Origin of the sequence: Gillisia lutea (assembly GCF_021568705.1) — a bacterium.
GTDB classification, from domain to species: Bacteria; Bacteroidota; Bacteroidia; order Flavobacteriales; family Flavobacteriaceae; genus Gillisia; species Gillisia lutea.
Genome location: NZ_JAKGTH010000008.1, coordinates 115,343 through 230,685, shown reverse-complemented (window position 1 = coordinate 230,685; position 115,343 = coordinate 115,343). Strand labels below are relative to the sequence as shown.

The following is a 115,343-nucleotide window of genomic DNA, read 5'->3' as shown; positions in this document are numbered from 1 at the left end:
ATAATTTAATTAGAAGTCATGCTTCTGGGATGGGGAAGCCAATGGAACCTCTTTATGTTAAATCCCTTATGCTCGCCCGATTGAATACTTTGGCATTAGGAAAATCGGGTGTAAATACAACTGTTATAACTACCATGCAGGAGCTTATTAACAAGGATATCACGCCCTTAATTTATGAACATGGTGGGGTGGGAGCTTCTGGGGATTTGGTTCAACTTGCACATTTAGCGCTAATATTAATTGGGGAGGGAGAGGTTTTTTATAAAGGTGAGCGTCGTAACACATCAGAAATATTTAAATTGGAGACTATCCAGCCAATAAAGATGGAGCTAAGGGAAGGGTTGGCTTTAATTAATGGCACTTCGGCCATGACGGGTATTGGGGTGGTTAATATTTTTTATGCCGAACGTTTGCTGAATTGGTCCATTTTCTGTTCATCGGTCATCAATGAGATCGTACAGGCTTACGACGACCATTTATCGGAAGAATTAAATTCGGCCAAACTGCACCCGGGGCAGCAGGAGATCGCAAAAAAAATGCGCGAACATTTAAAGGATAGTCAGCTTACCCGAGACCGCAATGAACATTTATACAGTGAGCAACACCCGGAAAATGAATATTTCAAAGAAAAAGTACAGGAATATTATAGTTTGCGTTGTGTACCTCAAATTCTGGGTCCTGTACTAGATACTTTGCAGCATGCAAAGAATATATTGATAGAAGAGGTGAATTCAGCCAATGATAATCCTATAATTGATGCTGTAGGTAAGCAGGTATATCATGGTGGAAACTTCCATGGAGATTATATTTCATTAGAAATGGATAAAGTGAAATTGGTTGTTACAAAGCTCAGTATGCTTGCAGAAAGGCAGTTAAACTATCTATTAAATAACAAACTCAACGATATTTTGCCACCTTTTGTTAATATGGGGAAATTGGGGCTCAATTTCGGGATGCAGGGAGCGCAGTTTAGTGCAGTTTCCACTACTGCTGAAAATCAGATGCTCTCTAATTCTATGTATATACACAGTATCCCCAACAATAATGATAACCAGGATATTGTAAGTATGGGAACAAATGCTGCCAATACTACTAAAACCGTGATAGATAACGCATTTGAGGTTGTATCGGTAGAATTAATGACCATTGTTCAGGCTCTTTATCATTTAAATTTTGATCAAAAATTATCCAGTATTAGCAAAGCTAAAATTGGTGAAATAAAGAAATTTATTCCCGCTATAAAAGAAGATGTACCTCTATACCCAAAATTGAGTGAGCTTAAGGAGTATATTTTAAAAAATGAGGTCTATTAAATTATGAAATTAAAGTACGCTCTAATTACAGGTGCCTCAAGAGGAATAGGAAAAGCCATTGCTGTTAAATTGGCTAAAGAATTAAAATATAACATTCTACTTAATTATAACAGTAACGATGCAGCAGCAGAGGAAACAAAATCCCAAATAGAGGCTGAAGGGGTGGCTTGTAACATTATAAAATGTGATGTATCGAATTCCGAGAAAACACAGATAGTTTTAAAGGAATGGGAAGAGAATAACCCTGAAGCTGTTGTGGAAGTTCTTGTAAATAATGCCGGAATAACCAAAGATGGCTTGTTTGTCTTTATGAAACAACAGGACTGGACACAAGTACTTAATACTTCCCTAAGTGGGTTTTATAATTTCACTCAGCCTGTGCTTAAAAAAATGCTCCTCCAGCGCTATGGGAGAGTAATTAATATTGTGTCGTTATCCGGTCTTAAAGGTAATGCGGGGCAAGTTAATTACTCGGCAGCAAAAGGAGGGATAATAGCTGCTACCAAAGCACTGGCACAAGAAGTAGGAAAACGAAATGTAACCGTAAACGCGGTGGCTCCAGGATATATAAAATCAGACATGACCGCAAATTTTGATGAGAAGGAACTAAAAAAACATGTTCCTCTCAACAGGTTTGGGGAGGCAGAAGAGGTTGCCGAGTTGGTATGCTTTTTAGCATCTAAAAAAGCTTCCTATATCACGGGAGAGGTTATTAATATTAATGGGGGGCTGTATTCGTAATTTATGACCAAATGGAAAGGACAATCCAGAGGAACCGTTCTAGGCTTTAGGCTTTATGTTTTTATCATAAAGACCTTGGGCCTTTATACGGCCTACTTTGTATTGTTATTTGTAGCTCTCTATTTTATAATCTTTTCTTTTACCTCTACCCGAAGCACCTATTATCTCTTCAGAAGACGCTTAAAGTATGCTCCCTTGAATGCAGCTTTTCAAGTATACCGAAGTTATTTTACCTTCGGAAGAATTCAACTGGATAGGGTTGCCATTAGTGCTGGATTAAAAGATCGATTCAGTTTTGAATTTGATGGGATCCACCACATCAAAGAATTGCTAGAGCAAAAGAAGGGAGGGATATTACTCACAGCTCATATTGGGAATTTCAATTTAGCCAAACACTTTTTTGAAGATAAACATAATACAACAGCGATAAATTTAGTAATGACCGATATGGAACATGAGCAAATAAAAGCCTATCTCGAATCGGTTACGGGGAAGTCCAAAATTAAGACCATTGTGCTTCAAGACGATCTTTCTCATGTTTTTAAGATGAATGAAGCCTTGAAGAATAATGAATTGTTAGTATTCGCTGCCGATCGATATATGGGGAACAATAAAACCTACAAGCACAATTTCTTGGGCAAACCTGCCGAATTTCCACAAGGACCGTTTAAATTAGCTGTTCGCAATGAGATCCCGGTGCTTTTTGTTCATATTATGAGAGAACGCTATTTTCATTATCATTTTTATGCAAGACCTTATAAAAAAGAGTTAGGCAGCCCAAAAGAACTTTTAAAAGCATATCTTGAAAATCTGGAAGAAATGGTAAAAAAGTATCCCCATCAGTGGTATAATTATTACGATTTTTGGAACGATTTCAGCTAAAGTTATACAACATGGAAGAAAATTTACTTAAAGAACCAATTCTCGATCCCGAAAAGATACTCATGCTTATCCCTCAAAAGGCTCCTTTTGTAATGGTAGATAGTTTATATGCCTATACTAATCTAACAGGTATAACAGGATTTACTATTCCAAAAGATAACATTCTTGTGGAAGACAAGCTTTTTTCCGAAGCCGGTTTAATTGAACATATGGCGCAAAGTATGTCTTTACATCGGGGATATCAGGGGCATTTGGCGGGCTTAAAAAAGGCAAGAACAGGTTTCATTGGGGCAATTAAATCTATAGAAATCATGAAGTTGCCTATGGCAGGTGAAAAACTCACTACGTATGTAGAGATACTTCATGAGGTAATGGGTGTGACACTGGTAGTAGCTGAAACTAAAAATGAAAAGGATGAAGTAATTGCTACATCTGAGATGAAAACAGTGACAGTAGATTGATGGTAGCTCAACTAACTTCCAGTACTAAGCTAAAAGTACGTTTCAATGAATGTGACCCTTTGAACATTGTATGGCATGGGAATTATCTCAAGTATTTTGAAGATGCTCGAGAAGACTTTTGCCTTCAGCATAATATTTCCTATCTGCATGTGAAAGCTCATGGAATTTCTACCCCCATTGTTAAATCTAGTTGTGAGCATAAATTGCCCTTAAAATATGGAGATCACTTTATAGTAGAGACCACATTTATACCTTCAGTAGCAGCAAAGATGATTTTTCGTTACAAAATTGTTATGGCAAATCAAACTATTGCTACTGGTGAAACCGTTCAGGTATTTCTGGATACTAATGGTAATTTGCAGTTAAATAATCCCTCGTTTTTCTTAGATTGGAAAAAGAAAATGAGCTTGATATAAATGAAGAAGACTTACCTGCTTGAAGATGCCATTATTTCTCCTTTAGGATTTACTACAGAAGAGAATATAGAAGCTATAATACAACTACGTTCCGCTTTAAGATTCCATGAGAATAAAAGGTTTCCTTCACAAGGATATTATGCTGGAATAATTGATGCCGACCACTTGAACTCAGTATTTTCTGAAATGGCATCTCCTAATAATTTTACGAAACTGGAGCAAATGATGTTGCTTGCTGTGAAGCAGGTGCTCGATAAAAATCTGCAGCTAGATCTATCAAAAACAGCATTAATTATTTCCACCACTAAAGGAAATATAAATCTTTTAAATGAGGCTTCCAATTTTCCAAAGGAAAGAGTGCTTTTGCACCATTTAGCAAATATTATTAAAGATTTTTTTGGTTTTGGAATGAAACCAATGGTAATTTCTAATGCTTGTATTTCCGGCGGACTGGCAGTGGCAGTGGCTAAACGCTTTATAGGTTTAGGTAATTTTGAACATGCCATAGTAGTAGCGGGCGATCTAGTCTCAGAATTTGTGGTTTCAGGGTTTCAGTCTTTTCAAGCCATTAGTAATGCGCCTTGTAAACCTTTTTCTATGAACAGAAAAGGGATAAGTTTAGGCGAAGCAGCAGGAGCTGTACTGGTCAGTTCAAAAAGTGATAAAGATCCGGGAAATATTCAAATTTTATCGGAGGCTTCAGCCAACGATGCCAATCATATTTCAGGGCCTTCACGAACAGGAGAAGGATTATTTTTAAGTATTCAGCAGGCATTGAAAGAAGCAAATGTCCATGCAGGCCAGATAGATTACCTTTCGGCCCATGGCACAGCCACCTCATTTAACGACGAAATGGAAGCAATTGCCTTTGGTAGAGCCAATTTATTAGATAGTCCGGTTAACAGTTTTAAAGGATATTACGGGCATACATTGGGAGCTTCCGCCTTAATTGAAACAATACTTACCAAGCATAGCTTACTAAATAATGAATTATATATGTCTCTTAATTTTGATGAATTAGGGGTTTCTCAGAAAATTAATATTATTAAGCAATTTGAAAAAAGACCGTTAAACCTGGCATTAAAAACCGCTTCAGGTTTCGGGGGATGTAATTTAGCCATGCTGCTTAAAAAGGAGGATCATGAGTAGGGAGAGTGTTTATATCACAGATTTTGTAAGTCTTAAAAATAATCAAATTAAGCATCAGCAAAAACTCCTATATAAAGCTGATTCCTTTTTAGAATTGAAAAGCTTCTTAAAGGAAAGCTACAAAGTTATCGGTCTAAATTACCCTAAGTTCCATAAAATGGACGATTTATGTAAGCTGGGTTTATTAGCTTCAGAAGTAATTTTGAAGGAAAAGGAGTTAAAAACTGATACTGCTATTGTACTCTCTAATGCATCCTCCAGCTTACAAACAGATTATAAACATCAAAATTCTTTGCAACAGCATGTGTCCCCGGCAGTATTTGTGTATACCCTGCCAAATATCATTTTGGGGGAAATTAGCATAAAGTATAGCTTAAAGAGTGAAAATGTTTTTTTTATTGAAGAAACTTTTAATGCAAAACTGCTAAATGATTACGCCCAGGTTTTATTACAGTCAGGCAAAGCCTCGAGCGTGGTTTGTGGCTGGATTAACTTGATAAATGATGAATATGATGTATTTTTGTGCCTTATTTCCAGGAAAGGGGAAATCCCTCTTTCTGTAGAAAATTTAGAGCAGTTATACCTTTTTGAAAATGAATGATTTACATACAGAATTGAAGTTAAGCATTATTGAACAATTGAATCTTGAAGAATTTTCGGTTGAAGATATAGATAATAATGATCCTCTATTTGGAGATGGGCTTGGTCTTGATTCTATTGATGCCTTAGAACTAATTGTACTACTTGAAAAGGATTACGGTATAAAGTTAACCGATCCTGATCAAGGAAAAGAAATATTTTCCTCCATTAATCAAATGGCCAGCTTTATTGAAGCTCATCGTACTAAATAATATATGGAGAAAGGAATTGCTATTACGGGAATGGGAATTATTTCGGCCCTGGGGGAAGGGGTAGAAACAAATTTGCAAGCCCTGTTATCTGGTAATACCGGACTTTCCTTTCCAGAGATATTAAATACCCGGCATAAGCATTTACCTGTTGGTGAGATAAAGCTTACTAACCCTGCCCTGGCAGCACAATTGGCTTTACCTGAATTACATAATTTTACCAGAGCAGCACTTTTAGGCGCAGTTGCCGTGAGAGAGGCTTTAAAAATGGCCGGATTGCAGGAAAATGATCTTCAACATACGGGATTCATTTCAGGTACCAGTGTTGGTGGGATCGATTTCACCGAAAGATATTATAAAGAATTTCAGCAAAAACCTGAATATAGAAAATTTATTCAGGCGCAGCATCCAGGATTTACGAGTACTCAAATAGCCGATCATTTTAGGTTGGGGGGATATAGAACTACTATTAGCACAGCATGTTCTTCATCAGCCAACGCTATTATGCTGGGGGCAAAACTTATTAAGCATGGAAAGTTAAAGCGGGTTGTAGTTGGGGGAACAGATTGTTTGTCTAAATTCACTCTTAACGGCTTTAATTCATTAATGATCTTATCTTCTGATTTTTGCAAACCTTTTGATGAAGACAGAAATGGGCTTAATTTGGGAGAAGGTGCAGGGTACCTGGTTTTAGAGGCTGATGATGTTTTAGATGGAAAACCAGTTTTAGCCAGAATCTCCGGGTATGCAAATGCAAATGATGCTTTTCATCAAACCGCTTCTTCAGAAAATGGAGAAGGTGCATTTCTTGCCATGAAAAATGCCATGATTTCTGCTAAATTAAACGCTTCGGAAATCAGTGCAGTTCATGCCCACGGTACTGCTACCAAGAATAATGATTTATCGGAAAGTACAGCATTAAACCGAGTTTTTGGAGATTCAGTCCCAGATTTTAGATCTACCAAAGCTTTTACCGGTCATACGCTGGCAGCGGCAGGAGGTTTGGAAGCAGTTTTTAGTATTTTATCTCTTCAAAATAATTTGACCTTTCCTAATTTAATCTTTGTTACGCCCATAAAGGAAACAGGATTAATACCTGTTGTTCATTTAAAGGAAAAAGTACTTACTCACGTGCTTTCCAATTCCTTTGGGTTTGGAGGGAATTGCAGCTCATTAATATTCAGCAAAAATGAGTAATAAGATCTATATAAATGGAATTTCAAGTATTTCAGCACAACCTCAGGAAGTATTCCTTGGTGTTGATCCCGTGGAATACTCAACTAATATTATTCCGGCTATTTCACCCGATTATAAAGCCTTTATTCCTGCTAGGTCCTTAAGAAGGATGTCTAAGGTAGTTAAAATGGGCATTAGTGCGGCAAGAACGGCCCTGTTAGATGCCAGTGTACCAATGCCAAATGCTATTATAACCGGCACAGGTGAAGGATGTAAACAGGATACAGAACTTTTTTTGGAGGCTTTATTAAGACAAGAAGAGGCACTTTTATCTCCTACGGCTTTTATTCAATCTACTCATAATACTGTGGGCGGACAAATTGCCTTATATTTGAAATGTACAGGCTATAATAGCACATATTCTCAGGTATCGGCATCAGTGGAAGCTGCACTTATAGACGGAATGATGCAGTTTTTGGAGCATCCGGAATATAAATCGGTTTTAGTAGGGGGAGTTGATGAAGTTTCTAAAACTATAAGTTCATTTCTTTATTTAGATAAACAATTAAAGCAGGAAGAGGTTTCTAACTTACAGCTTTTTAAAGAACATTCAGAAGGAAGCATTACTTCTGAAGGGGCTCACTTCTTTAGCCTTTCTTCAGAAAGATCGTCAAGCACGTATGCAACGCTGCAAGCTGTAACGGTGTTCCAAGCTAGTAACGCTGAAGCTGTGGAAGCTGAAATGATTCAATTTTTAGTTGATAACGAGATGCCCGTAGCCAAATTAGATCTCGTAATTTTGGGAAATAATGGTGATTCAAGATTCGATTATTTCTATGCACATCTTCAGGAAGAAGTTTTAAATGAAACTGCTCAAATTGCGTATAAACATTTGGTGGGCGACTACAATACTGTTTCAGGATATGCCCTTTGGCTGGCATGCTCCATTTTCAGAATGGGCAAAACATCCTCCATTTTCAAATTGAATAAGAAGGAGGTACAATCTCCAAAATCCATCTTAATTTACAATCAGTATCTTGGTAGAGATCATTCTTTTATATTATTAAAATCCATTTGAAAATTCGCTTTCTTCATATAATAATGCTGGCTATCTTAATATTAGGAGGTATTGGTGCATATTTCTATTTTATTTTATTTTGGCTGATTTTAGGTGTGGCCGTAGGATATACCACTTTTTTACTTTTGGTTTCCTCTAATATTCAGTTCAATTTTTTTGTGAACGCATATCATAATAATCCCGAAGTTTCGCAAAGACAGGTTGCTATAACATTTGATGATGGTCCTGTAGAAAACACCTTGAAGATTCTTGAGGTATTAAAAAAATATGATGTAAAAGCTTCTTTCTTTTGCATAGGAAAGAATATTGAAGCGAATCCCCATATTTTTAATAAAATACTCGAAGAAGGCCATTTTATTGGAAATCATACCTTTTCTCACACTAAGAAAATGGGATTTCTATCAAGAAATAAAATTATTCAGGAAATCCAGGAATGTGATAAGACAGCATTTAATGTGGGTGGGATTAAGCCAAATACATTTAGGCCTCCCTTCGGAATTATTAATCCGAAGATTAAAGCCGCTTTAGAGGTAACTGGTCATAAAGTTATAGGATGGAATCTTAGATCTTATGATACCATCGTGCGTTCTGAAAAATTAATTTTAAATAGAATCACATCTCGCATAAAGCCTGGAGATGTTGTTTTATTACACGACAGGAAAGAGCACACCGTGGTTATATTGGAACAGTTGTTGATATTCTTGCAAACCAACGATTTTACAGCTTGTAGAGTCGATAATCTATTTAAAATCGATGCGTATACTTAAGGTTTTATTACTGTTTATTTCCATAACAGGTTTCGCTCAGGAAGCTCATCTTCCTGAAGTTGAAATTACCGAATTCAAAGAAAAGGTTGCTCATAGAGCAGAGAATTTAGAAACTTTGTCGAGTGACTTTGTACAAACAAAGTATATGGAACTTATGGAAGAGGCTGTAAGCAGTAGTGGAAAATTATATTATAAATCGCCTAATATTTTGAAATGGGAATATGCAACGCCTTACAGTTTTAAATTGCTTTTCAAGGAGGGTAAACTCTACATCAATGATGATGGGGATAAGAGCGTTACCAATTTAAACTCTAATAAATTATTCGAAAAACTGATCACTTTAATCTCTGGTAGCATTAACGGAAAACTGTTAGAAGATAAACAGAATTTTGAAATTACCTATTCCAAAATTGGTAACCTGGTAACTGCGCGTATAGTTCCCAAAGACGAAAATTTAAGGCAGATGTTCAATCAGATCATTTTAGTGTTTAATCAGGAATATCTAGTGAACTCGGTTAAATTGATGGAAGAATCTGGAGATTATACCAAGATCGTGTTTAAAAATTCGAGGTTAAATTTAAAGTTGGTAGATTCATTATTTGAAAATTAGGCCTTTTTCAGGCTGATGTAACATCAAAACGAATATTCTCCCTATTTTAGTGGCAGATAAATTCAACCTATGCTTTTAAAAGATTTTTATACCGTTAAAAATTCTATCCAACAAGATGGAGAATATATCACTCAACTTCAAATTAATAAAGAGCACAAATTGTATAAAGGTCATTTTCCGGAAAGACCTGTAACTGCCGGAGTCATTCTTATGCAGCTTTTTAAAGAAGAGGCCGAACGCATCACGGGACACCAGCTTCAGTTATCCAAAGCCAATAACATTAAATTCATGGTTGTTGTAGATCCAGATGTAAGTGAAGATTTTGTTTTACATTCTACTATTGAAATAGATGGCGATAGGGTTAAGTTAAAAGGTTTTGCCAAGCATAATGAGGCTGTAGCCATAAAAATCAATACTTTATACAAAATTACCTCTTAAAGAAATACCGGGCTTCTTTAGATTGTGTTGGTCCGGATATAAGTAATACTTTTGCAGCAAAAGTTAAAGTTATCTTGAACAGTTCTCCAATATACCAGTCTAGGTTCGATGCTTTAAAGTGTTGTATCATTATTCCTACCTACAATAATGAACAAAGCTTAGGGACGGTAATAGAAAATCTATTGGCGTATTCGCATAATCTTATTATTATAAATGATGGTTCTACCGATGGCACTAAGGAAATTCTTACTCTTTTCTCACAAGCTCATATAATTCATTTATCAGAAAATAGGGGGAAAGGTACAGCTTTGAAAACCGGATTTGAAGCTGCAGAGAAATTAGGTTTTGAATATGCTATAAGTATAGATTCTGATGGGCAGCATTACCCGGATGACCTTGATGTTTTTTTAACTCATTTAGAGAGAAAAGCGCCATCACATCCAGAAATACTACTTGTGGGAGATAGAAATATGGGAGGAGATGGTATTCCGGGGAAGAGTACTAAAGGCAACAGGTTTTCTAATTTTTGGTACCTAGTAGTTACCGGATCTCAATTGCATGATACCCAAAGTGGATACAGGCTTTATCCAATTAAAGTAGTTAACCAGATAAAGCTATATACCCGTAAATTCGAACTCGAAATAGAGGTTATTGTAAAGGCTTCCTGGAGAAATGTAGAAGTTAAGAATGTTCCTATAAAAGTACTATATCCTGAAAACCGAGTAACGCATTTTAGGCCATTCATGGATATAACACGAATCGTTCTCCTTTATATGTGGTTTGTCTTGGTAAGCTTCTTTTACATTCATCCAAGAAATAAATATCAGGATTTTAAAGAAAAAGGGTTTAAACGATTTTGGAATGAAGATATTCTAAGAAGTCAAGAACCCCCACATAAAAAAGCTGCCGCTATTGCATTAGGCATCTTTGTTGGAATCTCACCCTTATGGGGACTTCACACTATGATGGTATTTTTACTTGCCGCTGTTTTTAAAGTGAATAAAGTAATTGCTTTCTTGTTTAGTAACATTAGCATTCCGCCATTTATTCCCTTTATTATATATGGTAGTTACCAGATGGGTTCGGTTATATTGGGTAAAGGCGTTTCATGGAGTATGCGTTTAGCCGATTTTAATTCTACCGAGAAAATTGTAGAAGGCTTAGGACAGTATATTATTGGAAGTATTTCATTGGCAATTGTTGTTTCACTTAGCGTTTGGATCATCTTTTATTTTTTATTTTCGATGTCTGAACAGAAACAAATGGTTAAACCATAAATGCAAAAACTTCATCACTTTATTAAGCAATATAGAATTCTGTCTATAATTATTGGACTTATCTTCTTAACCGGAGTTAGCATTTTAGCTTCACGAATCTCCCTGGAAGAAGATGTAACTGGATTAATTCCTTCAGGAGAAAAACAAAATACTCTAAAGAAGGTACTGGCTCAAACGCAGTTTAGCGATAAAATTATTTTTACGGTTTCTTCCACGTCAGCAAAGAATAATCCTGAAGCGCTTACGGCTTATGCTACCCGTTTAATAGACTCAATCCATCGCCAACTTCCTAATTATATAAAAGATATCCAGGGCAAAGTGCCTGAGGAAAGCATTTTAGAAGTATATGATTTTGTGTACAATAATCTTCCTTTATTTTTAAATGAAAATGATTATAAGCTCATTGAAGACAGGTTACAACAGGATAGTATACAGGATCGGTTAGAAACCGGTTATAAAAGTTTGATCTCTCCAACAGGCTTTGTAACTAAAAGATATGTTTTTAAAGATCCACTTTCTTTAACAGCCTTAGGACTGAACAAGTTGGAAGAATTAAGTGTGGGTGACGATTTTCAGCTTTATAATAATTATCTGCTTACCAAAGACAAGCAACATTTACTATTATTTCTATCGCCTAAATATTCTGCTTCTGAAACAGAGGAGAATGGAGTGCTTGTACAGGAGCTTCGAAGAATTAAACAGGAACTCAATGAAAATATACCGGGAGTAAAGGGGGAGTTTTTTGGTGGTTTGCTATATGCAGTGGCAAATGCCAATCAAATAAAAAAAGATATTCGTTTGACGTTGGGAATTGCCAGTAGTATTTTATTACTGCTTCTCATCTTTTATTATAAAAGGGTTTATGTGCCTTTATTGCTATTTATACCCAGTATTATTGGTGGGGTGACTGCAATAGCTTTTTTATTCTTATTCAAAGGAACAATTTCAGCAATTTCTATTGGGATCGGTGCTATTTTGCTGGGAATTAGCATAGATTATGCTTTACACATCTTAACCCATTACAGGAATAATAACAATATTACCACTTTGTATAAGGATGTTACCGGTCCTGTACTTATGAGCAGTACTACAACTGCAATCGCTTTTTTATGCCTTTTATTTGTGAAAAGTGATGCGTTAAATGATCTGGGAATATTTGCTGCGCTAAGTGTATTGGTTGCCTCGGGTTTGGCTCTTATCTTAATTCCTCAGCTATATAAAGTACCTAAGGTTAATCTTCAACAAGGTTCCAATTTTATCGACCGGTTAGCAGCTGTTCAATTTCATAAGAACAAGTACCTGGTAGGTGCAATATTTGTTATTTTTCTAATATGTTTTTTCTTTTTCACTAAGGTCAAATTCAATAACGATCTTTCAGCCATTAATTACCAACCCGAAGAGATACTTAAAATTGAAAATGATGTACTTAAAATAGCGGGGAAAGCCGGGAAATCGGTGTATTTGGTTAGTTATGGTACTACTGTTGACGAGGCTTTAGAGCATAATAATAAGCTCTATCATAGACTGAATACTTTAGAGAAATTGGGGGGGATAGATAACTTTAGCAGTATTGGAGGGGTTGTGCTTTCAACAAAATCACAGCTAGAGAAAATTGAACGTTGGGAGGAATTCTGGAATCCGGAAAGAGTTAAAAAACTTGAAAATGATCTTATAGAGAAATCTAAAGAGTACAGGTTTAAATCAACGAGTTTTAATGCCTTTTATACATTGCTGCACACTAATTTTGAACCAATAGCGCTTTTGGATTATAAGAATACCAGTACGCTGTATTTAGATGATTTTATTTCTTCAAGTAAAAATTTTGCCACTGTTACTACCTCTGTGGAAATAGAAGAGACCATGCTGGACAATTTTATAGCACAATTCCCAAAAGAATCCAATCTAGTAGTGGTTGACAGGAAACAGATAAACCAGAATTTCCTGGGGAATTTGAAGAATGATTTTAACAATTTGGTAGCTTATTCTATCATTGCGGTATTCCTGGTGCTGATGCTTTTTTACAGGTCTTTAGAAGTAAGTTTGCTAACCCTGTTACCTATTGCTATAACCTGGGTGATCGCATTGGGAATTATGGCCATGTTGGGAATTGAATTCAACATTTTGAATATAATTATTTCAACGTTCATTTTTGGATTGGGGCTGGATTACAGCATTTTTATTACCAATGCTTTTTTAAAGGAATACGAATTAGGAGAAAAGGTATTAGGAATTTATAGAACATCCATATTGCTTTCTGTTTGTACTACCTTGTTGGGTATTGGAGCGTTGTTTTTTGCCAAACACCCCGCTTTACGATCTATTTCGGTAATTTCAATTATAGGAGTATTATCTGCGTTATTAGTGGCTTTTGTTATACAGGGTTATATATTTGATCGTTTATTTATAATAAGAATGAAATCAGGGAAATCAGCCTTTAACTTTATGTCGGTTCTTACCAAAGCAACTAAGAAAGATCGGCTGTATTTTAAAAGAGCCATCTATGATAATTACAGGTATAAAAAGGTATATCCTGTTATAAAAAAGGAAATGGAACTTCAAAAAGAGCGATACCTGAAGATATCGGAGCATATTGAAGAAACCGACCAAATACTCCATTTTTATTCAGGTTTTGGAGTATTGCCTATTTATTTGAGTTATAAAAAACCTAAGGCAAAAATACATGGAATTGAACCCGAGTTGTCTAAACTTAAAATAGCCGAAAATTGTTTTGCCAGTAGATTGCATAGTCTAACATATTCTGAAGAAATTCCTATGCATCCTACAAATTATAATATTTTCATTATCTCACAAATCCCTTTATTCAACTTAGAGAATGAGATGAATGAGCTAATTGCAAAACAGGCAAAGACGGTTATTATTTTAGATAGTAATTATGCTTACCGATGGATTCTCGACCTAAATTACGAGATTAGTTATAGGCAAAATGAAGTTGTAATACTTACTAAAATGGATTGAAGTACTTATGAGAAAGATCTATTTTAAATTTATAGTCGTTTTTTTGATTAGCCTTACAATTTTAGCTTGTGGTGGTAGTAAATCTGTTGGAGAACTTCCTGATATAAGCGATATCTCGAAAATAGATACTCTTCGAATCAAGCATAACGATTCCTCCTATAGTATTGGAAAAAACACGCTAAACAAAAATAAATACGGGATTTGGGAACTTTATGTGGAAGGAGATGCTTTAGAACGAGGCATGGTAAACGGGAGTCTCACCAGAGAACTTATGGATAAGCAGGAAGTGGCCTTCATGAATAAACTTGAATCTATGGTTCCTTCAAAAACTTATCAAAAATTTCTGAGTAAACTGATTGCATACTTCAACAGGAAAATCGATTCTCATATTACAACCGAATACAAACAGGAAATTTTCGGTATTTCAAGATTCACTCTTAGAAAGTATGATACTTTTGCCCCGGCTTACAAAAGAGCACTTTATTTACACGGTGCTCACGATATTGGCCACGCTTTACAGGATTTAATGCTCGTGGGTTGTACATCTTTCGCTGCATGGGATAATAAAACTGCGAATGGGCAACTTCTTGTTGGTAGAAATTTTGATTTTTATGCGGGGGACGAGTTTTCTAAAGAAAAAATCGTTGCTTTTTTTAACCCCAGCAAAGGACATAAATTCATGATCTATACCTGGGGAGGATTTGTAGGGGCTGTAAGTGGTATGAACGAATTCGGACTTACAGTTACTTTAAATGCCGGGAAATCTAAGATTCCTTTAGTAGCCAAAACACCAATATCTTTAGTTGCAAGAGAAATATTACAATATGCCACTACTACACAACAGGCTATTGAAATTGCTGCTAAGCGAGAGGTCTTTGTTTCTGAATCTATTATGGTGGGAAGTGCCAAGGAAAATAAAGCTATTTTAATAGAGGTTTCCCCTTCGAATTTTGGAGTTTTCGAAGTTGAAAACTCTAATCAATTGATATGCAGTAATCAATTTCAAAGTGAAGAATATACTTTCGATAAAAGAAATTTAGAAACCATCACCCAAAGTCATACTGCTTATAGATTCAAGAAGATGCAGGAATTGGTTTCTCAGACTAATAAACTAACCCCTGAAAAAGCTGTGGATATTTTAAGAAATAGACAAGGGCTTGATGGGATCAAACTAGGTATGGGAAATGAAAAAGCTATTAATCAGCTGTTAGCCCATCATGGAATTGTTTTCCAGCCTCAAGAGCGAAAAGTGTGGATTTCTGCTAACCCATATCAATTAGGGGCTTTTATAGCTTACGATCTGGATGAAGTTTTTGAAAGATTTGAAAAGGATAATGTTAGAGGTTCGGTAGCAAATTTTGAAGAGGTTATTGGAGAAGATCCTTTTATGCGTACGGAACAGTTTCACAATTATGAGGAATATCGGAAACTGAAACTCAAGGTAGTCGAAGGGCTTAAAAAGGGAACAAATTTATCAGAGCAGGAAATTCTAAGGTTAAGTCACTTAAACCCTAATTATTGGGAGGCATATTCGCTTGCAGGATTATATTATTTTCAGAAAAAGGAATATAAAAAGGCGATTATTAATTTTAAGCAGGCCAAAAGGAGGGAAGTTACTACCTTACCCGATGTTAAGTATTTAGATAAAATGACAGCCAAAGCCTATAGAAAATTATAACATTTCATGACTCCATTATATACCGAATCCCTTTCCAAGATTAAGCAAAAACAATGGCTAGAAGTACAAAAACAACTTTTGTACCTTCAGAAAAAATCAGCTTTTTATCAAGGGCTTTTTAAGGAAGGGTCTATTGACGTAAGTAAAATTACTTCTCTGCAGGAATTCAGAAACATTCCGCTAACTACGAAAGAGGATTTGCAAGAAAGGAATAGCGACTTTATTTGTGTGCCAAATAGAGATATTATAGATTATGTGACCACTTCAGGCACCTTGGGTAGTCCGGTGAGTTTTGCTTTAAATGAAGCCGATTTACAGCGGTTGGCCAGCAATGAGATGCAATCTTTTGAAATGGTTGGGCTAACAAAAGAGGATATTGTGCAAATCACTACAACATTGGATAGACGTTTTATGGCGGGTATGGCCTATTTTCTTGGCTTGCGAAAGCTTGGCGCAGGGATTGTGCGCACTGGAAGCGGACTACCACAAATGCAATGGGATTCTATTCAAAGATTTAAGCCAAGTTACCTGGTAGCTGTTCCTTCATTTTTACTGAAGCTGACAGACTACGCACTTGCAAATAATATCGATTTTAGAAATTCTTCAGTAAAAGCTGCAGTTTGTATAGGTGAACCAGTTCGCACAGCAGACCATAAGCTTAATGCTTTGGGGCAAAAAATAAACGATGTCTGGGGAATTGAATTATTCTCAACCTACGCTTCTACAGAAATGGCAACAGCCTTTACAGAATGTAAAGGCCATAAAGGGAATCATATTCAAACAGATCTTATTTATACCGAAGTTTTAAAGGATGATGGTATACCTGTTAAAGAAGGTGAAATAGGGGAATTGGTAATTACGAATTTGCAAGTTGAAACTATGCCGTTACTAAGATTTGCCACGGGGGATATGGTTAGCTATACCGAGGAAATTTGTCAATGCGGAAGAAACACGCCTCGTTTAAGTGCGGTTATAGGTAGAAAGAAACAAATGATAAAATATAAAGGGACAAGCCTTTATCCGCAGCATATTATAGAAACATTAAATGCCTTTAATGAAATTTCAAACTTTGTAATTGAAGCGCATACCAATAGTTTGAACACTGATATACTTGTTGTAAAAGTCCCTGCGAATTTGAGTGATAACCAAATTACTGAGTTAAAACATCATTTTAAATCCCAACTTCGGGTAATTCCTGAAATAATTGTTGTTCCTGAAGATGAACTTTTAAAACTGAAATTCCCTACGGAAGCTCGTAAACCTCAAATTTTTATAGATTATCGTTAATCTTCTTAGGCCTTTGTGCCTAAAATCACGATCTTTTGATCGTTTAAATTAGTGGTGAAAAATAGATAATCACTCCCACCATCATTTATTTTCAGCTCCTTTCTTAGCTCGGCTACAGATCGAGGAAAGTTTCTAGTAGTAATATTTGCTTTTTTAAACTTAAAGCGTTTCTTCAAAATTTTCTTATTGTAATTCAGAATATCTGTAATTACAAAGGCTCTCCCCGGAAATGCTTTTATTTCTTCTGAGGTGTATAGATGAGAATTGGGATGTAGTTTAAAGGTACCGGTTTTAATGGCTAATTCTCTAAACATTCCGCTTTTCATGATAGCCGGATTTGGCTCATATAGATATTTTTGAGGTGCACTAAGAGGAAGATCACTTTGATGCTGACTATAATATGTTTCAAACACCTGTGTTTCCTTCTTTTGAAAATCGATCGTTTTGATTTTTATCTTTGAAGACGCTTTTTTATTCAGTAGCCATACTAACTCCTTAACATCTTGATTAACTGCAACAATATGAATTTCATTTACATACTTTAGCTCGTTGATACCCGATTTGATATCCAATAATGGAGAGGTTTTTACCATTATATTAGTAGCTTTCCTAAAAAAAAGAAAGAGAAGTTCAGGAACATTCGGCGTGCATTGCTCAAGTAGAAACACCTTCCCGCCATAATCATCCCGCCTTGAAGGATCTATATATATCCAATCAAAAGGAGGTTCTATTTCTTTTAAAATTTCAATACTATCCCCGGTTTTACAGGTGATATTTGTGGCACCTAATTCTTCAAAGTTGTATGCTGCAATTGCCGAAAGTTCAGGGTTCATTTCACAATGAATGACTTCTTTCACCTGTTTAGAAAAAAAATAAGAATCTATACCAAAGCCACCTGTCAGGTCTATTAGCTTATCTCCTTCGACTAAGGAAGCTTTATAGTTTGCAGTGATCTCGGAGGAAGTTTGCTCTAAATTCAAATTTGGAGGATAGAGAATATTTACATTCTTAAACCAGGTGGGGAGTTTCGATTTCGCTCTTTTTAATCCTGAAATTTGAGTAGCGAGCTCTTGAATACTTACTTCAGGAAATGGACTCCCTTTCAAAATTAATGCTGAAAGATCTACATTTAAATTCTCTGAAATGAATTTTTGAACCTGTTTATTTAAAAGGGCTTTATTCAAGCTAGTAGTATTTTAAAGATCTCGGGTAAGCCTTTTTACGATCTTATATTCACTTAAAGATTCTTTCGCAATAACCTTTAGGGCTGTATAAAATGGAATAGCTACCACCATACCCAATACGCCAAAAATAAGACCGGCAATAAGAATGATCAGGAAAATTTCCAATGGGTGGGAGCGGACGCTGGCACCAAATATTAGGGGCTGACTTATAAAATTGTCTATTAATTGAGAAATTCCATAACCTAACATTACAAAAAGCAATTTAGGCACAATAATATCCTGAAAATCGGCTCCTAAATTACTGGAGATTACAAAAAGAGCCATTAAAGCTCCTGCGAAAATAGGTCCTAAATAAGGAACCAAATTTAAAAATGCACAAATAAAGGCTATTGCCACCGGGTTGTTTACTTCAAAGATGCTCAGTAATAATACATATAGAATAAACAACACGGTTACCTGCATAGTAAGCCCTACAAAATATCTTGACAGCAATATTTTAATCTTATTGAACACCCTCTGAAACTTATCTTCTTCTCCTTTATTGGCAAAAACCAGAATACTATTTAGCATTAACTTACTATCCTTAAGAAGGAAGAATGAAATGAATATAATGGAAAAAACGGCAATTAATGTAGCCCCAAGAATACCGAAAACACTGTTCAAAAATTTAGGAACGAGGTTGATATCAAAACTTTGAACGAACTCACTTTGCTTCAGGCTTTCCATTATGTTGATATCTTTAACTCCCAGATAATCATTTATTTGAGAGTTCATTTCGTTGATATCACTTTTGAAAGCTTCAATATCTATTTGGCCAAGATGATGACTTTGCTCAATAACGATGGGTACAAAAACCAGTATAATCCCTATAAACACACATAGCACTAAAAGAAGTACCATTACTACTGCAATTTGATTGGGAATATGAAAGCGGGATCTTAAAAATATAACCACGGGCCTCCCAATAAGCGAGATCACCCCTGCCACAGCGATATATACCAATACCGATTGTATTTGATATAAAAAGAAGAGTAGGAGGATAATTGCCACTATTATTCCAATAGCTCGTAAAATTCCGTAAGAAAATGTCTTTGCGTTCACGTGGTAAAGATATTATTTCTCTTCAAAGGAAGGTAAAGTTTTTGTGATTTCATAAAGTGCGATTCCCGCTGCCTGTGAAACGTTCATGCTGCTGTTCTTTCCAAACATAGGAATATGGATTTGGGTATCGGTTAAGTTTAAAACGTCCTCGCTTATTCCAAATTTTTCATTTCCAAGAATTAAAACGATCTTATCTTCATTCTGAAAGGCTGCATCACCTAGCGGAATGCTATGGGAAGTGATCTCTAATCCATATATCTTATACTCCTTTTGCTTTAGCTGAAGTATGATCTCTGAAGCTTCTTCATGATGTTCAAAATTTACAACTTGATAAGTACCGCGAGCAGTTCTTTTTAATCGATTACTCTGTATGTTTATTGGGGTCCCCGTGAAAATTATCTTTTCTATATTAAAGGCATCGGCTAGACGGAACAAACTTCCAATATTGGCATCGCCCATTAAATTATCGGTCAGGATAATTAATGGGAATTTCTTTGAGGTCAGGGTATGTTCTTCGTGAGTTAGTTGTTTGCTCAATGTTCAAATGCGTATTTAATTATGTTCGCTCCCATTTGTAATGCTTTTGTGCGAACTTCTGGTATATCATTATGCACAGCAGGGTCTTCCCAACCATCGCCCAGATCACTTTCAAAAGTAAAAATAAGGATGAGTCTATCTTTATCAAATATTCCAAAAGCCTGTGGGGCTAAACCGTCGTGTTCATGTATTTTTGGCAAACCATTTGGAAAGGCAAAAGCAGCACTAAAAATGGGATGGGAAGCCGGAATTTCTTCTAATTCCTTATAGGGAAAGATTTTTTTAATTTCCTTTCGTATATAATTATTCATCCCGTAGTTATCATCTATATGGAGAAAACCACCACTTAACAAATACTTCCTTAGGTTCTCTGCTTCCAAATCGCTTAAAAAAACATTTCCATGCCCCGTCATATGTATAAATGGATATTGAAAAAGATCTTCGTTATCAGGAGTTACGGTTACAGGTTGCTCTTTTATGTTAGTATGAATATTCTGGTTGCAATATTTAATTAAATTAGGCAGTGAAGTTGGATTCGAATACCAATCGCCACCTCCCTGATACTTCAGAAGTGCAATTTCCTGGGCATGTATAGCACTAAAACTAAACAGGAAACAGAGAAAAACTGTAAATCGAAGTGTCATAATTCAATTTTTTAATTAATCTTCATTCATAATGGCCGCAGTGTGGCAAGCAACAATTGCTGCAGTTTCTGTACGCAACCTGCTTTCTCCCAAACTAACAGGTTTCCAGTTATTTTTAAGAGCAAGTTTAATTTCTTCTAAAGAGAAATCTCCTTCGGGTCCAATAAGAATGGTTGTTTTATTGCCGGGTTTAAGGAGGCTTTTTAAGGATTTCTTCTCTTTTCCTTCCTCACAATGGGCAATAAATTTATCTCCGTCAATTTCAGTAGTTAAAAAATCTTCAGCCTTAATGGGTTCATTCAATTTTGGCAGACTTAAATGAAGCGATTGTTTCATGGCGCTTTGTAGAACGCGTTCGAACCTATTGGTTTTTACAATTTTGCGCTCGCTATGGTCACAAATAATGGGGGTAATTTCCTGAACTCCTATTTCTGTAGCTTTTTCTAAGAACCATTCATACCTGTCGTTCATCTTTGTAGGGGCCACAACCATGTGCAAATAATAGCTTTTAGTTTGCTCTTTTTGAACTTCAAGTACTTTTGCAACACATTGTTTTGCTCCAATTAAAATAAGTTCTGTTCTAAAAAGCAATCCTTTTCCATTAGTTACGTTAAGCAGATCCCCCTCTTTTTTACGAAGTACTTTTACAATATGTTTGCTTTCTTCTGAAGGAAAAACAATTTGATTATCGGCTTCATCGATGTTTGGGTGGAAAAATAATTGCATAATTATAGAGAATAACGTGCTTGTGCGGTTACTGAAAAATCTGAAAAATCTTTGTTCAAGTATTTATAATACCCAACAATTCCTATCATCGCTGCATTATCGGTAGTATACTCAAATTTGGGAACATAGGTTTTCCAGCCAAATTTATTCTCACCTGCTTTAAGGGCTTCTCGAATACCACTATTAGCCGAGACACCTCCGCCTATTGCTATTTGAGTAATTCCGGTTTGAGCTACAGCCTTTTTTAACTTATCTATTAAAATTCCTACAATGGTATACTGAATGGAAGCACAGATATCTTCCAGGTTTTCCTTTATAAACTCCGGATTTTCTTTTACTTCCTTTTGAATGAAATAAAGAACTGCAGTTTTCAATCCGCTGAAGCTGAAATCTAATCCGCCAACTTTAGGCTTGGTGAATTTAAAGGCTTTGGAATTTCCTAGCTTGGCATACTTGTCGATTAAAGGGCCGCCCGGATACGGTAATCCTAATATTTTTGCACTTTTATCAAAAGCTTCACCTACAGCATCATCAATGGTTTGACCTATAACTTCCATTTCAAAATGCCCCGTAACCTTTACAATTTGTGTATGTCCACCACTAATGGTTAATGCAAGAAAAGGAAATTCCGGTTTATCGAAATTCTCTTCATCTATAAAATGCGCTAATATATGAGCCTGCATGTGATTAACCTCAATTAAAGGGATGTCTAATCCCATTGCTAATGACTTTGCAAAAGAGGTTCCTACAAGTAAAGACCCCATTAATCCGGGTCCTTTGGTAAATGCAATTGCAGATAAGTCTTTTTTGTCGATATTTGCTTCAGCTATAGCCTGGTGAATAACCGGAACTATATTTTGCTGATGGGCTCGGGAAGCAAGCTCGGGAACCACGCCTCCATATTTTTTATGGACCTCTTGTGTTGCTACAATATTGGATAATAATGTATCGTTTTGTAATACGGCTGCTGCTGTATCATCACAGGAAGATTCAATTGCTAAAATGTATATATTTTGGGAAGCCATTAAGAAAAGTGGGGCATATAAATTGTTAATATTGTTTACAAAGTTAAAACATAAAAGCATATCAAAAAATTCTGGAAAATACTAATTAGAACAGTTGTTGCACTGCTTTTGTTTTTTGTGTTTTTATTGATTTTATTTTCCATCCCTGCCGTACAGACTTCGGTGGCAAAAAGATTAACAAATTCCATTCAAATGAATTCAGATGTAAACGTATCTGTAGGGAGAGTGAGTCTTTCATATTTCGGAAAAGTAAAACTGAACGAAGTCTATGTAGAAGATCATCATCAGGACACTTTATTGAATATTGAGGAATTAAGGACCTCCATACTTGGAATAAGCAATCTGGTTGCTGGAAATCCCAGAATAGGAAATACTACGGCCAAAGGTTTCACACTTAAAATGAGACGCTACAAAGGTGAAGATTCTGATAATTTGAGCGTATTGCTTGAAAAGCTGAAAACAGAACCTACAGGAGAGACAAAACCTTTTGAACTTGTGGTATCGGATATCTTAATCCAGGATGGGTATTATAGCTTTATTGATGAAAACAATACCTACCCTGAAATTGTTATTCTTGATAATCTAACACTGAAAGCCGAGCAATTAAAGGTTGTCGACGATAGGTTTACGGTAAATATAAATACCTTACAAGCCAATGAAGGGAGAGGTTTAACAATAGATAATTTAAGTACAGATTTTTCTTATTCTCCATCGCAAATGTTATTGAAGGAATTTGCGCTTAAAACTTCCAATTCTACCTTAAATGGAGATATAAGCTTTAACTACGAGTTAGAAGATTTTTCCGATTTTTTAAATAAAGTTAAGGTGGAAGCTCAATTCAACGAGTCCAGTATTTCCAGTAACGATCTAAAGTGTTTTTACCAGCCCTTCGGGAGAAATCAAAAAATCAACATAGCAACCCATTTTAAAGGGACCTTAAATAATTTTTACCTGGAAAATCTTCGGCTTGATGGAATGGATAGAAGTAGTGTATATGGAAAAGTGAACATTGTGAATGCATTCTCTAATGAGGCGAATAGCTTTAAGCTTTCTGGAGATTTTGATAATTTAACCACAAATTATTACGACCTTATAAATTTACTTCCAACCGATCTTAAAGAGATCCTACCCATAACGCTTCAAGAATTTGGAAGTCTTAAACTTCAAGGAACCACAGTTGTTACAAGAAATACTTTAGATGCCAATGTGTTTATTAACACTCAATTGGGTAGTGCGAAGGCAGATGTGATAATGGGAGATTTGGGAGATAAACTCTCCACTACCTATAAAGGGAATTTAGTTTTCGATAATTTTAACATAGGCAAATTGTTGGATAATAAAGACTTGGGGAAAACAAGCTTAAACCTTAATATAGACGGGAAAGGCTTCACTCCTGAAAGTCTTGATACCAAAGTAAGAGGTAGGATTTCCCGACTAAATTTTAATAAATACACCTATTCTGATATCAGAATTCTCGGGACTTTAAAGAATTCTATTTACAACGGGAACTTTATCTCTAACGATCCTAATTTTAAATTAGAATTTAACGGGCTGGTAGACTTGTCTCAAAAAGTAGATCTCTACGATTTTGAAGCATCTGTTACCTACGCCGATCTTCATAAACTTAATTTTATTACCCGGGATACCATCTCCGTTTTTAAGGGAGATATTATCATGAATATGCAAGGGAATAACATAGATAATGTATATGGAAATATTCTGTTAATGAACACTTCCTACCAAAATCAAAATGATCTTTATTATTTTGATGATCTTAATGTTACCTCCAGTTTTGATACAGAAGGAATAAGAACCATTGCGGTAACTTCTCCCGATGTTATAAATGGGAAGGTTTCAGGAACTTTTAAAGTATCAGAAGTTGGCTCTTTAATAGAAAATTCTATAGGAAGTATTTATACTAACTACCGCCCAAATACCATTACAAATAATCAGTACATGGAATTTGATTTCGACATCTATAATAAGATTGTTGAAGTTTTTTACCCTGAAATTACCCTTGCACCAAATACTTTCATTCGCGGGCGGGTAGAATCGGATGAATCTGAATTTAGATTAACCTTCAAATCTCCTAAAATTGAAGCTTTTGGGAATATGATGAAGGATATCAATATACAGGTTGATAATACAAACCCTATTTATAACACTTTCGTGGAAGCCGATAGTGTGGCTACTAAGTATTTTAACTTTTCCGAATTTAGCCTTATTAATGTAACCTTGCGCGATACGTTATTTATACGCTCTGAATTTCAGGGAGGTAAGAATAATTCAGATGTTTTCAACCTTAACTTATATCATACCATCAACGCTCAAAATAAATCGGTTGTTGGTATTCAGCGTTCTGATGTAAAGTTTAAGGATAATCTCTGGTTTTTAAATGAAGAAGGAAATAAGAACAACCGGGTTATCTTCAGCAATAATTTTAGTGAGATTGATGTAGATTCTTTGGTGCTGAGTCATGAAAACGAAATGATACGTTTAAGCGGGAAATTGAAAGATACTACCTATAAAAATTTCAGGGTTGAATTTGAAAATGTAGATATTGGAAAGATCACCCCCGAAATTGATAGTTTGGATCTTGCCGGGACTCTAAATGGAAAACTTCATTTATTACAAGAGAAAGGTACTTATTATCCCAATACGGGACTTACAATAGATGGGCTTACCATTAACGATAATATCTTAGGTAAACTGGATATTAAGGTAGACGGAAATGGAGATCTTACGTACTATAATATTGATGCTACCCTTAGAAATGACGGCTTCGAATCTTTAAATGCAAAAGGAGGGATCAATACCGATGGGGAAAATCCTACTATCGATATGTACGTAGCACTCCGGCAGTTTAATATGGCGGCCTTTAGCCCTTTAGGCGGGGAAGCAATAGACAACATTCGAGGGTTCGCATCGGGGGACGCAAAAGTTACAGGCAGCTATAAAAATCCTGATATCGCAGGGAAACTAGAATTAGAAAAGGCAGGTCTAAGGATTCCATATCTCAATATAGATTTTGATTTTAAAGATAATGCTGAAGTTGATCTTACCGAGCAGAAATTCAACTTCAAAGATATCGATATTGTAGACACCAAGTATAAAACCACTGGGGTGTTAGATGGTACTATTTCTCATAAGAATTTTAAAGAATGGTTTTTAGATCTGGATGTTTCAAGTGATAGATTAGTGGTTTTGGATACCGAAGCTGAAGTGGACGCCTTGTACTACGGGACTGCTTTTATAGACGGATTTGCAAGCATTAAGGGACCTACAGATGAATTGGTGATCGATGTGAATGCTAGTACCGAAAAAGGAACCATCTTTAAAATTCCTTTAAGTGATACCGAATCTATTGGAGATAATTCCTATATCCACTTTCTAAGTCCTGAGGAGAAAGCAGCGCGTCTCGCTGGGGAAGCCATCGTATTGCCTGAAATTAAAGGTTTAGAGCTCAATTTCGACCTCGATATCACGAACGATGCAGAAGTGGAAGTGGTAGTAGATCAAACCAGCGGAAGTACTTTGAGAGGGAAAGGAGCAGGTAACCTGCTTATTGAAATTAATACGAAGGGTAAATTCAATATGTGGGGAGATTTTGTGGTTTACCAAGGGGTTTACAACTTCAAATATGCCGGATTGGTTCAAAAAGTATTTCAGGTGCGCTCTGGAAGCAGTATTAACTGGGATGGAAATCCAACTCAGGCCGAACTGGATGTAAGTGCGATATACGAGGTAGATGCCAATCCCGCGGTTCTGCTGGAAAACCCATCGGTGAACCGTAAGATCCCGGTAGAAGTGGTTATCTTATTACAAGGTCAAATTGCTCAACCAGACATTACTTTTAATGTTGAATTTCCAAATGTGAGTTCCAGTGTGCGATCAGAGCTTGAATATAGAATGAATGATAGGGCCAGTAGAGAACTTCAGGCCTTATTCCTTGTAACTCAAGGTTCCTTTTATAGCGAATTTGCTATTGGGCAGAATGCTATTACCGGAAATCTTGTGGAAAGAGCTTCCAGCTTGGTAAATGATATATTTTCGGGTGACGATCAAAAATTCCAGGTGGGAGTGAACTATGTGCAGGGAGACAGAACACCCGATCAGCAAACTGTAGATAGATTTGGTTTAACCTTATCAACACAAATCAGTAATCGCGTATTAATTAATGGACAGGTAGGGATTCCCGTTGGAGGTGTTACCGAATCGGTTGTAGTGGGAGATGTAGAAATTGAATTCCTGTTAAATGAAGATGGATCATTACGTGCAAAGGTATTTAATAGAGAAAATAATATACAGTTTATAGGGGAGGAGATAGGTTTCACTCAGGGGGTTGGACTTTCTTACTCTGTAGATTTTGATACTTTCAAAGAGCTTATTAGAAAAATATTGAATAAAGAAGTTGTAAAATCTGAAGCTGAAAAAGAGGAAGAGGAATCGGCTAAATCTTTAGCTCCTGAATACATTGTATTTCCTGAGCAATAATGTACCGGGGTTTAATTAAAATTAGTTTGAGAAACTAAGACTCATTTTATATTTAAATGTAACTTCTTACATTTATCTTTCAAAGAAAAAAATATGGCAAAAAATATACGTAGAATAGGAGTTATGACATCAGGGGGAGATTCTCCAGGAATGAATGCTGCTATTAGGGCAGTTGCACGATCTTGTGCGTATTATAACATTGAGTGTATTGGTTTCTATAGAGGCTATCAAGGGATGATAGAAGGAGATTATGAGGAATTAAATGCCAGAAGTGTACGTAATATCATTACTCGCGGTGGAACTATTTTAAAATCTGCCCGTTCAAAAGAATTTATGACGAAGGAAGGGAGGCAGAAAGCAGCCGATGTTCTAAAAGAGGCTCAGGTGGATGCCATGGTACTTATTGGAGGGGATGGAACTTTTAGAGGAGGTAAAGCATTGAGTGCAGAGCATAATATCCCTATTATTGGAGTGCCGGGAACTATAGATAATGATATTTCAGGTACCAATTATACAATTGGATATGATACTGCCTTAAACACTGTGGTAGATGCAATAGATAAGATTCGTGATACGGCCAGTTCTCATAACCGATTATTCTTTGTGGAAGTAATGGGGCGAGATGCAGGTTTTATAGCGTTAAATAGTGGAATAGGAGCAGGAGCAGAAGAAATCCTGATCCCAGAGGAAGATCTGGGGTTGGAACGTTTATTAGATTCATTAGAACGCAGTAGACGATCGGGTAAAACATCCAGTATTGTTGTGGTTTCTGAAGGAGATAAAATTGGGAAGAACGTATTTGAGCTTGCAGAATACGTTAAAAAGAATTTACCCGATTATGATGCAAAAGTTACCGTATTAGGTCATATTCAGCGGGGGGGAAGTCCTTCCTGTTTTGATAGAGTGTTGGCAAGTAGGCTTTGTGTGAGAGCGGTAGAGTTGCTTCTTGATGGTAAGCAGGATCTTATGGTAGGATTTGTGAATAACAAAGTAGAAACCTGCACTTTGGATGAAGCACTACAATCCAAACACGAGATCAACAAAGATCTTTTAAGAATTTCTGATATTTTATCTACTTAATTATGAATATAGCAATAATAGCACACAACGGAAAAAAAGCCGAGATGGTACAATTCTTAAATGCCAATCAGGAAGCTTTACATGCCAAGGAGATCAATTTAGTGGCGACGGGAACAACTGGTTCTAAAGCCGAAGCAGCCGGGTTTGAGGTTAAAAAATTACTTTCGGGTCCTTTAGGAGGAGATGCGCAAATAGCCTCCCGGGTAGCCGAAGGACTGATAGATATGGTTATTTTTTTTAGAGATCCTTTAGATAAGCATCCGCACGAACCTGATATTTTTATGCTAATGCGTTTATGTGATGTGCACAATGTACCTATGGCTACCAATCCTGCTACTGCCGAGTTGCTTATAAAGGCTATTTAATTGCGATAGCACTTATCTCTACATTTACGTATTTCGGTAAGTTAGCTACTTCTACAGTTTCTCTTGCCGGTGCAGTTTCAGAATCAAAATACTGAGCGTACACTTCATTTATTTGAGCAAAATTTTCCATATCGCTAATAAAGATAGACGTCTTCACAACATTTTCAAAAGTCAGCTTAGCTTCTTCTAAGATGGCTTTCAAATTTTCCATTACCAATTCAGTTTCTTCCTTTATAGAGCCTTTCAGTAATTCTCCAGTTTTAGGGTCTAACGGAATTTGCCCGGAAATATATAAAGTGTTTCCTGCTAATATTGCTTGATTATATGGACCAATTGGCGCAGGAGCGTTTCGTGTATGGATGATTTTTTTCATAATTTATAGTTTTAAGGCGTATTAAAATATTGATTAATTATTTTAAATCATGGTCATTTTATAACCTTCTGTCCGGTTCCTTTCTTTTGTCGTATTTAATATCACTTAATACAGAAGATTTAATTCCAATAAAGAAATTCCAAGAGCTTCTGTCACTAAATGGTATCCAGTTAAAGCTCATTCTCCAGCTATCCAAATCACGTTGAAACCTTAACTGAGTATAAGTGAAACCTTGCTTTTTCAAATCAAATCCTGAGGATGCTCCTACGATCCATTTTGGAGAGAGTTCGACATCTCCTGAAAACATGATAGAATGAGAGGAAATTTCATTTTGTCTGGCAGAGTTATTATACGTCATAGTATAAGCTACTCTTACATCCCAAGGAATACTGTAGTTGTACCACTCATTATCTTTCTTTTCATCTTTATTTTTCTCGAAAGCATCTTCATCTTCGTATAAACTACCATCCAAATTAGGAGCTTTTCCAAAGAGATCATCAGGCCTACCTCCATTTCTAAAGGTTTCGTCATCCATCTTATCTTTATCTTCCTCGTCGCCACCTTTTTCAAAATCTTTATTGGAAAAGGAATATCCAAAACTAACATTCGCGGCAGTAAACCTGAACAGGCTTCCTCCATTGTTAATGTTTAGTTTATTAATCTTTTGATTGTTATTGTCTAGGGCATAGATATCCAGATTAGCAGAAAGATTGACATCTAATTTATTTTGAATTACAGGAACACTACCGCGCAAGGAAATTGGAGATAATCTAAAATCTCCCTCCTTAGCTGCTAAATTATAAGCAGTACTCATACTGAAGTTATTAAGAAGCGTAATTTTTTTAGGTTCTACCGCAGTACTATCCCTATCTCTTACTTTTGCTTCTAAGGTATTACTGATGGATAATCCAAGCGAACTAGAGAATAGTCTCCCCGGTGCGCCGAAGAGCGATCCTTGAAAACGGGTGTAATCTACTATGCGATTTAAGCTTGGGTCCAGATCATTCACGACTTCATATTGATCATAATACTGATCGAAAGCAGGGTTGTAGCTATAACTTATAGATGGACGCATAACATGGCGAATAGCTTGTATTTTCTTGTCTTTTCCAAAATTTACCATTCCATAAACCGTGGTTCCTAAACTTGCATTGAAATTATAGGTTCTATATGAATCAAAACCTTTAATGGTATCTACGACTTCTTTTTTGGTAATAGGATCATATGATCTGTCGAATGTTTTAAATACCCAATTTTCTTGATAGTTGGCACTGGTACTTGCACTTAGGTATTTAAAGATCTTAAAATTAGTAGATAAAGGAATGGTATGTTGAGCACCAAAGTTAGCATCTCTAAACATTTGAGAAGTAAAAAATAATGAATCGGTAGTATTTATCCTGTTCTCTCCTCTAAAATTGTATTGTAAATTGATGTTCTCAATCAATCCTTTTTTAGCTCCCAATTTAGGTGCTAATGGATAAATCCTTCCAATACTTGCCTGTACCGTTGGTAAGGTCATATTAATTTGCTGGGTTCGAGTATTTTGGGAATGGGTAGCAGCAATACTTAAATTTACTTGCGGATCGCCTTGAAATGTCTTTGAATAAGAAACAGAAGAACTCAACGTATTGTTCAGGAAGTTTGCCGAATTAGTTTGGTTGATAGATTCCTGATAATAATTACTACTACCTAAGTTAACAGAGGCTGAAAACCGAGAGCTTGGGTTGGCTTTTCCATCTTGAGAATGTGACCATCTAAGGTTGTAAACCGACCGTTTAGAGAAATCGGGAAAACCGGGCTCACTATCAAATAAGTTCTCGTAGCGAAAACTTAAGTTTCCTCTAAATTTATACCGCACGGCATAGCTGGATTCCAGTCTAAGTCCGTAGCTACCATTGGTATAATAATCACCTAAGGCTAACAAATCAACATAATCACTTATGGCAAAATAATATCCCCCGTTTTGCAGAAAGTACCCCCGAGCATTAGTTTGCCCAAATGACGGAATTATGAATCCAGATGTTTGCTCGTCGGTTAGCGGGAAATATCCGAAAGGCAAACCTAAGGGAGTAGGGACATCTGCGATGTACATATTCACCAAACCGGTAACGATCTTTTTATTAGGAACGAATTTTATTCTTCTGGCATAGAAAAAATAATCGGGATCCAATTCATTTTCAGAAGTTGTAAAACGCACATTCTTCATGAAATACACCGAATCATTTTCTCTTTTTGTTACCTCTCCTCGAACCTTGAATGCACCTTGTTCAGTTCGTGAATTATATACCAAAGCTTTTTTAGTGTCAAAATTAAAGCGAATAGAATCTGGTCTCACGGTATTTTCGGCTTGGGTAAAAATAGGTTTCTGAGAATAGGCTCCTGTGGAATCGGGTATTCCGTAGGCATAAATTTCATTTTTCTCGTTGTCCATTACAATAAGTCCGGCGGTAATTACCATATCCTCATAGGTAACCTGAGCCTGATCGTAGAGATACATCCGGTTTTCCTTACGGCTTAGGCGCATGTAATCTTCCGCTTCATAAGTTACCACATCGCTTAAAAGAGATGATTTGGTTTTCAAAGTATCGGTCTTTATGGTGTCTTGAACTACGAGTCTGTTAGCAGGAGTTAGGGAATCGGCAACATTGGACACAATACTGTCCTTTTCAGCTTCAATGTTTACCTCGCCTTGGGGTTTTCTTTCCTGAGCCATTGCAATTGTTGATGCCAAAAGCATAAAAACTATCGAAAAAAGAATGTGATGTGAGTTTGTCCGCAATGCTATAAGTGCTATTTTTGTCAAGAATGGCTTGCTTTTTGAATGGTCAAAATTACATATATTTTTTTAGCTTCCTTTTGGGAAAATGAAAAAATAAGTCATTAAAATAATAGCCCTTAATTTATCGTTAATATATTTATGAGAACGAATTTACCTAAACTTTTAGTATTACTCGCAGTAACATTGGTTTTAACCTCTTCCAGTCCTGCAAAATATGATCCAATTAAATCGCAATTCGTAGTGGTTTTAGATGCGGGTCATGGTGGCAAAGACCCTGGAAATAGGGGAGGTGGATTCGAGGAAAAAGATATTGCTCTTAATATTATATTGAAAGTGGGGAAAGAACTTCAAAAAAACCCCAATATAAAGGTAATATATACCCGAAGTACCGATGTGTTTATTCCTTTAGACAAGAGGGCGCAAATTGCAAATGATGCGAAGGCAGATCTTTTTGTGTCAGTTCATTGTAATGCCCATAATTCTCAAGCTTATGGTACCGAAACTTTTGTATTGGGGCTGCATAGAAATCAAGCTAACTTTGAAGTTGCCAAACGTGAAAATTCTGTAATTTTCTTAGAAGAGGACTATCATGTTACTTATGACGGTTTTGATCCAAATTCTCCAGAATCGTATATTGGGATGACTATTATGCAGGAGGAATACTTAGATCAAAGTATCCTGCTGGCCGATTTTGTTCAGAAGAAATTTACGAGAGAATTAAAACGAAATGACAGAGGTGTGAAACAAGCCGGGTTTTTAGTATTAAGACAAACCTATATGCCAAGTGTTTTAATAGAAACCGGTTTTCTTACCAATACCAGTGAAGGAGCCTTTTTAAATAGCAATAGCGGACAAGAGAAGATGGCCGATGCTATTTATAGTGCAATCAACGATTATAGTCATAGCATCAATTTAGCTGTTCTTGAGAATTTGGAAAAGAACTCTTCTCCAAAGATCGCTACTCAAACTGTGTTAGACGATAATTTTGAAGATATCACCTTTAAAGTGCAATTAGCCGCCAGCTCAAGAAAATTAGAGCCAAGATCTTCTAATTTTAAAGGGCTTACTCCTGTGTTCAGGGAACAGGAAGGTAAATTGTATAAATATTACTTCGGGGCAACTACCAGTTATTCGCAAATAAATCAACTACATAGCGAAGCTAAATCTAAAGGATACAAGAGTAGTTATGTGGTAGCCTTTAAGGGAGGCGAAAAGATTACAGTTAATGAGGCGTTAAAATCACAGGGTAAATAGGGGTACTTTCCTATATTTATTTCTAAATTTGTACGTACTATTAAAAATAAGAACTTTTGAAATATACTAGAGAGGTTAAGACTGGCATACTAGCAATTATTGCAATTGCAATTTTAATTTTCGGATACAGTTTTCTTAAAGGCAAAAACCTCTTAGATTCAAGTAGAAACTTCCACGCTATTTATGCTGACGTTGAAGGGCTTTCACCTTCATCGGCAGTCACTATTAACGGTTTAAAGGTCGGGCAAATTACTTCTATAGATTTTCTGGATAAAACAGGACTTCTATTAGTAACCTTTACCGTAGACAGCGATTTTCAATTTTCAAAGAATAGTTTAGCTCAAATCTATGGAGGTGGGTTAATTGGAGGAAAATCGCTCGCTATTGTACCAGATTATGAGAATAAACTAATGGCGAAATCTGGTGATACGCTACCAAGTGATATTGAAGAAGGTATCATGGAGCTGGTAAATGAGCGTTTAACACCACTGCAAGTAAAAGTAGAACGCGTAATAGTAAGTGCAGATTCTTTACTTACTTCTTTCAATCAGGTGTTAAACCCTGAAACAAGGAATAATCTACAAAGTACTTTTAATGATCTAGCCGAAACGGTACGTTCGTTTAAAGGAACCGCCAATTCTTTAAATAACATTGTTGAAGGGAATTCAGCCAAATTGGATAGAACTTTTACTAACTTAGATGAGATGTCGGGGAATTTTAATAAATTTTCAGACACGCTGGCGCAGGTTGATCTAAGTGGAATGAGTAGAGATCTTGAAAAGATTATTGCTGATTTTGAGCAGGTGTCTAATAATTTATCCAGTGGGAAAGGAACCGCAGGGAAATTATTGACAGATGATAAGGTTTATGATAATTTAGATCGTGCTACCAAGCAAATGGAGCAACTGCTACAAGATATTAAATTGAATCCTAAAAGATATGTACACTTCTCTGTATTTGGAAAATCACCGGGTTCGTATCAACCGCCTAAGGATTCTCTAAAATAAATTACATATGCAACTTATTGCTCAAATTGCTTTTTTGATCGTCCTTGTGGCGGGAATAGCTTTTTTTACAAGAAACATACGCCGAGTTATTCGTAATATTAAACTTGGTAAAAAGATAGATCGTACCGATAATCCCGGAGAACGTTTTGCTAAAATGGCAAGAATTGCTTTAGGACAGTCTAAAATGGTAAAAAAGCCACTGGCAGGAGCCTTACATATCATTGTATATGTAGGTTTTATCATTATTAATATTGAAGTTTTAGAGATTATCATCGATGGTATTTTTGGAACACATAGAATTCTTTCATTTTTAGGTGGAGGTTATAATTTTTTAATTGGCGCTTTTGAAATACTGGCTTTTCTGGTTTTACTTGGGGTAATTATTTTTTGGTTCCGAAGAAATGTTACCAATATTTATAGATTTTTAGGGAACGAACTTAAAGGATGGCCTAAAAACGACGCCAATTATATTTTGTATTTTGAAATGGTATTGATGATTTTGTTCTTGGTAATGAACGGAGCCGATTATCAATTACAATTAAATGGTGCAGAACATTATAGCCATGCCGGAGGAATTATTGGTTCTTTTCCAATAAGTCAGTTTCTTTCTCCTTGGTTCGAGAATTTTAGCGATTCCAGTCTTATTATGGTAGAAAGAGCCGCCTGGTGGTTGCACATTGTTGGAATACTCTTTTTCCTTAACTACTTATATTATTCAAAACATCTACATATTATGTTGGCGTTTCCGAATGTTTATTTTTCAAAACTTACTCCAATGGGGCAATTTGATAATTTACAATCGGTGACCGATGAAGTGATGTTGATGATGGATCCTGATGCCGATCCATACGCGGTCCCTGCAGAAGATGCTACAGTGGAAGAACCTGCGAAGTTTGGAGCTTCGGATGTAATGGATCTAAATCAGGTTCAGTTATTAAATTCATATACCTGTACCGAATGTGGTAGATGTACTGCAGAATGTCCTGCAAATCAAACCGGAAAAAAACTTTCACCCCGTAAGATCATGATGGATACCAGAGATCGTTTGGAAGAAGTTGGAGAAATTATCAATAAGAAAGGAAAGTTTGAAGATGATGGGAAGCAGCTATTGGATGATTATATTTTAAGAGAAGAACTATGGGCATGTACAAGTTGTAATGCTTGCGTAGAAGCTTGCCCGGTAGGTATCGATCCATTATCTATTATCTTAGACATGAGACGATATTTGGTAATGGAACAGAGTGCTGCTCCTAATGAACTTAGTATTGCTATGACTAACATTGAGAATAATGGTGCTCCCTGGCCATATAATCAGATGGATAGATTAAATTGGGCTGAAGAAAAATAGTATTAAAGTAATAGTTTAATAAGTCTTAATTAAGTTGTTTAAAACCAAAAGATAAGACTTGTTTAAATTTTTAAAACATATAAAATGGCAGAAGCGATTAAAGTTCCCACAATGGCTGAATATATGGCTGAAGGAAAAAGACCCGAAGTGTTGTTTTGGGTTGGATGTGCCGGAAGTTTTGATGATAGAGCTAAAAGAATTACCAAAGCATTTGTAAAATTATTACATTCAGCAAAGGTGGATTTTGCCGTTCTGGGTACCGAAGAAAGCTGCACAGGAGATCCAGCTAAACGTGCCGGAAATGAGTTTTTGTTTCAAATGCAAGCCGTGACAAATATTGAAGTTTTGAATGGCTATGAGATAAAAAAGGTGGTTACTGCCTGTCCTCATTGTTTCAATACTTTAAAAAATGAATATCCTGCGCTTGGCGGGAATTATGAGGTTATGCATCATACTACTTTTTTAAAGTCTCTTTTGGAAGAAGGAAGGCTGAAAGTAGAAGGAGGTAAATTTAAGGGGAAGCGCATTACTTTTCATGACCCTTGTTACTTGGGAAGAGCAAATAATGTTTATGAAGCTCCAAGAGATCTATTAAGAAAATTGGAAGTCGAGCTTGTTGAAATGCGTAAATGCAAGAAGAACGGATTGTGTTGTGGAGCTGGAGGCGGACAAATGTTTAAGGAGCCTGAGCCGGGTAATAAAGACGTAAATGTTGAACGTACCGAGCAGGCCATGGAAGTGAAACCGGAAATTATAGCTGCGGGATGTCCCTTTTGTAATACCATGATGACAGACGGGGTTAAAATCAAGAATCAGGAAGATAAAATAGAGGTGATGGATGTTGCGGAAATGATTGCAAATGCTCACGATCTTTAAGAAATTTCAATTTGTAAGTTTAACGTTTTTATAAGCGTTAAACTTGCGAATTAACTAGCACTATATTTGAAGCTACGCCTAATATGAAGTAGCTTTGTGAAAACATAATATAATTAGAAATGCTAGTAGCTTTTGATATCTTGCCTGAGACTTCCCGTGTATGGATTTACCAGGCCAATAGATCTTTTTCAGATCAAGAACTTCAGGAAATAAAATCCAAAACAGAAGAATTCCTTACCCAATGGACAGCCCATGGTGCTAATTTACAGGCATCATTCGAAATTAGATATAATCGTTTCATAATTATTGCTTTAGATCAGGAATTGAATGCAGCAACCGGGTGTTCTATAGATGCTTCCGTACGATTCATCCAGCAGTTAGAAAAAGATTATAATGTTGATCTACTAGATAAAATGAATGTAAGCTATAAGCAGGGAGAATTTGTTGCTTATAAGGCGCTTACAGATTTTAGAAAAATGGCTAAAGATAAGGCTGTTTCTCCAAAGACAATCGTTTTCAATAACTTGGTAACCAATAAAGCGCAATATCTTTCCGATTGGGAAGTACCGGCCTCAGAGAGCTGGCACAGTCGCTTTTTAAAATAGGTTTAAATGAAATCTACCCGATTTTATTTTATTATAATATTCACTCTCTTTATAACTTTCCATACTTCCGTTTTTGCTCAGCGAGATCCCTTAATTACCAGGGATGCAAAGCAACAACGGGTATGGGTGGATAGTATCTATAATGCTATGAGCTTGGAAGAAAAGGTTGGCCAATTGTTTATGGTAGACATCTTTTCTAATAAACCAGGAGCAGAAACCGATAAGGTGCGAAATCTTATTAAAGATTACCATATTGGAGGAGTTATTTTTTCCAAAGGTGGTCCGCAGCAGCAAGCTAAACTTAATAATGAATTTCAGGAGCTGGCAAAAACTCCATTATTGATAGGAATGGATGCTGAATGGGGATTGGCCATGCGTTTAGATTCTACCTTTTCTATTCCATGGAATATGACCCTGGGCGCAGTTCAAAGCCCTGAACTTGTAGAACAGGCCGGCGCAGCTATATCTCGAAACTCTAAACGCTTAGGTGTACATATTAATTTTGCTCCTGTTGTTGATATCAATACCAACCCAAATAATCCAATTATTGGGAATAGATCTTTTGGGGAAGATAAATTTAATGTTTCTCAAAAAGCGCTTGCGTTTATGAAAGGCATGCATAGTGAGGGAATTCTTTCCAGCGCAAAGCATTTTCCCGGACATGGCGATACAAAATCTGATTCCCATAAAAAGCTACCCATTATTTCATTTTCTGCAAAACGATTGGATAGCATTGAATTCTACCCCTTTAAGGAACTGATTAAAAATGGGGTTTCCAGTGTTATGGTAGCTCATTTAAATGTTCCTGGACTAGAGGATAAAGATGATCTTCCTTCTTCACTTTCTAAGACCATAGTCACTGATATTCTTCAAGATAGACTTAAATTTAGAGGATTGATCTTTACTGATGCTTTAAATATGAAAGGAGCCTCTAATTATAAAAATCCGGGAGAGATAGATCTGGCTGCTTTTCTGGCTGGTAATGATGTTTTATTGATTTCAGAAGATGTTCCAAAAGCTTCAGAAAAGATAATCGAGGCTTATAAAAAAAATATAATTACAGAAGAACGATTGGCGCATTCTGTAAGAAAGATACTTTTTGCCAAATACAAAGCGGGTTTAGAAAACTTTAAACCGGTTGATACCACAAATTTGATCCAGGATTTAAACACGTTGAGAGATAAGGTCTTGTATGACGACCTTGTAGAAAATGCCATAACGCTTATTAAGAACAATCAGGGAGAATTGCCGATAAAGGATCTTGCTTCCAATGTGGCTTATATTAATTTTGGAGATGATGATGGAGCTCCCTTTTACCATCAGTTATCTAAATATACTCATGTAGACTGGGTAAAAGCAAATACCTTAGAGGACCTTCTTGTAAAGTTAAAGGCCTACGATAAGGTAATTATAGGGTATCACAAATCAAATAATTCCCCCTGGTCTTCATATAAATTCAGCAATAATGAGATAAATTGGATCTACGAAATAGCAAAGAACAATCACACTATTTTAGATATATTCACCCGACCTTATGCCTTGTTGGAGCTTAATTCTACCAGTAATTTTGAAAGTATAATTATAAGTTATCAAAATAGTGTATCAGCCCAAGAGAAGTCGGCGCAATTAATATTTGGAGCTGTAGGTGCAAAAGGGAAATTGCCAGTTAGCTTGGGTTCAGAATTCCCTGTAGGAACCGGTTATTACACAAGCACTTTAAACAGATTGTCTTATGGAATCCCGGAATCTGTAGGAATGAATTCTTATAAGCTTCAAAAGATAGATTCCCTGATCGATTTGGCTATAAATGATAAAATGACCCCCGGATTGCAGGTTGTAATAGCAAGAAAAGGCAAGGTGATCTTTCAGCGAAATGCCGGCTATCAAACCTATGAAAAATTAAGACCTGTAACCGATACCACCTTGTATGACCTAGCTTCTCTTACCAAGATCACTGCAACTCTGCCTCTTATTATGGAGTTGGAGGAAAAGGGTGTTATAAATTTTGATACGAAACTAGGTGAGTTGATACCTTTCTTTAAAGGGTCTAATAAAGCGAATATACGTTTACAGGATATGTTACTACATTATGCCCGTTTAAAGCCATGGCTTCCATTTTATGTACCTACCATAGATAAAAAAACAAAATTACCTTCGCAATTATATTACAGAGATATTCCTAGCCCGGGATTTACAAGCCTAGTAGCTAATAATATGTATATTAGAAATGATATCAACGATTCTATCATGAATATTATAAAGCAAAGTCCTCTGGAAAGAAAGCTTAGCTACAAGTACTCCGACCTACCTTTTTATATTATGAAGTACTATTTAGAATCTTATTATAAATCTTCTCTGGCAACTATTACTCAGGAGCATTTTTATGAATCTTTAGGGGCAAATTACACAACCTATCTTCCTCGGGAGAAATTCGACATATTTCAAATAGCTCCTACAGAAGAAGATAAGTTATGGCGAAAACAGCAGGTACATGGCTTTGTGCATGATCAGGGCGCGGCTATGCAAGGTGGAATTGGAGGGCATGCCGGATTGTTTAGTAATGCTAACGATGTTACTAAAATAATGCAACTCTATTTAAATGGTGGTACTTATGGAGGGAAGCGTTATCTTGAAGAAAAAACACTGGACAAGTTCAACACCTGTTATTATTGTGAAGACAATGTAAGGAGAGGGGTAGGTTTCGACAAACCTCAATTGGGTGAGCTTGGGCCAACCTGTGGATGTGTGTCCTTATCTAGTTTTGGTCATACCGGTTTTACAGGAACGTTCGCTTGGGCCGACCCGGAAAGGGAAATTGTTTATGTATTCTTGGCAAATAGAACTTATCCTGATGTAAATAACAGGAAGCTTATTAGAGAAGATATTCGTTCAGAGATACAGAGCATCATTTACGAATCTATAGATTTTTAAAATATGAAAATAGGAGTGGTGTGCTATCCTACTTTTGGTGGTAGTGGAGTAGTTGCAACCGAATTAGGAATGGCCTTATCTAAAAGAGGTCATGAAATTCATTTTATTACCTATAAACAACCGGTTAGGCTTGAGCAATTAACCGGAAATATTCGATTTCATGAGGTTAATGTTCCCGAATATCCACTGTTTCATTTTCAGCCATACGAGCTGGCTCTAAGCAGTAAGCTCGTAAATATGGTTAAACTACATAAAATAGAGCTTTTACATGTTCATTATGCCATACCTCACGCTTATGCGGCCTATATGGCGAAGAAAATGTTAGAAGAAGAAGGTATACATATTCCAATTGTAACCACTTTACATGGTACAGACATTACCCTTGTGGGAAATCATCCTTTTTACAAGCCGGCTGTAACTTTTAGTATTAATAATAGTGATGTGGTAACTTCAGTTTCCCAAAGTTTAAAGGAGGATACTTTGCGCTTTTTTAAAATTACTAAAGAAATTGATGTCGTTCCAAATTTTATTGACGTTTCAAAATATCAAAAATTCCATACCGACTGTGAACGTTCTCTAATGGCTGATGATGATGAACGAATAATTACACATATCAGTAATTTTAGGCCTGTAAAGCGAATTGATGATGTTATTAAAATATTTCACGTTATTCAAAAGAAGATAAAGGCGAAGCTGATGATGGTGGGAGAAGGTCCCGAGAAAGAAAAGGCCGAGGAGCTGGTGATAGAATTAGGTATAGAAGATAAGGTTATTTTTTTGGGACAAAGTAATGAAATTGATAAGATTCTTTGTTTTTCAGATCTCTTTTTATTGCCTTCAGAAAAGGAAAGCTTTGGTTTAGCGGCTTTAGAAGCAATGGTAAATGCAGTCCCTGTTATAGCTACAAATAGCGGTGGTATTCCTGAAGTTATTGAACATGGTGTTTCCGGGTATTTAAGCGATATAGGAAATGTGGAAGAAATGGGTAATTATGGAATTTCTATTTTAGAAGATGAAGTAAATCTTATTAAGTTTAAAGTGAATGCTAAAGATAGGGCTAAGAAATTTGATATTGAAAAGATCGTACCTCAATATGAAGCTTTGTATGAGCGTGCACTTTCAACAATAAAAAAAGAGGCTTTATAGCTAAAGCCTCTTTTTTTATAATTAATTTCTAATGATTAGAACCTATATCTAATTCCTAAAGCGATATCAGGAGTAATATCATCAACCACATCGTAATCATTAAATCCTGCTTCTGGTCTTAAGTCTAAAGATAATTGTAAAGGAATATCAAAATTATATTCAATACCTATATCTCCCGCAACAAGTAAATAAGTTCCATCATTACCTCTAAACCCATCTCTTCTGTTATCTTCTACGCTAGCTACACCCGCTCCGGCACCTACATACCAGTTAAAACCACCATCAATATTCCATACCCATTGGTATAATCCTACAAGTTTAATAGCATCATAATTGTTATTATCATTTCTCCAACCCAGATCAAATTCCAATCTGTTGTTATTTGTACCTACGGCTCTCTGGTAAGAAACCTCGGCTCCGGTTGCGTTACTTCCACCTAACCTTAACCCTATTGCATTTTCTGAAATAGTTTGAGCGTTCACCGCTACGGTGGTTCCAAGAGCAAAAATCGCTAATAAGAATATTTTTTTCATTCTAATATCATTTATAGTTATTGTTAAAGCAAATTTAAATGTTAAAATCAAATACAGAACGGCATTCAAGCCAATGTATTGTTAATAATCATTAAAAAATCTGTTAAGGATATTTTGAATAAAATTGTATTTTGGTCTGCTTATGGAGGAAAAATTATTACAACTCGGTCAAGCACTTTCTGGTGAACTCTTACTGGATAATTTACATAAAAGTATTTATGCAACTGATGCTTCGGTATATAGAGAAATACCAATGGCAGTTTGCTATCCTAAGGATGAAGCAGATTTAAAACTATTAATAAATTTCGCACAGGAAAATACTGTTGGTCTAATTCCAAGGACAGCGGGAACCTCTTTAGCGGGGCAATGTGTTGGGAGCGGTATAGTAGTAGATGTTTCCAGATATTTTTCCAAAATAATCAGGATAGATCCTGAAAAGCGTATCGCTATTGTACAACCGGGAATTATACGTGATGACTTAAATAGAGAGTTGTTACAATTCGGACTTTTCTTTGGCCCCAATACCTCCACTTCTAATAGATGCATGATAGGTGGGATGGTTGGAAACAATTCTAGCGGCTCAACTTCCATTAAATATGGAACCACTCGTGATAAAGTTTTAGGTTTGAAAACCTTATTGAGTGATGGGAGTGAAGCTGAATTTTCTAGTATTTCTAAAACTGGATTCCAAGATAAATTGCTAAAAACAACCTTAGAAGGGAAAATATATAATAAGCTTCATAATTTACTTTCTCCAAAAGAGGTGCAGCAGGAAATAGAAAGTAATTTTCCTATAGCCTCCATTCATAGAAGAAATACGGGTTATGCTGTAGATTCTTTGATCTCTACAGAAGTATTTACCAACACCGAAAAACCATTTAATCTATGTGAGCTATTAGCGGGAAGTGAAGGAACATTAGCTTTTACTACCGAGATCACTCTGCAATTAGATAAATTACCTCCCAAATATACCGCCATGGTTGCGGCTCATTTCACCTCTATAGAAAATTGTATGCTTGCCGTTGTTCCTTCCATGGAAAGTGATCTTTATACCTGTGAGATGATGGATAAAATCATCTTGGATTGTACAAAACAGAGTTTGAAATATATTGAGAATCGCTTTTTTATTGAAGATGATCCTGCGGCGATCCTAATGTTAGAACTGCGTTCTGAAACAAAAGAAAACCTTATACAGCAAGTAGAAAAGCTATTAGAGAGATTAAAAAACACCAATTTAACCTATGCCTTACCGGTTTTATGGGATGAGCAAATCGATCAGGCTTTAGAACTACGCAAAGCTGGTTTAGGTTTACTGGGAAATATTGTTGGAGATAAAAAGGCTGTGGCGTGTATTGAAGATACTGCTGTAGCAATACCCGATCTTGCCGATTATATTTCTGAATTTTCACAGATCATGAAGAATTATGGGCAAGATGCTGTGTATTATGCACATGCAGGTGCTGGTGAACTTCACTTACGCCCGATTTTAAATTTAAAAAAGGAAGCCGATGTCAAGTTATTCAGACAAATAACTACTGATGTCGCAGAACTGGTTAAGAAATACCGTGGTTCTATGAGCGGAGAACACGGGGACGGCCGCCTTAGAGCCGAATTTATTGAATACATGATAGGTTCAAAAAATTATGAACTGCTAAAGGAGGTAAAATATATTTTTGATCCTAATAATATCTTTAATCCGGGTAAAATTGTAGATGCGCCAGCTATGGATACTTCACTACGATATGTTCCGGAACGAGAAGAACCCCAACCGGAAACCCTAATGGATTTCTCCGATTCTCAAGGAATACTTCGTTTAGCCGAAAAATGTAACGGAAGTGGGGATTGTAGAAAATCGGTAGAATCTGGAGGAACGATGTGCCCAAGTTATCGCGCTACCAAACATGAGAAGGATACCACCAGGGCGAGAGCTAATGCGTTACGGGAATTTCTTACAAATTCTGATAAACCCAATAAGTTCGATCATGATGAATTAAAAGAGGTATTCGACTTATGTATAAGCTGTAAAGGCTGTAAAAGTGAATGTCCTTCTAATGTAGATGTCGCGGCTCTTAAAGCTGAATTTCTTTATCAGAATCAAAAAGCGAATGGTAAATCTTTGCGTAGTTCGGCGTTTGCTAACAACGGCAAGATGAATAAAATAGCTTCCAATATTCCCGGAATTGCGAATTTCATGTTTACGAATTCTTTTACTTCAGCAATAGCCAAAAAGATCATGGGCGTAGCACCCGAACGAAGCTTGCCAAAACTTTCTAAAGTTTCATTGAAATCTTATTATCAGAAGAATAAGTTGCATTTACAGGTGGAAAATCCCATTAAAAAAGTGTTCTTTTTTAATGATGAATTCACCAATTTTCTGGATGCACAAATTGGGATTGATGCATTGGAGTTATTGAGTAAGCTAAACTATCAGGTAGAAATAATAGATCATCCCGAAAGTGGAAGAAGTCATATTTCTAAAGGTTTTCTGGAAGAAGCAAAGGTTCTGGCTGACAAGAACATTGAATTATTTAAAGATATCGTTTCGGAAGAGAGTCCGTTACTGGGAGTAGAACCCTCAGCTATTTTAAGTTTTAGAGATGAATATTTGCGTTTGGCCAATAATGCTTCGGAAGCGAAACAACTGGCAAAGAACTGCTTGATAATTGAAGAATTCTTGAAAAAGGAAATAGCATTGGGAAACATCAAGCCAGAATCCTTTACTTCCGAAGAAAGAACTGTAAAGATTCATGCGCATTGCCACCAAAAGGCTTTGTCAAATTCTGCTACAACCTTCGATGTTCTCAATTTACCAGAGAATTATAAAGTAACAATTATCAGTTCCGGTTGCTGTGGAATGGCTGGTTCTTTTGGTTACGAGAAAGAGCATTATGAAATTAGCATGAATATAGGAGAACAAAGTTTGTTTCCAGCCGTTAGAAAAAGTTCTTTAAATACCATAATCGCGGCCAATGGAACTAGTTGCAGACATCAAATTCATGATGGCACAAAAAGGGAAGCCAAACATCCTGTTTCTATTTTGCTCGAGGCTCTCATTTAAAGAAAACAGCTAATAAAGCTTTTAAATTATCAAAAAAGTCTAAATCATATTAAATAGGTTTAGATTTTTAAATATGTAGTTAAAAAATTACATTTGTTCAAAATCGAATTTATGGCTGGAAACACCTTCGGAACAGTATTTAAACTTACCACTTTTGGGGAATCTCATGGAGTTGCCATTGGAGGTGTAATAGACGGGTGTCCAGCTGGAATTTCACTTGATCTTGATAAAATTCAAGAAGAACTTGATAAGCGAAGACCTGGTCAATCGGCTATAGTTACTCAAAGAAAAGAACCCGATACAGTAGAGTTCCTTTCCGGAATTTTTGAAGGGAAAACTACGGGTACTCCTATAGGTTTTACCATTAAGAATGCCAATCAAAAATCTAAGGATTATTCACATATAAAAGATTCTTACAGGCCTTCTCATGCCGATTATACATATGATGAAAAGTATGGAGTTCGCGACTATCGAGGTGGCGGTCGCTCTTCAGCCAGAGAAACCGCATGTAGGGTAGTGGGGGGAGCAATAGCTAAACAGCTGCTACCACAAATATCAATAACCGCCTATACTGCATCGGTGGGGCATATAAAATTAGATAAGGAATACAAGGATATCGATTTCAGTTTAATTGAATCGAACCCGGTACGTTGTCCTGATACTGCTTCCGCAGATAAAATGGAAGCTTACATACGAGAAATTAGAGCTCAGGGGGATACCGTAGGTGGTACTGTGCAATGTGTGATCAAAAATGTGCCTAAAGGTCTGGGAGAACCAGTGTTCGACCGTTTACATGCGCAACTCGGGAAAGCGATGCTTTCTATAAATGCTGTAAAAGGATTTGAATATGGTAGTGGTTTTGAAGGAACTGCTATGAAAGGAAGTGACCACAACGATCTTTTCAACACCGATGGCTCTACAAGAACCAATCTGAGTGGAGGTATTCAAGGGGGCATTTCAAACGGAATGGATATTTACTTTAACGTTGCTTTTAAACCAGTAGCCACTATAATGCAAAAGCAGCAAACAATTAATTCTAAAGGAGAAGAAGTGGAGATGGTTGGAAAAGGGAGACATGATCCTTGTGTAGTTCCAAGAGCTGTACCCATAGTAGAAGCAATGGCTGCTTTAGTATTAGCCGATTTCTGGCTATTAAACAAACTTTCTAGAATATAACAAAAAAATACTTGATATAGAGATATGAAAAAATTAGCGCTGCACTGGCAGATTTTATTGGGAATGTTAACTGGGGTTCTTTTTGCACTTATCCTAACCAATTTTAGTTGGGGAGCCGATTTTGTAAGTGACTGGATAAAACCATTTGGAAACATCTTCATTAATGCCCTAAAACTAATTGCAGTTCCGCTGATTTTAGCATCACTTATAAAAGGGATTTCCGATCTAAAGGATATTTCGAAGTTATCCCAGATGGGTACCCGAACTATTCTTACCTATATTATTACTACCGTTATTGCTGTTTCCATTGGTCTAGGTATGGTAAATCTCATTAAACCTGGGAGTGCCATTAGTGAAGAAACCAGAAATGATCTTATTACCAGTTATGAAGGTGATGCTTCTGTTAGAATCGCCGATGCACAAAGGCAGAAGGACGCAGGTCCACTTCAGGCTTTAGAAGATATCGTGCCGAGTAATATCTTTGATGCGGCCAGTGATAATGGCAATATGTTGCAGGTAATTTTCTTTGCTATATTCTTTGGAATAGGACTTATACTTATTCCTGAAAAAACTTCAAAACCGGTAAAAGACTTTTTTGATGGCTTTAATGAAGTTATTCTGAAAATGATAGATATTATTATGCTGGCAGCGCCATATGGGGTGTTTGCATTATTAGCAGCTTTGGTGGTGGAGTCTCCCAGCACCGATCTCTTTGCTGCTCTTGCTATGTATGCCTTAACCGTTATTGTTGGATTGGCCCTTATGATGGGCTTCTATATTTTAATTGTATGGATTTTCACAAAAAACAAACCAGGATTCTTTCTTAATGGTATTTCTCCAGCACAGTTATTGGCATTTTCAACCAGTTCGAGTGCAGCAACCTTACCTGTTACCATGGAACGCGTGGAAGAACATTTAGGGGTTCACAAAGAAGTTGCCAGTTTTGTGCTGCCAATTGGTGCAACCATTAATATGGACGGAACAAGTTTATATCAGGCTGTAGCGGCTGTTTTTATTGCACAGGCCTTTGGTATAGATTTGAGTATTGGGGCGCAATTAGGAATTATTGTAACTGCAACTTTAGCCTCCATTGGTTCCGCTGCAGTTCCTGGAGCCGGAATGGTGATGTTGGTAATTGTATTGGCGCAGGCCGGAATTCCTGAAGCAGGATTGGCCTTAATATTTGCTGTAGACAGACCATTAGATATGTGTAGAACAACAGTAAATGTTACCGGAGATGCTGCAGTGTCAATGTTAGTTGCAAAATCTGTAGATAAATTAGGACCTCCTAACGTAAAGGACTGGGATGATAACTATCCAGCAGAAAAAACACAAGTTGTTAATCAAGAAATTTAGACTTTAATTCGGGAGAAGGAATCATGCAAGATTCCTTTTTTCCGAACCATTTATAGCGATTCTTAGCTATAACATCATAAACCCCGTCTCTTAGAACCTCGGGAAGGAATAAGAAATGTTTTAACCAGGAATATCCACCTGTTAGATCTTTTGCTATTTCTAAAGCCGCTGTAGATTTTTGATAATACGCAACTCCTGGGTCTATCATAACAATAGAATCAATACTTGTGGGATCTATATGCCGTTCCTGCATAAGGTGCTTTCCAATTTCACTTTGTAAAGAGGCAAAAACGAAAGTGTCTCCCTTATCATGTTCAATAACATAATTAACAGCATTATTGCAAAGATTGCACACTCCGTCAAAAAGAATGATCTTCTTATCTTTTGGAATAGTATGTATCATTTCAAGAGAAGTTGTCTCCATAATTCTATTTCTTTTTAACTGCTTGTACCAGTTCTAATTGATCTAATGAAACATTAGTGGTAAACATACCGTAATTTACAATAGCTTTTCCCTTTTCAATAGCATCTATAGAGCCTACTGCTTTTCCATCTTCCAGTCGAACTCTATCTCCAATTTTTAAATTAGCTTTTGGTTTATTTTCTTCAATTTTCTTTTTGATTTCTTCTTTCTTCTTTTCCTCTTTTTTGCGTTGCCTAATGACTTCTACAGTTTTTTCCGCTTCCGCAAGCACTTTTTTCTCCTTCAGTTTTTTGATCTTGATTTGTTTGGCTGACTCTTTCTTTCGTTTTGAATTTTCAATTTCTACGATCTTTAAGAATTCGCCAATCAGTTCTTTCTTCTGTTTATTAACAAAATATTTTTCGCTAATATCATTGATCTTCTGACCTAAATAAATAAGCCGCTGATTGCTATCAAATAATTCCTGATAGCTCTCCAGTTTTTGCTGAACTTTGGTATTTACTTCTTCAAGTTTCTCTTTTTGCTGAGCCGTTTTTAACTCTTTATTTTTTAAAGCGTCGGTTGTCTTTTGAAGTTTACTACGCTCTTTTTGCAAATCGGCAATACTTTTATCAAAGCGAATCTTTCCTCGCTCCACTTTTTTCTTGGAACGATTGATAAGGCTATATGGGATACCATTTTTTTGTGCTACTTCAAATGTAAAGGAACTTCCGGCTTCTCCTAGATTTAATTTGAACAATGGTTCTAAGGTTCTCGAATCGAACATCATATTTGCATTGGTCATATTAGGAAGTTCATTCGCTAGCATTTTCAGGTTAGTATAATGCGTAGTTAGAATTCCAAAGGCCTCTCGCTCATAGAATACTTCCAAAAATGTTTCTGCCAATGCTCCCCCAAGTTCAGGGTCACTTCCGGTTCCAAATTCATCTATTAAGAATAAAGTCTTATCGTCGCATTTCTTCAAGAAATAATTCATGTTCTTAAGGCGATAGCTATAAGTACTTAAATGATTTTCAATGGATTGATTGTCACCAATATCGGTAAGTATCTTGTTGAAAAGGCACATTCGGCTGTATTCATGCACCGGAATGAGAATTCCACTTTGCAGCATGATTTGTAAAAGTCCGACGGTTTTAAGCGTAATACTTTTACCCCCGGCATTTGGACCGCTAATTACAATAATTCGATTATCCGTGGCTAATTTTATACTTTGTGGATAGGTTTTATCTCCTGTTTTCTTATTGTTCCTGTATAATAAGGGATGGTAGGCATTTATTAAGTGTAACTCCCTTTCTTTCGTTATTTTGGGTAGAATCCCATTGATCTCTCTGGCATATTTAGCTTTTGCGGCTATTACATCAATATCACTTAACAGTTGTTGATATTTCTCTAAAAGCTCTCGATAAGGCCTTAAAAAATCGCTTAATTCTTTTAATATGCGGTTAACTTCCTCTTTTTCTTCATACTCTAACCCATTGAGTTCTCTGGTATGAGTTTGAGTAGCCTCCGGTTGAATATAGACGATACTTCCGGTTTTAGAGCTCCCGAGAATACCACCTTTCACTTTTTTGCGATACATGGCCTTTACTGCAAGTACCCTAATGTTCTCTACAACGCTTTCCCTAATTTCATCTAGATACCCGTATTCGTTGTATCTTGACAACGCAGTGGTAAAACTGGAATTGATCTTTCCTTTTACAGCATTCATTGAACGCCTGATATTTAACAAAAGGGGAGAGGCTTCATCTTTTACTTCTCCAAACCTATCAATTATTTGATCGATCCTTTCATTAATGATTTTGGTGTATTCTACTTCTTCAGTAGTTTCAAATAGGGAAGGATAAAGTTCTTTGAATTTATAGAAAAATCGAATTTGAGTATTAGCCGTTTCAGCGAGGCTGGTAATCTTTCTAAAACCACCCAGTTCTAATATGGCATTCTCGATGCCGAGCATCTTTATCTCTTTGTGGATACTGTCAAATCCATGATTTGGAATTCTGCTTTCCTGTTGATAGGAGCTTAGATATTCCTGGGTTTGATGCAATCCGAAGAGTGCTTCTGAAGGTTTGGTATATGGTACAATTTCCAGTGCTTTTTCAATTCCCATTGTGGTAATGCACAATTCACTAATTTGTTTACAAACACTTGGAAATTCTAGATCTAACAGGCTTTTTGCGGCAATTTTTATCATACTAATTTTTCCCTACTTTTGGGTGGTACAAATTTACAGAAATTATAATGAAGGTCAATATCCATCCCTCTTGGAAAAAAGAATTAACCGATGAATTAAATAAGACTTATTTTAATGATCTGAACGATTTTGTGACTTCAGAATACCAAGATACAAGTTGTTATCCTCCCGAAAACTTGATTTTTGAAGCTTTTAACAGAACAAATTTCGATGATGTTAAAGTGGTTATAATTGGACAAGACCCTTATCATGGTCCTAATCAGGCTCATGGCTTGTGTTTTTCGGTTAATGAGGAAGTAACTATTCCACCTTCACTAATAAATATTTATAAAGAGTTACATAACGATCTAGGTATAGAAATTCCTTCAACAGGGAATTTGCATTCGTGGGCAGATCAAGGTGTATTGCTTTTAAACGCGGTACTTTCGGTTAGGGCCGGACAGGCAGGGTCTCATAAAAAAAAGGGTTGGGAAAAGTTTACCGATAAGGTTATAGAGCTTATTTCAAAAGAAAAAGAGCATGTGGTTTTTTTACTGTGGGGTGGTTATGCGAAAAAGAAAGGAGCCAAAATTGACTCCTCTAAACATCTTATTCTAACCACTGGACATCCTTCTCCTTTAAGTGCTAACAGGGGTTTATGGTTTGGAAATAAACATTTCAGTAAGACCAATGCTTATCTTGAGGCACATGGAAAAGAACCTATTAACTGGCAGTTAGAATCTGTATCCTAAGTTTGCGCTAAATTGCCCAACTATGGTTGGAGAATCAGAGTTGAAAAGGTTTCGTCCAATTCCTGTGCTAAGATCAAAGACAAAACCTTGCTTAGAAACGAACTTTCCTCCTAAACCAAAACCTAAAGCAAAATCGGTATATTTTTTATCGGAATCTATTTCGGTGTAATAACCTCCTCCATTACCATCATCTACGTATATATAATCATCGTTATCATATTCACCGCTGGATAACATTCCTAAGCCATTTACATAGAATCCCCAGGCGCTTCTGTCGCTAAAGAAATATTTAAATTTTCCGGTTAAGGAGAAATCTCTGGAATAAGCTTCAGCTACATCTTCATTTTCACGATTAAGAGCTTTTACAAAACCTTCAATAGCCCAGCTACTATTAGGGTTTATAATTCTTTCATAAGTAATATCCAGTGCTCCAAACGCAACCAAGTTGAGCGCTCCAATACTCAATTCGTTCTTGGTGATATCTCGTTTATAAATGGTTTTGGTCTCTGAGGTAGTTTCTTGGGAAAAGCAGGCAATAGAACTGGTTAATAGGACTGCAAGAAGTAGTTTTTTCATCAAATGGATTTAAATTTAGAATCTACAAATTATAAATTAATTTTGAAGTGTCTACAGTACGCGGAATTAATTTTAGATCGAATAAAGTTTTTTGAACCGTTTCTAAGTCCTCTTTCGAAATTTGATTCTGGCTCCATGATGTAAGCTCCAGCCATTTATTAATATCTTCAGGTCTCTGTTCATAACGTGTCGCAAGAACTTCTTGTATATTCGGAATCTCTTTAAAACTGGCACTTTTAGCATTTACAACCCCTAACATTTTTCTGATCTCATGCGAATGATCATGTAAGATTTCTTCACGTGCCGCTACTACAAAACAAGGCCAGGGGGTTGGGCAATCTGCCACTCTTCTAAAAACACCTTTATCTACCAATGGTTTGGTTGTAAAATGTTCCCACATGAAATATTGAGCTTTATCCAAACTCAAAGCATTTACCGCAGAATTAATGTCTCCTACAATTTCAAATTGAAGTTTTGAAACATCCCATCCTTGATTTTGAGCATTTACATACGCCATCAAATGAGATCCTGATCCCATCCGACTGATAGCAGCTTTGGTTGTTTCCAGGTTTTCTAAAGATTTATATTTTGAGTCCTGAGCAACATGAATTCCCCATATTAAAGGAGATTCAATATAGGTTTGAATAATTGATGAAGGATTACCGGCTATAATATCCTTAACAATGCCTTCAGTAAGAATAATGGCAACATCTATTTCGTTATTTCTAAGAGCAGCATTCATGGCCCCGGTACCTCCTGGAAAATCTATCCATTCAATATTAAGATGTTCATATTCAAAATCTCCTTCTTCTATACATAAATGCCAGGGAAGATTAAAATGTTCCGGAACTCCGCCTACTCTTATTGTTTTCATACCGTGTGTTTTTATTTTAAATATTCATAGATCTCATATTGAGAACGAATCTTTTTTTCTCCGGCTTTCTGCTTAACGTAATAATTATTTTCTTCGCTATCCTGTATTCTCGCTTTTACATTATCACTCAGCTGAATATGTAAAATATCCTTGAATTCCTGAGCGATATCTTCATCCAGAATAGGGGAGATCACTTCAATTCTTCGATCTAAATTACGCGTCATCCAGTCGGCGCTTCCAAAATATATCTTTTCATCTCCACCATTCTCAAATAAATAGATCCTTCCATGCTCCAGAAACCTATCTACGATACTGGTAATGTAAATGTTTTCACTAAGCCCTTCAATTCCCGGTACTAAGCAGGTAAATCCGCGAATTAATAAATGGATCTTAACTCCCGCATTGCTGGCTTTGTATAGCCATTCAATGATTTCGGGATCTTCCAAACTGTTCATTTTAGCTGTAATCTTAGCTTCTTTACCATCCATCGCGTTGCTAATTTCGTTCATAATTAGCTTAGTGAAATTGATGCGAGTGGAGAAAGGTGAAATGAATAAATGCTTTTCTCGAGGAATAATAAGCTTACCTTCTAAGACATTAAAAATTCGGGAAAGTTCTTTTGTAATATGTTTATTGGCAGTAAAGATGGCATGATCTCCGTAAATCTTGGAAGTTTTACTATTAAAATTCCCGGTACCTATATAAGCATAATTAATCATTTCATCTCCCTCTCTACGTTCAATCATCATTATTTTGGAATGAACTTTAATCTTCGGATAGCTGTAGATTACGGTGGCGCCTTTTTCCTGAAATTTTCTTCCCCAAATTATATTATTCTCTTCATCAAAGCGGGCTTTGGCTTCTACAAAAACGGTGAGATTCTTACCATTGTCTAATGCCTTTAATAGGCTTGAGGTTAGCTTAGATTCATCTGCAACCCTATAAAGTGAGATCTTTATTGTTTCCACCTGTGGATCATTCGCCGCTTGATCTAAAAAAGTCTCTACATATGAAAAGGACATGTATGGAAAATGAACAGACTGATCTTTTTTTGCGATTACCTTAAAGTAGTCAGGTGCACCGTCTAACTCTTTATGTTTTATAGGAAGTAAAGGTTTATAATGAAGATCCTTGTTATTCGTAGGATCAGGAAAAGAAAAGAAATCACTGAAATTATGATATTTCCCTCCGGGCATCATATCGATCTTGCCCAAATTTAGAAGGTGGCGTAATCTTTTCTGAGTGTCTTTGGGCATTGCTGCATCATAAAGCAGGCGGGTGGGTTGTCCATCAGTTCGTTGTGCCAAAGATTCATAAATCTTTTCTGCTAATACCCCGTTAAATTCATCTTCAATATATAACTCGGCGTCTCTGGATAATTTAATCTCATAGATTCCTGAAATTTCCTCTTTTGGAAATAATACAGAAAGTTGATTTCGTATGATGTCATCCAAATATGTGATCACGTTATTATTGAAAGAAACGAACCTGCCGCAGATATCACTTGGGATATTTACAATTCCTAAATGATCAGAATTAGTGAATTGAATGGCAAAGTATAGGGTGTTGTTTTCAAGGAATAATTCCGAATCTATTGAAAGGTCGATTACCTGAGGTTTGATGTGCGCCTTTATTTCATTTACAAAAACATCATTAACATAGTTCTGTTGTGCCGCATTATAATGATCGGAATCTATTAAATGGATTCCATTCTTTGCGAGTTCAGGAACTATTTGGCTATTATATATCTCACCAAATTTTTGTTGTTGTTCTTTTATTTCTGATAAGATCTCTTTGGTGATCTTGTTAGGGCGGAGTGCAAGTTTTTTACGAATGCTTTTCTCCACCCGTTTCATTTGTCTCAATTGAGATACCCGTACGCGAAAATATTCATCTAAATTAGAAGAGAAGATCGCTAAAAACTTTATGCGTTCATATAGCGGGTTTATGGGATCTTCTGCTTCTTGCAAAACTCGTTCATTGAAACTCAACCAATTTAAATCGCGATGTTTCAAACGAATTTCCGTAGGTAATAACATATATTTAATATTTCCTCAAAAATACAAAGATGAGTGAGGCCTTAAATTTAATATTCTGTTAAATAAGATAGATTTTATGAGCTTATAATTCTTTCTAATGTGGTTTGAATTAATCTATCTACGGTCTCTTTTGGATTGTTACTGAAATCTCCTGTGGCTCGATTAGCAATAATGGCATTAGCAGAGAGCGCGCGGTGTCCTAATAATTTGGAGAGGCCATATATACCGGCCGTTTCCATTTCTAAATTTGTTATTTTTTTACCCTTGTATTCAAAACTGGCAAGTTTATCATTCAAGCCCGGAATTCCCACAGGTAATCTTAAAATTCTACCTTGTGGACCGTAGAATCCGCAATTGGTAAGAGTAATACCTTTATGAAAGCCGTCTTTAAACTTAGAAGCAAGATCAGTATCACCTTGCACAAAATAAGGAAGTCCGTTTTGGGAAGGCCAATTAAGATGTGAAACTAGCGCTTTTGAGAAATCCTTGTCCTGAATTGGGGCACTGTCATAAAAATGCAATAAAGAGTCAAACCCAATTGCAGCTTCTGAGATAAGAAAGGCATCTACAGGAATATCGGCATGAATAGACCCTGAAGTACCAATTCTAATAATATCTAAAGAAGTAAGGTCCTTTTTTACGGTTCTGGTAGTGAAATCGATATTTACCAAGGCATCCAATTCATTAAATACGATATCGATATTATCGGTCCCTATGCCGGTAGAAATAACACTTATACGTTTTCCTTTATAGTAACCTGTTTGCGTATGAAATTCTCTTTTGTGAATTGAAAACTCGACTTTTTCGAAATATTTGGTAACGTTTTGTACCCTATCTGGATCACCAACCGTAATAACCGTGGGAGCTAAATGCTCGGGTAGTAAATTTAAGTGATATACGCTACCATCTTTATTTTGAATAAATTCTGATGCCTTTAAACTCATGTTATAATTTTAAAATGTTGTGTGATTGGGAGTCGTATAGAAAATCGTACATTTTAACACCTCCCAAATAATCGTCATTTTTTAATTGACGATAGAAATTTTTTGTTCCTTCTATAGCTTGAACGCCTTCCGCACTAAGTACGATTTTGTTGTCTTCAAACTTATAAAAAGCTTCCAGTTTATGAAGTAAACGCTCGATTTGTCTATGACCGTATCCAAAATAACCCTGATACTCCATAGCGTATCCCATTAATTGGTTGATGCTGGTTATAGAGTTTTTCTGAATAAGATTTAAAACATTCTTTTCCAATGCATTTAAACCAGTTCGGGAATTGGGAAAGCGTTCAATATGAGCACGAATACAACTGGAGAGATATTCAAAATTGGTGTTTCTCTTAATGAGCCCTTTTAATTTCTGAGGATTATCTTCGTTATATAGTTGCCAGATTAAATTGGCCGTTTCAAGATCTTCCTGATCTAGAAGAATTCGATTATCGTAATGGTTCTTTAGATCTTTATCTGATAATTTTGAAAGAGGATTGAATTCTTTTTCACCTTTCAGTTTTCTGCTACAAACAAGATAGAAGGGAACCTTCACCTTATTTTCCATTAAATGGCTAATAGCTGCGAGCATATTGATATGAGAAAATAAATCGAATTCAAACCAAAGTATAACTTCCGTGTAATCAGTTAGTGCTGTGAGTCTGTTAAGTTCACTTAAGAATTGCTTTTTGTATTGAGTGGGAGAGATGGAATAGAATTCATTAAGAAAATTGGTTCTCAGCTTAATAAATTCAGGAGTTCCCAATAAATAAGAAGTAGGACCCTCACATAACATTTCTTTCCAGGTTATAATCTCTCCGCCAAGATTAAAATCTAAAATACTCTGGGTGAAAACATCACCATTGGTAATATGCAGTTTTTTTGACATAAAGAGAGATTAAGCATCCTATTCAAATGTACCTTTTAACCACCTACGCGTTTTACCTTGTAGCCATCCTCTTTTAAAAACTGCATCACTTTTTCCCGGACATCTCCCTGGATAATAATTTCGCCATTTTTAACAGATCCTCCAACACCACATTTCTTTTTCAGTTGCTTACCAAGGATATTTAGATCTTCATCTTTTCCTTCAAAACCTTTTATCACGGTAACGATCTTGCCTCCGCGACCTTTATTGCTGAAATGTGCCTCTAATCTTTGTTGATTTGGAGGTGGAGTTTGTTCCTCAGATTCCTGATTATATTCTCCACCGTCAAAATCATCGTCGGTGGAGAATACAAAGCCGCCAAGATCTTCCAATCCTAACTTTTTCTTGGCCATAATCTATTTTTTTATCAATCCTATTTCTACAAGACGCTGATGTAAGAAATCACCAGCAGTAATATCTTCGTACTGTTTAGGATTTTCTTCTGTAATACACTGTTCTAAACTATTAAGAGGCATATCGCTTCTTGGGTGCATAAAGAAAGGGATAGAATATCTTGGTTTTCCCCATTGATCGCGTGGCGGATTAATAACTCTATGTATAGTAGATCTAAGCTTATTGTTGGTATGACGTTCCAGCATATCTCCCACATTTATCACAAGCTCATCCTCCTCAGGAATAGCATCAATCCACTCACCATCTTTACGCAATACCTGTAAACCACCTGTAGAAGCACCCATTAATAAGGTTATCAGGTTAATATCTCCATGTGCTCCTGCTCTTACAGCACCTTTAGGTTCTTCAGTAATAGGAGGATAGTGAATAGGTCTTAAAATACTGTTTCCATTGCTAGCCCAGTGATCGAAATAAAATTCATCTAATCCAATGTATAAAGCTAAGGCACGCAAAACATAAATCCCAGTTTTCTCAAGCATGCGATAGGCTTCCATTCCCGTGTGGTTGAAATCTTTCAATTCTTCCACCTGTACATTTGGTGGATATTCGTCCTTTAAATTTGCATCTGCCGACGGTTCTTGTCCAAAATGCCAAAACTCCTTTAAATCTCCTTCTTTCTTTCCTTTTGCGTGTTCTTTTCCAAAAGAAATATAACCTCTTTGGCCTCCAAGACCTTCAATTTCATATTTGCTTTTAGTTTCTAATGGAAGCTCAAAAAAGGATTTCACCTCTTTATATAAATCATCTACAAGATCATCGCTTAAAAAATGATTTTTCAGCGAAACAAATCCAATTTCTTCGTAGGCTTTACCAATCTCATCAACAAATTTCTGCTTGCGTTTAGGGTCATCAGAAAGAAAATCAGCTAAATCTACACTAGGTATATTATTCATTGCCATTTTACGGTGTGTTTATCTTAGTTAACATACAAAGTTAAATAAAAATTATGGAGTTTATATTTTTCTTTGCCGATATACGGATAGTATTAAATTTAATTACATTTGGTTATCAATTCTTACTTTTTATGAAATCATCGGTAACAAGTTTTTCCAACATAAATTACAATAAATCAGGTCTTTCAAATGAGAGGTTATTGCAGCTTTATAGAGCTATGCTAAAACCAAGATTAATCGAAGAAAAGATGCTGATTTTATTGCGACAGGGGAAAATTTCCAAATGGTTTAGCGGTATTGGGCAGGAAGCTATTTCTATAGGTGTGATTGAAGCACTTAAAAAGGAAGAGTATATATTACCTATGCATAGAAATTTAGGAGTTTTTACCTCCCGTGAAATTCCTTTATTCAGGTTATTTTCCCAATGGCAGGGAAAAGCAAATGGGTTTACAAAAGGAAGAGATCGAAGCTTTCATTTTGGTACCCAGGAATACAATATAATAGGAATGATTTCTCATTTAGGTCCACAATTGGGGGTGGCCAACGGAATTGCCTTAGCCCACAAACTTAGAAAAGAGCCCATGCTTTCTGCAGTCTTTACGGGAGAAGGTGGAACCAGTGAAGGGGATTTTCATGAGGCATTGAATATTGCTGCGGTATGGGATCTGCCGGTGCTTTTTTGCATAGAAAATAATGGCTACGGACTTTCAACGCCAACCAGTGAGCAATATAGGTGTAAGGATTTGGTGAGCAAAGGAATAGGGTATGGAATGGATGCACATCAAATTGATGGCAATAATATATTAGAGGTATTTACTAAAATCTCTGAAATAGCCGAAAGTGTAAGACAAAACCCAAGACCTGTTCTTTTAGAATTTATAACCTTTAGAATGCGTGGTCATGAGGAAGCTAGTGGAACAAAATATGTTCCTCAAGAGCTAATGGATGAATGGGCGCTTAAGGACCCTATTTCCAATTACAGGTCTTTTTTATTTGATGAAAATATACTCTCTGAAGAAGTGGATAGGGAATATCACACTACAATTAAAGCTGAAATTGATAAAAATTTAAGGTTGGCATTTGAAGAAGATAGTATAACACCTGATGAAAGAAAAGAATTAAATGATGTTTACTCAGAGCATGACTATCAGCATTTTGAAGAAAAAGAAAATGTGGAAAATATCCGGTTTATTGATGCAATAGCACACTCTCTTAGACAATCCTTTCATAAGCATGAAAATTTAGTTATGATGGGGCAGGATATTGCAGAATATGGCGGAGCCTTTAAAATATCAGAGGGTTTTTTAGAAGAGTTTGGTAAGGAGAGAATCAGGAATACTCCAATTTGTGAATCGGGAATTGTGGGCGTAGCCATGGGACTTTCTATTAATAAGATGAAAGCAATTGTAGAAATGCAATTTGCCGATTTTGTGAGCTCAGGCTTTAATCCTATAGTAAATTATCTGGCGAAGGTTAATTACAGGTGGAATCAACCTGCAGATGTTGTAGTTAGAATGCCTTGTGGAGCCGGAGTGGGAGCCGGACCATTTCATAGTCAGACTAATGAAGCATGGTTCACGAAAACACCGGGTCTAAAAGTTGTTTATCCTGCTTTTCCCAGAGATGCTAAGGGACTTCTAAACTCGGCGATAAATGATCCAAATCCAGTATTATTTTTTGAACATAAAGCACTGTACAGGAGTATACGGCAAGATGTTCCTACTAATTATTATACCATTCCCTTTGGAGAAGCAGCATTACTGAAAGAAGGTAACCAGTTAAGTATTATAACCTATGGAGCTTCTGTACATTGGGCATTAGAAGCTTTAGTGGACTTCCCTGAAATTAATGCCGATGTGTTAGATTTAAGAACCCTCCAACCTCTGGATAAAGAGGGAATATTAAGAAGTGTGAAAAAGACAGGTCGTGCACTAATTATTACTGAAGACTCTTTATTTGGAAGCATAGCTTCAGATATCTCTGCCATGATAGCTGAAACCTGTTTTGAATTTCTCGATGCTCCAGTTATGAGATTGGGAAGTATGGAAACACCTATCCCATTTGCAGCTAGTCTTGAAAATCAGTACTTGCCAAAAAATCGTATTAAGGAAAAATTAGAAGCATTACTATCATATTAGCATAACATTGGCAGTAAGAGTGATAGTTTAAGAGTTCTTAACAATGTCTTTGTTAAATAATTAATAATCTTTTGTTGGAAGTTGAAACCTAGAGTAATTTAGTTTCAACTAATCAATTAAACTATTATTATGATACGACTAATCGTTATTTTTCTAATCATTGCTTTAGTAGCTGCTGTCTTCGGATTTGGTGGCATAGCGGAAGGTTCTGCAGACATAGCCAAAATCATTTTTTACATCTTTATCGTTTTACTTGTAATTTCGTTGATAAGCAGAATATTTAGAAGATAATTGACCTTTTAAATCCAGTTCATTTCAGTAGTTGAAAGTGAATTGGATTTTTTTTACTCACCCTAATTTATAAACTATGAAGAAGATTTTATTTATACTTAGTGCCGCATTATTAATAGTTTCATGCGGACCAAGTAAAGTTGCTACAGAGGCACGTAAAACATTTAAAGGAGACTGGTCTCTTAATAGTGTTACCTATCCCCAAAGTACTGGAACATTTAATGTAACATTATTTAATGATGCATCTGCAGATTGCTTTAAAGGAAGTAATTGGAGTTTTGTTTCAAATAATAATACTGGGTTTTACACCGTTCAAGGGGCAAACTGTAGTGCCGGGAAGCGTAATTTCGTATGGTCTATAGACGAAGAAAATACACCGGTAGGTACTTTCGATTTCTTATTGAAACCTACAGATGAGAAACATAAATCTACAACTGGAAATCAAGGTTTTAGAATAAATCTTGTTTCCCTTACCGAAACAACCATGATATGGGAACAAACCGTAACGCTAGAAGGTAAACCTTTTGTGATACGCATGAACTTTACTAAACTTTAAAATAGAATATTATGAAATTGAGAAATATTAAAACAAATAAGTTTATTGCTCTTGCTTTTGCAGCAACACTCCTTTTCGGATGTGAAGCAACAAGAAATGCAAATAACAAACAAAAAGGTGCTGTGATTGGTGCCGGTAGTGGAGCAGTAATTGGTGGTATTATTGGTAATAACGTAGGTGATGGTAATTCAGCGCTAGGAGCAATTATTGGAGGTGTAGTAGGTGGAGCAGCCGGGGGCTACATTGGTAATAGAATGGATAAACAGGCGCAGAGAATTGAACAAGAAATACCAGGAGCAGAAGTAGAGCGTGTTGGTGAAGGTATAAACGTAACATTTGATGAAAGCAGTGGGGTCTATTTTGATACTGAAAAGTATAATATTAATGCAAAGTCTCAAGAGACTCTTAATAAACTTGCCGATATCTTTAAGGAATATCCAAACACAGATATTTTAGTTGAAGGACATACAGATGATACAGGTAGTGATTCCTACAATTTAACTTTGTCTAAAAACCGTGCGCAGGCCGTAACTAATTATATGGTAAGTCAAGGTATAGTGAAAGGTAGATTTGATACCAAATGGTATGGAGAAACCCAACCTAAGTATGACAATACTACTCCTGATGGAAGAGCGAAAAACAGAAGAGTAGAACTTGCAATTGTAGCCAATGAAAAACTAAAAGAAGAAGCTAAACAGGCAACACAACAAGAATAATAATTATATAAATATAGATGTTAAATCCCGAGAATTTCTCGGGATTTTTTTGTTTTTAAGTATCTTCAAGATGTGAAAAACGGAAAGGTTGTAATTATAGGGGGAGGTCTTGCCGGATTAACGGCAGCCATTCATTTAGTTAGTTCGGGAATTCAAGTTACTCTTATAGAAAAAGAAAGTTTCCCTCATCATAAAGTATGTGGCGAGTATTTATCTAGAGAATGTCTCCCATATCTACAACGGCTGGGAATAGATGTACTATCCTTACAACCATCTCTATTAAATAAATTTTCATTTAGCACTGCCTCGGGCAGAACGATAAATTCATCTTTAGAGTTGAGAGGACTCGGGATTAGCCGATATAATTTAGATTATTACTTATTTAAAAAAGCAAAAGATTTAGGCGTAATTATCCTACAAGATACTGCCATCGATATTCAATTTATGGGTTCCGGATTTAAGGTTAAAACTCACCAGGAGTATAATTTTGAAGCCGATTTTGTTCTGGGGGCATTCGGTAAGCGTTCTAATATAGATAAAAATTTAAACCGCGACTTTATTACTAATAAATCAGGATGGCTGGCGATTAAATCTCATTACGTACATGATGACTTTCCAGATGATACGGTAGCATTACATAACTTTAAGGGTGGTTATTGCGGAATTTCTAAAACCGAGACAGAGGCAATCAATGTATGTTATTTAGCAACCTATAAGAGTTTTAAAGAATTTAAGAATCCTTCAAAATATAAGGAAGAAGTTCTATGTGAAAATCCGCATCTCCGATCTTTTTTTAATTCGGCAACCAGCTTATTTGACAAAGAACTGAGTATTGCGCAGATATCTTTCACTAAAAAATCTTTAATTTATGATCATATACTTATGTTAGGTGATGCTTCAGGTTTAATACATCCATTATGTGGAAATGGAATGGCAATGGCCATACATAGCGCTAAGATAGCTTCTGAAAGTATTTTATACTTTTATACTTCAGCAAAGTCAAAAAGAGAAGATGTGGAAAAGAGTTATAGAGAACAATGGCTGAATGAATTTAGCTCAAGGCTTAGAACGGGAAGAGTACTACAAAAAATATTTTTGAATCCCGGAATGGCTGAAGTTTCTCAAAGTTTCATAAAGGCATTTCCGGGCCTGCTTCCAAAAATTATTAATAAAACTCACGGGAGTCCAATTTTATGATAAATATAGACACTTTAAAAAGAACTCAGGAAACAGAGATCATGGACGACTTTGATCTGCAGGGAGCGGAGTTAGAAAAAACCTTGTCCGATCTGGATACAATAAATAAATGGTTAGGTGGAAATGCTATTACTTTAAATGGAATAAAACATATTCTTAAAGAATTTCCTCAAAACGAGGAGATAAAGGTTGTTGATGTGGGTTGTGGTAACGGCGCAATTCTCAGAGAGATAGCAGTATGGGCTCGTAAATCGGATATCAGTATAAAGTTAGTGGGGATTGATGCAAATACCCATGCTATACAAATTGCGAAGAGATTGTCGGCCTCATACCCGGGGATTGGTTTTTATACGCTTAATATCTTTAGTGAGGAGTTTCAGCAAATGGAATTCGATATTGTGTTATGCACTTTAACCCTCCATCATTTCAAGGAATCAGAAATTATTAGCCTCCTTCAAAATTTTCATAACCAATCTAAGTTGGGAATAGTTATAAACGATTTGCACCGAAGCAGATTAGCCTATGTTTTATTTCAGGCTTTTTGTAAAGTTTTCATAAATAATGAAATAGCTAGAAAAGATGGTTTAATTTCAATTTTAAGAGGTTTTAAAAAATATGACTTACAGCAATTATCTAGCTCTCTTACTAATGCCACTCACCATATCTCTTGGAAATGGGCATTTAGGTATCAGTGGGTTATATTAAAACAACATACATTATGAGCGTAAAAATTGTTCAAGTTGAGAAACAACTGCCAATATATTCCAGAGAGACTAAGGAAATATTACCATTTGTAGAAAATTGGCTGGGAGATAAGGAAGAACGATTTAAGCGTAAAATAACGAAGATATTTGAGGGGGCGGGAGTAGATAGACGCTATTCTATTATGGCTCCGGAAGAGGTTTTTACGGCTACCTCGTTTGAAGATAAGAACAATATCTATATACGAGAAGTCAAAAAATTAGGTACCACAGTCTTAAAGACTGCGTTAGTCGCTTCTAAATGGGAACCCAATTCTTTAGATTATTTAATTACGGTTAGCTGCACCGGAATTATGATTCCGTCTTTAGATGCCTACCTAATTAATGATCTGAACTTAGATAAACATATTACAAGGTTGCCGGTAACAGAAATGGGGTGTGCAGCAGGAATTTCAGGAATGATTTATGCCTATAATTTTTTAAAAGCCAATCCCGGGAAAAGAGCTGCGGTGGTAGCAGTTGAAAGTCCAACAGCCACTTTTCAGCTTGATGATTTTAGTATGGCAAATATGGTTAGCGCCGCAATATTTGGTGATGGAGCTGCTTGTGTCTTACTTTCTTCAGAAGAAAATGCAGATGGCCCTGAGATTATAGGAGAAGAAATGTATCATTTTTACAATGCAACCCATTTAATGGGCTTCGATCTTACTAATAATGGATTGCAAATGATCTTAGATGAGACAGTTCCCGAGACGATTGCAAATCACTTTCCGGCTATAATCCATCCTTTCCTTGAAAAAAATAATAGCTCCATTGAAAAAGTGGACCACCTTATCTTTCATCCGGGTGGAAAGAAAATTGTGCAAACGGTGTCTGATCTTTTTGGTATCTTAGGAAAGAATATTGACGATACCCGGGAGGTTTTGCGTTTATATGGTAATATGAGCAGTGTAACTGTCTTATATGTTTTAGAACGCTTTCTTAATAAAGACATTAACAGAGGACAGCAAGGTTTGATGCTCAGCTTTGGTCCCGGATTTTCGGCGCAAAGAATTTTAATACAATGGTAGAAGAATTTAAAGATCTAAATTATTGGGCGGTTATTTTAGGCGGGAGTAGCGGACTAGGTTTGGCATCAGCAAAAAAGCTGGCAAAACACGGTATGAATATTATAATTATTCACCGAGACAGGCGTTCGGAAATTCCAGAAATAGAGGAAGCTTTTGAAGAGATTAGGTTATGCGGAGTGAAATTAGAAAGTTTCAATGTTGATGCTATTCAAAAAGATAAACGGTCTAGCCTAATCCAACAAATTAGTGAGATTTTAGGAGAAGAAGGTAAGGTTAGAACATTGGTACACAGTATTGCCAAAGGCAATTTAAAACCTATGACCGGGGAGGGACCCATATTAGAGAATATTGATTTTCAACTCACGCTTGATGCTATGGCCATTAGTTTGTACGATTGGACACAAGGTTTGTTTCAGGCAGGTTTATTTGCTAAAGACGCCAGAATTATATCTTTTACTAGTGAAGGAAACAAAAAAGCCTGGGCAAACTATGCAGCGGTATCTGCCGCAAAAGTGGCTTTGGAGGCCATTACCAGAAGCATGGCTTTAGAGCTTGCTCCACATGGTATTAGAGCGAATTGTATTCAGGCAGGAGTTACTGTAACCAGATCTTTTCAAATGATACCAGATAATGAAACTTTGAGAATGCATGCTCTTAAACACAACCCATTTAAAAGACTTACAGTTCCTAATGATGTAGCTAATGTGGTCTACCTGCTCAGTAAAGACGAGGCATGCTGGATTACGGGATCGATCATCCCGGTAAATGGGGGCGAACATTTAAAATAATTTTTGTGAATTTTCAAGAAATACTTTCCAGGCTTCCTTATTCTGAACCTTTTTTATTTGTAGATTCTATTGAGTATCTGGATGAAAATTCGGTAATAGGACACTATTGTTTTCCCGAAAAAGCTTACTATTATAAAGGTCATTTTAAAAATAAACCGATTACTCCCGGAGTGCTATTAACCGAATGCATGGCACAAATTGGTGTGGTTTGTCTAGGAATAAATTTATTGGGAATAAAAAACGATGAGACTCCAGCAATAGCAATGACTAGTACCGAAATAGATTTTTTCTTAGCGGTACAGCCCGGAGAAACTGTTAAAGTAGTTTCACACAAATTATATTTTAGATTCAACAAGTTGAAATGCAAAGTGGAAATGTATAATAGGGACGAGAATTTAATCGCGAGAGGAAACATCTCCGGTATGCTGAAAGATAATTAATGAAGAGGAGGGTAGTAGTAACAGGACTGGGAGTTGTAGCACCTAATGCTATAGGTGTTACCAATTTTGAAACTGCACTTAGAGGGATGAAGAGTGGTATCACATTTCATCAGGAACTGGCCGATTTGAAATTTTGCTGTCAGCTTGGTGGAAAGCCTGATATTTCTGATGAAATCCTGAATCAATATTTTACTCCATTACAACTTCGCGGCTTAAATTCTAGTGGTATCATCTACGGAGTTATTGCTGGAACCGATGCCTGGAAAGATGCTGGTTTAACAATTTCGGAAGATAAGAGACCAGATTGGGATTCAGGAATTATTTTCGGTACCGGAATTTTGGGAGTTGATAAATTCAGAGAAGCCATTCATTTGATAGATGCTGGAAATACCCGTAGATTAGGAAGTACAAGTGTACTACAAACCATGGCAAGTGGTATAAGTGCGTACCTGGGAGGAATATTAGGTTGCGGAAATCAAGTAACTACAAATTCTTCAGCATGTACCACAGGTACGGAAGCGGTTTTAATGGGCTATGACCGCATTAAAGCAGGGAATGCTAAAAGAATGCTAGTAGGTAGCTGCGGTGATCATGGTCCCTATGTTTGGGGTGGTTTTGATGCGATGCGCATTTTACCTAGTAATTACAATAACCAACCGCAACAGGCATCCCGGCCTATGAGCGAAAGTGCTGTAGGATTTGTTCCCGGCAGTGGGGCTGGAGCCTTGATATTAGAAGATCTCGAATCTGCACAGGAGAGAGATGCCTATATTTACGGTGAAATTTTAGGAGGCGAAATTAATAGCGGGGGCCAGAGAAATGGAGGAAGTATGACCGCCGCTAATAGTGAGGCAGTGCAACGCTGCATTAATAGGGCTCTTATAAATTCAAATATTTCTTCCAAAGACGTCGATCTTATTAATGGTCATCTAACTGCAACCAGTAGAGATGCTATGGAAGTCGAAAATTGGACACGGGCTTTAAATAGAAGTAATGAAGAATTTCCATATATTAATTCGTTAAAGGGAATGACCGGTCATTGTTTAAGCGCCTCCGGGAGTATTGAATGTGTGGCAAGTGTCTTACAACTTGATAAAGGTTTTATTTTCGGGAATTTAAATACAGGAGATATTCATCCAGAGATTTCAAAATTAATTAATACCGAAAAGATTCCTAAATCTACTTTAAATAAAGAATTAAACATTCTGGCCAAGGCAAGTTTCGGTTTTGGGGATGTTAATGCAGTTGTACTATTTAAAAAATTTGTGAACTAATCTTTAGAAGCTTCAAATAAAATGGAAACGAAAATGACCGATAAAGAAATTCTTCAAAAATTAAAAAAAATAGTTACTCCGTATGTTCAAAATGAAGAAGGCTTAAATGATTTTGATGAGACTACTGATTTTTTAAATGATCTTAAAATTAATTCTGCCAACCTGGTAGATGTAATCTTAGATGTTGAAGATGAATATAAAATTGAAATAGATAACGATTCTATGAATGGGATGCTTACAGCCGGAGATGCCAGAAAAATCATTCAACGTAAACTGAGAAATGAGTGATTGGTAATGATATTATAGATCTGGAAGTAGCCGCTTCACAGCATACTTGGAAGCGTAAAGGTTTTTTAGATAAACTGTATACCCCCCAAGAGCAAGAAATTATATTAAAAAGTGATAGCCCCGCGCTATTCGTATGGGCGTTATGGGCTATGAAAGAAGCTAGTTATAAAGCGCACCAAAGAAAATTTAATTTACCTAGAAGGTTTAATCCTAAAGATTACTGTAGTAAATTGGATGATATCAGGGATAATTATATCCTTGGAACTGTTAATATTGGAGAATGCCTATATTACACCGAAGTTCATAGAAGTATTTATAAACTGCACTGTATTGCTTCCCAAGAAAGATCAATTAATATTGTTGAATATCACACGTCATCAATAGATAGTATTAAATCACATCTTATCACAAAGATTTCAGAAGAACAAAATATTAAACCGGAACTACTAAATATTCAGAAAAACGAAAATTTTATTCCCTATGCCTCCCATAATGGAAAGCCTGTTTGCAGCAAATTTTCCATCTCACATCACGGAAAATATTCCGCATATATTCTGGCGTTAACAAACTGCTAAAAGCCAGTTAAACAATATTAAATAGGCTTGTAAAAAATCCTCCCGGTTGTAAATTGAAGTATAATTAAAAACTATAACCATATGAAGACAGTAGATAAAATGGAAGTGTTACATAGCCAGTCAGCTGAGTACATTTTACAGGGTGAAACAGGGAAATTTCTCAAGCTTATTCCGGACACATTTATAATTAAGGGTGCTGAAAATAATGGCGAATTTAATCAGGGTTATGCCATAAGACATATTAATAGAAAGGATATTTTATTGATTGATGTAGTAGAAGAAGCTACTAAAGAAGCTGTAAAAACATTAGTAAAAGATGGCTACAGTATTAAAGGAATTTTGCTATCCAATTCTTCTATAGCCAAGAATGCATATGCCGATTTAAAAACACTATCTGAAGATGCCGGTGGGGCATGCATATATGCACATCCAAGAAATTCGATTAGAGACGATTATAAAACTAAGGACATTACATTAAGGAATGAGGTGTTCAAGAACTTTGGTCTAACTATTTACGATCTTCCCGGGAATGGGGGAGGCTCTGTACTTATCCATTCAGATATTAATGATGGAATGTTATTCACCGGTGAGGATGCACATGGAACCAGCTATGATATGGAAGAAAATACTTTTAACAGGCCGGTTATGAATAGTAAAAATGATGATTTTGGTCTTTCTCAAAGTTGGGGGGCGTTTGATAAAGAGTTTACATATTTATTCCCGTTAAAAGGGAAGCCCGGATTTAATTTAGAAGAAGGAGATCAAACCGATATTCTAAATAGTTTAAGCAGGGCTTAATAAATAATTACAGCTAAAGGACTATTCCTGAACTATATTCGCATCATTCCCAATTTAAATTGATTTTTCAAAGTTTAAGATCATAATAAATTCAGTTTGATGAATTGATTATAGTTTTCGAATAGTCCTTTCTATATAGATTAATTTCTAATTGTTTCGAGCTTCTTCCTCCTTTTGTTCTTCTTCTTTTTGATCTATAGCATCGTTCACATTCTTTTCTTTCAAAATAGGATGGCTTTTCACGCCTATTCCAACAATTAAAATGATACTGGCTATTGTTCCATATAACATGGTTACAATGGCTATAAAACCACCGCCTAAAATAGAGGCTAGTCCTAAAGTGACATAATAAATGATTACAAACCATGAATTAGGAACTTCATCACTTTCAGTAATGGGTAGATTCATCATTAAAAAAGTAATAATAGCAGCAATAATAAGTATAGTGTCTGCCTTTGCCATAGTAAGCACATTTTTATAGTGTGCGGTGGTAAGACTGGACTTAGAAGATCGGCTCAAACTAAAAACGGTAAGCATTAACGCTAAAATTGTGGTAGCTCCCAAAATTACAGTGTTACATAGCATGTTTATACCTGAGAGGGAAGAAGAAAGTAATTCTTTAGCCTTGTAACCAGATAGCTCTCCCAAGATAAATGCTCCTGTACCCATTACAATAGTAGATACAATTCCTCCAACAAGTGCACGCTTTATTACAATATTCATTTAAATAGTTTATTGGTTAGGTTTAATTAGTTTGAAAGTAATACGAAATTTAAAAATATAGTTTTCTCGAATAGCACAGATATAAGGTATTGTTAAAGCTACCGGTTACCTCAGTTTAAATTTTTAATTTAAAGAATAAAATTTAAGTAAAATGTCTAAGTTAAATGTCACCCAAAAATTAATTAAAGAGCACCTTCTTTCCGGAGAAATGATTCCCGGAAAGGAAATAGGTATAAAAATAGATCAGGCACTATTACAGGATGCCACTGGAACTTTGGTTCAATTAGAACTGGAGGCGATGGGACTTAAAAAAGCAAAGACCGAAGTAGCGGTACAATATGTAGATCATAATTTACTTCAAACCGATTTCAAGAATGCCGATGATCACTTATTCCTACTTTCTGCTGCTCAAAAATTTGGAATTTGGTATAGTAGGCCGGGAAATGGAGTAAGTCACCCGGTTCATATGGAACGATTTGGAAAACCCGGAAAAACACTTGTGGGATCTGATAGCCATAGTTGTGCAGCCGGATCTTTAGGTATGTTAGCTATTGGAACTGGAGGTTTGGATGTAGCTGCTGCCATAGCCGGTCAACCTTATTTTGTGAAAATGCCAAGTATTATGGGGGTAAAACTTACCGGTAATTTACCAGATTGGGTTAGTGCAAAAGATGTTATCTTGGAAATGCTAAGAAGGTATGATGTTAAAGGAGGAGTAGGGAAGGTTATAGAATATTACGGAGATGGCCTGAAACACCTGAGTGCTATGGATAGGCATGTAATTGCAAATATGGGTGCAGAACTTGGCGCCACAACCACTGTCTTTCCTAGTGACAACGAGACGAAGCGTTTTTTAAAATCTCAGGAAAGAGAACAAGACTGGATAGAACTTATGGCCGATGAAGGTTGTACTTATGATTTTAATGATGAAATTATACTGGATGATCTCGTGCCCTTAATTGCTCTGCCAACTAGTCCCGGGAATGTGGTACAGGTAAGTGAAGTAGCAGGAAAACCAATAAATCAGGTTGTTATTGGGTCTTCTGCAAATCCGGGATTGAGAGATTTTTGGATGGCGGGAGCAATAGTAAAAGATAAGAGTATAAATAGTGATGTCTCTTTTGATGTGAATCCTACTTCCCGCCAAATAATACAGAATATGATTGATAACCGTGCATTTGCCAATTTGATCAAGGCTGGAGCCAGGTTCCATCAATCTGGTTGTATGGGGTGTATTGGAATGGGGCAGGCCCCGGCCTCCAATACCATCAGTTTAAGAACAATGCCGCGTAATTTCCCAAGCAGGTCTGGTACTGAGGATGATATGGTACATTTATGCAGTCCTGAAACCGCTGCCGCTTCAGCTTTAACCGGCAAAATTACCGATCCCAGGGATTTGGAAAAATTATATGGGATGAGCTATCCACAGTATGAGAGTCCTGAGGTAGAGATTATAAATATGGAAATGCTGGTTACACCACCGGAAGATGGATCTGATATTGAATTGAAAAAAGGTCCGAATATAAAAAGTTTACCGCATATAGACCCTTTATCTGATAGCTATACTGTTCCTGTACTATTAAAAATGGGTGACAACATCTCTACCGATGAGATTCTGAAAGCAGGAGCAGAGGTCTTACCATTTAGAAGTAATTTACCCGAGATAAGCAGGTACTCGTTCACAGTGATTGACGATACTTTTTATGACCGGGCAATGCTGGCAAAGCAGGATAAGGGAGGACACATTGTAGTAGCAAAAGAAAATTATGCTCAAGGATCTAGCCGAGAGCATGCTGCCCTTGCCCCTAAATATTTGGGTCAGGTAGCGGTAATTGCACAAAGCTATGCTAGAATTGCATGGCAAAATCTGGTTAATTTTGGGATACTACCTTTAGAATTTATGGATATTTCCGATTATGATAAAATTGAACAGGGAGATATGGTTAGTTTTAATAACCTAAGGGGGGACGTTCAAGCTAGAAAAAACATAGTGGTGAAAGTTCAGAAACCAGATGGTTCGGTTTTGGAATTTGAAACTGTTCATACCCTAAGTGATAGACAGATAGAAATTTTATTAAAAGGGGGTATTATTAATGAGTTTAAGGCACGTCTTATTAACTAAATAATTAGTTAAAGAAGGAGAGGAGGTGACTCTTATAATTCTCATGTATTTATAAAATGAGAAATCCGCAGTAGATAAATTCTACTGCGGATTTCTTTATAGTTCCCTGTGAAGATTCTAGTGTGTATTCATCTGGGCTTTGCGTTTTTCCAACTGTCGTTCTAAGTCTCTAACTGTTTCGGCAACTGCAGCTTCAAAAGAATCTTCATTAGATTCAGCATACAATTGAGGTCCCGGAGCACTAAGTTTAATATTACAAATAAATCCTTTGGGCTCTTGTCCGTCCTGTTTTTTAAAAAATACTTCGGCACGAATTACCCAATCGTATTTTTTAGAAAGTTTATTTAATTTTTCGTCTGTTAATTCTTCTAAACGCTCACTTTTAGCAAGTTGAACAAATTGAAATATTGATTCCATATTATTGTGTTTTATTTTATAGCAATAAACCTAAAATCCAAATTCTACCAAAACACATTAGGCCTTTGTTAGGGAAGATTTAAGAAAGAATTTGGTACGAGAGTTATTTGCTATAAGGGTTATTGAATTTTTTAGTTATACTGAAATTTCATTTATAATATTATTGGTGGTTTGTAAGTAAACCTGAGTTATTTTGGGTTGCTTAAGCTTTATTTCCATTCGAAGTTCTTCCATGGTATTTTCGGCTTCGAGCAGTTCCAGGCTATTTTCAAGATCAATCTCAATAACCAGTAAGATACTATCCGGACCAAAATGCATGGTATGGGGTAGACCCCAATCTTTTACCTTAGTGTTTCCAGCAAGGATTTTTTCTACTGAGACTATGACCTCCGGATTGGCACTTTCTCCTAATAAAAGGCCTTTACTTTCTCTGGCAAGAAAGGTGGCTACGCTTAAAAGAAGTATTCCAATAAATATAGAAGCCGCTCCATCAAGGTACGGATTATTTAGCTGTTGCGAAAGAAAAACCCCTAATAGTGCAATGCTTAAACCAATTACCGCAGCGGCATCTTCTATAATGACAGCAAAGGTTGCAGCATCTTTACTACGAACAATATTAGTGATTATATTTCCAGAACTGGCTCGTGATTTATTGAAGGCTTTTAGGGCTAAATACAAAGCGGTTCCTTCAAAAACTAAAGCTGCAATAAGAACAATGTAATTCCATGTAGGATCGGCAATTACATGAGGATCCTGTATGGCATGAATACCCTCATACAAAGCAAAGCCACCCCCAAGGGCAAAAATTAAGATGCTAACAACAAAACTCCAAAAATAAACTTCTTTCCCATATCCAAAGGGGTGCAATTCATCAGGTTCTTGTTGAGATTGTTTAATGCCAAAGAGTAATAGAAATCCGTTTCCGGTATCGACTAAAGAGTGAATTCCCTCAGCTAGCATTGCTGAGCTACCTGTAAAAAAAGAAGCAACAAATTTTCCTATTGCTATTAAAAGGTTTGCGCCAATTGCGCTATAGATTGCGATTTTTGATCCGCCGGCCATATTTAAATAGTTTTTTTGAAAATTACGATTTTTATTAGAAGAGGGAATAACTTTAATAATTATTTAGTTTTTATAATTAAGAGCGGAAGATCGAATTATTAAAAGGCAACTGAAATAAATGTAAATAAGGTGCAGAGGAGTTTCTTAAATATTCTATTTTACATAATATAAATTATAGTACAAATATAATATATGGGTAAAACGGCGAATAGCTGTAACTGCTAAATTATAATGTTTATACGGCTAATTTAAAATTACGAATGTCTTATATCCTACGAACATTAAAATTGAGAGTGAAGTCATTAAAATTGTGAAAAAATCTATGAAAAAATAATGATAATCATATCTTTAAATGAATTTAAAGATCATCATCAATTTCAAAACTAATTGCTTTCGCATATTCTGATAAATCAATAGCCGCGACTGTACCAATACTTTGTTGTAAATATCTAGTTAATTGTAAAAAAAAAGTAACTAACGAATTATTCCTCTTACTAAATTCAATGTCATTCACTTTTCTTTCAGTATAAAACTTAAAAAATAATTCATTATGTTCTTTAAAAGATAATTTCACACCTCTGTCAATTTTAAATATGTTGTCATCCTTTTGATAATCTACATAAAAGCTCTTATTCTTTACTGCACAGCCAATATCAATTGATTTTAATCCTTTTAAACTTTTAAGATGTTTTTCAATTGTGACATCTTTAATTTTTGTTTCTATAGTTAATATACCTCCAAGTATTTTGGTTAAAGCTCTCGGATCCTTTGATTCTCCTCTATCAATTATTTCGGTGGATGTTCTAAATAATTTTCTAACACTCTCAATTTTGTCTCCTGCATATATGATATTTTCTTTATCCAGATCTGGTTTAACTTCAAAAATAGCGTACACCCCTTCTGCTGGTATATAAAAAATACCATTTTGTTTAAATACAAAAGGTGTATATGTTTGATCATAAATCACCAAATCAATTTGATGGCTTAATTGTCCTTTGGAATCAATTACAATTGCCTTATCAACGCAATATCTATCTGGCAGATAGGTTCTCAACCATTCAATCCAAGTATTTTCAAGAGAATCCCCTTTAGAACCTGGATGCTCTATAAACGTCCTATTAGTGTTTAATTGAGCCTCCATTTGAGTCTGTAAGCCTCCAAATAACTTTCTTAAATTTATTTTATTACTCATAGTGCTTCAATCTTTTATCAACCAATATGTAAAAATCTTTGCTAAATAATATCTCTGAGATTCCTGCTATCATGAGCAAAGGAGTGTTTACATTAATTTTTTTATCCGTAGCGATATCTTTCATTGCTTTTAAATCAGTAGTGCTTGGACTTGTAGGACCATCGGGATGAGAATGCCACTCTCCGATATATTGAATCTTACCTGCAGTTTTTTTATGTAATTCCTTCAATCTATCATTCAAGTTACCGGGTTCCCTTATGAACTTTGTTCTGCCGTTACGATATTCATCGGGAATTAAAATATCTGTTATTATGAAACCTGTTTCATTTTTAAAACCAATAAATACTCCTCCAAACTCCTTTGGATAATGTAATCTTGTAATTTCTTCTATTTGATTAAGAACAGTTTTAGACACTAATATTGAACTACTAAAATCCCTGCAATAAAAATTTTCAAAATTTTCAATTTTTATTTTGAAATTATCTTCAAATCTAGGTTCTATTATTAAAGTTTTGTTCTTCTCCCCTTTATTAAAATTGTCATTAATGATTTTAAGTCCTGTATTCAGCAAGGCATTTATATCTACGTAGTTTGCCTCGAAAGTTGGATAACCACATCCAGTACCTTCGATGAAGGTTGCCTCATCATTTCCAATGAAGTCATATATGATTTTAGATTGTCGGGTTAAGTATTTTCCACTTATTGAAGTGAATGCTTTAGCTTTATTATTAATTCCAAAACTGAATACATCTCCTGTGAAGTCTATCTTATCTAAAATATAGGTTACTTCAGGATCAGTTGAACAGTCAAAAATTATATCTACATTCTTGTTAAAAATTTCCTTAACCTCCGTCAAGTTGAAATGATTCAATTTTAAACTTATTGAAGCTAAATTAATAAATGGAGATATTGACTTAAGTCTTCTTTCTAATCTTTCCGCTTTTGGAAAAATCAAATCATCTAAAGTGAAATTAGCTCTGCATAAATTTCCACCACGTATTGAATCAAAATCTTCAAGAACAATGCTTCTTGCTCCTCCTCTAACTAGCATTTCAGCCAAAGAGCTGCCCAATGCTCCACAACCTATTATTAAAATATGAGAATCAGTTATTTTTTCGTTAAGTTTTCCTCTGCCAAAAAATCTAGAATAATCTATATTTTCTGTACTACCCCAACGGATTTTATCCGTTTTTAAAAATGTTTCGAAGCCTTTATTATTAGATTTTCTTTCACTTTTTGGAATTTTCAGATGACCAATTGGTTTTTCTATTTTTTCTATTCTTATTAAATCCCAATGTTCCTCATAATCATCATGAGTTGGAATTTTATAACCAATCAAAATGAATAACGAAGAATTTTCAATAAAAAATGAATCCCCAAACTTGCCTTTTAAACCATGATACAAGTATTCCTGAAATTCATTTGAAAAAAAATCTTTGAATTCATCCCAAGTCTCTAGAGCTCTTCTACCTATGCTATCTTTTTTGATGGGTTCTTCTTCAATGAAATAATACAAACCTTTTTTACAGGTTTTACTTTTTAATTCTTCAATAAAAGTTTTAGACCAATTATCTTCGATACCAGAATCGAACCCTAACCTGAAAAGTTTTTTAACTGGAAATTTCTTCTTTCCATATTCTTCAGATGAGAAGATGGAATAATCAAAAATTCCAAATTTGTTTTTTTTAAAATTGCTATTAGTATTTGTGAAATAAAGTTTATCCAATCTACCTATTTCAGTATCAGGAATTATGTATGTATAGTCATCATCCTCCTTATCAAAAATAAAATAATCTCTAATCCATTGTTTTAGACAATTTAGTTCATAGAGAAGCTTGTGATCAAAGTTATCGTCTTTATCTGGGTGAAAACAAACAGAACCATCGGGGTTAATATGATTTAATCCTATATAAGCATCATTCCTAAAAATTATTGAAATGTTATCAGCGTTAGGATGCGTCAGCGGATAAGTTGAGGGAATTTTAATGTCATATGAAGTCCTTGTATTTAAATAATCTACTTCAATTTTACCTGAAAAATAGTTACCATTTCTTTTAATTTCTTCTACGATCGTTACATCTTTATCCCTATCGATTAGGTCATTTATTTTGGTTATTGTGATTTGATCCTGCTTATCCAAATTTACTAGTGCTTAATACTGATGCAGATGAAGCTTTTGAGTTTGCATTTTCCTCATCATCATTATCGTGTTTATCATTTATCGGAAAGTAATTTTTAATTTTATCTGAATCCTCGTCAATTTCTTTGATAGTTTTTTTCATATCTCTTTTTGTATCAGATTTAGCAGTATCACTCATGGAATCGGACACAATATTGTGCGAGTTGGCCGGATCAACTAAATCATTTTGAGTTATATTATCAATTATATGGTTCATCACCATCTTCACCTTTTCCCATAAATCAGACGGGATATCCTCAGTCTTATCAAAGGCTTCTTTAGTATATAGTTCCATCATGAATGACTTAATCAGTTTTCCTCCATTCTGAATTTTTCTTTCAGTTTTCCATACTTTAAGTAGCTTCGCTATTTTTCTTTCGTGAGTCCTATCAGCTCCTCCTAGAAGTTCCAGGTGTTTCTTAATGTTTGTTTTAATCCTGGTTTTATTAATATCTTCTTCCTTTTTAGACCTATTCGAGGGATTTATATATAAGCTCAAATCGTTATTGTTTGAATAACTATCGTTATCAGGCCTTTCACGACCAGGAACTACATCCATATCGAATATTTCTCCGTCAATTTCAAACTCTAAACCGATTGAGACTTTTTGCTTTCTAACCTTATCCTTAGTTATATCATCATCCGTTTCAGTATATTCATTTTTTAAGTATTTATATACCTCTTCAAACATTTCTTTAAGACTGCTAAATCCTTTATCACTATCAGAAACTTTCTTTTTAAAAGGAATACAGCAATCGATATCGAATTTAGTATTTATAGCAGTCTTTTTTGCATAGGATCCTGAATCAATAGCATTTGAAGCTTTAAAATCAGAAAACTTATCATTTAAAGCATTTTTCACCTTATTCTTTTTTGCAATAAACTTGCTCAAAAGTTTAACTTTATTAATATCGTGTGTATCAAGAACCTTATTAAGATGTTCGTTTTTATCTATAGCCATATTATTTATAATTTTATTATATTTTCAATAATCCCTTGGATTCTAAAATTCTCATTAAGAATTATTGGTTGGTGTATTTTATTACTTGATTTTGGTTTTAAAATAACCATTCCATTACTTTTATTATACTCTTTAACAGTAGCTTCATCATCAATTAAAGCCAATATTCTATCTCCATTTTCTGCATTTTGCTGCTGCCTTACCAATAATAAATCTCCATTTTCAATTCCAGCTTCATCCATTGAATCTCCTTCTGCTCGTAATAAGAAATATTTATATCCATTTTTTATCATTTCTATAGAAATGGAGACTTCTGCTTCAATATTTTCATCTGCAAAAATTGGCATCCCACAAGCTACACTTCCTAATAAAGGAATTTTTACAGTTTGTGCTCTCGAGCCAAAATCTTCAGGTATTTCAAAGTCAACTATTTGATAACTCCCGTCATTTTTTTTTCTTAAGATTTTCTTTTCTTCAAGGTTTTTTAATAAAATTGCTGATGAACGAGGTGATTTATAATCCAATCCTGTCATTAGTTCTCGAACACTTGGTATTCTTCCTTGATTAACAAGAAAATTTCTAATAATCTTTATTGCTTTTAGCTCTTTATCAGATAAATCATAAAACATACGCTAATATACACTTTGCATACATCATGATTATAATTGTAATGCTTTAGTTATAAACTAGTTATTAACATTACACGAAATCGTAATGGTATTTACTTTAGGAGTATATTGTTCTTTGTAGATTCCCGTAACGTAGGGAAAAGAAAATTTTATTTTTATAATCCCATACCACACACATTTCCACTTCGCTCCTATCGTCGCTTCGGGAAAAGAGTATTCCATTATGTTTTGAGAGAACATTAGAGAAGAAAAAAAATCTAGGTAAGTACTTCGCTTTTACAAAAGCAAAGTTACATAACGCTTAACATTATAGTACAAATGTGATTTCTTAAGAAATAGGTGTTATGTATAAATGTCGATTTTACTTAAACTATTAAAAACTCCATCGCAACCTCACAAATAAACTGTTGCCTAAAGTATTGTAATCTTCAAATTCAAAAAAGGATTGTCCAGTAAAATTGAGTTCCCAATTTGTAGCTATAGAATAATCTAGACTTGACATAACAATAACAGATTGATTTGTTGGTGAATAAATTGTACTCAAAGTTCCTCTAAAAATGGGTGTGAATTCTTTGGCTAATTGTAGAAATCCTGAATATTTATAAGGCATTAAATTCTTGGCACTTAAATTAGTGTACAACAAATTGCCTATGCTGCCAGACAAAGCATTTGCACTGCTATTATATAGAACTGAACCATTTATATACAATCCTTTTTTAAAGCCATAATCAATAGAAACAGAAGTACTCAATACATTTTCTGAGTTAAAATAGGTCTCATAAGGAACAAAATAGGAAACTTCGCCTTTAAAACCAGCATTCTTTAAATTTCCTGCCCAACCTGCTCCAATTACCCAATCTTTTTGATATACACCTGTAATTAACTGAATATCATATTCCCATTTGTTAAACTTATACATGGCCGCTACAATATGATCATCCTTACTTCTACCCTTTTTTGCTGTAACTTCAATCTTACTGAAATCTCCTAAATAATATTGTACTCTTATGGCATCACTTCCCGGGCGCTCTTCGTAATCGAAATCTAAAAAGTTATAGGTATTGAAGATATCATTTGGATTCCATACTAAATTCATTCCCCAGTTAACACGTTGTCTCCCTAAAGTGATATCCCAGTTACCTTTAATATAATTCACCAAAGCTCTATCAATAGTGGTATTAAATAGAACATCATTGTTGTCAATAATATTCCAAGAAAGATCTGTAATCCCATTATCATTAGAAATCATTTCAGAAAAACCAAGTATATTTTTCACATTATCACCGTAAAACAATCGGTTTCTAAGCTCCAACCTCAGGGTGATTTCTTCCGAAGGAATAAATTTAAAATTCAATCTGTTATGTAATGTGGTTGTCCATTGCAACTGTTCTAACTTGTCAACAAAACTAAATTCATGTAAGTTTTTAATATAACCAGACAGGAATAGCTTTTCCTCCTTTTCTTGAGCATTTATAAAGGAAAAAAAGAATAGTAACAGGTATGTTGAAAACAACCTTTTCATCTGGTTTATGAAGGTATTTGTTGCACGTCGGACGCTACTTTACCGTCTACTAAGGTGATGACCCGTCGTGCTTTTTTAATTACGCGCTGATCGTGTGTTGAAAATAAAAAAGTAATCTTTTCCTCTTTATTCAATTTAGCCATGATATCAAGTAAATTAGCCGCTGATTTGGAGTCTAAATTAGCGGTAGGTTCATCGGCTAATATTATTTTAGGTTTTGAAGCTAGTGCCCTGGCAACTGCTACACGTTGTTGTTGTCCACCCGAAAGTTCACCTGGCTTACTATTTATTTTATCTTCAAGTCCAACTTCTTCCAACAAGGTTAAGACACGTTTTTCTCGTTCAGCTTTGGGCATATGTTGCAACTGCAATACAAAACCCACATTCTCTTTTGCGGTAAGTACAGGAATCAAATTAAATGACTGAAATACAAATCCAATATTGTGTAATCTGAAATCTATTAATTTGTTTTCTGAGAGTTCTGTGATTTCAACACCATCTATAATTACGCTTCCTGCTGTGGGTTCATCTAAGCCACCCATCATATTCAACAAAGTAGATTTCCCTGAACCAGAAGGTCCAACTAATGCTACAAATTCTCCTTCTTCTATGTGGACGTGCACATTTTGAACCGCATGAACAGGAACCGTTTTTGGGTTGAAGGTTTTACTAACATTATGAGCGTCGATAATCGTTTGTGCCATAACCTTAAATTTTACGTATTGCTTCTGATGGATTTAATTGCAGCGCTTTATAAGCGGGATAAATAGCCGATAATATGCCTGTTATTATACACATGCCTACAATAATTACATATTTATCATGATCTAAAGCAGGATAGATCATAGAGCTGAATCCGTATGATGCTAAACCTTCAGAAAACATAGATAAATTAATTCCGGTTCTCCCTAATATTGTTACCGTCAACCAGCCTGTTAACAAGCCAATTGGAGTGCCAATTAGTGTTATATAGAACGTCTCTAGCATAATCATAATAAATATTTTACGCTTGTTTAATCCAATAGCCATGAGCATTCCGAGTTCTCTAATCCGTTCTAATACAGACATTAACATGGTATTGATTATGCCAAAAGTTAATGCCAATAAAATGATACCGCTAATGATATAGGTGTATAGATTAAAAGATTCTATAATCATTTCCAGTTCAGGAGACAACTCTTTCCAATCTTCAATTTTTCCGTTAGGCACTACTCCAACACTGAAGTTTTTAATAGTATCTAGCTCCTTTTCATCTTTTACCAAGATGGCTATTTCATTGCTTTCTGATGGTTTAAGTTCTAATAGTTCCTGTAGGTGTTTTTGTTGCACATATACATTTACTTCATCTAACGAAATGTTTTTAGATCTGTAAATTCCCCCAATTCTAAAGGCTGCTGAAATAATTTCAGATTTGGTATTTGTAAAGGTCAATACCACCTTACTTTTCAGTTTTACTTTAAGTTTTTTAGCTAGTTTTTCGCCAATTAGCATTTCATTTTCTTTTCCTGAATCAAAATAAGCACCTTGGCTTACATACTCATTCAATCTAATTTGAGTGACTTCTGACGAAGGATTGATGCCGTAAATTTTCACACCGCTTGCTGTTGTTGGTGAAGTGATCATTCCCGGGGAAATAACTCGAGAACTTACCGAAGCAATACGATTATCAGCTTGAAATTGCTTCATTTTTTCATCCGTATTGGTAATGGTGTATTTAGAATCGTTTTCTTCTTTAAAAGTTGGATGATGAATTTGAATGTGAGATAATTGTATGTAAACCGATTCATCTATATTGTTCTTATACATACCCCACGAAAATGACAAAATGAAAATTCCTGCCCACACCCCAATAATAATAGAGCTTATTACTACTAAGCTTCGGGCTTTATTTCGCCATATATTTCGCCAAGCAATTTGAAACAACATAACTAACTATTTATGGCTTCAACAGGTTTTAACTTCATCACCTTATACCCTGGGTAAAAGGCTAGTAGGATAGATAATATTAAAACGATTAAAGTTTGAACAATAAAAATTTTCTCATGACTAGATAAGTATATAATAGATTCTATACCGTAATCTTCATAAACTTGTTTTAAGTCTCCCGTTAAATGAATAGGATGTATGGTGAACCATTTTATAAATAGTATACCAGCAATAACCCCAGTAAAACAACCAATTAAGGAAATCATAATAGATTCTAATAACAGCACTAAAGCCAGTAATCGCTTCTTCATTCCTATGGCAATCAAAATGCCTAATTCGTGTTTACGTTCAAAAACCATCATCAACAACGTGCCAAATAATCCGAAGGAAATTATAAAATAAAGCACGCCAATAATGATATAATGTCCTGTGCTATCGGCTTCTATAAATTGATCCATTTCCGGCATCATTTCTTTCCAACTCATCACTTCATATTTATCAGCATCGATAGATTTTAGCAAAGTATGTTTTAGATCTTCTAAATTACTAGCTTTATCCAGCATTACCGAAACCGATGTTAACCTATTTTCGGCTCCGTGCATGGCTTGTGATTGTTGAAGGGGCATATACACAACATTGTTATTCAACTCAATTGCTCCCAGTTTTACCAGTCCTTTTACTCTGAACTTTGCAGCAGCACTACTTGCATGATATCCTTGGCCTAACAACACCAAAGTATCATTTACTTTTAGCTTTAATTGTGAGGCTAAGCCTTCACCTAGAACTACCGCGTTGTCATTAATACCTTCGATGTACTCGCCAGCTACAATTTTCTCGTGCAAATTATTAACCTCTTTTTCCTTGTCAGGATCAATCCCTAAAACAAGAACCCCTTTCGTTTTTTCGGAGTAAGAAGCCAATGCAAATGTTTCTAATCGAGGCATGATATGAGTAACCTTCGGGTTTTTAAGTAACTCCTCATACAATTGATTATCTTCCTCAAAAGTATTATCAATAGATTGCTCATCCCAATATCCTTTTTGATGAATTTGCAAGTATCCGGAAGAATAGCTCACCACATTATGAATCATGTTGTCATAAACACCATCGGTTAGGGAACGGAAAATTATAGCCAACAACACTGCAAAAAACACAGAGGTTGCAGTAATAATCGTTCTACGCTTATTGCGCCATATGTTTAACCAAGCTAGTTTTAGTAACATTATTTCAACTGTTTCATATTCCTCGTGGTGAAGAAGTTATCATTAATAGGGATGTCAAAAATGATATCGTTATATATAATCACCGTACTATTTCCTTCTTTTTCAATGGGAAGCATTTCAATTTTTGAAGTTATTTTTCTACCTCCAACTTCTTTAACTTCACTAGAGGTCATAACATTTACCAGTTCTCCATCTTCATCATAGAATTCAGCCTTTAGCTGTAAATATTCAGCAGAATCAATCCATACAACCACCTTTTCCCATACAATTGCTGCGGAAGGTTTTGGTATCATTTCAATTTTATAGCAGTCTTTATTGGAAACGGTTTCTTTCCCTAAGAGTTTATGATCATAATCTGAAACTGAAGACGCTTCTTTAACCAAATCATCATTCGTGAAATCGGTTCCCATCCAACTTTGCGACATCATAGAGGGAGGTAATTTGATAGTACGTTCAATAGCCGGAATCCAATTCCAAACCTCTTTTATACGCTTTAAAAACACGGTTCCTTTTTCTCTGGCGGGAGAAGTAACTAATATCATGGAATAATCATCTCCCTTAGACCAGGCTTTAATATTCATTTCCCGATTCCAAGTAGGTCTAATTATTTTGATGGTGATATCTGCTTGTGATGTTTTTCCGCGCATATTATCATCAGCTATCTTGACAATTTCTTTTGCTGAAAGATCTTGTTGACCAAATACCTTTACTATCGGCATTATAAAAATTACAAAGCCGATAGTAATTTTCAAGAAGTGTGGATGTTTCATAAAATCAAAGTTAGCTGACCTTATGAGAGAAAAATATGATGTTTATCAGTCTAAAGTGGGAAGAAATTCTAAATAACTAAAAAGTAATGATTAAAAATAAAAAGGATAGAAGTTTAAATATAATAAATCATTCTACGGTATATATTCTATTGGTGTCTCTATATTATATAGAAAGTAAAATTTAAAAAGGCTAGTATTATATATAGTTAAGACTGTTCAACCTTTAATAACTACCACCGGTTTCAATTTTGCCACCTTTTTGGCAATTCCCGAGGCATGAACCGTGTCTACTACTAAATTTACATCTTTATAAGCTATTGGCGCTTCTTCAGCAATTCCTTTAAAAGATCCAGCTTCTATATATATACCTCTTTCTTTTAGCTTCTCTTTTAATACGGGGGCATTCACTTGTTTTTTAGCTGCGGTTCTGGATAAACGTCTTCCCGCACCATGACAGCAAGATCCAAAAGCGAGTTCTCTACTTTTTTTGGTACCGGCCAGAATATAGGAACAGGTTCCCATGCTTCCAGGAATGATTACGGGTTGTCCCGCATGTTTATATTTAGGAGGTAATTCTTCAAAATCGGGACCGAATGCTCTTGTGGCGCCTTTACGATGTACCACAAGGTTTTCCCTTGTTCCATTTACGGTATGAGTTTCTATCTTTGCAATATTATGGGCTACATCGTACAGTAATTTCAATTCTCCTGCATTTTCCTGAAAGATATTTTTCCACGCAGTTCTTACCTCTGCTGAGATCACTTCTCTATTACACCATGCGTAATTTGCGGCTGCGCACATAGCTTTAAAATACTGTTCTCCTTCGACAGAATTTAAGGGAACACAGGTTAGTTCCCTGTCGGGTACTTTGATATTATATTTAGGCATGGCGTTCATCATTAACCGTATATAATCGGTCGCTACCTGATGTCCAAGACCTCTTGAACCAGTATGAATAAGTATGACTACTTGCCCTATTTCTAAATTATATGCTTTAGCAACCTCTTCATCATAAATTTCCTCTATATAATCTACCTCCACAAAATGATTTCCCGAGCCTATGGTACCCAATTGACTGGTTCCTCTTTTTTTTGCCATTTCCGAGATCATATCAGGATCAGCTTCAACCAGTTTACCGTTATTTTCAATATAGGCTAAATCTTCCTCTACCCCATACCCATTTGCAACGGCCCATTCGGCACCGGTTGTAAGAACTTGATTCATTTCTTCAGCAGAAAGATGAATATCTCCTCCTTTTCCCATGCCTGAAGGGATTTGTGCATACATTTCTTTTGAGAGTTCTTCCAGCTTATCTTGTATCTGTTCTATTTTAAGGGTTGAAGTTAATAAGCGCACGCCACAATTAATGTCGTAGCCAATTCCACCAGGAGATATAACACCATCCGGTAATTTTGTTGCTGCTACGCCCCCAATAGGAAAACCATAGCCTTCGTGAACATCAGGCATAACAAAGGAAGCCTTTTGAATTCCAGGTAAAGTGGCTACGTTTACAAGTTGGTTGAGGGATCTGTCCTCCAAAATATCATCCAGAAGTGTTTCAAAGCATAGAACCCTGGCAGGTACTAACATATCTTCTCTAAAAGATTTAGGGATCTCCCAAAGAAAGTCTTCTATTTTAATGATATCGGTTTTTCTTAATTTTTTCATTATATATCAAAGATGATACAGGTTTCCCATAAATTGCTTTCTGCATTTTTTACTACATTGGCCTCATGATAGGTAACGGCTTTAATTTCTTCATCAAATTCATTTATTTCATTACCGAATATTTCAGCAACAATTCCATATTTCTTAAAGCTTAGAATATTGATCTTACAATAAATAGTATTGTTAGCATAGGTATGTGAAAGCACATCTGATAGGAAATCAATTAGTAAATTAGTAAAATCTGATGCCGATGTTTTTATAGTTGTCTTTCTATGAAATATGAAAGTATGATCGCAAATACCTTCCTTTAACAAATTACTCATTCCTTTTGTACCTGCCACAAAGAGCTTTTGTAATGATTCTGCTTCCAGTAGCATTCTAACGTCAGCAGTATGAGGCAGGTACCGGATTTTCATTTTTTTACTGCCTTAACCACTACAAATGAACCTTCTCCATATCCTTCTTTTGGAATCTGAACTTTCTTAATCTCATCTAAACTTTCCCCAAATAAGGTTTGATTATATTCGAATTCCTTGAACTTTGCCGCTTTTAATAATTTTTCAACCTGACTAACCGAATGATAAATAGCATTTTTGAAAAAGGTACTTCGATGTCGCTTTTCATCATATTGCTTCGCTACTGCCTGATCTTTATCTAAAAAGCCAATAAGTATAGAGCCACCAGGTTTTAGAACACGGTGCGCTTCGTTAAATGCAGCTTTAATATTATGGAGATGGCATATAGTAACAAAGAGAACAAAATCGAAATGCATAGCTCGATAAGGTAAATTTTCGGCAACAGCTTTCATTACTTCTATGCCTCTTTTCCTGGCTTTTTTTGCCATTTCTTCTGCAGGTTCAATTCCTTCCTTGATACCAAGTGCTTTTGAAAACTGTCCTGTACCTAAGCCAACCTCAATACCATTTATATTTTCGGGAAGCTTTAACAATTGCTGTTGTATGGCTGCGACCTCAGACTGGTATACTTCGGGATAGTTAGTATACCATTCTTCGTAAGCATCTACATTTTTGTTGAATAATTCTGTTTGTAGCATGATTCTGAAATTTGGATTCACCATCAAAAATGAGAAGTAATTAACTTTAAAACAATGACTTATATCAGTCAAGAAAAATAACTTTCACAGATTTCAATTTTTAAAAGATCAATACTAAAAACCGGTCTTATTTACTATAATTCTTCCGGTAATTGAACAAGAAAGTTTTACGGTATTAAAGATGGTTCCAAATTTTTCAATATTCTTCTTTAATAGGTCTTTATTCAAATTCTTATCATCACTATAAATAGTCAGTATATACTCTAATTGATCCATTCTTGGTGGGTTTTCAAGTCGTTTAGCCATAACCTGTAAAGAGGTTTTAGTATAGGTGAATTTTAGAATCTCCGAAAAACGTTCTACATTCTTTAGGATACACGCTGCAAAAGAACCTAAAAACAATTCCGCAGGATTTGGCAAATTTTCTTCACTTTTCGAGGTGGTCCCAAATTGGATTTTTGATCCTTTAATATTGATCTGTGCATCTCTAGTGAAATGGGATTCTGAAGTGATATTGTAATTCATTTGGAATTTATTTTAAAGAATCTTACTTCCTAATTTCGGATAATTCCTGGTCCTGAAGAATGATATTTATCAACTTAATATATGCCACCGGATTTTTTTAGATAAAAAAGCCGCTAATTTATATTAGAAATTAGCGGCTTAACCAAACAGAAACTCCCCTAAATTCCTGTAATTATATTAAAGTATAATATCAAGGTTTGATATTTTGATTAATACAAAATAGATTTGTAGGATCGTACTTTCTTTTTATTTGCAATAACCTGTCGTAGTTATGCTTGTAACTAGCCTTTACCCTATCTTGGCCTTCATCCATCATAAAATTAGAATAAGCACCCCCGGAAGAATATGGGTGAAGTGCTTCCCAATACTCTTTGCACCAACTGGTAATTTTATCAGCATTTTGAGCATCTTCGTCTACTCCCACTATCACGCCTGCATATTTAGCATCTCTGTAAGCCCAGGCAGTTTCCTTACTCCCTACTCTGCCCGCCGCCCCACTTATTGGATATAAATGCATTTGGGATAAAGCCGTGGGAATTTTGGAACCATATTTTAAATGTTGTGCTCTAATTTCCGGGCCTAATTCATTAAAAAAATCGGCTCGCCAATACCATTGTAAGCCAGATGGAAGTAATCCATCAAACATTGTTTGAATAGAAGGATAAGGCATTTCTCCAACATGCTCGAAAATCGGATTTAATTCTCTGACCGGCTCAAAAAATTTATCAAAATCGGCGGCATTTCCTGTATAACACCAAACAATTCCGCAAAACTTTTTATTATGAAGATGTTCAGGAAATGGAGGTCCCGGGATTACCATTGTAGCTATAAATCCATTTAAATCATCTGGAGCCTTGTTCAAAAAATTATCATACCACTCCATAATTTTTTCGGTTTGCTCTATAGACCATAAAGTTGGACCTCCAATAACAGTTTTAACCGGGTGCGCCTGAAATTTGAATGAAGTAACAATACCAAAATTTCCTCCCCCTCCACGGATAGCCCAAAAAAGATCTGGATTTTTATTGGCATTTACCGTTACATAACTGCCATCGGCCAGAACCATATCGGCTTCCAATAAATTGTCTATTGTAAGACCATATTTACGTGATAAATGCCCTATTCCTCCTCCTAGGGTCAAGCCACCAACTCCTGTACTTGAAATTATTCCGGCAGGTACAGCAAGTCCAAATGGATGAGTGGCATGATCTACTTCTCTCCACAGGTTTCCGCCTCCAACTCTTACCGTATTATTGGATGTATCTACTCTCACAGATTTAAGTCCCGATAAGTCGATAACCAGCCCATCATCACATAAACCCAGGCCGCCTCCGTTATGCCCTCCTCCTCTTACAGCCACCAGTAAGGTATTCTCACGGCCAAAATTCACGCTAGCCATAACATCAGCAATATCATCACATTTCACAATCATTCCCGGATGCTTGTTTATCATTGCATTGTAGACCTTTCGAGTATCCTCATAATTAGTATGGGAAGGTAAGATCAATTCACCTCTCACGTTTTTTTCAAAATCGTTGATTTTTTGGGGGGTTAATTTTTCTACTACTGTTAACATGATATTTAAATTTTTAATTAATAATATCGAATGAAGATGTTTTCACCTTCATGAATATGGACTCTTTAAAATATTTTATTTGAAGTACAATGTTATGAAATTCAGATAGTTACAACTTATTCACCTGGCTTATCAAATTTACTCCACCAATTACCCTTTAATAAATTATGTAGATTGTGAGTGTTGATCATGACCAAATTTAACTTATCAATTTCTGTAGAATATCTACATTTAATTCAAAAAGTTCTAAAATTGAGTCATTGAAGTTTTTTCAAAATCTATTCAGGGGTTTAACTATGAATGTATTTGGAGGGAAGTATTCCGAATTTTTCCTGAAAGCATTTTGAAAAATATGCGGGACTGTTAAAGCCTGTTTCAAAAGCGATTTCAGAAATATTACCGGTTTTGCTTTTTAGAAGTTTTAGAGATTGTTGTAAGCGGTACTTCTTTAAAAAATTGTTAGGAGAAGTATTGGTTAAGGCCATCATTTTACGGTACAGTTGAGATTTACTAAAGCCGAGATGTTTGCTGAAATCATCCATCTTCAAATCGGCTTTATTCCATTTTTGTTCGGTATAATCCATTAAAATATGAAGAAATTTTTCATTAGATGAGCTTAAAATAGTTACACCTTCTTTATTCAAAGAGGTATTTCTATGTTCACTTTCATAAAGATCTTTGACATCGGCAGATAGAACAATTTCTCCTTGCACCACATCGCAAAGCCATTCACTTAGTTTAATGGTATCCTCAAATATTCCTTTTTTTTCTGTTACCGGAATTCCACAGCATATTCCAATATTAAGTTGAAGCTCATTAGTCCTGAAGGTATTGCTGAATTCTTTAAAATGAGATTGAATCGCTAAGGCAGATGAAACGGCATGGGTAACCGATTTAAAAGATATTAGAAGATAATCATCTAATTGTTGTTTTACAATTCGGCCTTCAGAAGATGTAATGATTTCAGAGAAGGAATTATGGAGATCTTGCAGGCTTTCATTTTGAGATGTAGAACGGGGGAATTCTAGAGATTTTGGTTTAAACTTGACCACCATAATAGATCTAAATGCTGGATCATTGATAATATTTAACTCTGTATTCTGTGCTTTTACTGGGTCTTCAATTCTTCCTAAAAAGGATTCGACTATAGTATCGTCAACCTCAATTATCATATGTGGTACATCACCATGAGCCTGATCGTGCATTTTCTTTATAGCTTCAATATTTGGAGCTTCCACCAAGCAAAAGGCAGTCTTCCTTTTATCATCAAACCAATAGGTTAAACCCCGGCAGCCATATTTATGCTCTATTTTGAGATCTTCTTTATGTAACTGCGCAACGATTTCAGCTGTTACAGCTTCAGAAACATCGTGGCGATCCATAAAGATTGGCATAACTCATTAAATATGACTTAAGTTAGTGATTTTTAATAAGTTAAATTAACAAGATGATAAAATATATTTTTTTTGAATTAAAGATAATTCAAAATTCACCCAAATAGTTTTGTCTAAATCATACTTTTTTACGCCCAAGTTTGCCCTGAAACCTCGAGAAAAGAACTATTGTCTTTTTGGTATTAATAAAGTAAACTCCTGTAAGAAGGATGGCTGCAGCAATTACCGATTGTGTGGTAATTTGTTCATTTAAAAAATACCAGCCTAAACTAAGGGCTATTATAGGGTTTACATAAGTTGATGTTGCTACTTTTTCAGGCGAAACAGTTTTGAGTAGATAATTGAAAGAGGTAAAAGCTACAATACTTCCAAAAATAATTAATAGTAACATTGAAATTTGAACTGGAGTGCTCCAACTGTAGGGCATAGACCAGGTTTCTCCAAATATAAAACTTGAAATAAGTAGCATAATTCCTCCAAAGAACATTTGGTAACCCGTATTCACAAAATAGTTACGAGGCAAGATAGCTTTACTAACAAATATACTACCGTAAGACCAGCTTAATAAGCAACAAAATATCATGATCATTCCAACTATAGAACTTTCTTTACTTAATAACTGTTTTTGACTAACTAGTAGATAAACTCCTATAATTCCTAGTATCACACCTATAATAGACATAGGCTGGATCTTTTTCCCATCTAAAATCCTCATTAATAATAAAACAACAAGGGGTTGTGCTGAGATCTCTAATGCCGCAAAACCACTGTCTACATATCTTAATGCCCATACTACTATTCCATTTCCGAAGGACAGGAATAAGAAACCTGCAATTATAGTATTAAACAATTGCTTTTTTGTAATAGATAGGCTAATCCCCATAAGCTTACTAATAATAAAAATTAGTATTCCTGCTGTGATAAAGCGAATAGAAGCAAGCATAAAAGGTGGTAGCTCAGTAACAGCAATCTTATTTAAAAGATAAGTGGAGCCCCATATAAAGTAAATGGAAAAAAAGGCGAGTACAATAAGTACTGTATTAGGAGCTTTACTCATAGAGATACCGGCTATTTTGGCAACTACAATATTAAGGATAAACTTCCTTTGAACAGCTCATTAAACTTATTATAATTTCCTTAACAATAGTTTAAGTAAAGCTTAAATGTATACAAAACACTTCTTCTTAATTTAGAGGTCCAACCAAAAACTAATCTCATCTATCAAATTATGAGAATATACCGTTAAAAATGAAAAAATCAGAAAAAACCAACTCAAAGAAAATTCAGGATTTGGAAAAGAATACTGAATACGGAAAAGACCAGTTTCTAACAACCAATCAAGGGGTTAGAATTAATGACGATCAAAATTCGCTAAAAGCAGGAGAACGTGGCCCCTCTCTTTTAGAAGATTTTATACTACGAGAAAAGATCACGCATTTTGACCATGAACGTATTCCGGAAAGAATAGTACATGCTCGTGGCTCTGCTGCTCACGGTTATTTCCAGGTATACGAATCTATGGAAAAATATACCAAAGCCGGATTTCTTAATGATCCGGAACGAAAAACCCCGGTCTTCGTTCGGTTTTCAACAGTAGCAGGTTCTAAAGGTTCAACCGATTTGGCCAGGGATGTACGTGGGTTCTCTACAAAATTTTATACGGATGAAGGTATTTATGATTTGGTAGGAAACAATATTCCGGTATTTTTTATTCAGGATGCCATGAAATTTCCAGATCTTATCCATGCTGTAAAACCAGAGCCAGATAAAGGTTTCCCTCAGGCTGCCTCAGCGCATGATACCTTTTGGGACTTTATTTCTCTTATGCCAGAATCTACACATATGATCATGTGGGCAATGTCTGACAGGGCAATTCCCCGAAGTTTAAGAATGATGGAAGGTTTTGGTGTGCATACGTTTAGATTTGTAAATGAAACAGGAGAAGCACATTTCATTAAGTTCCATTGGAAGCCGCTTTTAGGAACACATTCCGTACTATGGGATGAAGCCGTAAAAATTTCAGGAGCCGATTCAGATTACCATCGTCGAGATTTACATGATGCTATTGAAAACGGAGATTTCCCAGAATGGGAATTAGGAGTGCAAATTATTCCTGAAGCCGATGAGCATAAATACGATTTCGACCTTCTTGATGCTACTAAATTAGTGCCTGAAGAATTGGTGCCAGTCCAACGTATTGGTAAAATGACACTAAACAGAAATCCGGATAACTTCTTTGCTGAGACCGAACAGGTTGCCTTTCACCCAGGACACCTGGTACCCGGGATAGAATTTAGTAACGATCCTTTATTACAAGGTAGATTATTCTCTTACACAGATACGCAATTATCACGATTGGGTAGTCCAAATTTCCATGAAATTCCAATTAACCGTTCTGTAGCGCCTATTCATAATAACCAAAGGGATGGACATATGCGTCAGGAAATTAATAAAGGCCAAACCCATTACCATCCTAACTCCTTAGGTGGAGGTTGTCCGTTTCAGGCAAAAATGAGTGAAGGAGGTTTCAGTAGTTATGGAGAGAAGATCGATGCTCATAAAACTAGGGAACGAAGCCCAAGTTTTAAAGATCATTTCAGCCAGGCAACTATGTTCTATAACAGCCAGACCGATATAGAAAAGCAACATATTATAGATGCCCTTAGTTTTGAGTTAGGAAAGGTTAATACCGTTGAAATTAGAGAACGTATGGTGGGAATTCTTTCTGAAATAGATGCTAAGCTTGCAAAAGATGTTGCCGAGAATTTAGGAATGAAATCTGTTCCTAAAACCGAGAAACCTATCAATAAAGGCGTTCCTGCCGATGCCGATCAAAAGAATTATGAACCAACCAAATCAAATCCGCAGACTAAGAAATCTGAAGCGTTGAGTTTGTTCTTTGATAATCCAAAGACCATTAAATCCAGACAAATTGCTTTCTTGTGTGCCGATGGGGTTGATGCCGCTTCATTAAAGGAAATGAAATCAGCAGTTGAAAAAGAGGGTGCCTATGCTAAGATCGTTGCACCTCACCATGGAGAGATAAAAGACTCTGAAGGTAATATGATAAAAGTTGATGACAGTTTGCTCACCGGGGCACCATTTGTATTTGATGCTTTCTATGTGCCTGACGGAAAGAAAAGTGTGGATGCTTTATCTAAGGAACCGGATGCAATTGAGTTTTTAGATCAAGGATTTAAGCATTTAAAACCCATTGCCGGGATTGGAGAAGCCAAGGCTTTATTCGATAAAACAGACTTTTCTAAAATGATTAATGACGATAAAGCCGGTGTGTTATTAGCTGATTCTAAATCTGCTAAAAAGATAAGCTCGTCTTTCATTAAGCTTTTAGAAGATCATAGAGTTTGGTCTAGAACTGAGGTGATGTAGCATTCTAATTGCAATTAGAATGTTAAAAAGCCTGAAGAGTATATTCTTCAGGCTTTTTACTTTGTTGTCTAAAGTGTGAGTAAATCACTTAAGTCTTTATTTAGACTTACGAGAGATGAAAATACTACTTGTTAGAATAAGAATTCCTCCCAAAACAATGTTCAGAGTTATTGGCTCATCTAAGACAAAATATCCCAATAAGATGGCACTTACTACTTCCAGATACATCAAGGTGGTTGCAGTTCCCGCTGAAAGCTGTCTAAGGCCATAAAAGAAAAGTTTAAATACCACCACTCCTATTAAAAATCCGTAGAAAACTCCCATTCCCAATTGATCTAATTCTACTGAAGGAAGACTTATTAAGAAAGGTACAAATACCAACGCACCTACGATATTCTGATAAAAAACCAATTGATTTCTACTAAAATTGTGAGTTTCCGATTTGAACAGAACCACGGTGACTGCGTATCCTATGGAAGCTCCTAAGGCAGAAATCATCCCAATGAAATCTCGAGATTCAAAACTAAAAGGTTTGCCCAGGTAAGTAATTATGATACCAATAAAAGCTAAGATCAATAAATACAACTGCTTAGGTTTTATCTTTTGTTTAAAGAATAAAGCTTCTATCGCAGTAACAAATAATGGATATGTATAAAAAAGGACAACAGTATTACCTATAGAAGTGTAAATATATGCGAGTAGATATAAATACATTCTAATAGCATTAATACCAGATGCCAAGAGCATTTTTTTATTGTTTCCTCTAAAATCAAGTTCTCTATCTTTTACTAAAAATGGCAGCAGGATAAAAATTGGGATAGCCGTTCTAAACCATGCGATAGATCCGGTGGTCATTGCCGACATGTATTTAATAAGGAGTCCATTCGCTCCCGCAAGTACTGCACATAGTATTATTGCATAAACAGCTTTTTTATTCATAATCTAAAGCAGTATCAAGTCTAGTTTAAGGTGAAAAATTTGAAGATGCAAAGAACGTTAAAAAAAGAAGTTCTTGGGTTCTCTTTAATAATTAATCTAAATAGAAGAGTAAGCTTTATTTATGAGGATATTTGAATAAAAAAAGTCCAAAGGATTAATGAAACTCTTTGGACTTTTAAAAATTGATAATCGTTTAGATCTAAGCCGGTTGCATAGCAGTATCTTTCTTAGATTTTCTATACAAGAAAGAATTGAAAATAGTTCTCTTGGCAAAACGAAACTGTCTGTCTGAATTAATAAGCTTTATATACAACGCTTTGTTAACTCCAAAATATTCGTAGGTAGTTCCATCTAAAAATGAAACTTCCAGTACGTTACCTTTATGTTGGAAATCGGCAATACCCGATTCGTTAATAGTTTTAGTGTATTCTTCAAGATTAGCCGCTTTGGTTTCTGGAGCAATACTAACCAAAAAGTGATACCCATCAATTATTTGACGACTCATAATCTCAGCTTCTTCCCTCTTTTCATCACCTTCTTGGAATTTGTCTGGATGCCACTCCTTTACCAAATTTCTATATGCAGTTTTTAATTGTTTAAGATCTATTTCTTTCTCAACATTAAATAATTTCTTGTATTCGTTCACACGCTTCATAAATGCCTCATTTTAAAGGAGGCGCGAAATTAGTCTTTTTTTTCTTATATAAAGCATGTCTTCTGGTAGTATTATTTATTCTTAGCTAGAAGTGCTTATTTGAAGAAGGGTTGTAACAGACTATAAATGAAAAGATTCATATAACATCTTCGGGGTTTTAAGCTTCAGATTTCATATAAACCTTTTTCCATAGTCATATTTAAAACTATCTATAAGTAATAAAAATGTTTTTTAACTGTATAAAATTATTTCTTCTTTTTTGCAGGAAGTTCAGCTTTGATTAGGAGATCACTTTTTCGTTGTAATAGGTAAGAAGCTAACATCTTTTCTATCAACTCATCTTTCGTTAAATGATGAAAAACCGTTTTGATCTTCTCTTTTAACTCTGGAGAAACCTCATGATTGGGTTTGGTCTTGAAAATTTGTTTTGCCCATAATAATGTGTTATTCTCTTCAACGCTTTCAGGGGTAGGTTTTCTATATTCTCGAAAAACAATTCCTAGTTCATCCTGAAATTCCGCAATATCCGGCACCTCTTCTTTTTGAAGCACTGTCAAAGAAAGACCCTTAGCCCCTGCTCTGGCTGTTCTTCCGCTTCTATGTACATAAGTTTCATATACATCAGGCAAGTGATAATTTACAACGTAAGAGATCTCCTTCACATCAATACCTCTTGCAGCAAGATCGGTTGCTACCAGGATATTGATATTACCTTGTCTAAATTGTGCCATAATCCTGTCTCTAATTGGCTGTGAAAGGCTTCCATGTAAAGCACCTGAAGAAAATCTATTGATTGCCAAATTTTTAGCTAGCTTATTAACTGCTGCTTTGGTCTTACAAAAAATAATTCCGCGTTCTCCTTCTTTAGATGACAAGAAATGCATAAGCACATCCAATTTTTCTATTGGTTCCACCACCACAAATTCATGATCTATTCCTTGGTTCCCTATGGTAGACATAGCAACACTTACCTGAATTACATGTTTGGACATATAATTTTGAATAAGTTGTTTTATAGTCCCTGGCAAAGTTGCAGAAAATAGGAAAGTTCTTTTTTTCTTTGGAAGTTCAGCTACAATTTCATTTAAACCTTCTTTAAGTGAAGTCACCATTTCATCGGCCTCATCCAGCACAAGATAGTTTACCTCTTTAATATTTATAGCTTTTCGTTTAATAAGATCTATGAGCCTTCCCGGAGTAGCAATTACTATATGCGTGGGTTTTGTAAGCCGTTCTATTTGGGGTTTAATGGGAATTCCTCCACAGGTAGCTGCTATAGAAACATCAGGTAAATTTTTGGCATAAGCTTCCAAATTGCTGAAAATTTGATGTCCCAACTCCCGCGTTGGCACCAGAATAAGGGCCTGAATATGATTTTTCTCGGTATTTATAAGTTGTAATATGGGCAAACCAAAAGCCGCAGTTTTCCCTGTTCCTGTCTTTGCTATTCCAACAAAATCTTCTGTTTTATCTAATAGGATGGGAATGGACTTCTCCTGAATTTCTGTTGGAGTAATGATCTTTAATTGATCAAGATTTTTTACAATATCTTCTGAAATTCCTAACTGGGAGAACTTATTTGCCATAAATAGATTTTTGACAAAGATAAGCACTCTTTTTCGCTATTAATAGGGAAAATGAATTCCTTTCCAGTTTTAAAGAAAAGGAATCTTCTGTTATAAATCGGGTTACGCTTAATTAATTCTTTATCAAATTTCTTAGGGCAACCCATTGTTTCAACATATCTTTAGAATCGCAGGCAGGGTATCCCAAAACGGTTTGTCCCGCTGCCACATCTCTCATCACCCCTGATCCCGCTCCTACAATAGCGCCAGAGTGAATGGTAGTATGGTCTTTAATAGATGCACTTCCACCAATTATTACACCATCGCCCAGGGTAACCGAACCTGCAAGTCCGCTACTACCTGCCATAATACAAGAGCGACCCAGTACCGAGTTATGACCTATTTGCACGAGGTTATCAATCTTACAACCGTCACCAATAATAGTCGAACTGAATTTCCCTCTATCAATACAGGAATTAGAACCAATCTCTACTCCATTTCCGATGATAACATTTCCAATTTGAGGAATTTTTATCAAACCTTTACCCTCGGGGCATGGCCTGTAACCAAACCCGTCGGCACCTATACTTACATTAGAATGTATAATACAATGGCTTCCCACCTCACAGCGCTCTCTAATAACTGTTCCAGACCACAACACTGTATGATCACCAATGCTCGTTTTATCTAAAATAGTAACATTTGGGTATAGTACCACCGATTTTCCTAGTCTCACATCTTTCCCCACATAACATCCAGCGCCAATAATGCAATTCTCACCAATAACTGCTGTTTCATGAATAACCGCAGTAGGATGAATGTCTACTCCCAATTCAGGTGGACCCGGATTGAAGACCTCTAAAATTTGAGCCATTGCTAAATCTGCATTTTTAACTTTTATTAAAGCCCTGCCCTCGCCCGGCTCTACGTTAAAATTTTCATTTACAATAGCAGCTGCTGCCTTGGAAGTTTTCCACAGTGAAATATATTTAGTGCTGCCAATAAAAGTAATATCAGTGCTCGTAGCTCGTTCTAATTGTTCGGGCCTTTGAATAATTAACTCGGGGTTACCTATCAGTTCGCCATTTAAAATTGAATTGATCTCTGTAATACTATATGATTTCATAATGTGATAAGTAAGGTGAATTATGGGGATTAGTAATTAAAACGGCGAAATATAGGGTTTAATTCTGAATTCTTAATAAATTCTTAAAATTCTGGTGAATTAAAATAAATTATTCAATTGAGGAGACTCTTTTAATTATTTAATTAAAAATAGGTGCTAATCTTTGTAACCAGCCGCTTGTAGTTCAAATAATTCGGAATATAATTGTTTATTTTCCATAAGTTCTTCGTGAGTACCTATTTCAAGGATCGTTCCATGTTTTAAAACCAAAATTCTATCGGCCATTCTAACGGTTGAAAATCGGTGAGAAATAATAATGCTTGTCCTGTCTTTTGTAAGCCCTATAAAACGCTGAAATACCTCATATTCTGCTCTGGCATCTAAAGCTGAAGTGGGTTCATCTAGAATAATGATTGATGCATCACTCATGTAAGCTCTTGCCAACGCTATCTTCTGCCATTGTCCTCCTGACAGCTCAGCTCCTTTTTTAAACCGTTTTCCCAATTCCTGATTGTAGCCCAGAGGTAAACCTTCAATAACTTCATTTGCCAGACTTCGAGTAGCTGAATCTTGTATTTTATCATCATTTTCTACCTCTACAATATTTCCAACCGCAATATTTATTTTAGCTGTTAAATAATATTTCACAAAATCCTGGAATATTGCTCCTAACAGTTTCTGATATTCAGCTTTATGATAATGCCGTATATCTATACCATCCAATAAAATTGATCCACTGGTGGGTTCATACAGGCGAAGTAATAATTTAATAAGAGTTGTTTTTCCTGCACCATTTTCCCCTACTAAAGCTAACTTTTCACCTTTTATCAGTTCAAACGAGATGTTTTTGAGCACATAGGTGTTAGATTGAGGATACTTAAAACTTACATCTTTGAAAGTAACTCCTGTTTTGATATCGGTGGGGGTTTCCCAAAGTTCAAACCCGAGATCATCATCGAATTCCATATCAATAAAATCGAAATAATCCTGTAAATACAAAGCACTTTCGGTAATTAAAGAGAATCTTGAAAAAATCGTTTGTAATTGGTTTCTTAGCTGATTAAAGGAGCCTGCCAGAAAACTGAGCTCTCCAATGGTTACAGCGCCAATAACTGCTTTTAATACTATGAATATGTAGGCGCCATAATAGGCCATATCACCAATTATGTGAAAAAGCCCGGCCCAGATAGTTCTGCGAATTGATAATTTTCTATTCGCCTGATAATATTTATCGGCTATATTTTTAAAAGTGTCACTTATAAAATCGGCCAAACCAAAGAGTTTGATCTCCTTGGCAGTTACATCGCTCGCCCCTATCATTCGCATATAATCCAATTCCCGACGTTCCGGCGTCCAACTTTTTTGAAGAGAATAACTGGATTTACTGAATTTTAATTCATTTATAAATGAGGGGATAATAGAAATGATCAATAATAAGATAAGAATGGGATAAAAATATATAAGTGCAGAGATAAGCGAGGTTACCGTAATAATATCTTGCGCTTGGGATAACACATTAGACATTAAGGAAACCCGGCTAGTAGTTTGCCTTCTGGCTCTTTCCAATTTGTCATAGAATTCAGAATCTTCCAGATTGGCGAGTTCTACTTTAGCGGTCTTTTGAATTAAATCTATGGAAGAGGCATTGCTATACAGATCGCCTAATAATCCATCGGTAAGTGATATCAATCTATTAAAAACATCGCTTAGAATGGCTAATCCGAATTCAATTTCAATTAATATATATAGCCTGGAAAGGTCAACAATAGGATTGTTTATTTGAAGTATTACTTCATCTATAATTTCTTTCCCAATCCAAAGTAAGGCTATAGGCAAAAGCGACTTAATAAGTCTTAAAAGTACATTGCCAATAAATAGGGGTTTATTGGTTTTATATACTAGAGACAGAAATCTTGGAAGATAACGAAGAGAAACAAAATTATTCAGCCACCCTGAAATTTTAGCCATATTTCTTAAAAATTATATAGTAAGATCTATAAATATAACATATACTAAATAACCTTAAATAGATCTTAAATAGAGTTGCTCCACTTTTTCTTTGGCCCACGAAGTCTGCCTCAAGAATTTTAGACTGGATTTAATTGAAGGATTGGAAGTGAAACAGCGAACATTAATTCTACTAGCTAGCCCGTCCCAACCATATTTTTCAACTAAAAATTCAAGAATATCGGCTAACTTAATACCATGTAACGGGTTGTTGGGTTGCTCTTGTTTCATGTGATAATTTTTAAATCAGGTTAAGTCTTACCTTTTTCTTTTTAAGTCTTGAGTTATTGAGCTCTTTAATTAGCGTAGTTACTTTTCTTGCAGGAACAGCCACAAAAGCACAGTCTTGTTTAAGCTCTATAGTTCCAAGCTCATTCTTCTCTAAATTACCTTGTTTTAAGAATAAACCGGCTATATCTCCTTTAGATATCTTGTCCTTCCTACCACCAGAAATAAATATGGTTTCCCACTTAGAGGATGAGGGTTTAGGTAACTTTTTACTATTATCTATTTCTCCTACGGAAGTATCAGGATCTATAAACTCCGGTAAATCTTCCTTGGTCCATTGCAAGACGTAAGCAGTACCTGCCGAATTCATACGAGCCGTACGTCCATTTCTATGAGTAAATTCCTGACTTTTAAGTGGAAGCTGATAGTGAATAATGAATTTCATTTCCGGGATATCTATCCCTCTGGCAGCAAGATCTGTAGCTATAATAAGCTGATGAGTTCCATTTCTGAATTTTATAAGCGCACGCTCTCTATCCTTCTGTTCCATTCCTCCATAAAAACAACCATGAGAAATATTATGATCGGTTAAATAATCACTTACCCGCTGGATGGAATCCTTAAAATTACAAAATATGATCCCCGGTTCGTTTTCTATTTGACAAAGAAGTTGAACTAGGCTCTGTAATTTATCTTTATTAGGAGACAGTACTGTTTTAATATCTAGTTGAGATTTTCCTGTATCTAAATAGTTTACTACAGAAGGATCTATAACTCCAGCAAATTTTGGAATTTCTATCTCCTGGGTAGCCGAAGTGAGTATGCGTTTTGAAATATGAGGTAAAGCTTCTATAATTTCACTCATTTCCGCTTCAAAACCAACCTCTAAAGATTTGTCGAATTCATCTAAAACCAAGGTTTTTATATCGTCAATAGCAAAAGTTTCCCTTCTTAAATGATCGGCAATCCTACCTGGTGTGCCTATCAAGATAGCAGGGCGATGCTTTAGTTCAATCTTATCTTTTGAGAAAGCTCTACCACCATATACAGCATTTGCTTTATAACCGGACCCCATTTCACGAGTAACTTGTTCAATTTGAATTGCAAGTTCCCTGCTAGGCACAAGAATAAGCACTTGTACCTCGTGGCAGTCAACCTCTAAAGCATTGATAATTGGTAACAAAAACGCAAGGGTCTTTCCTGTTCCGGTAGGCGATAACAAAACGGTATTAGCACTTGAATCTATGGCAAGATGTGCTTCTTCCTGCATAGGATTCAGCTTCTCTATACCCAATTTATCCAGGATATACTTTTGTTCTTTTATGATATTTGACATGCGGCAAAAGTAAGTTTTATTCTGCCGCAATCCTGTAGGTATTTTATAATCTTACCAATCTATAGGCATATAATCTTTCAAGAACTTCCCACACCAGTGTTTCCCGGTGTTAATTCCGTCAAATAACGGATCCATCACACGAGCTGCACCATCAACAATATCTAATGGGGGTTGAAAGTCATGCACTTCTACTTTTTTCTTAGATAGTTCAGCAGGATCCTCATCGGTCACCCAACCTGTATCTACGGCATTCATAAATATTCCGTCTATCGCAAAGGTAGAGGCTGAAGTATGCGTCATCATATTCAATGCAGCTTTCGCCATATTGGTATGGGGATGCCTGTCTTCTTTATGAAAACGGTGGAATTTTCCTTCCATTGCAGAAACGTTGATAATATGTTTCTTACCTGTGTTTTCTTTTCGCATTAAATCAGCAAGACGATTACAAAGCACGAAAGGAGCGATAGAATTTACCAATTGCACTTCTATCATTTCAGTGGTTTCGATCTCTCCTAATTTAAGTCGCCAGCTATTGGTCTTTCTAAGATCTACTTGTTGCAAATCGGCATCTAACTGTCCCTCCGGAAAAACTTCTTTAGCAGAAAGGGAATTATCAAAACTATAGGGAATTTGAGATAGTTTAGCAGAAGCTCTTAACCCAATTCCTGGTTCTGGACCATGCCAGGTAACCGGCATATTTTGGTTGTTAGAAGCTCCTGAAGTCAATGTTTTTAATTCGCTTAAACAGTTTGCATGATCTGCCAAAAGTTCTTGTGCATATTGAGGTAAAGAGCTAATAGGCATTTCTTCCTTATTCATAAGATGCTGATAGAAACCAGCAGGACGCCTTACTGTTTGGGCAGCATTATTTATAAGGATATCCAAACGACTATACTTTTGCTCTATAAAATTGCAAAAGATCTCTACACTTGGAATATGGCGAAGGTCTAGACCGTGGATCTTTAATCGATGTCCCCAATCTGGAAAATCACTTTCTTTCGAAAATCTTAAAGCTGAATCTGCAGGAAATCTGGTAGTGGCAACCACGGTTGCTCCGGCTCTTAACAACATTAAAGTTATATGATACCCAATCTTTAATCTAGACCCGGTAACTACCGCTACCTGTCCTTTCAAATTAGCAGTTTGAAAACGTTTAGCATAGTTGAAATCACCACATTCAGTACACATAGTATCATAAAAATGATGCAGTTTAGTGTACACCGCCTTACATACGTAACAGTTTCTTGGTGATTCCAATTCTGGCTGTTCTTCTTCAGCTTTCTTAGAAAGTTCTATTAATTTAGGAGCAACAAAAACTACATTTTCACGAGCACTTCTAATTCCAGTTTCCTTGCGAGCATGTTTATCGCGCTCGATCATCTTGCGCTTAGCGGCTTTCTTTGCATCCTTCTTTCTTCTAATAAACTCATCTCGGCTTGGTCTGGTAAGAGAACCTGCTGCCGTCATTAAAGCAATACGTTTCTCCTCTGGCAATTCAAATACCTGATTGGTATCGGCTACCAAAGCTTCTAACATTGAAATACAGGTGTCAATTTGTTGTTGACTAAGCCTCGCGCTTTCTTCCGTATCTTTAATCTCCATAGTGCTATTCTTTCAAGCTGCGAATATAACTATAAAATCTTTTCAAGCCTCTCCCCTTTGTTAAGGTTAAATTGAATCTAAAAAAACACTAAACTACCTCCCTAATCTTAAGCTTTTTATTGCTGAATTGGATATATACTAACGTTCCAATTAAAAGTAACATCAAATACCAAGCATTTGATATCAGATCAAAATAATCGACCTTACCTCCAGCATAACTTAAAATAAGCAATACCTGAGCTCCATACGGCAAGACGCCTTGAATGATACAAGCGAAAATATCCAATACGGAAGCGACCTTAATTCGACTTAACCTAAATTTATCACTGAGATCTTTAGCTATAGGCCCTGTAATTATAATAGAAACTGTATTATTTGCAATAGCGGAATTAGTTAAACTCACTAAGCCTGCAACTCCAAAATAAGCAGTTCTATTATTAATCTTTTTACTGATGATATCTATAATATAACGTAGTCCACCTGCATGAGTCACCAAAGCAGCCAACCCCCCGGTTAGCATGGAAAGCAAAAATATTTCGGTCATTCCCGTAAATCCTTCGTAGGAGAGTTTAGCAAATTCAAGGAGTCCGAAATCTCCGTAAGCTAATCCAATAACTCCCGCAGCTATTATACCGATAAACAATACCGTAAATACGTTTAAACCTGCTACTGCCAAAATGATGACTAACAAATAAGGAATGATCTTTATCAAATCGAAACTATAATCCTGATCTATTTCTGCGATATCTTTTATGAGAGTACCTTGAAAAAACAATATTGCTATGGTGATTAATGCTGCCGGAAGTGCCACGAGAATATTTTGTCTGAATTTATCTTTCATCTTTACCTCCAAGGACTGGGTAGCAGCAATTGTAGTATCTGAAATGATGGAAAGGTTATCCCCAAACATAGAACCGCCAAGCAAAGAAGCGCTCAATACACCTAAAGAAGCTCCCGATCTATCTGCAAAACTTATTACAATCGGACCTAGCGCGACAATAGCGCCTACTGAAGTTCCTGTAGATATTGATAAGAAACCTGCGATAATAAATACCCCCACATATAGGTAATCTAAAGAAATATAATTTAGCCCTAAATTTACAATAGCATCTACACTCCCCGTTGCCTTACAAATTACAGTAAATGCTCCGGCAAGTAAATAGATTAGGCACATGGTAATGATCTTTTCATCACCACAACCTCTCAATAAGGTATCTACTTTGGTTTGTATACTATCAGTAAACATTACAAAAGCCAGTACAATTCCCAAGATCACAGCAATAGGAGAAGGTAAAGCGTAGAAGTCGTCTAAATAGATTCCAACCCCTAAAAAGCTTAGCACAAATAATAATAAGGGTAATAAAGCTTGAAAATAGCCTTTTCTGTTCGATAATTCATTCATAAAATTAAATACTTATGAATCAAAAAAGGGGGAAGAAAAGCAGAATAAAGGAAGTATGATTAACATTTTTTCCAAGTACTGGCTTATCATTTTAGCACCTTGCTCGTTATTGCAGGTTGCTATCTCCTTTTGAGATTCTTGATAATTAGGCGGCAAATATAAAATTTTATATGAACCTTGAATGAATAGAAATCATAATTTTAATTGAAATAATTTAAGGTGCTCAATGTGAGGTTTATATGTTTATGAGTGTTATTTACTATTCGGTTGTTTCAGGATATCTTCCATCATTTCTACTTGTACTTGTTGAATGTTTAAGAGTTTTCTGGTTGATGAATTATAAGATGATCATTTTTTTGTCGAGTATTCTTATCTCTAAACCTAACTTTAATTGATCGTATAATCCTGCCTAGAACGACATCTTTTTCCTCTTGTCTATTACCGGCGCTTGCTGAGCCCACAGATAGGAATATTAAAATACGAAGGATGAAGGATAAGGTTCGAAAGCTACGCCAACTAAATATTTATGAGTATCCAAATCACTATAAAAATTCCGAATATGCTTATGGAAGTTTTCATCTTTTGGAAATTTACATTGGCAGCGAGTAACCAGAATGGAAAAGACACGTACTTAAATTTGGAACAAAAAAAAGCAGCTAAAAAATAGCTGCTTTAAATTATATCTGATTCTAAAATTTAGATCTTCTTTACGCGAACTGCGTTCATGCCTTTCATTCCACGTTCCAGTTCATAAGTAACTGTATCGTTTTCTTCAATTTCATCTATCAGTCCACTTACGTGAACAAAATATTTTTCTTGAGACATAGAATCTATAATGAAACCAAAACCTTTAGAGTGATCAAAGAAGGAAACCTTTCCTTGTTTGTCAGCTTTTGGATCTTCTTCTTCTGAATCCTCTTTTTTAGGAATTCCAATTTCAATGCTTTCCAGCTCTACTTCAATCTTATCATCCGGATCCGGTGGAGTATCGGTAAGATTACCATATTTATCCACGTAAGCGATCTCAAATTCGCTTCCTTTAGGATTTGCTTTGCGCTCCTCCTTTTTCTTCTGCTTTTCTTCACGCTTCTTTAAGCGCTTCTTTTCTTTTTCAATTTTATTAAATGTCTGCTGTGATTTTGCCATTCGTTTTAATTAGTTATACAAGGAATAATTTAAGCTAAAATGAAGTGAAAAACAAATGATTGATATAAAATTTGTTGATGTACATAATTACCTGTCCAGATAATTGCTTTAATTATATGCAAATATAAATCTTCCTTTTTAATTTAAAGAAAATGCTTGGAGTAAATATTTTATTTTCTTATAAATTTTAGAAAATCTTAACCCTAATTGCAAATAATGGATTTGAAAGTATGTTTAGTGCACTACTCTATTTTAGTTTGTAAGGCCGTATCTTTGTCAAAACAATGCTAATAACTCCTTCATTCATGCCACATCCAAAAAATATTCTAGCAAATTCTTATGATTTCACCGCTTTAATTAAAAGCCATAAACCATTAGGAGAATATGTTAGCCTTAATGCAGTTGGAAATAAAAGTATTGATTTTGCCGATAGTAAGGCGGTACTTCAATTGAACAAGGCCCTTTTAAAACATCATTATCAGCTAGTAGATTGGGAAATTCCCGAGAACTATTTATGTCCTCCTATTCCGGGAAGAGCAGATTATATCCATCACATATATGATCTTTTAGCTGAAGATAATATCAAAATGAATGTAAAAGGACTTGATATTGGTGTAGGAGCAAATTGTATCTATCCTATTCTTGGTGCCAAAATTTATAATTGGAAGATGTTTGGTGCTGATATAGATGAAAATGCAATTGCTGCAGCTACGGCTAATGTAAAAATGACGCCCGGTCTTAAAAAGTTAATTGAAATAAGACAGCAAGATAATAATGCTAATATTTTTGGCGGTATTATTAAAGAAGGAGAATATTTCAACTTTAGCATGTGCAACCCACCTTTTCATCCATCTGAAGAAGCTGCAAAGCGTGGGACTTTTAGAAAATTAAAAAATCTCGGACAGTCAAATTTGTTGACCAGAAATTTTGGGGGACAGGCAAATGAGCTCTGGTGTAATGGCGGAGAGGCACTTTTCATTAAAAGAATGATCAAGGAAAGTGTAAATTTTAAAACTCAGGTAGGCTGGTTTACTTCTTTGGTTTCAAAAAAGGAAAACTTAGCAAAGATCTATAAACAATTAGATAGATTAAAAGTCACACATAAAACCATAGAAATGGAACAAGGCAACAAACGCAGCAGATTTATTGCCTGGAAATTTGAAAATTAGGGAAACCTTCTCCTATTAACTATTTTATTTATTCAGAAATTTAAACACTGAAGAAAAATCTAGATCTCCCTGTTTATCTTGTTTTGCCAAGGCATATACTTCTTTCGCAGTATTGGTTAAAGGTACCGCTCTTTCATATTCGTACGCAGTATCGGTAAAGAGTTGGAGATCCTTTTGAAGGTGTTTCAAAGGGAAATTTGGCTCATAATTTTCATCTTCTATCCTCGACCGGAATGCGTTTAAAATAGGTGGTGTAACAGCCGATTCCAAAAGAATATCTATAGCTTTTGTTTTGTCGATACCCATTGCTATTCCCAGCGAAAGAGATTCAGAAAAAGCCAACATACTTTGCCCGAGAAGTTGATTGATCATTATTTTCATGGCCGCTCCTTTACCATTTTCACCCACATGTATGGTTTTGTTTCCCATAAGGTCCAATAAAGGTTGTATTTCCGAAAGGTCTTCCTGCTCCCCTCCTACTAAAAAGATCAATAGAGCCTTTTCTGCCGGAACTTTTGATCCTGAGACAGGAGCATCTAAAAATCGGACTCCATGTTTATTTGCTAATTTTGCCATCTTTTTACTAAAACTCGGATTAACGGTACTGCTATCAATCCAGATAGTATCCTTTTTCAAACCTTTCAGGAAACCATCTTTTCCTACTGCCATTTCTTCTACAGCGGTCGGGTTTTCTAGCATTGTAATAATCACATCAGCATCTTTAGCTATTTCCTTGGGAGAATCTCCCCATTCTGCCCCTCTTTCGATAAGTGCAACAGCTTTAGACTTTGTTCTATTATACACGCATAGCTGATGTCCTCCTTTTAATAAATTGGCTGCCATTGGCGCACCCATAATTCCTAAACCTATAAAACCTATTTTCATATTATCCCTTTTTAATTATTTTCTTCGTGTTCTTTAAGATCCTTTCTTAAATCTAATTTTCTAAATGTTGGCGATATTATTCCGGTGGTAACAACTGTAAGCAATGTCATACTTCCTCCAAATACCACCGCTGTAACCGTACCCATTAATTTAGCTGTAAGTCCGCTTTCAAAAGCACCTAACTCGTTGGAGGAGCCAACAAACATGGAGTTTACTGAGGCCACTCTTCCCCTCATATGATCGGGGGTTTTTAATTGAAGAATGGTTTGTCTAATAATCATAGAAACACCATCTGTTACACCACTAAAAAACAAGGCAAGGACCGATATCCAAAACCAGGTAGAAAGTCCGAAAGCTATCATACATAGCCCAAAACCAAAAACCGCCCCAAGAAGCTTCATTCCTGCATTTTTATTAAGTGGAAAATATGCCGAAGTGAACATGATAATAAGTGCGCCTACAGCAGGAGCAGCTCTTAAAATACCAAATCCCTGCGGACCAACTTTTAATATATCTTGTGCAAAAATAGGTAGTAAAGCCACGGCACCACCAAAAAGAACCGCGATCATGTCCAGAGTGATAGCGCCTAAAATAATTTTTGTTTCAAAAACATATTTTATGCCTTCCTTTAAACTTTTCATCACCGGCTCTCCTATTTTTGTGTTTAGAATAGGTTTCTTCGGGATTTGACTTAATGAGACAAAAGCCATTAAAGAAAATGCAAAAACTAAGCACATAGACCAATGTACTCCTATCCAATTAATAGCAAAACCAGCTAATGCAGGACCAAGTACCGCACCCATTTGCCATACAGAACTACTCCATGTGGCGGCATTGGGATATATTTTTTTGGGTATAATCAGGGAGAATAAAGAAAAGATAGTAGGACCTAAGAAGGCACGAACAATACCACCCAAAAACACTAGAAAATAAATGGCATACAAAATTATATTTGTAGAAATATCTCCTATAACCCGTGGCCAGGTTAACAAGAAAAGCCCTAAACTAATTACAGAGAAGCCTAAAATACACTTCATAAGTAAGCCTTTCTTTTCCTTTTGATCTACAATATGTCCGGCAAATAGGGCTAAGGATACGGCAGGTATTACCTCCATTAATCCAATAATTCCTAACGAGAGCGGATTTTTGGTTATACTGTATACCTCCCACTCTATTACTACAAACTGCATAGACCACGCAAATACCATTGCAAATCTTACAAGTAAGAATATATTGAACTCTCTATACCTTAACGCTGCATAAGGGTCGTTTTTCGCCATAAATCAAATTGATATTCGCACTTTACAATGCAATTGAAAATTCATTAATATATTTTACATCTTAACTAAGATGGCAAGAAAATACCAAGCCTCTAAAATACTAATTCTTTAGAGGCCTGATATTATATTAAGATATAATTAGAAGATCTAATTAGGGATATATGCATTGGCTTTAGCTTCATAGTCTAAGTAGCCTTTTTTTCCTTGAGAATAGAATGTATCGGGATCCCAATTGGTTAAAGGAATGTTTTGTGCAAACCTCTCGGCCAGATCAGGGTTGGAGATGTAAGGTTTTCCAAAGGCAACCAGATCGGCGAGTCCCTCCTCAATAATTTTATTTCCTTTTTCCTGATCAAATCCACCATTTATCATAAGTGTTCCTTTATAAAGTGGCCTGTAATGCTTTGCAATTTCGGTAACAGCATAAGGAACTTGGGAAACATCTGTAAAGGGTTCAGAAAGATGCAAATAAGATAAATTATAGTCATTCAACTTTTCAACAATATAATCAAAAGTTGGAATTGTTTCCTCATCTACTTCAATACCAAACATTCCATGTAGCGAAGGATTTAGCCTTAGACCAATTCTATTCTCAGGCATTACCTCTTTAATGGCATCTATAACTTCAAAAAGAAATCTAGCTCTATTTTCCTTATTTCCACCATATTGATCGGTACGTTTATTAGAATTGACACTAAAAAACTGATGAAACAAATATCCGTTAGAAGAATGTATCTCTACACCGTCAAAGCCGGCTTTCATAGCGTTTGAAGCAGCATCTTTGAAATCCTGAACCGTCTGTTTAATCTCCTCTACAGACATTTCTTTGGGAGTTACAGTGTCTTTAAATCCTTCTAATGTAAAAGATTGTGCATTGGGATTAATTGCAGAGGGGGCCAATGGCAGTTCTCCATTATGAAAATCTGGGTGAGAAATACGACCAACATGCCACAACTGAATGAATATCTTTCCGTTTTTTTTGTGTACTTTATCGGTAACTTTTTTCCAGCCTGCAATCTGAGTTTCTGTGTAAATTCCAGGTGTATAAATATATCCAACCGCACGAGGTGAAACTTGTGAACCTTCTGATATTATTAAACCTGCAGAAGCACGTTGTTCATAATATATTCCTTGCATTTCTGCGGTAGCGACTTTTTCAGGATTGTTTGCCCTACTGCGCGTCATGGGCGCCATGACCAAGCGGTTTTTTAATTCTAGATCAGCTAAATTGTATGCGGTTAATAATGCTTGCTTTTTATCCATTATGATACTTTTATTTTCAAGGATTATATCGATCTTACAAATCGATTTCACTTCAAAATTAACACATAGAAGATGAAATAAAATTGATATATGTTAGTTCTCTTTGTTAAAAAGCGTTAATCTATAACATCTCTTTTCGTATTCTGCTCAAGCTTTCGGGTTTTATACCTAGGTAGTTGGCTATATGATAATTAGCAACCCTTTTCTCAATATTAGGGTAAATAGCACAAAATTCAAGATACCGTTCTTTACCAGATTTTTGCAATATGGATAAAATTCTGCCTCGTAAAGAAACAAAAGCATTGGTTGTTTTAATTCTGAAGAACCGCTCAAAGATTGGAATTCTCTTATATAAAGTTTCTAAAGCTTCTTTATTTATTTCTAGTAAATACGAATCTTCTAAAGCTTCAATATACAATTTGGCAGGTTGTTGATTAAAAAAAGCTTCAAAATCACTTATCCACCAGTCGTCTACCGCAAACTGAATGATATGTTTTTCACCTTTTTCATCTATGCAATATGCCTGTAAACACCCCTTAACTACATAAAATTCTGATGATACTAACTCCCCCGGAGAAATGAGAAATTGCTTTTTTCGGAGATGCTTTTCAGTAAGAATACTTAAAAATTCATCTTGTTCTTTAAGAGAAAGATCTACAAATTTTAATATATGATCCAGTATTTGTTGCTTCATAAAAAAAGTAGACGAAACTTTTACAGTGTACTTTCATATAGAGAGTTTCTAAGTTATCCCGAAAGAATAGAGTATTAAGAAATTTCGTTCATAATTATTACCAAGGAAGCTATTGCAATAAATATCCAAATGCTAATGGCTAGTAATAGTGGCTTCATTCCAATGTTTCTCAAACTTTTATAATTCAGTGTGGAACCTATTAAAAATAGCACCAGGCATAAAAACAATTTTGATATATAGATAATACCAGGAGAAAATGATTGTAGTACCGGTATATAGGAATTAGCTAATATGGCTAAAATAAAAAACCCAATAAAATATGGAATATGAATTTTATTGCAAGCCCCTTTTGAAAGAAAGGCAAATATTAGAGAAATGGGAAGTATCCACAACGCTCTGGCCAGTTTTACAGTAGTAGCTATTTTTAAGGCCTGATCTCCATAAACCGATGCAGCACCAACAACCGAACTGGTATCGTGTATAGCAATAGCACTCCACAAGCCAAATTGAGTTTGAGAAAGCTCCAAAATATGTCCTACTAAGGGAAAAACAAATAATGCCACCGAATTTAAAAGGAATACAATTCCAATAGAAATGGAAATTTGTTGTGCATTGGCTTTAATTATAGGAGAAACAGCCGCAATTGCGCTTCCTCCACAAATAGCCGTACCGGTGGAAATTAACTGAGTGATCTTTTTATCTATTCCTAAAAATTTCCCTATTAGCAATCCCAAAAGGATAGTAGCACTAATTGAAAATATTGTTAAAACAAAACCATTTTTTCCTGCTTTCAAAGCCGTAGTAAGGTCTAACCCAAACCCTAAACCTATTACTGCTATTTTCAATAACCAGTTTACCAATTTCTGACTGCTTAATAAAAATGGATTGCCTAGTGTTTGAGCCGTGAATATGCCCAAAGCCAATGCATAAGGAGGAGATAATAATGTAGAAAAACTCAACACTCCTAATAAAATAAATAAGAACTTCTTTAAATTGATATTCCATTTTATTCGAGGCAATACGTTATAAGATTTAAGATTCATGATAACCTTGTTGTTCTATGTAAATGTAGCAAGGCGAATTGCTTAAATCAAATCATAAATTGTCATGACTTATTACTATTTGTTATAATGGCGAGTTAGGAATTTTACAAATAATGAAGAAAGAGCTGAGGGGTGTCCTTGCTGGACGGCATAATGGAGATCTCGTCTTATTTCTAATGTGTCGACATCTACTATGAACAAATCACCAGAAATCAACTCTTTCATAATAGTATGGATGCTCAAAAATGCAGCGGTTTTTCCATCCATAAGAAATGTTTTAATACTCTCAGAGCTCCCCAAATTCATGATAACGCTAAGATCTTCTAGCTTTAGCCCCACCCTATTTAAAGATTCCAAAGTAACTTGTAATGTACCAGAACCCTGTTCTCTTAATAAAATAGAAATTGATTTAAGTTCTTCCAGACTTATTTTTTCCCTTCTAAAAATAGGATGTCCCTTAGCAACAACTAACACAATTTCATCTTCTAAAAAAGGGGTATAGGCTATTTCTCTGTTTTTAGATCTACCTTCAATAAAACCTAATTCAACGCTTTTATCTAATATGGAACGCTCTACCTCTGCAGTATTTTGATTGATCATTGTGATCTTTACGTTCGGAAATTTTTGATGAAATTTTGAAAGAATTTCAGGAAGTATATATTGAGCTATGGTAGTGCTTGCCGCAATTCTTAGTACTCCTTCGGTATGCTCAATTAAGGAGTTCATGTCAAATTGAAGCTCCTCATAACTTCCGGAGATAAGTTTAGCGTGCATCAGTAAAATTTCTCCGGCATTTGTTAAACATATGCTGTTGCCCTGCCTATCGAAAAGCTTTTGGTTGAAATGCGCTTCAATTTGTTTGATATGTCTTGTAACTGCAGGTTGTGTTATTCGCAATTCTTCAGCCGCTTTAGAGAAACTAAGGCGAATAGCTACCGTATGAAATACTTTTAGTTTATAGTCGAACATTATAAACAAATGTAATATTTAATCCTGTTCAGGTTTCAATTGGAAGAGATATTTACAATTATATTTCATTAAACATATCGCTAAAAAATTTAGTGCAGTATACATAGTTAGAAATTCTAAAGTTCTTTTTTTAATGTGATTAAGTAATCACTTACCGTTTTTTCAATTCTTTTATAATAGGTCCATTTTCCATAGCGAGTAGGTTCAACAAGCCCAGCGTTATGCATCATAGACAGGTAGTGAGAGATTGTAGATTGTGAGAGACCTGCCTTTTTACGGATATATTGCACACAAACCCCATCCTCAAAATGTTTAAGGTCTTCGTGAGGTGGGAAATGTTGCTGCGGATTTTTAAGCCATTGCAGGATTTGTAATCTCACTTTATTCGATAAAACCTTATTAATTTCAAGAATATCCATGATGCAAAGATACAACTATATCGACTTAAATCGATATGACATAGTAGGTTAACGCTTTGTCATATTGCGTAAAAAAAATAAAAGGCCTCCTCAAGAGACCTTTTATTACCTACTATAGAAGTGTTATTTCTTAATGATCTTAGATTTTTCTGAAAACCCTTTAATGTCCATTTTTGGGTTGCCATAAACATAAACATTACTTTTACCCTCAGCATATAATTCCAGAGTATTTGTCGCATTTACATAAACATCTGAAGAATTGGATGTATTTAAGATAACAGTTCCCACCCTTAACTCTTTGGCTTTAAGCTCTGCACCATCTTTAAGGTCGAAGTTTGAAATTTCAGCTTCTCCCTCGGCTTTAAATTGTGCTGAATCATTTAGAGTGACACCAATATTCTCTGCGGTGATATAAGTATCCAGATCTGTCCTGTCATTCATAATAACATTCAAATTTGTGCTTTTAATTTTTAGGTCTCCGTCACTGTTTTTTTGCATTGCAATATTAATTGTCGTGGCATTGATATCTAAAATGAATCTACTTGAATTGAACCCTTCAATATTCAATGTATCAGAAGTAAAAACTCCTCTTCCAATAACCTTCACATCGTCTCTGAAGATCATGCTTTGTAAATTTTCCACAGTTAAGAATATCTCTAACCTCTTACTGCTTTGAATTTCTGAACTTGATGAAATAATTAATGTGCTATCTTTTACATGGAATTGAATTACATCTACTAAATTCTTATCGGTTGTAAGTATGTAGTTATTATCATTTCCCTGACTTAAAGTGAGTTCAAAATTGTCGTTAACCTCTAATTTGTTAAAGCCTTTATCAATTTTTTCCGAAACCGATACCACTTCTTTATTTCCTTTAATTTTATCTCTTTTTTGGGCATAACCAATGGAAGAAATAAGCATGGCAGTTACCAGTACTATTTTAATTTGAGTAGTTTTTTTAATGATCATTTGTTTTGAGTTATTTTTAAAATCGATTTCCACAATCAATAATGATACCTTTTTTGAATAAAATCACATGTGGGCCGAGTATCAAATATACAGCTAAAACCCGAAATTTATAAGGTTCAGAATTTCTCCTGATAAATACGATTTAAACCTAACTACTCTCTTCTGCAATAATCATGGTAATTTTTTAAATACTCTTAACACGATTAGTTAAACCATTCTCAATTCTTTATCTTTAGTATAGCAACCAGATGTTTACAAAGTATCTTTATATAAATTCTAAAAACTTATAATTATGAAAACCACCAGAGAAGAGGCTAAAGAGCATAGTCACGACGATTTAGTACATCATTTACAAGGTTTATTGGAAAAGAATTATGATGCAGAGAAGGGCTTTAAAAAAGCAATGGTTGAAACTGAAGATTTAAATTTAAAGGAGTTTCTTCAGCGTCAAGCATTACAAAGAAATCGTTTTGCTACACAGTTAGATAAAGAGATACATTCTTTGAATGCGAAACCAAAAGAAAAAGGAAGTGCTATTGGAGCGCTGCATAGAGCATGGATAGATGTTAAAACGGCTTTTACAGGGAATGATGACGAAGCTATTTTGGAAGAGTGTATACGCGGTGAGAAAGCAAGTGTTCGAGAATATGAAGAAACACTAAAAAAGCAAAAATTTCCGGCAAAAATCACAGACGTTTTAAATTCTCAATTAAGTGAAATTAGAACCACACTTTCTAAAGTAAAATCTTTAGAAGATTTAGCCGATAGCTGGGATTAGTGAAACCAGAAAATTTAGTTAAGAGAGTGGTCCAAGGGCTGCTCTTTTAGTTTTTAACCACAATTATTCTTGCTTTAGCACCGGTAAGTAAATTCCATTGGCTAGAGGTAATCAATTCTCCCTGATCGCCAATTACCTTCATAGCGGCAGTATTTGGGCCAGACTCTCCTTGATTAAGCGCTTCGAATTCAATGGTATTAAAACCATCTTCCAAAGTTACCAGCACGGGTTTATAATGAGCTTGAAGTTCTATACTGGTTTGAATCATCTTTCCGTTCACATAAACTCTCACTCGGTCTCCATCTACATATTGATAATCCCTACAATATATTTCCACGAATTTTCCGGTAGTAATATAATCACCTAAATATTGATCGGTAGGTTTATTTGTCCTTGCTTTTTCATCTTCAGTCCATTTCTTTTCTATAAAATCTCCCGCGGTTAACAGGTCGTGTCCTGTTTTCATACTTAAAGGTTCCTTTTCAGGCTGTTGATAATTTTCAGAAGTTGGTGTAGTTCTACCAATGAACGGATTTTTGGAAGGAGTTGAATTGGAGCCGGGCAACGGAATAATTGGACTTTCAGACCTATCTATAGGTGTAGACTGCATGGGCTTCTCAATTTGAGCTTTTGCAGTAATGAAGGAAAGGATTAAGAATAAGGAGCACAAATATTTCATATCGAATTATATAAATACAAATTTATCAGGAACAAGTAATCAAAAATAAAACCAATTCTTATAAATAGAAGGCTTTCCTTTAAAATCTATTTTTCGTGTTAATATTTCTGTTTAACTTTAACAAAAAAAGTCAATGCAAGTTATAAATCTACAAACTCAAAACTCCATCTTAAATAAATTTATCGCAGAGATCAGAGATGTTTCCGTTCAACATGATAAGATGCGATTTAGGCGTAATATTGAGCGTATTGGAGAAATTATTGGATACGAACTAAGCAAGGAACTACATTATAAAGAAGAAGCAATTACCACACCATTAGGAACTACAAATGTGAATTTGCCACAACAAGATATTGTAATTTGCTCTATTTTAAGAGCAGGACTTCCTTTACACAACGGCTTGTTGAACTATTTTGATGATGCTGAGAATACGTTTATTTCAGCATATAGGCATCATATTACTGAAACTGAGTTTGAGGTAAAGGTAGAATACCTGGCCTCCCCTTCTCTTGAGGGAAAAACACTTATTCTGGCCGACCCAATGCTAGCAACAGGAAGTTCTTTTGTAAATGTGCTTAACGCATTAAAAGCAATGGGAACTCCTAAAAAGATTCATTTAGTATCGGTTATTGGAGCTCAACCTGGAATTGATTATGTGAATGAACACTTTCCAGATTCTTCGAAATTATGGATTGCCACTGTAGACGATCAACTTAATGAAAAAGGCTATATAGTACCAGGTTTAGGGGATGCAGGAGATTTATGTTTTGGGTCAAAACTTCAGCATTAGGCATTTTTTAGGCAGATATTGGGATAAAGACAAAGGCATAAATTTATGTTAAAATGAAATTATAAATACGAATTCCAAAATCACCTCGTTTTCTATGGAAGGTCTAAAATCCAAAAAACTATTATTAAAGGCCCTAATATTAAACTTTAAAATAACCTAAAATGAAAAAGACTTTATTAGTAACCGTATTATCTGCAGCGATGTTCACTTCATGTGTGTCGAAAAAAAAATACGTAGAACTGGAATCGGAGTTGTCTAACACTCAAAGTAATTTGCAGCGAACCACTATGGAAAAAGAGGAGGCTCAGGCTAAATTAGATGCTATTGAAGCTCGTGTGGCAGATTATAATGCAAAGATCAATTCATTGAAAGAGTCGAATGACGAAAAACTTGAAATGAATGATATTACAGCTATGTCTAATAAGACAAAGGCAAAGATGAGAGCTACACTTTCAAAAATGGATCCTTCTGAACTTGCAGAGG

General features: G+C 35.6%; 107 protein-coding genes and 1 riboswitch (2 of these 108 running past the window's edge). Of the genes, 51 read left to right on the top strand and 56 right to left on the bottom strand.

The window, feature by feature from the left end:
* From flxA to flxY, 17 genes are all read left to right on the top strand, one after another.
* Positions 1-1,313, top strand: the 3' portion of a protein-coding gene (flxA, locus tag L1I30_RS08200; protein ID WP_236133794.1) for a flexirubin biosynthesis tyrosine ammonia-lyase FlxA. The gene continues 220 nt to the left of window position 1, outside the view; 1,313 of the gene's 1,533 nt are visible here — the last part of the coding sequence; its start codon lies off the left edge, out of view; the stop codon is at positions 1,311-1,313.
* Between the two features lie 3 nt (positions 1,314-1,316).
* The gene (flxB, locus tag L1I30_RS08195) at positions 1,317-2,054 is read left to right on the top strand and encodes a flexirubin biosynthesis SDR family reductase FlxB (protein ID WP_236133793.1); all 738 of its coding nucleotides are present in this window, start codon (positions 1,317-1,319) and stop codon (positions 2,052-2,054) included.
* 3 nt (positions 2,055-2,057) lie between these two features.
* Positions 2,058-2,936: a lysophospholipid acyltransferase family protein gene (locus L1I30_RS08190; protein WP_236133792.1), complete on the top strand. Its 879-nt coding sequence runs from the start codon at positions 2,058-2,060 to the stop codon at positions 2,934-2,936.
* 11 nt (positions 2,937-2,947) lie between these two features.
* Complete coding sequence (locus tag L1I30_RS08185; protein WP_236133791.1) at positions 2,948-3,397, top strand: hotdog family protein; 450 nt, start codon at positions 2,948-2,950, stop codon at positions 3,395-3,397.
* Positions 3,397-3,813, top strand: coding sequence for an acyl-CoA thioesterase (locus tag L1I30_RS08180; RefSeq protein WP_236134030.1), 417 nt, complete (start codon positions 3,397-3,399; stop codon positions 3,811-3,813). The genes L1I30_RS08185 and L1I30_RS08180 overlap by 1 nt, the downstream gene beginning before the upstream one ends.
* Positions 3,814-4,962, top strand: coding sequence for a beta-ketoacyl synthase N-terminal-like domain-containing protein (locus L1I30_RS08175; RefSeq protein ID WP_236133790.1), 1,149 nt, complete (start codon positions 3,814-3,816; stop codon positions 4,960-4,962). It begins immediately after the preceding gene.
* Positions 4,955-5,563, top strand: coding sequence for a hypothetical protein (locus L1I30_RS08170; protein WP_236133789.1), 609 nt, complete (start codon positions 4,955-4,957; stop codon positions 5,561-5,563). Before L1I30_RS08175 ends, L1I30_RS08170 begins: the two co-directional genes overlap by 8 nt.
* Positions 5,556-5,813, top strand: a complete 258-nt coding sequence (locus tag L1I30_RS08165; protein ID WP_236133788.1) for a phosphopantetheine-binding protein — start codon at positions 5,556-5,558, stop codon at positions 5,811-5,813. The genes L1I30_RS08170 and L1I30_RS08165 overlap by 8 nt, the downstream gene beginning before the upstream one ends.
* A gap of 3 nt (positions 5,814-5,816) precedes the next feature.
* Entirely contained in the window at positions 5,817-7,007 is a 1,191-nt protein-coding gene (locus L1I30_RS08160; RefSeq protein ID WP_236133787.1) for a beta-ketoacyl-[acyl-carrier-protein] synthase family protein, read from the top strand.
* The gene (locus tag L1I30_RS08155; RefSeq protein ID WP_236133786.1) at positions 7,000-8,064 is read left to right on the top strand and encodes a beta-ketoacyl synthase chain length factor; all 1,065 of its coding nucleotides are present in this window, start codon (positions 7,000-7,002) and stop codon (positions 8,062-8,064) included. The genes L1I30_RS08160 and L1I30_RS08155 overlap by 8 nt, the downstream gene beginning before the upstream one ends.
* A gap of 23 nt (positions 8,065-8,087) precedes the next feature.
* The gene (locus L1I30_RS08150) at positions 8,088-8,831 is read left to right on the top strand and encodes a polysaccharide deacetylase family protein (RefSeq protein ID WP_236133785.1); all 744 of its coding nucleotides are present in this window, start codon (positions 8,088-8,090) and stop codon (positions 8,829-8,831) included.
* Positions 8,818-9,441 carry a flexirubin biosynthesis/transport protein LolA2 gene (lolA2, locus tag L1I30_RS08145; protein WP_236133784.1) on the top strand — a complete coding sequence of 208 codons (624 nt, stop codon included), beginning with the start codon at positions 8,818-8,820 and terminating at the stop codon, positions 9,439-9,441. The genes L1I30_RS08150 and lolA2 overlap by 14 nt, the downstream gene beginning before the upstream one ends.
* A 69-nt stretch (positions 9,442-9,510) precedes the next feature.
* Positions 9,511-9,879 (top strand): ApeI family dehydratase, encoded by a 369-nt coding sequence (locus L1I30_RS08140; RefSeq protein WP_236133783.1) that lies wholly within the window; start codon positions 9,511-9,513, stop codon positions 9,877-9,879.
* Positions 9,880-9,953: 74 nt separating this feature from the next.
* Positions 9,954-11,156, top strand: a complete 1,203-nt coding sequence (locus tag L1I30_RS08135; protein WP_236133782.1) for a DUF2062 domain-containing protein — start codon at positions 9,954-9,956, stop codon at positions 11,154-11,156.
* Positions 11,157-14,132, top strand: coding sequence for an MMPL family transporter (locus tag L1I30_RS08130; RefSeq protein WP_236133781.1), 2,976 nt, complete (start codon positions 11,157-11,159; stop codon positions 14,130-14,132).
* Between the two features lie 7 nt (positions 14,133-14,139).
* Entirely contained in the window at positions 14,140-15,810 is a 1,671-nt protein-coding gene (locus tag L1I30_RS08125; protein ID WP_236133780.1) for a C45 family autoproteolytic acyltransferase/hydrolase, read from the top strand.
* A gap of 6 nt (positions 15,811-15,816) precedes the next feature.
* On the top strand, positions 15,817-17,097 hold the full coding sequence (gene flxY, locus L1I30_RS08120) for a flexirubin biosynthesis putative acyl-CoA ligase FlxY (RefSeq protein ID WP_236133779.1): 1,281 nt from the start codon (positions 15,817-15,819) through the stop codon (positions 17,095-17,097).
* A gap of 5 nt (positions 17,098-17,102) precedes the next feature.
* On the opposite strand, the gene L1I30_RS08115 is transcribed toward flxY, so the two are convergent.
* From L1I30_RS08115 to tsaD, 6 genes are read right to left on the bottom strand one after another with little or no spacing between them, the layout of a single operon-like run.
* The gene (locus L1I30_RS08115; RefSeq protein WP_236133778.1) at positions 17,103-18,281 is read right to left on the bottom strand and encodes a class I SAM-dependent methyltransferase; all 1,179 of its coding nucleotides are present in this window, start codon (positions 18,279-18,281) and stop codon (positions 17,103-17,105) included.
* Between the two features lie 12 nt (positions 18,282-18,293).
* Entirely contained in the window at positions 18,294-19,382 is a 1,089-nt protein-coding gene (locus tag L1I30_RS08110; protein ID WP_236133777.1) for an AI-2E family transporter, read from the bottom strand.
* A 12-nt stretch (positions 19,383-19,394) separates the two neighbouring features.
* Positions 19,395-19,919 carry a TrmH family RNA methyltransferase gene (locus tag L1I30_RS08105; protein WP_236133776.1) on the bottom strand — a complete coding sequence of 175 codons (525 nt, stop codon included), beginning with the start codon at positions 19,917-19,919 and terminating at the stop codon, positions 19,395-19,397.
* Positions 19,916-20,563, bottom strand: coding sequence for a DUF4159 domain-containing protein (locus tag L1I30_RS08100; protein WP_236133775.1), 648 nt, complete (start codon positions 20,561-20,563; stop codon positions 19,916-19,918). The genes L1I30_RS08105 and L1I30_RS08100 overlap by 4 nt, the downstream gene beginning before the upstream one ends.
* Positions 20,564-20,578: 15 nt before the next feature.
* Positions 20,579-21,289: a 16S rRNA (uracil(1498)-N(3))-methyltransferase gene (locus tag L1I30_RS08095; RefSeq protein WP_236133774.1), complete on the bottom strand. Its 711-nt coding sequence runs from the start codon at positions 21,287-21,289 to the stop codon at positions 20,579-20,581.
* A gap of 2 nt (positions 21,290-21,291) precedes the next feature.
* Positions 21,292-22,314 carry a tRNA (adenosine(37)-N6)-threonylcarbamoyltransferase complex transferase subunit TsaD gene (gene tsaD / locus L1I30_RS08090; protein WP_236134029.1) on the bottom strand — a complete coding sequence of 341 codons (1,023 nt, stop codon included), beginning with the start codon at positions 22,312-22,314 and terminating at the stop codon, positions 21,292-21,294.
* Positions 22,315-22,506: 192 nt separating this feature from the next.
* Here tsaD and L1I30_RS08085 point away from each other — a divergent pair, with 192 nt between their 5' ends.
* From L1I30_RS08085 to L1I30_RS08075, 3 genes are all read left to right on the top strand, one after another.
* Positions 22,507-26,808 carry a translocation/assembly module TamB domain-containing protein gene (locus tag L1I30_RS08085; protein WP_236133773.1) on the top strand — a complete coding sequence of 1,434 codons (4,302 nt, stop codon included), beginning with the start codon at positions 22,507-22,509 and terminating at the stop codon, positions 26,806-26,808.
* A 93-nt stretch (positions 26,809-26,901) separates the two neighbouring features.
* Positions 26,902-27,888: a 6-phosphofructokinase gene (gene pfkA / locus L1I30_RS08080; protein ID WP_236133772.1), complete on the top strand. Its 987-nt coding sequence runs from the start codon at positions 26,902-26,904 to the stop codon at positions 27,886-27,888.
* Between the two features lie 2 nt (positions 27,889-27,890).
* Positions 27,891-28,253: a methylglyoxal synthase gene (locus L1I30_RS08075; RefSeq protein WP_236133771.1), complete on the top strand. Its 363-nt coding sequence runs from the start codon at positions 27,891-27,893 to the stop codon at positions 28,251-28,253.
* On the opposite strand, the gene L1I30_RS08070 is transcribed toward L1I30_RS08075, so the two are convergent.
* Entirely contained in the window at positions 28,246-28,626 is a 381-nt protein-coding gene (locus tag L1I30_RS08070; RefSeq protein WP_236133770.1) for a RidA family protein, read from the bottom strand. The genes L1I30_RS08075 and L1I30_RS08070 overlap by 8 nt on opposite strands.
* 58 nt (positions 28,627-28,684) lie before the next feature.
* Entirely contained in the window at positions 28,685-31,363 is a 2,679-nt protein-coding gene (locus L1I30_RS08065; protein ID WP_236133769.1) for a putative LPS assembly protein LptD, read from the bottom strand.
* A 180-nt stretch (positions 31,364-31,543) separates the two neighbouring features.
* Here L1I30_RS08065 and L1I30_RS08060 point away from each other — a divergent pair, with 180 nt between their 5' ends.
* From L1I30_RS08060 to bshA, 7 genes are all read left to right on the top strand, one after another.
* Positions 31,544-32,659, top strand: a complete 1,116-nt coding sequence (locus L1I30_RS08060) for an N-acetylmuramoyl-L-alanine amidase family protein (RefSeq protein ID WP_236133768.1) — start codon at positions 31,544-31,546, stop codon at positions 32,657-32,659.
* A 56-nt stretch (positions 32,660-32,715) separates the two neighbouring features.
* Complete coding sequence (locus L1I30_RS08055) at positions 32,716-33,666, top strand: MlaD family protein (protein WP_236133767.1); 951 nt, start codon at positions 32,716-32,718, stop codon at positions 33,664-33,666.
* Positions 33,667-33,673: 7 nt separating this feature from the next.
* On the top strand, positions 33,674-35,014 hold the full coding sequence (locus L1I30_RS08050) for a 4Fe-4S dicluster domain-containing protein (RefSeq protein ID WP_236133766.1): 1,341 nt from the start codon (positions 33,674-33,676) through the stop codon (positions 35,012-35,014).
* Between the two features lie 84 nt (positions 35,015-35,098).
* The gene (locus tag L1I30_RS08045) at positions 35,099-35,890 is read left to right on the top strand and encodes a (Fe-S)-binding protein (RefSeq protein WP_236133765.1); all 792 of its coding nucleotides are present in this window, start codon (positions 35,099-35,101) and stop codon (positions 35,888-35,890) included.
* Positions 35,891-36,009: 119 nt separating this feature from the next.
* Positions 36,010-36,495: an ABC transporter ATPase gene (locus tag L1I30_RS08040; protein WP_236133764.1), complete on the top strand. Its 486-nt coding sequence runs from the start codon at positions 36,010-36,012 to the stop codon at positions 36,493-36,495.
* A gap of 6 nt (positions 36,496-36,501) precedes the next feature.
* Positions 36,502-39,426, top strand: coding sequence for a serine hydrolase domain-containing protein (locus tag L1I30_RS08035; RefSeq protein WP_236133763.1), 2,925 nt, complete (start codon positions 36,502-36,504; stop codon positions 39,424-39,426).
* A 3-nt stretch (positions 39,427-39,429) separates the two neighbouring features.
* On the top strand, positions 39,430-40,572 hold the full coding sequence (gene bshA, locus L1I30_RS08030) for an N-acetyl-alpha-D-glucosaminyl L-malate synthase BshA (RefSeq protein ID WP_236133762.1): 1,143 nt from the start codon (positions 39,430-39,432) through the stop codon (positions 40,570-40,572).
* Between the two features lie 35 nt (positions 40,573-40,607).
* Here the strand turns inward: bshA and L1I30_RS08025 are convergent, their stop codons facing one another.
* Positions 40,608-41,105 carry a hypothetical protein gene (locus tag L1I30_RS08025; protein WP_236133761.1) on the bottom strand — a complete coding sequence of 166 codons (498 nt, stop codon included), beginning with the start codon at positions 41,103-41,105 and terminating at the stop codon, positions 40,608-40,610.
* A 142-nt stretch (positions 41,106-41,247) separates the two neighbouring features.
* Here L1I30_RS08025 and L1I30_RS08020 point away from each other — a divergent pair, with 142 nt between their 5' ends.
* The 3 genes from L1I30_RS08020 (at position 41,248) to L1I30_RS08010 (ending at position 46,695) form a co-directional block, all read left to right on the top strand.
* The gene (locus L1I30_RS08020) at positions 41,248-44,163 is read left to right on the top strand and encodes an FAD-binding and (Fe-S)-binding domain-containing protein (RefSeq protein WP_236133760.1); all 2,916 of its coding nucleotides are present in this window, start codon (positions 41,248-41,250) and stop codon (positions 44,161-44,163) included.
* A gap of 111 nt (positions 44,164-44,274) precedes the next feature.
* Positions 44,275-45,339, top strand: coding sequence for a chorismate synthase (gene aroC, locus L1I30_RS08015; protein WP_236133759.1), 1,065 nt, complete (start codon positions 44,275-44,277; stop codon positions 45,337-45,339).
* A 24-nt stretch (positions 45,340-45,363) separates the two neighbouring features.
* Positions 45,364-46,695: a dicarboxylate/amino acid:cation symporter gene (locus L1I30_RS08010; RefSeq protein WP_236133758.1), complete on the top strand. Its 1,332-nt coding sequence runs from the start codon at positions 45,364-45,366 to the stop codon at positions 46,693-46,695.
* Here the strand turns inward: L1I30_RS08010 and L1I30_RS08005 are convergent.
* Both L1I30_RS08005 and L1I30_RS08000 read right to left on the bottom strand, forming a co-directional pair.
* Complete coding sequence (locus tag L1I30_RS08005; protein ID WP_236133757.1) at positions 46,679-47,119, bottom strand: thiol-disulfide oxidoreductase DCC family protein; 441 nt, start codon at positions 47,117-47,119, stop codon at positions 46,679-46,681. The genes L1I30_RS08010 and L1I30_RS08005 overlap by 17 nt on opposite strands.
* Before the next feature lie 4 nt (positions 47,120-47,123).
* On the bottom strand, positions 47,124-49,310 hold the full coding sequence (locus L1I30_RS08000; protein ID WP_236133756.1) for an endonuclease MutS2: 2,187 nt from the start codon (positions 49,308-49,310) through the stop codon (positions 47,124-47,126).
* A 47-nt stretch (positions 49,311-49,357) separates the two neighbouring features.
* On the opposite strand from L1I30_RS08000, the gene ung reads away from it, so the two are divergent.
* Positions 49,358-50,041 (top strand): uracil-DNA glycosylase, encoded by a 684-nt coding sequence (gene ung / locus L1I30_RS07995; protein ID WP_236133755.1) that lies wholly within the window; start codon positions 49,358-49,360, stop codon positions 50,039-50,041.
* Here the strand turns inward: ung and L1I30_RS07990 are convergent.
* From L1I30_RS07990 to L1I30_RS07960, 7 genes are all read right to left on the bottom strand, one after another.
* Positions 50,024-50,617, bottom strand: coding sequence for a hypothetical protein (locus L1I30_RS07990; protein WP_236133754.1), 594 nt, complete (start codon positions 50,615-50,617; stop codon positions 50,024-50,026). The genes ung and L1I30_RS07990 overlap by 18 nt on opposite strands.
* A 22-nt stretch (positions 50,618-50,639) precedes the next feature.
* Positions 50,640-51,491, bottom strand: a complete 852-nt coding sequence (locus L1I30_RS07985) for a substrate-binding domain-containing protein (protein WP_236133753.1) — start codon at positions 51,489-51,491, stop codon at positions 50,640-50,642.
* Between the two features lie 11 nt (positions 51,492-51,502).
* Positions 51,503-53,530, bottom strand: a complete 2,028-nt coding sequence (ppk1, locus tag L1I30_RS07980; protein WP_236133752.1) for a polyphosphate kinase 1 — start codon at positions 53,528-53,530, stop codon at positions 51,503-51,505.
* A gap of 74 nt (positions 53,531-53,604) precedes the next feature.
* Positions 53,605-54,474 (bottom strand): nucleoside phosphorylase, encoded by an 870-nt coding sequence (locus L1I30_RS07975; protein ID WP_236133751.1) that lies wholly within the window; start codon positions 54,472-54,474, stop codon positions 53,605-53,607.
* A gap of 1 nt (position 54,475) precedes the next feature.
* Positions 54,476-55,405: a DUF1835 domain-containing protein gene (locus L1I30_RS07970; RefSeq protein ID WP_236133750.1), complete on the bottom strand. Its 930-nt coding sequence runs from the start codon at positions 55,403-55,405 to the stop codon at positions 54,476-54,478.
* A gap of 35 nt (positions 55,406-55,440) precedes the next feature.
* Positions 55,441-55,797 carry a translation initiation factor gene (locus tag L1I30_RS07965; protein ID WP_236133749.1) on the bottom strand — a complete coding sequence of 119 codons (357 nt, stop codon included), beginning with the start codon at positions 55,795-55,797 and terminating at the stop codon, positions 55,441-55,443.
* A 3-nt stretch (positions 55,798-55,800) separates the two neighbouring features.
* Positions 55,801-56,751, bottom strand: coding sequence for an isopenicillin N synthase family dioxygenase (locus L1I30_RS07960; RefSeq protein ID WP_236134028.1), 951 nt, complete (start codon positions 56,749-56,751; stop codon positions 55,801-55,803).
* Positions 56,752-56,882: 131 nt separating this feature from the next.
* Between L1I30_RS07960 and L1I30_RS07955 the strand changes: the two genes are divergently transcribed.
* From L1I30_RS07955 to L1I30_RS07895, 13 genes are all read left to right on the top strand, one after another.
* Positions 56,883-58,889 carry an alpha-ketoacid dehydrogenase subunit alpha/beta gene (locus L1I30_RS07955; protein WP_236134027.1) on the top strand — a complete coding sequence of 669 codons (2,007 nt, stop codon included), beginning with the start codon at positions 56,883-56,885 and terminating at the stop codon, positions 58,887-58,889.
* Positions 58,890-59,018: 129 nt separating this feature from the next.
* Entirely contained in the window at positions 59,019-59,180 is a 162-nt protein-coding gene (locus tag L1I30_RS07950; RefSeq protein WP_236133748.1) for a DUF1328 domain-containing protein, read from the top strand.
* Positions 59,181-59,256: 76 nt separating this feature from the next.
* Entirely contained in the window at positions 59,257-59,736 is a 480-nt protein-coding gene (locus tag L1I30_RS07945) for a lipocalin family protein (protein WP_236133747.1), read from the top strand.
* Positions 59,737-59,747: 11 nt separating this feature from the next.
* On the top strand, positions 59,748-60,452 hold the full coding sequence (locus tag L1I30_RS07940) for a YiaD family glycine zipper/OmpA-like lipoprotein (protein ID WP_236133746.1): 705 nt from the start codon (positions 59,748-59,750) through the stop codon (positions 60,450-60,452).
* A gap of 72 nt (positions 60,453-60,524) precedes the next feature.
* The gene (locus tag L1I30_RS07935) at positions 60,525-61,649 is read left to right on the top strand and encodes an NAD(P)/FAD-dependent oxidoreductase (protein ID WP_236133745.1); all 1,125 of its coding nucleotides are present in this window, start codon (positions 60,525-60,527) and stop codon (positions 61,647-61,649) included.
* Positions 61,646-62,371, top strand: coding sequence for a methyltransferase domain-containing protein (locus L1I30_RS07930; protein WP_236133744.1), 726 nt, complete (start codon positions 61,646-61,648; stop codon positions 62,369-62,371). The genes L1I30_RS07935 and L1I30_RS07930 overlap by 4 nt, the downstream gene beginning before the upstream one ends.
* Positions 62,368-63,420 carry a type III polyketide synthase gene (locus L1I30_RS07925; RefSeq protein WP_236133743.1) on the top strand — a complete coding sequence of 351 codons (1,053 nt, stop codon included), beginning with the start codon at positions 62,368-62,370 and terminating at the stop codon, positions 63,418-63,420. Before L1I30_RS07930 ends, L1I30_RS07925 begins: the two co-directional genes overlap by 4 nt.
* Positions 63,414-64,208, top strand: a complete 795-nt coding sequence (locus tag L1I30_RS07920; protein WP_236133742.1) for an SDR family oxidoreductase — start codon at positions 63,414-63,416, stop codon at positions 64,206-64,208. Before L1I30_RS07925 ends, L1I30_RS07920 begins: the two co-directional genes overlap by 7 nt.
* Entirely contained in the window at positions 64,154-64,648 is a 495-nt protein-coding gene (locus tag L1I30_RS07915; protein ID WP_236133741.1) for a 3-hydroxyacyl-ACP dehydratase FabZ family protein, read from the top strand. The genes L1I30_RS07920 and L1I30_RS07915 overlap by 55 nt, the downstream gene beginning before the upstream one ends.
* Positions 64,648-65,922 (top strand): beta-ketoacyl-[acyl-carrier-protein] synthase family protein, encoded by a 1,275-nt coding sequence (locus L1I30_RS07910; RefSeq protein WP_236133740.1) that lies wholly within the window; start codon positions 64,648-64,650, stop codon positions 65,920-65,922. Before L1I30_RS07915 ends, L1I30_RS07910 begins: the two co-directional genes overlap by 1 nt.
* A gap of 33 nt (positions 65,923-65,955) precedes the next feature.
* Positions 65,956-66,210, top strand: coding sequence for an acyl carrier protein (locus tag L1I30_RS07905; RefSeq protein WP_236133739.1), 255 nt, complete (start codon positions 65,956-65,958; stop codon positions 66,208-66,210).
* Positions 66,207-66,785 carry a 4'-phosphopantetheinyl transferase superfamily protein gene (locus L1I30_RS07900; protein WP_236133738.1) on the top strand — a complete coding sequence of 193 codons (579 nt, stop codon included), beginning with the start codon at positions 66,207-66,209 and terminating at the stop codon, positions 66,783-66,785. The genes L1I30_RS07905 and L1I30_RS07900 overlap by 4 nt, the downstream gene beginning before the upstream one ends.
* Before the next feature lie 81 nt (positions 66,786-66,866).
* Entirely contained in the window at positions 66,867-67,583 is a 717-nt protein-coding gene (locus L1I30_RS07895; RefSeq protein WP_236133737.1) for a hypothetical protein, read from the top strand.
* Between the two features lie 147 nt (positions 67,584-67,730).
* Here the strand turns inward: L1I30_RS07895 and L1I30_RS07890 are convergent, their stop codons facing one another.
* Positions 67,731-68,306: a hypothetical protein gene (locus tag L1I30_RS07890; protein WP_236133736.1), complete on the bottom strand. Its 576-nt coding sequence runs from the start codon at positions 68,304-68,306 to the stop codon at positions 67,731-67,733.
* A gap of 151 nt (positions 68,307-68,457) precedes the next feature.
* On the opposite strand from L1I30_RS07890, the gene L1I30_RS07885 reads away from it, so the two are divergent.
* Positions 68,458-70,428 carry an aconitate hydratase gene (locus tag L1I30_RS07885; protein ID WP_236133735.1) on the top strand — a complete coding sequence of 657 codons (1,971 nt, stop codon included), beginning with the start codon at positions 68,458-68,460 and terminating at the stop codon, positions 70,426-70,428.
* A 117-nt stretch (positions 70,429-70,545) separates the two neighbouring features.
* On the opposite strand, the gene L1I30_RS07880 is transcribed toward L1I30_RS07885, so the two are convergent.
* The 18 genes from L1I30_RS07880 to L1I30_RS07795 form a co-directional block, all read right to left on the bottom strand.
* Positions 70,546-70,845 carry an HPF/RaiA family ribosome-associated protein gene (locus L1I30_RS07880; RefSeq protein ID WP_236133734.1) on the bottom strand — a complete coding sequence of 100 codons (300 nt, stop codon included), beginning with the start codon at positions 70,843-70,845 and terminating at the stop codon, positions 70,546-70,548.
* Between the two features lie 135 nt (positions 70,846-70,980).
* Positions 70,981-71,907 (bottom strand): cation diffusion facilitator family transporter, encoded by a 927-nt coding sequence (locus L1I30_RS07875; protein ID WP_236133733.1) that lies wholly within the window; start codon positions 71,905-71,907, stop codon positions 70,981-70,983.
* A 358-nt stretch (positions 71,908-72,265) separates the two neighbouring features.
* Positions 72,266-73,099 carry a DUF6602 domain-containing protein gene (locus L1I30_RS07870; protein WP_236133732.1) on the bottom strand — a complete coding sequence of 278 codons (834 nt, stop codon included), beginning with the start codon at positions 73,097-73,099 and terminating at the stop codon, positions 72,266-72,268.
* Positions 73,092-75,239, bottom strand: a complete 2,148-nt coding sequence (locus tag L1I30_RS07865; protein WP_236133731.1) for a ThiF family adenylyltransferase — start codon at positions 75,237-75,239, stop codon at positions 73,092-73,094. Before L1I30_RS07865 ends, L1I30_RS07870 begins: the two co-directional genes overlap by 8 nt.
* Positions 75,232-76,239: a nucleotidyltransferase domain-containing protein gene (locus L1I30_RS07860; protein WP_236133730.1), complete on the bottom strand. Its 1,008-nt coding sequence runs from the start codon at positions 76,237-76,239 to the stop codon at positions 75,232-75,234. The genes L1I30_RS07865 and L1I30_RS07860 overlap by 8 nt, the downstream gene beginning before the upstream one ends.
* Before the next feature lie 5 nt (positions 76,240-76,244).
* A complete protein-coding gene (gene lexA / locus L1I30_RS07855) occupies positions 76,245-76,868 on the bottom strand; it encodes a transcriptional repressor LexA (protein ID WP_236133729.1) in 624 nt (207 codons plus the stop codon).
* A gap of 373 nt (positions 76,869-77,241) precedes the next feature.
* Positions 77,242-78,390: a hypothetical protein gene (locus tag L1I30_RS07850; RefSeq protein WP_236133728.1), complete on the bottom strand. Its 1,149-nt coding sequence runs from the start codon at positions 78,388-78,390 to the stop codon at positions 77,242-77,244.
* Between the two features lie 5 nt (positions 78,391-78,395).
* Positions 78,396-79,094: an ABC transporter ATP-binding protein gene (locus L1I30_RS07845; RefSeq protein WP_236133727.1), complete on the bottom strand. Its 699-nt coding sequence runs from the start codon at positions 79,092-79,094 to the stop codon at positions 78,396-78,398.
* Between the two features lie 4 nt (positions 79,095-79,098).
* Entirely contained in the window at positions 79,099-80,316 is a 1,218-nt protein-coding gene (locus L1I30_RS07840) for an ABC transporter permease (RefSeq protein WP_236133726.1), read from the bottom strand.
* A 2-nt stretch (positions 80,317-80,318) separates the two neighbouring features.
* Positions 80,319-81,539: an ABC transporter permease gene (locus tag L1I30_RS07835; protein ID WP_236133725.1), complete on the bottom strand. Its 1,221-nt coding sequence runs from the start codon at positions 81,537-81,539 to the stop codon at positions 80,319-80,321.
* The gene (locus L1I30_RS07830) at positions 81,539-82,309 is read right to left on the bottom strand and encodes an outer membrane lipoprotein-sorting protein (RefSeq protein WP_236133724.1); all 771 of its coding nucleotides are present in this window, start codon (positions 82,307-82,309) and stop codon (positions 81,539-81,541) included. The genes L1I30_RS07835 and L1I30_RS07830 overlap by 1 nt, the downstream gene beginning before the upstream one ends.
* A gap of 216 nt (positions 82,310-82,525) precedes the next feature.
* A complete protein-coding gene (locus L1I30_RS07825; RefSeq protein WP_236133723.1) occupies positions 82,526-83,977 on the bottom strand; it encodes an RtcB family protein in 1,452 nt (483 codons plus the stop codon).
* Positions 83,977-84,393 (bottom strand): archease, encoded by a 417-nt coding sequence (locus L1I30_RS07820; RefSeq protein WP_236133722.1) that lies wholly within the window; start codon positions 84,391-84,393, stop codon positions 83,977-83,979. The genes L1I30_RS07825 and L1I30_RS07820 overlap by 1 nt, the downstream gene beginning before the upstream one ends.
* Positions 84,390-85,031 carry a class I SAM-dependent methyltransferase gene (locus L1I30_RS07815; protein WP_236133721.1) on the bottom strand — a complete coding sequence of 214 codons (642 nt, stop codon included), beginning with the start codon at positions 85,029-85,031 and terminating at the stop codon, positions 84,390-84,392. Before L1I30_RS07815 ends, L1I30_RS07820 begins: the two co-directional genes overlap by 4 nt.
* A gap of 114 nt (positions 85,032-85,145) precedes the next feature.
* Positions 85,146-85,556, bottom strand: a complete 411-nt coding sequence (locus L1I30_RS07810) for an OsmC family protein (RefSeq protein ID WP_236133720.1) — start codon at positions 85,554-85,556, stop codon at positions 85,146-85,148.
* Positions 85,557-85,746: 190 nt separating this feature from the next.
* On the bottom strand, positions 85,747-87,132 hold the full coding sequence (locus L1I30_RS07805) for an FAD-binding oxidoreductase (protein ID WP_236133719.1): 1,386 nt from the start codon (positions 87,130-87,132) through the stop codon (positions 85,747-85,749).
* Between the two features lie 290 nt (positions 87,133-87,422).
* Positions 87,423-88,514 (bottom strand): nickel-binding protein, encoded by a 1,092-nt coding sequence (locus L1I30_RS07800; protein ID WP_236133718.1) that lies wholly within the window; start codon positions 88,512-88,514, stop codon positions 87,423-87,425.
* A gap of 130 nt (positions 88,515-88,644) precedes the next feature.
* Positions 88,645-89,583: an EamA family transporter gene (locus L1I30_RS07795; RefSeq protein WP_236133717.1), complete on the bottom strand. Its 939-nt coding sequence runs from the start codon at positions 89,581-89,583 to the stop codon at positions 88,645-88,647.
* A 191-nt stretch (positions 89,584-89,774) separates the two neighbouring features.
* Between L1I30_RS07795 and L1I30_RS07790 the strand changes: the two genes are divergently transcribed.
* Complete coding sequence (locus tag L1I30_RS07790) at positions 89,775-91,916, top strand: catalase (RefSeq protein ID WP_236133716.1); 2,142 nt, start codon at positions 89,775-89,777, stop codon at positions 91,914-91,916.
* 96 nt (positions 91,917-92,012) lie between these two features.
* Here L1I30_RS07790 and L1I30_RS07785 read toward each other — a convergent pair whose 3' ends face one another.
* The 9 genes from L1I30_RS07785 to L1I30_RS07745 all read right to left on the bottom strand — a co-directional run bounded on the left by L1I30_RS07785 (position 92,013) and on the right by L1I30_RS07745 (position 102,776).
* On the bottom strand, positions 92,013-92,855 hold the full coding sequence (locus tag L1I30_RS07785; RefSeq protein ID WP_236133715.1) for a DMT family transporter: 843 nt from the start codon (positions 92,853-92,855) through the stop codon (positions 92,013-92,015).
* Between the two features lie 199 nt (positions 92,856-93,054).
* The gene (locus L1I30_RS07780; protein WP_236133714.1) at positions 93,055-93,510 is read right to left on the bottom strand and encodes a KTSC domain-containing protein; all 456 of its coding nucleotides are present in this window, start codon (positions 93,508-93,510) and stop codon (positions 93,055-93,057) included.
* A 245-nt stretch (positions 93,511-93,755) separates the two neighbouring features.
* Positions 93,756-95,096, bottom strand: a complete 1,341-nt coding sequence (locus L1I30_RS07775) for a DEAD/DEAH box helicase (protein ID WP_236133713.1) — start codon at positions 95,094-95,096, stop codon at positions 93,756-93,758.
* A 112-nt stretch (positions 95,097-95,208) separates the two neighbouring features.
* Complete coding sequence (gene lpxD, locus L1I30_RS07770) at positions 95,209-96,201, bottom strand: UDP-3-O-(3-hydroxymyristoyl)glucosamine N-acyltransferase (RefSeq protein ID WP_236133712.1); 993 nt, start codon at positions 96,199-96,201, stop codon at positions 95,209-95,211.
* Positions 96,202-96,357: 156 nt separating this feature from the next.
* A complete protein-coding gene (locus L1I30_RS07765; protein WP_236133711.1) occupies positions 96,358-98,169 on the bottom strand; it encodes an ABC transporter ATP-binding protein in 1,812 nt (603 codons plus the stop codon).
* A 54-nt stretch (positions 98,170-98,223) separates the two neighbouring features.
* Positions 98,224-98,439: a VF530 family protein gene (locus L1I30_RS07760; protein ID WP_236133710.1), complete on the bottom strand. Its 216-nt coding sequence runs from the start codon at positions 98,437-98,439 to the stop codon at positions 98,224-98,226.
* Between the two features lie 10 nt (positions 98,440-98,449).
* Entirely contained in the window at positions 98,450-99,772 is a 1,323-nt protein-coding gene (locus L1I30_RS07755; RefSeq protein ID WP_236133709.1) for a DEAD/DEAH box helicase, read from the bottom strand.
* 51 nt (positions 99,773-99,823) lie between these two features.
* Positions 99,824-101,374, bottom strand: a complete 1,551-nt coding sequence (locus tag L1I30_RS07750; RefSeq protein ID WP_236133708.1) for an SDR family NAD(P)-dependent oxidoreductase — start codon at positions 101,372-101,374, stop codon at positions 99,824-99,826.
* 88 nt (positions 101,375-101,462) lie between these two features.
* Positions 101,463-102,776, bottom strand: coding sequence for a Na+/H+ antiporter NhaC family protein (locus L1I30_RS07745; protein WP_236133707.1), 1,314 nt, complete (start codon positions 102,774-102,776; stop codon positions 101,463-101,465).
* A gap of 55 nt (positions 102,777-102,831) precedes the next feature.
* Positions 102,832-102,926, bottom strand: a riboswitch (SAM-I-IV-variant riboswitch).
* A gap of 376 nt (positions 102,927-103,302) precedes the next feature.
* Here L1I30_RS07745 and L1I30_RS07740 point away from each other — a divergent pair.
* Positions 103,303-103,443, top strand: a complete 141-nt coding sequence (locus L1I30_RS07740) for a hypothetical protein (RefSeq protein ID WP_236133706.1) — start codon at positions 103,303-103,305, stop codon at positions 103,441-103,443.
* Between the two features lie 29 nt (positions 103,444-103,472).
* Here the strand turns inward: L1I30_RS07740 and L1I30_RS07735 are convergent, their stop codons facing one another.
* Complete coding sequence (locus L1I30_RS07735; RefSeq protein WP_236133705.1) at positions 103,473-103,922, bottom strand: cold-shock protein; 450 nt, start codon at positions 103,920-103,922, stop codon at positions 103,473-103,475.
* Positions 103,923-104,227: 305 nt separating this feature from the next.
* On the opposite strand from L1I30_RS07735, the gene rlmF reads away from it, so the two are divergent.
* A complete protein-coding gene (gene rlmF / locus L1I30_RS07730; RefSeq protein ID WP_236133704.1) occupies positions 104,228-105,091 on the top strand; it encodes a 23S rRNA (adenine(1618)-N(6))-methyltransferase RlmF in 864 nt (287 codons plus the stop codon).
* 24 nt (positions 105,092-105,115) lie between these two features.
* Here rlmF and L1I30_RS07725 read toward each other — a convergent pair whose 3' ends face one another.
* From L1I30_RS07725 to L1I30_RS07690, 8 genes are all read right to left on the bottom strand, one after another.
* The gene (locus tag L1I30_RS07725) at positions 105,116-105,976 is read right to left on the bottom strand and encodes an NAD(P)-dependent oxidoreductase (RefSeq protein WP_236133703.1); all 861 of its coding nucleotides are present in this window, start codon (positions 105,974-105,976) and stop codon (positions 105,116-105,118) included.
* An 11-nt stretch (positions 105,977-105,987) separates the two neighbouring features.
* Entirely contained in the window at positions 105,988-107,256 is a 1,269-nt protein-coding gene (locus L1I30_RS07720) for an MFS transporter (RefSeq protein ID WP_236133702.1), read from the bottom strand.
* A gap of 147 nt (positions 107,257-107,403) precedes the next feature.
* The gene (locus L1I30_RS07715; protein WP_236133701.1) at positions 107,404-108,519 is read right to left on the bottom strand and encodes an alkene reductase; all 1,116 of its coding nucleotides are present in this window, start codon (positions 108,517-108,519) and stop codon (positions 107,404-107,406) included.
* A 121-nt stretch (positions 108,520-108,640) separates the two neighbouring features.
* Positions 108,641-109,213: a Crp/Fnr family transcriptional regulator gene (locus L1I30_RS07710; RefSeq protein WP_236133700.1), complete on the bottom strand. Its 573-nt coding sequence runs from the start codon at positions 109,211-109,213 to the stop codon at positions 108,641-108,643.
* 74 nt (positions 109,214-109,287) lie between these two features.
* Positions 109,288-110,256, bottom strand: a complete 969-nt coding sequence (locus tag L1I30_RS07705) for a YeiH family protein (RefSeq protein ID WP_236133699.1) — start codon at positions 110,254-110,256, stop codon at positions 109,288-109,290.
* A gap of 75 nt (positions 110,257-110,331) precedes the next feature.
* A complete protein-coding gene (locus L1I30_RS07700) occupies positions 110,332-111,225 on the bottom strand; it encodes a LysR substrate-binding domain-containing protein (protein ID WP_236133698.1) in 894 nt (297 codons plus the stop codon).
* 116 nt (positions 111,226-111,341) lie between these two features.
* On the bottom strand, positions 111,342-111,644 hold the full coding sequence (locus L1I30_RS07695; RefSeq protein WP_236133697.1) for an ArsR/SmtB family transcription factor: 303 nt from the start codon (positions 111,642-111,644) through the stop codon (positions 111,342-111,344).
* Between the two features lie 123 nt (positions 111,645-111,767).
* Positions 111,768-112,613, bottom strand: coding sequence for a GIN domain-containing protein (locus L1I30_RS07690; RefSeq protein WP_236133696.1), 846 nt, complete (start codon positions 112,611-112,613; stop codon positions 111,768-111,770).
* Positions 112,614-112,905: 292 nt separating this feature from the next.
* Between L1I30_RS07690 and L1I30_RS07685 the strand changes: the two genes are divergently transcribed.
* Positions 112,906-113,391, top strand: a complete 486-nt coding sequence (locus L1I30_RS07685; RefSeq protein ID WP_236133695.1) for a ferritin-like domain-containing protein — start codon at positions 112,906-112,908, stop codon at positions 113,389-113,391.
* Between the two features lie 46 nt (positions 113,392-113,437).
* Here the strand turns inward: L1I30_RS07685 and L1I30_RS07680 are convergent, their stop codons facing one another.
* Complete coding sequence (locus tag L1I30_RS07680; protein ID WP_236133694.1) at positions 113,438-114,070, bottom strand: hypothetical protein; 633 nt, start codon at positions 114,068-114,070, stop codon at positions 113,438-113,440.
* Between the two features lie 133 nt (positions 114,071-114,203).
* On the opposite strand from L1I30_RS07680, the gene upp reads away from it, so the two are divergent.
* Both upp and L1I30_RS07670 read left to right on the top strand, forming a co-directional pair.
* Positions 114,204-114,860, top strand: coding sequence for a uracil phosphoribosyltransferase (gene upp, locus L1I30_RS07675; protein ID WP_236133693.1), 657 nt, complete (start codon positions 114,204-114,206; stop codon positions 114,858-114,860).
* Between the two features lie 161 nt (positions 114,861-115,021).
* A protein-coding gene (locus tag L1I30_RS07670; protein WP_236133692.1) for an OmpA/MotB family protein crosses the window boundary here: on the top strand, positions 115,022-115,343 show its start. The gene runs 506 nt beyond the window's last position; only the first 322 of its 828 coding nucleotides appear in the window; the start codon lies at positions 115,022-115,024; its stop codon lies beyond the right edge, outside the window.

What these genes read in the sequence shown, in the direction of transcription:
- L1I30_RS07905 (WP_236133739.1), top strand. Translation starts at nt 65,956, where the DNA reads ATGACCGATAAAGAAATTCTTCAAAAATTAAAAAAAATAGTTACTCCG.
- L1I30_RS07880 (WP_236133734.1), bottom strand. Translation starts at nt 70,845, where the DNA reads ATGGAATCAATATTTCAATTTGTTCAACTTGCTAAAAGTGAGCGTTTA.
- ung (WP_236133755.1), top strand. Translation starts at nt 49,358, where the DNA reads ATGAAGGTCAATATCCATCCCTCTTGGAAAAAAGAATTAACCGATGAA.
- L1I30_RS08095 (WP_236133774.1), bottom strand. Translation starts at nt 21,289, where the DNA reads ATGCAATTATTTTTCCACCCAAACATCGATGAAGCCGATAATCAAATT.
- L1I30_RS07985 (WP_236133753.1), bottom strand. Translation starts at nt 51,491, where the DNA reads ATGAAAACAATAAGAGTAGGCGGAGTTCCGGAACATTTTAATCTTCCC.
- L1I30_RS07775 (WP_236133713.1), bottom strand. Translation starts at nt 95,096, where the DNA reads ATGGCAAATAAGTTCTCCCAGTTAGGAATTTCAGAAGATATTGTAAAA.
- L1I30_RS07825 (WP_236133723.1), bottom strand. Translation starts at nt 83,977, where the DNA reads ATGAAAAAATTAAGAAAAACCGATATCATTAAAATAGAAGACTTTCTT.
- L1I30_RS08045 (WP_236133765.1), top strand. Translation starts at nt 35,099, where the DNA reads ATGGCAGAAGCGATTAAAGTTCCCACAATGGCTGAATATATGGCTGAA.
- L1I30_RS07850 (WP_236133728.1), bottom strand. Translation starts at nt 78,390, where the DNA reads ATGAAAAGGTTGTTTTCAACATACCTGTTACTATTCTTTTTTTCCTTT.
- pfkA (WP_236133772.1), top strand. Translation starts at nt 26,902, where the DNA reads ATGGCAAAAAATATACGTAGAATAGGAGTTATGACATCAGGGGGAGAT.
- L1I30_RS07815 (WP_236133721.1), bottom strand. Translation starts at nt 85,031, where the DNA reads ATGCTACAAACAGAATTATTCAACAAAAATGTAGATGCTTACGAAGAA.
- L1I30_RS08160 (WP_236133787.1), top strand. Translation starts at nt 5,817, where the DNA reads ATGGAGAAAGGAATTGCTATTACGGGAATGGGAATTATTTCGGCCCTG.
- L1I30_RS07920 (WP_236133742.1), top strand. Translation starts at nt 63,414, where the DNA reads ATGGTAGAAGAATTTAAAGATCTAAATTATTGGGCGGTTATTTTAGGC.
- L1I30_RS08085 (WP_236133773.1), top strand. Translation starts at nt 22,507, where the DNA reads ATGAATTCAGATGTAAACGTATCTGTAGGGAGAGTGAGTCTTTCATAT.
- L1I30_RS07890 (WP_236133736.1), bottom strand. Translation starts at nt 68,306, where the DNA reads ATGAATATTGTAATAAAGCGTGCACTTGTTGGAGGAATTGTATCTACT.
- L1I30_RS07725 (WP_236133703.1), bottom strand. Translation starts at nt 105,976, where the DNA reads ATGAAAATAGGTTTTATAGGTTTAGGAATTATGGGTGCGCCAATGGCA.
- L1I30_RS08000 (WP_236133756.1), bottom strand. Translation starts at nt 49,310, where the DNA reads ATGATAAAAATTGCCGCAAAAAGCCTGTTAGATCTAGAATTTCCAAGT.
- L1I30_RS07945 (WP_236133747.1), top strand. Translation starts at nt 59,257, where the DNA reads ATGAAGAAGATTTTATTTATACTTAGTGCCGCATTATTAATAGTTTCA.
- L1I30_RS07885 (WP_236133735.1), top strand. Translation starts at nt 68,458, where the DNA reads ATGTCTAAGTTAAATGTCACCCAAAAATTAATTAAAGAGCACCTTCTT.
- L1I30_RS08075 (WP_236133771.1), top strand. Translation starts at nt 27,891, where the DNA reads ATGAATATAGCAATAATAGCACACAACGGAAAAAAAGCCGAGATGGTA.
- rlmF (WP_236133704.1), top strand. Translation starts at nt 104,228, where the DNA reads ATGCCACATCCAAAAAATATTCTAGCAAATTCTTATGATTTCACCGCT.
- L1I30_RS07925 (WP_236133743.1), top strand. Translation starts at nt 62,368, where the DNA reads ATGAGCGTAAAAATTGTTCAAGTTGAGAAACAACTGCCAATATATTCC.
- L1I30_RS07795 (WP_236133717.1), bottom strand. Translation starts at nt 89,583, where the DNA reads ATGAGTAAAGCTCCTAATACAGTACTTATTGTACTCGCCTTTTTTTCC.
- tsaD (WP_236134029.1), bottom strand. Translation starts at nt 22,314, where the DNA reads ATGGCTTCCCAAAATATATACATTTTAGCAATTGAATCTTCCTGTGAT.
- aroC (WP_236133759.1), top strand. Translation starts at nt 44,275, where the DNA reads ATGGCTGGAAACACCTTCGGAACAGTATTTAAACTTACCACTTTTGGG.
- flxB (WP_236133793.1), top strand. Translation starts at nt 1,317, where the DNA reads ATGAAATTAAAGTACGCTCTAATTACAGGTGCCTCAAGAGGAATAGGA.
- L1I30_RS08050 (WP_236133766.1), top strand. Translation starts at nt 33,674, where the DNA reads ATGCAACTTATTGCTCAAATTGCTTTTTTGATCGTCCTTGTGGCGGGA.
- flxY (WP_236133779.1), top strand. Translation starts at nt 15,817, where the DNA reads ATGACTCCATTATATACCGAATCCCTTTCCAAGATTAAGCAAAAACAA.
- L1I30_RS08035 (WP_236133763.1), top strand. Translation starts at nt 36,502, where the DNA reads ATGAAATCTACCCGATTTTATTTTATTATAATATTCACTCTCTTTATA.
- L1I30_RS08060 (WP_236133768.1), top strand. Translation starts at nt 31,544, where the DNA reads ATGAGAACGAATTTACCTAAACTTTTAGTATTACTCGCAGTAACATTG.
- L1I30_RS07975 (WP_236133751.1), bottom strand. Translation starts at nt 54,474, where the DNA reads ATGAGTTTAAAGGCATCAGAATTTATTCAAAATAAAGATGGTAGCGTA.
- L1I30_RS08025 (WP_236133761.1), bottom strand. Translation starts at nt 41,105, where the DNA reads ATGAAAAAAATATTCTTATTAGCGATTTTTGCTCTTGGAACCACCGTA.
- L1I30_RS08150 (WP_236133785.1), top strand. Translation starts at nt 8,088, where the DNA reads ATGCTGGCTATCTTAATATTAGGAGGTATTGGTGCATATTTCTATTTT.
- L1I30_RS08130 (WP_236133781.1), top strand. Translation starts at nt 11,157, where the DNA reads ATGCAAAAACTTCATCACTTTATTAAGCAATATAGAATTCTGTCTATA.
- lpxD (WP_236133712.1), bottom strand. Translation starts at nt 96,201, where the DNA reads ATGAAATCATATAGTATTACAGAGATCAATTCAATTTTAAATGGCGAA.
- L1I30_RS07720 (WP_236133702.1), bottom strand. Translation starts at nt 107,256, where the DNA reads ATGGCGAAAAACGACCCTTATGCAGCGTTAAGGTATAGAGAGTTCAAT.
- L1I30_RS08140 (WP_236133783.1), top strand. Translation starts at nt 9,511, where the DNA reads ATGCTTTTAAAAGATTTTTATACCGTTAAAAATTCTATCCAACAAGAT.
- L1I30_RS08040 (WP_236133764.1), top strand. Translation starts at nt 36,010, where the DNA reads ATGCTAGTAGCTTTTGATATCTTGCCTGAGACTTCCCGTGTATGGATT.
- L1I30_RS08170 (WP_236133789.1), top strand. Translation starts at nt 4,955, where the DNA reads ATGAGTAGGGAGAGTGTTTATATCACAGATTTTGTAAGTCTTAAAAAT.
- L1I30_RS07700 (WP_236133698.1), bottom strand. Translation starts at nt 111,225, where the DNA reads ATGTTCGACTATAAACTAAAAGTATTTCATACGGTAGCTATTCGCCTT.
- L1I30_RS08065 (WP_236133769.1), bottom strand. Translation starts at nt 31,363, where the DNA reads ATGCTTTTGGCATCAACAATTGCAATGGCTCAGGAAAGAAAACCCCAA.
- L1I30_RS08185 (WP_236133791.1), top strand. Translation starts at nt 2,948, where the DNA reads ATGGAAGAAAATTTACTTAAAGAACCAATTCTCGATCCCGAAAAGATA.
- L1I30_RS07765 (WP_236133711.1), bottom strand. Translation starts at nt 98,169, where the DNA reads ATGGCTAAAATTTCAGGGTGGCTGAATAATTTTGTTTCTCTTCGTTAT.
- upp (WP_236133693.1), top strand. Translation starts at nt 114,204, where the DNA reads ATGCAAGTTATAAATCTACAAACTCAAAACTCCATCTTAAATAAATTT.
- L1I30_RS07785 (WP_236133715.1), bottom strand. Translation starts at nt 92,855, where the DNA reads ATGAATAAAAAAGCTGTTTATGCAATAATACTATGTGCAGTACTTGCG.
- L1I30_RS07950 (WP_236133748.1), top strand. Translation starts at nt 59,019, where the DNA reads ATGATACGACTAATCGTTATTTTTCTAATCATTGCTTTAGTAGCTGCT.
- L1I30_RS08190 (WP_236133792.1), top strand. Translation starts at nt 2,058, where the DNA reads ATGACCAAATGGAAAGGACAATCCAGAGGAACCGTTCTAGGCTTTAGG.
- L1I30_RS07840 (WP_236133726.1), bottom strand. Translation starts at nt 80,316, where the DNA reads ATGTTGTTTCAAATTGCTTGGCGAAATATATGGCGAAATAAAGCCCGA.
- L1I30_RS07835 (WP_236133725.1), bottom strand. Translation starts at nt 81,539, where the DNA reads ATGTTACTAAAACTAGCTTGGTTAAACATATGGCGCAATAAGCGTAGA.
- L1I30_RS07830 (WP_236133724.1), bottom strand. Translation starts at nt 82,309, where the DNA reads ATGAAACATCCACACTTCTTGAAAATTACTATCGGCTTTGTAATTTTT.
- L1I30_RS08165 (WP_236133788.1), top strand. Translation starts at nt 5,556, where the DNA reads ATGAATGATTTACATACAGAATTGAAGTTAAGCATTATTGAACAATTG.
- L1I30_RS07845 (WP_236133727.1), bottom strand. Translation starts at nt 79,094, where the DNA reads ATGGCACAAACGATTATCGACGCTCATAATGTTAGTAAAACCTTCAAC.
- L1I30_RS07970 (WP_236133750.1), bottom strand. Translation starts at nt 55,405, where the DNA reads ATGTCAAAAAAACTGCATATTACCAATGGTGATGTTTTCACCCAGAGT.
- L1I30_RS07715 (WP_236133701.1), bottom strand. Translation starts at nt 108,519, where the DNA reads ATGGATAAAAAGCAAGCATTATTAACCGCATACAATTTAGCTGATCTA.
- L1I30_RS07930 (WP_236133744.1), top strand. Translation starts at nt 61,646, where the DNA reads ATGATAAATATAGACACTTTAAAAAGAACTCAGGAAACAGAGATCATG.
- lexA (WP_236133729.1), bottom strand. Translation starts at nt 76,868, where the DNA reads ATGTTTTATGATTTATCTGATAAAGAGCTAAAAGCAATAAAGATTATT.
- L1I30_RS07710 (WP_236133700.1), bottom strand. Translation starts at nt 109,213, where the DNA reads ATGAAGCAACAAATACTGGATCATATATTAAAATTTGTAGATCTTTCT.
- L1I30_RS07745 (WP_236133707.1), bottom strand. Translation starts at nt 102,776, where the DNA reads ATGAATGAATTATCGAACAGAAAAGGCTATTTTCAAGCTTTATTACCC.
- L1I30_RS07750 (WP_236133708.1), bottom strand. Translation starts at nt 101,374, where the DNA reads ATGGAGATTAAAGATACGGAAGAAAGCGCGAGGCTTAGTCAACAACAA.
- L1I30_RS07760 (WP_236133710.1), bottom strand. Translation starts at nt 98,439, where the DNA reads ATGAAACAAGAGCAACCCAACAACCCGTTACATGGTATTAAGTTAGCC.
- lolA2 (WP_236133784.1), top strand. Translation starts at nt 8,818, where the DNA reads ATGCGTATACTTAAGGTTTTATTACTGTTTATTTCCATAACAGGTTTC.
- L1I30_RS07705 (WP_236133699.1), bottom strand. Translation starts at nt 110,256, where the DNA reads ATGAATCTTAAATCTTATAACGTATTGCCTCGAATAAAATGGAATATC.
- L1I30_RS07915 (WP_236133741.1), top strand. Translation starts at nt 64,154, where the DNA reads ATGCTGGATTACGGGATCGATCATCCCGGTAAATGGGGGCGAACATTT.
- L1I30_RS07780 (WP_236133714.1), bottom strand. Translation starts at nt 93,510, where the DNA reads ATGAAGCGTGTGAACGAATACAAGAAATTATTTAATGTTGAGAAAGAA.
- L1I30_RS07960 (WP_236134028.1), bottom strand. Translation starts at nt 56,751, where the DNA reads ATGAATAATATACCTAGTGTAGATTTAGCTGATTTTCTTTCTGATGAC.
- L1I30_RS08005 (WP_236133757.1), bottom strand. Translation starts at nt 47,119, where the DNA reads ATGGAGACAACTTCTCTTGAAATGATACATACTATTCCAAAAGATAAG.
- L1I30_RS08175 (WP_236133790.1), top strand. Translation starts at nt 3,814, where the DNA reads ATGAAGAAGACTTACCTGCTTGAAGATGCCATTATTTCTCCTTTAGGA.
- L1I30_RS07800 (WP_236133718.1), bottom strand. Translation starts at nt 88,514, where the DNA reads ATGGATCGCCACGATGTTTCTGAAGCTGTAACAGCTGAAATCGTTGCG.
- L1I30_RS07755 (WP_236133709.1), bottom strand. Translation starts at nt 99,772, where the DNA reads ATGTCAAATATCATAAAAGAACAAAAGTATATCCTGGATAAATTGGGT.
- L1I30_RS08010 (WP_236133758.1), top strand. Translation starts at nt 45,364, where the DNA reads ATGAAAAAATTAGCGCTGCACTGGCAGATTTTATTGGGAATGTTAACT.
- L1I30_RS07695 (WP_236133697.1), bottom strand. Translation starts at nt 111,644, where the DNA reads ATGGATATTCTTGAAATTAATAAGGTTTTATCGAATAAAGTGAGATTA.
- L1I30_RS07955 (WP_236134027.1), top strand. Translation starts at nt 56,883, where the DNA reads ATGAAATCATCGGTAACAAGTTTTTCCAACATAAATTACAATAAATCA.
- L1I30_RS08180 (WP_236134030.1), top strand. Translation starts at nt 3,397, where the DNA reads ATGGTAGCTCAACTAACTTCCAGTACTAAGCTAAAAGTACGTTTCAAT.
- ppk1 (WP_236133752.1), bottom strand. Translation starts at nt 53,530, where the DNA reads ATGTTATTACCTACGGAAATTCGTTTGAAACATCGCGATTTAAATTGG.
- L1I30_RS07965 (WP_236133749.1), bottom strand. Translation starts at nt 55,797, where the DNA reads ATGGCCAAGAAAAAGTTAGGATTGGAAGATCTTGGCGGCTTTGTATTC.
- L1I30_RS07940 (WP_236133746.1), top strand. Translation starts at nt 59,748, where the DNA reads ATGAAATTGAGAAATATTAAAACAAATAAGTTTATTGCTCTTGCTTTT.
- L1I30_RS07820 (WP_236133722.1), bottom strand. Translation starts at nt 84,393, where the DNA reads ATGAAAATCCGGTACCTGCCTCATACTGCTGACGTTAGAATGCTACTG.
- L1I30_RS07680 (WP_236133694.1), bottom strand. Translation starts at nt 114,070, where the DNA reads ATGAAATATTTGTGCTCCTTATTCTTAATCCTTTCCTTCATTACTGCA.
- L1I30_RS07895 (WP_236133737.1), top strand. Translation starts at nt 66,867, where the DNA reads ATGAAGACAGTAGATAAAATGGAAGTGTTACATAGCCAGTCAGCTGAG.
- L1I30_RS08125 (WP_236133780.1), top strand. Translation starts at nt 14,140, where the DNA reads ATGAGAAAGATCTATTTTAAATTTATAGTCGTTTTTTTGATTAGCCTT.
- L1I30_RS07910 (WP_236133740.1), top strand. Translation starts at nt 64,648, where the DNA reads ATGAAGAGGAGGGTAGTAGTAACAGGACTGGGAGTTGTAGCACCTAAT.
- L1I30_RS07690 (WP_236133696.1), bottom strand. Translation starts at nt 112,613, where the DNA reads ATGATCATTAAAAAAACTACTCAAATTAAAATAGTACTGGTAACTGCC.
- L1I30_RS07735 (WP_236133705.1), bottom strand. Translation starts at nt 103,922, where the DNA reads ATGGCAAAATCACAGCAGACATTTAATAAAATTGAAAAAGAAAAGAAG.
- L1I30_RS07990 (WP_236133754.1), bottom strand. Translation starts at nt 50,617, where the DNA reads ATGAAAAAACTACTTCTTGCAGTCCTATTAACCAGTTCTATTGCCTGC.
- L1I30_RS08155 (WP_236133786.1), top strand. Translation starts at nt 7,000, where the DNA reads ATGAGTAATAAGATCTATATAAATGGAATTTCAAGTATTTCAGCACAA.
- L1I30_RS07685 (WP_236133695.1), top strand. Translation starts at nt 112,906, where the DNA reads ATGAAAACCACCAGAGAAGAGGCTAAAGAGCATAGTCACGACGATTTA.
- L1I30_RS08100 (WP_236133775.1), bottom strand. Translation starts at nt 20,563, where the DNA reads ATGACACTTCGATTTACAGTTTTTCTCTGTTTCCTGTTTAGTTTTAGT.
- L1I30_RS07875 (WP_236133733.1), bottom strand. Translation starts at nt 71,907, where the DNA reads ATGGCCGGCGGATCAAAAATCGCAATCTATAGCGCAATTGGCGCAAAC.
- L1I30_RS07870 (WP_236133732.1), bottom strand. Translation starts at nt 73,099, where the DNA reads ATGAGTAATAAAATAAATTTAAGAAAGTTATTTGGAGGCTTACAGACT.
- L1I30_RS08070 (WP_236133770.1), bottom strand. Translation starts at nt 28,626, where the DNA reads ATGAAAAAAATCATCCATACACGAAACGCTCCTGCGCCAATTGGTCCA.
- bshA (WP_236133762.1), top strand. Translation starts at nt 39,430, where the DNA reads ATGAAAATAGGAGTGGTGTGCTATCCTACTTTTGGTGGTAGTGGAGTA.
- L1I30_RS08020 (WP_236133760.1), top strand. Translation starts at nt 41,248, where the DNA reads ATGGAGGAAAAATTATTACAACTCGGTCAAGCACTTTCTGGTGAACTC.
- L1I30_RS07860 (WP_236133730.1), bottom strand. Translation starts at nt 76,239, where the DNA reads ATGGCTATAGATAAAAACGAACATCTTAATAAGGTTCTTGATACACAC.
- L1I30_RS07790 (WP_236133716.1), top strand. Translation starts at nt 89,775, where the DNA reads ATGAAAAAATCAGAAAAAACCAACTCAAAGAAAATTCAGGATTTGGAA.
- L1I30_RS07805 (WP_236133719.1), bottom strand. Translation starts at nt 87,132, where the DNA reads ATGTTAACAGTAGTAGAAAAATTAACCCCCCAAAAAATCAACGATTTT.
- L1I30_RS07810 (WP_236133720.1), bottom strand. Translation starts at nt 85,556, where the DNA reads ATGAATTACAATATCACTTCAGAATCCCATTTCACTAGAGATGCACAG.
- L1I30_RS07740 (WP_236133706.1), top strand. Translation starts at nt 103,303, where the DNA reads ATGAGTATCCAAATCACTATAAAAATTCCGAATATGCTTATGGAAGTT.